Source organism: Frankia sp. R43, from assembly GCF_001306465.1.
GTDB lineage: Bacteria > Actinomycetota > Actinomycetes > Frankiales > Frankiaceae > Parafrankia > Parafrankia irregularis.
Window position 1 is genome coordinate 1,079,378 of record NZ_LFCW01000002.1, and the last position, 115,343, is coordinate 1,194,720.

Sequence of the window (115,343 nt, forward strand, 5' to 3'; positions counted from 1 at the left end):
TCACCTCCGCGGCCTGCGCCAGCAGGGGCTGGGCATCGGCGGCCGTGCACTGCAACGCCGCCATCGCCCCGGCGTCCTCACCCGGGTGGCGTGGGGCCATCGCCTGCCCTCGCGCGCGGGCGAGCCGGAAGAAGTCGGCGTCGTCCAACGCGTCGGCCGCCCAGAGCGCGGTGAGCTCGCCGAAGCTGTGCCCCAGGTATGCATCGCAGGTCAGGCCCAGCTCACGCAGCGCGCGGAACTGGCCGACCGACAGGGCGCCGATGGCGGGCTGGGCGAACTCCGTCCGCCGCAGTGTCTCCTCTGCCTCGTCGGCGTCGTCCTCGCGGAATCCGCGTGGCGGGAAGACCACGGGTGCCAGGCGCGTCCCGCCGTCCGCGAAGACGTCTTCGGCCTCGTCGAACGCGCGGCTGACCGCGGGATCGGTGAGGGCCAGCTCGAGGCCCATGTTGACGTACTGGCTGCCCTGGCCGGCGAACAAGGCGCCCACCCGGGGCCGCGGCAGCGCGCGTGACCGGAAGTAGATCCAGGACGGGGTGGACCAGGCGTCCGCGTCGGGCTGGGCCTCGATCAGGCCGGCCGCCTGCTCGCACAGCTCCGCCAGCCGGTCGTCGTCCGTGGTGACCAGGGCGAGGCGCGGGGCCTCGGCGGGGATCGGGCCGTCGGACTCCGCCGCCGCACCCGACCGGACGGCCAGAGCCAGGGCGGAGATGTCCGCCGCGTGCCAGCGGTGGATCCGCGCGCGCCGGTGCAGCGCGACGGCCGGCGCCTCGCCGTGCTCCTGCAGCACGATGTGGAAGTTGGTGCCGCCGAACCCCATCGCGGACACGCCGGCCCGGCGCTGTGGCCGGCCGGGGTCCCGGATCCAGGGGCGGGCGGTGGTGTTGAGGTAGAGGGGACCGCCGTCGAGCGCCTCGTTCGGGTTGTCGACCCCGATGGTCGGCGGCAGGACCTTGTGGAACAGCGCCAGCGCAGTCTTCATGAGGCTCGCCGCGCCGGCGGCTCCCTTGGTGTGCCCGATCTGCGACTTCACACTGCCGATGGCGGCGTACCCGCGGTCGGAGGTGGCCTCGTCGAGGACCGCGGTGAGGGCGCCGATCTCGGTCCGGTCGCCCACCGCGGTGCCTGTCGCGTGCGCCTCGAACAGCTCCACGGACGAGATGGGGAAGCCGGCGTCCTGGTAGGCGCGCCGCAGCGCGAGCTGCTGCCCCTCGGCCCGCGGCGCGTAGATGCTCTTGGCCCGCCCGTCGCTGGAGGAGCCGATCCCGCGGATCACCGCGTAGATCCGGTCCTGGTCGCGCTCGGCGTCGGCCAGGCGCTTGAGCGCCAGCAGCCCGATGCCCTCGCCGAGGAGGGTGCCGTCGGCGGACTGGTCGAACGGCCGGACCCGGTCGGAGTGGGCGAGCGCGCCGGTCTTGCTGAAGCACATGTAGGTGAAGATCGAGTTCTCGGTGTCGCAACCACCGGTGATCATCATGTCGGCGCGGCCGTCGACCAGCTCGTTGACCGCCATCCGCACGGCCGACAGCGACGCGGCGCAGGCGGCGTCGACCGTGCAGTTCATCCCGCCGAGGTTGAACCGGTTGGCGATCCGTCCGGCGGTGACGTTGGCCAGCAGGCCGGGGAAGCTGTTCTCCTCCCAGGGCGCGAAGGCCTTGGTGAACCGGTCGCTGATCTCCTCGGCGTCGGCCTCGGTCAGCCCGCAGCTGCGCACGACCTCCCGCAGGACCGGAGTGGACAGGCGCATGGCCAGCGGGTGCATCAGGCCGACGACGCCGACGACGCCGAGGACGACGCCGGTGCGGGCGGGGTCGTACCACCGCGAGCCGACCGCACCTGCGTCCGCCAGGAGGTCCCGGGCGACCAGCAGGCTCAGGGTCTGGAGGCTGCTCGTGACGCCGAGCAGGTTCGGCGGGAGGCCGAACTCGATGGGGCTGAAGTCCAGGTCGGGCAGGAACCCGCCGCGCTTCGCATAGACCTTGTCCGGCACCTCGGGGTCCGGATGGTAGTAGTCCGCGACCCGCCAGCGGTCCGGCGGGACCTCCGACGAACAGTCGACGCCGTCGACGATGTTCCGCCAGTACTCGCCGCTGTTCCGGGCCTGGGGGAAAAGCCCGGCCATTCCTACGATCGCGATCGGAGTGTTCTCCAACCGTCGGTCCTCGAACGATGAGGTCGAATCCATGGTTTCTCTTTCTCGTGTTTCCGCACGCAGCCCGGCGCGCGGCGGCCGATCAGCCGATCAGCCGGATCAGCCGGATCAGTGGAACGCGAGCGCCGGGGGCAGGGGAGTAGACCCCGGCGCCATCCCGGTGAGCGCGATTCCCAGGCTCTCCGCGACCGCGTCGGCCAGTTCTCCGGCGAACCTCAGGTAGCCGGCCCGGCTGGGATGTATCCCGTCGTCGGACCACAGGTCGTCGTCGTCCCATACCGGTCCCGTGCGGGCCACGTCGAGACAGACCATGTCGAATTCCGCCGCGGTGCCGCGCAGCGCGGCGTTCACGTCCTGGATCCGGGACCTGATCCCGGCTCGGACCGGGGCGGTCAGGGCCATGCGCCGGGTGATGTCCGGATAGGTGGCGGTGAACGCCAGCGACGCGTGGCGGGTCATCGCGTCGAATATCGTCGTGAGGTTGCGCCGCAACTCGGCCGGCTGGTATTCGCTGACGATGTCGTTGAAGCCCGCGATCATTCCGGTGAGCCGGGGGCGTGCGGTCCGGACCGCGTCGAGCTGCCGGTCCAGGACCGTGGTGGTGGTCGCCAGGTGCTCGCCGTGGTTGCGGCACTCGTCGTCGCCCAGGCCGAGAAGGCCCGCGAAGGTCGGTAGCCAGCCGCGGTAGCCGGACCCGCGAGGATCGGGATCGCCGCGGCCCTCGACGAAGCTGTCGCCGATGACCACCAGTCGGACAGGCATGTCGGTTCCTCCGTTCGCGAGGCGTCCGGGCGTCAGACCTCGACGGTCGGTTGGAATCCGACCTCGCGGTACATACGCGCGAGCCGTTCCGGAGCGAAGAACTCGTGACCGGGCATCGCGCCGCCCAGCAGCCGGAAGAACTCCGTGCGGTAGTGCGGGTCGCGGCTTGACGCGTCAAAGGCGTCGTAGACGTCCTGGGGCAGGTCGAGCTCGGAGATCGTGCACGTGAAGTTGTAGGTCTCCGCGGATTCCTCGTCGCGGTGCTCACCGTAGCCACGCAGTGCCGCGTCGAGAACCTCGTCGCTCGCGTCCAGGCCGGACAACAACGCGCTCGACAGCATGCCGGCATGCCGGAACGCATCGGCGATTCCGTTTCCCGTGTACGGATCCTTGTGATAGCCGGCGTCGCCGACCAGAGCCCATCCCGGACCGCTGGCCTGGCGGTAGTAGTTGTCCGGATAGAGCATGGGCTGCAATGGCGCGACCCGTTCCGCCTGGCGGAGATCGGCGCCGAGATCGGGGGTTACCTGATCGACGATCTCCTGGAAGTTCGCCTCCGCGGCGGCGCGGAAGTCCCGGAACCTGGTCCGCTTGCGCATGACGGCGACCAGGTGCAGCCCGTCGTTGGTCGGCCAGGCTCCCATCTGCTGCTCTTCGTGGCTGGTGCGGTGGTGGAAGGAGGTCCAGGGCAGGCCGGCGAAGTAGCTGTAGTAGATGAAGCACGACGCCGGCACATGCTTGTAGGTGGTGGCGCCGGTCAGCCGTGCGACTGTGGAGTTCGCGCCGTCCGCGCCGACGACGATCCGGGCCCGCTCCTCGCTGGCCGCGCCGGAGGCCGACCGTCCCCGGATGCCCACGACCCGGCCGTCGTCGTCGAAGACGAGCTCCTCCACCGTGTAGCCCTGACGGACGTCCGCTCCCGCGCGCTGCGCCGCCTCGACGAGCGCGGCGTCCATCACCGTCCGCCGTGGTGCGTACACCCGGTCGATACCGTCGATCGGGTCGGCGAATCCGCTGATGTTGATGCCCCTGAACGACATGGTCATGTACTGGATGGGCGTGGCGTTGCCCATCGCGGCCTCCAGCACGCCCCAGTCGCGCAGCAGCGCCAGGCCGGTCTGCTGGATGAAGTGGGTCGACACCGTGTCGCTCGGGAACGTAGCCCGATCCACCAGCAGGACTCTTCTCCCGCTGCGGGCCAGCAGCATCGCGAGCGGAGATCCGGCGCAGCGGGCGCCGACGACGATCACGTCGTACATTCCTGTTTCCTTCCGAGAGTGGGTGTCCGCCCGCGCCGCGGGCAGCCGGGATCCACCGCACCGCGTCGCGCGGCGGCGGGTGGGCGGGCCAGGGCAGGGTGCGGGGGTGGGGTGGGGCGCGGGGGTGGGAGAGCGCACGCCGAGCCGCGGACCGCCCGCGGACCGTTGGGTAACGGCTGTTGGTCAGAGCGCGGGGATCAGAGATCGAGGACGAGGCGCTCGGAGCCGGCCGTCGAGACGCAGAGCATCATGGTGTTGCCGGCCAGCCGCTCCGCGTCGGTCAGCACCGAGTCCCGGTGCACGATCTCGCCGGCCAGCACCGGCGTCTCACAGCTTGCGCAGGTGCCCTCCCGGCAGGAGAAAGGGACCTCCACGCCGGCCGCGCACAGTTCGTCGATGATCGATCGGCCTGGCTCGATCGTCAGCGTGATCCCGGAGCGGCGCAGTTCCACCTCGTAGGTACGGGGGGCGGCCGCGCCGGCTTCGACGTCCGCCGCCGGCCGGGGGCGGAAGCGTTCCACGCGCAGCGTGAGGGCGGGCCGTTCGCGGCAGTACCGCTCCACGGCGGCGAGCAGCCCTTCCGGCCCGCAGCAGTACACCGTCGTGCCGTCCGCCGGTTGGGCGCCGAGGATGCCCTCCAGCGGCAGCGGACCCACCTCATCCTCGGGATGCAGCGTGCAGCGCGGGTCGTCGGCCATCCGGGCGGCGAAGGCCATCGCCGCCCGGCGGCGCCCGCCGTAGTGCAGCGACCACGACCGGCCTGTCGCCCGTAGCTGCTCGATCATCGGAAGCAGCGGGGTGATGCCGATGCCGCCGGCGATCAGCACCGTGTGGGCGCCGGGAACGAGCGGGAAGTTGTTGCGCAGCCCGCCGACCGTCAGCTCCGCGCCCTGGCGCGCGTGCTCATGCAGATAGGCCGAGCCGCCTCGGCCAGCCGGCTCGCGCAGCACCGCGATCCGCCACTGGGTGACCTGGGCCGGATCGCCGCACAGGGAGTACTGGCGGATGTCCTCGTCGGCGACTCGGACGTCGATGTGCGCGCCGGGCGTCCAGAGCGGCAGCGGCGCGCCGTCCGGCCGGGCCAGCGTCAGCGAGATCACCCCGTCGGACTCGTCCTCCCGGCCGTGTACGAGCAGCGTGCCCACCTCACGGGCGGCGTCGGGGATCGGCGACGTGACGGCCGGCGACATGACGGCCGGGGGTTTGACCGCGGGGGGTTTGACCGCGGGGGGTGCGAAGGCCGGGGGTGTGACTGCATGGGGTGTGACGGCAGGGGGCGCGCCCTCGCCATGGCGCGTCCGCCGGGCCGACACCTGTCGGGACACGGCGATAACCCCCAGCCGCAGGGCGACGCCGGGGCGAAGAAGAATGCGAGGGCTGCGGGTGAGGTTGATGACCTCAAGCAGCCGGGCGGTGACATACGGGGAGACCGCGGTCGCCAGCTGGACGTGCTTGAGGTAGTGCCCGAACATCGTCCCGAGCCGGGTCCGCTCTCCCTTGACGAGCGGTGAGCGCAGGTCGATGGCCGTGGACATGCCCCAGGCGGTGTCGATGACCGGTGCGATGCGCCGGTACCACCGCCGCGGCAGCACCGGTCCCGGCTCACCCAGCACGGCCCGCAGCACCAGCGCCTCCTGCGCGGCCACGGTCATGCCCTGGGCGTAGATGGGGTTGAAGCTCGTCACGGCGTCGCCCATGGAGATCAGGCCGGCGGGCGGATCCGGCAGGTCCTCGTAACGGCGGCGGATGGAGTCGCGTACCCGGTGCTGGACCGGGTCGTCGAGGGCCTCGGCGTTCGAGATCAGCTCCAGCACGTCCGGGATCGGCAGCCGGGCGGCGTAGTCGAGGTAGCCTGCCGGATCGGTCGGCGCCCGCCGGCCGAGCGTGCCCGACAGCGTGACGTGCCAGGCGTCGTCTTCGATGGCCAGGACGGCGGCGCCCGGCATCCCCGGCACCGTGGACGCGGTCACCGCGACATCGCCGCCGAGGTCGCCCGGCCGGCGGCGGTAGCGTCGTGAGCAGTAGCCGAGGTCGACCTCGACCCGGGACTCCGTCGGGGTCTGATAGCCGAGCTCGGCCAGCCAGCTACCGGCCGCCGAGTTGCGACCGGTGGTGTCGACCACCAGGTCGCTCGGGAGGATCTCCTCGGTGTCGGAGGCGGCGGCCACCACCCGGACTCCGGTGATCCGGCCAGGGGTGTGGCTCAGGCCGACGACCCTGACCTGATCGCGCAGCGTGACGTTCGGGTAGGTCGCCACCCGGGTCCGCAGCAGGTGCTCCAGCAGCGGGCGGCTCGGCGTGGCCAGGGTGGTCTCGGTGTGGCGGGGTGCCCGCATGGGGGTACCGCCCAGATACCAGCGGGAGCGCTCGAGCCACCGGGTGCGGGGCGCCCCCCGGGACTCCAGCTCCTCCAGCAGGCCGGGAAAGAGCTCTGCCATGATCTGGCTGCCGCCGTGCATGAGGGCGTGGATGTGCCGGGCCTGCGGGGCACCGTCCCGGTAGCCCTCGGCCCTGAACGCGTCGCGTTCGAGCACGGTCACCCGGTCGAAGTGGTCCGCGAGGACGCGCGCGGCCAGGAGGCCCGCGATACTCGCGCCGAGAACGTGGACATGTCCCCTTGATGTGCTGTCGCGACTGCGCTCGATATCAGGCATCGCGATTCCTCCTAGCTCGCTGGTGCGGGCGCCGGATTCAGCCCTGGACCTTTCCGCCGTTGACGTGCAAAGCCTGGCCGTTGATCGCCGCCCCGCCGGGGGAGGCAAGAAGTACGCAGGCCGCCGCGACCTCCTCGGCCGAGGTCAGCCGTCGCTGCGGGTTGAGCAGCGGTCTGATCGCCTCTTCGTAGTCACAACCCTTTGCCTGCATCCGCTCGGCAATGGCGCGCTGGGTCATCGGAGTGTCGACGTAATACGGGCAGACACAGTTCACGGTTATTCCACGGTCGGCGTACTCGGCGGCGGCGGATCGGGTCAGCCCGAGCAGTGCGTGTTTCGCGGCGGTGTACGGGGCGGCGTAGGGAAGGCCGACAACGGAGGCAGCCGACCCGACGTTGACTATCGCGCCGCCGCCAGTGGAGACCATAGGGGGGATAACCGCTCGCATGAGTACGAGCGGTCCTTCGACGTGCACCCGCATGACGCTGCGCCAGAGATCGACGGTGATGTCGGAAAACTGGCGGGTATCGGCGACGCCAGCCGCGTTGACCAGCACGTTCGGTGCGCCGAGTCGCCTCGTGACCGCCTCGACCGCGTCGAGACAGGCGCTCTCGTCGGTGATGTCGAAGGCCGATGTGACAACCGACACATTCTCGTCCCGGCAGTTGTCGGCCAGGTGCTCGAGGGTTCCGGCGTCACGGCCCGCCAGTGCCACGTCGGCACCTTCGCGGGCGAACGCCAGGGCCACCGCACGACCGATTCCGCCGGACGCCCCGATCACCAAAGCGGTCCGGCCACGCATTGTCCGCGACATCATTGATTTCCCTTATGATTGCAGGTGGGAGTACCCCCGGTGGTCCGTTCGGAGGTGGGGAGGAAACGTGCGAACGTGGTTCGTTCGCGGGTGTCGGCGCGCAGGTCCCTGTCGACGGCCATGCGGCGCCCTGAATCTCGGCGGGCGGTACTGATCGCCACCTCGTCAAGTTGATGATCTTATTTCAACACAAGCCGGTCCGATGAACCAGAAGGATCGGCCTTCGCGATGATTCACAATGTGGTGTCGTCTGGATCAATCCAGCGGTCGCGGCAATTAAGATGGCTTTGGCGCTGTCGTGATGCCTTGTTCACGGCCGGTTAAGATACCGCCGCAAACGTTGGGGCCGGGTCCGGTCGGCATCCGGACGGACGGCATGAGCCGCCGGCCCGCACGTCTTCCCACCTCTTCCGACGCGCCCTCGGGTGCGATCCGCCCTCCCTGTCGGTCGGGTCGGCCGAGCGCCGGGACGGCCCGGGAACACCCGGGCGCGCGCATCCGACGTGGTCTGCGCGACCACGCCACCAACCAGGAGGGGACTGCCATGGCGCATGTGCTCGATGCCGGAGCCCGGACCCAGTCGGCGGCCGACATCCACGCGATCCTGAGCCGTTTGGAGGAACCCGTCCACGTCGTTCGACACGCGGACGGCTACTGGCTGTCCCATGACGGGAGCGGCCCGGACGGGTCGCGCGCGCGCCGGCTGCTCGCCCTCGGGCCGCTGCCACCCGAACGCCTCGGCTCCCGGGCCTTCCAACGCGCACACGGCGTCCGCCAGAGCTACCACACCGGCGCGATGGCCGGCGGGATCGCTTCGGCCGACCTGGTGATCAGTCTGGCCGATCACGGGCTGCTCGCCTCGTTCGGCGCGGCGGGGCTGCCCGCGGACCGGCTGGAGGACGCACTGGAGCTGCTGGGCCGGCGCCTGGCCGGACGCCCGTATGCCTGCAACGTCATCCACAGCCCGAGCGAGCCGGCGATGGAACGCGACGCGGTCGACGCGTGCCTGCGCCACCGGGTGCGGTGCGTCGAGGCGTCGGCCTTCCTGGACCTGACCCAGGAGATCGTGCGGTACCGCGCCCGAGGCCTGAGCACGGCACGGGACGGGCGGGTCGAGATCACCAACCGGATCATCGCGAAGGTGTCCCGTCGGGAGACCGCCGACCTGTTCCTGCGGCCGGCGCCGCCGTCGCTGCTGGCCGCACTGCTCCGCGGCGATCTGATCACGGCGGAGCAGGCGCGCCTGGCGGCGACCGTACCGATGGCCGACGACATCACCGCGGAGTCCGACTCGGGCGGCCACACCGACGGGCGCCCGCTCACCGTCCTGCTCGGCGAGATCATCGCCCGGCGCGACGAGATCGGATCGAGCTACGGCGGCCGAGCGGCGCGGGTCGGCGCGGCCGGGGGGATCGGGACGCCGGCGGCGGCCGCGGCGGCCTTCGCGATGGGGGCCGACTACGTGGTCACCGGGTCGATCAACCAGGCCTGTGTGGAGGCCGCCCAGTCCGCCGCGGTGAAGTCCATGCTGGGCGCGGCCGAGATGGCCGACTGCGAGATGGCGCCGTCGGCGGACATGTTCGAGCTCGGCGCCGGTGTCCAGGTGCTGCGGCGCGGGTCGATGTTCGCCGCCCGGGCCCGTCGGCTGTTCGAGCTCTACCGCGGCTACGACAGCATCGCGGACCTTCCGGGTCCTGAGCGCGCGGCGCTGGAGCGGAATGTCTTCCGGGCACCGCTGGAGGACATCTGGGTACAGACCCGCCGGTACTTCGCCGAGCGCGACCCCGCCCAGCTCGAACGGGCGGAGGGCAACGAGAAGCGGCGGATGGCGCTGGTCTTTCGCTGGTATCTCGGGCGTTCCTCGCGCTGGGCCACCACCGGCGCCGCCGACCGGGTCGCGGATTACCAGATCTGGTGCGGCCCGGCGATGGGAGCCTGCAACACCTGGCTTCGTGGGACCTATCTGGAGCCGGTGGAGGCCCGTCGGGCGCCGGACCTCGCCCTCCACATCATGCGGGGTGCGGCCTTCCACCAGCGGGTGACCGCGTTGCGCTCGCACGGGGTGACCCCGCCGGCGCGGGCCAGCCGCTACCGCCCGCTGCCCCTGGAGGGATGACGGACGGTCACCCCGGTGCCGTGGCCGGGCCGGCCACGCGGTCGAGGTCACCCCGCCGGCCGGACGGCCCGGGATTTTATCGTGTCGACGGGACCGGGTCAGAAAGCACGGGAGAAATCCTCGCGAACAACCGGCCTCGGTCCCGATTCCAACCGGGGTCCTCGACCGGGAGGCGTCGTTCTAATCACCGCCCACATAGAACCATCGGCGGTTCGAATAATTCTTGGTCCGTCCGTTCTCGGGGGCTAGTCTGAGTTCCGCCGTCAATTCAGTCTAGAATGGAGGGGATATGGATCTGACAATAGTTGGAAATCGGGCCGGTATGCCCGCTGACGGAGCCGCCAGTTCGGGTTACCTGGTGCGGACCGAGCAGTCGAACATACTCATGGACTGCGGGCCGGGAATCGCGGTCATGCTGACGAGGTACATACATGCCAGTCAGCTGGACGCGGTGGTCATCAGCCACATGCACCTCGACCACTGCTACGACGTGCTGCCCATCGGGAAGCAGGCGATGCTCCCGGTGGGGAAGACCTGGCTGGTCGACACGGACGGCAAGGGCGACTTCCACGGCGACGACACCGACCGCCGCATCAAGCTGCTCGTCCCGCGCGGTGCGCGAGCGACGCTCGACCAGCTCGCCGAGCTCTTCCCGGTACGGACCATCCCGCACCTCAACCGGGCCTTCGACCTGGCCTACGAGGTCATCGAGTACGAGCGGGGCCAGTCGTACGAGCTCGCCGACGTCACCATCACCATGGTTCCGATGGTGCATTCCTCGCCGGACTGCGGAATTCGTATCGACGGCGCGTCCGGAAGCCTCGGCTTCACCGGTGACACCGCTTACAACGACAACCTGGTGACGCTCGCCAAGGATGTCGACATCTTTCTCGCCGAAGCATCGCTGCAGGAGCCCGACCACACCCGCCACGGTCATCTCGCGGGAGTGGAGGTCGGCCGGGTGGCTGCCCGGGCCGGTGCGCGCGAGCTGGTGCTGACCCATTTCACCGCGCCCCAGCCTGCCTGGAAGGAAGCGCGCCGTGCGGACGCCGCCGCCGAATTCACCGGGCCCATCCACATCGGCGAGCCCGGCATGACCTTCTCGACTCCGGTGAAAGAGCGATGACCATGTGGGCGAACAGAAAGTGTTTCCGCCGCGGGCTGGTGGCCGCGACCGTGGCCGCGGTCCTGGGGCTGACGGCGGCCGCCTGCGCGGGTTCCGACGGCGACAGTGGCGCGGTCAGCGGGACTGGTGGTGACAGCAGCCCGGTGACGATCCGCTTCATGTCGTACAACTACGGAACCCCGTGCTGCGGTGCCGGCACCCAGCAGCTGATCGACGAGTTCCAGAAGGCCAACCCGAACATCAAGATCGCGCCCGAGGCTGTGGCGGCCGCCGACGTGCTGACCAAGCTGCGCACCGAGACCGCCGCGGGAAGCCCGCCGGACGTCGCCCAGCTCGGCTGGAGCAAAGCGGGCGAGGCCCGCTCGACCCTGCCGCTGGTCCCGGTCCAGGACATTCCGTCGGCGGCGGAGTGGAAGGCCGGCACCGACGGGATCTACCCGAACATCCTGAAGGCGGTCAGCAACCCCGAGACCGGCAAGAACGACATCATGCCGTTCTCCATCTCGGTGCCGATCATCTACTACAACGCGGACGTCTTCCGTGCGGCCGGGCTGGACCCGGACAAGCCGCCGACGACGCTGGCCGAGGTGAAGACAGCTGCGGCGGCCATCACGAAGAGCGGTAAGCAGGGCGTCTACTTCGCCGTCGCCGACCCCGGCAAGTCCGACTACATGACCCAGTCGGTGATGAACAGCGCGGGCGGCGGTGAGGTCGACGCCAGCGGCGCCGTCACCGTCGACTCGCCCCGGTCGGTCGCCGGCCTCAACGCGATCCGCGACCTCGTCGTCGGCGGGCTGCAGCCCAAGGTGACGGCGACCGATGCCCAGGCTGCCTTCGCCGGCGGGAACATCGGCATGATGATCTTCACGACGGCGGCCATGGCGACGTTCGAGAAGTCGGCGGCGGGCAAGTTCGACCTCCGTACCGCCGCCTTCCCCTCGTTCGACGACGCGAAGGCCAGGCCCACCTACTCGGGCGCCGGCCTGGCGGTCTTCAGCAAGGACAAGCACAAGCAGCAGGCGGCCTGGAAGTTCATCCAGTTCCTGACCAGCCCGCAGGGCTTCACGATCCTGACGAAGACCATCGGGTACCTCCCGCTGCGGCCTGCCATCGTGTCCGATCCGGCCTACCTCGGCGACTACTTCAAGCAGAACAAGCACCTGCTGCCGTCGCTGGGCCAGATCGACGACGTGACGCCCTACACCTACTTCCGGGGCAAGCGCGCCAACCAGGCGGTGGTCCTGCTGCAGGACGAGGCCGTCACGCCGATCGTCCTGCAGGGGGCGGACCCCGCGGCGGTGCTCGGCACGGCCGCGGACAAGATCCGGTCACTGGCACAGTGACCGGAGCGACGATGGCCGGCGTCACATCCGGACGTGTTCCCGTCCCGTCCGCGCAGGAGGGCCGGGTCGGGCGCGGCGGCAGCGGCGCCCGGCTCCGTTCGGGGCCCTGGATGTACTCGGCGCCGGCCATCCTCTCTCTGGTGGCCTGGGTGTACGCGCCCATGGCCGCGACCGGTGTCGCGAGCCTGCTGGACTGGAACCTCACCTCGCCGGCCAGCTACGTCGGCCTGGCCAACTACCGCCGCCTGCTCACCGATCACGACTTCCACCAGGCGATCTGGCAGACCGGATGGTACGTGATCATGATGGCGCCGCTGGCCACCGTGGTGCCGCTCGCCCTGGCCATCGTCCTGTGGCTGCGGCCCGGGAGAGCCTCCAGTGTCTACCGGGCGCTGTTGTTCCTGCCGGTGGTGCTGGCGCCCGCGGCCAACGCGGTCTCCTGGCAGTTCATCCTCAACCCGCTGCAGGGGGTCACGAACGCCGCCCTCACCGGCCTGGGGCTGCCCGGCCCGGGCTGGTTGAACGACCCGTCGTGGGCCCCGCTGGTCATCGTGGCCATCACCGCGGGCAAGATCGTCGGCCTCAACACGCTGCTGTTCTCCGCCTCCCTGTCCGCGATCGACCAGTCCACCCTGGAGGCGGCCCGGGTCGACGGCGCCAGCAGCTGGGAGACCGTCCGCCATGTCGTCGTGCCGCAGCTGATCCGGCCCGTGGTGCTGCTCGGGCTGCTGTGCGTGCTGCTGGCCGGCCAGTGGGTCTTCACCAACGTCGCCCTCGTGACCCAGGGCGGACCGAACGGCGCCACCGACAACGTCTACTACCGGCTCTACACCTACGCGTTCACCTTCTTTGAGACCGGCACCGCCGCCGCGGCCGCGGTCGTGATCGCGGTGGGTGTCGCCGCCGGCTATGTACTGGTGCGGCTGCTGTCCGGACGGATCCGGCGCGCCGACGGGCCGGTGGCGGGGTGAACACGATGCCGTGGGCCCGGACTGGTGCGGCCGCCCGGCACGTGGCTGTGCTGACTGTCATCGTGGGGCTGCTGTTCCCGCTGTTCTGGGTGGCGATCACCTCGCTGCGGCCGGCGAACGACCTGTTCTCCACCAGCCCGGTCCCATGGCCGATGTCGGCGGAGAACTACCGGGACGCGCTGTTGCGGTTCCCGATCGGGATGATGCTCCTGAACACCCTGATCATGGCGCTCGGCGCGACCCTGCTGCAGGTCGTGGTGGCCATCGGGGCGGCCTACGCGGTGGTGCGCTTCCGCCCGCGCTGGGGCGGCGCCGTGGTGCTGCTCGCGGGCGCGGCGTTGGTCATCCCGCCGCAGACACTGATCATCCCCCAGTTCCTGGCCGCCAGCCACCTGGGCTGGCGCAACAGCTACCTGGGGCTGATCATCCCGCAGCTCGCGGCGTGCGGCCTGCCGATCCTGCTGCTGCGGGAGTACCTGGCCGCCATCCCCACCAGCCTGATCGAGGCCTCGGTGATGGACGGCGCCCGGCCGGCGGAGACGCTGCGGCTGGTCGTGCTGCCGCTGTTGCGGCCGGCGCTCGCCGCCGTGTCGATCCTGGTCTTCATCAACACCTGGAACGAGTACCTGTGGCCGACGCTGATCGCGCCCCAGGCGAACCGGACGACCATCCAGGCCGGGTTGCAGCTGCTCGGGAACCAGGAGGGCCCGCCCTCCGGCGCGCTCCTCGCGGCCGCGATCATCACGACGCTTCCGGTCCTCGCGGTCTACGCCGTCGCGTCGCGGCGCATCACCAACGCCTTCCTTCAGTCGGGGATCAAATGACGGACGCAGTGCAGACATCCGTGGCGGCGGTGCCCGCACCGGCGGCGGTGCCCGCACCGGCCTGGGCCTCCGAGCCCGCCCAGGCGGACCCGGCCGCCGCGGCCGCCGCCACCGCCGCCACCGCCGCCACTGCGGCCACCGCGGCCACCGCGGCCGCGCCCTCCGGTGGGATCGAGCTGCGTTCGGTGCGGAAGTCGTACGGCGCGACGCTGGCGACGGACCTGCCCGCGCTGACCATCCCGGCGGGCTCCTTCACCGTGCTCGTCGGCCCGTCCGGCTGCGGCAAGTCGACCCTGCTGCGCATGATCGCCGGTCTCGAGACGCCGGAGGCCGGCCAGATCCACATCGATGGGCGGGACGTCACCCGCGCCGAACCCGGTGACCGGGGTGTGGCGATCGTGTTCCAGGACTTCGCCCTCTACCCGCACATGACGGTGGCGCGCAACGTCGGCTTCGGGCTGACGCTCGAGGCGAAGCACGCCCGCCGGGGTTCGCTGCCGCGAGCGGAGATCTCACGGCGGGTGGGTGAGGTGTGCGACCTCCTCGGGCTGGGTGACAAGCTCGGCCGCAGGCCCCGCGAGCTCTCCGGCGGCGAACGACAGCGGGTGGCCCTGGCCCGGGCCCTGGTCCGCCGCAAGCCTGTGCTGCTGCTCGACGAGCCGCTGTCCAACCTCGACGCCGGCCTGCGGGCACATGCGCGGGCCGAGCTCATCCGGCTGCACCGCGAGGTGGCGGGAACCTTCGTCCTGGTCACCCACGACCAGGCCGAGGCGCTGTCGCTGGGAACGAGGGTGGTGGTCCTCAACGAGGGCCGGCTGGAACAGGCCGGAACTCCGGAGGAGATCTGGAACCGCCCGGCGAACCTTTTCGTGGCACGTTTCCTCGGCAGCCCCGCGATGAACATCCTGCCGGACTCGCGGGGCCCGACCGGCACCGGGACCGGTACGGGCACCGGGACCGGCAGCGCCACCGCCGACGGCGCCGGGGCGGACGACCGGCACCGGCTGCTGGGCTGGCGCCCGGCCGACGCGATCATCTCGGACGTCACCGGCCCACCGCCCGACCCGGGCGCGGGCGAGGCGTTCGAAGGCGTCGCCGATGTCGTCGAGTTCGTCGGAGACCGGCGGATCGCCCACTGCGTGAGCGAACGCGGCCCGTGGAGCGTCGAGTTTCCGGCGACCATCCGGATCACCGCCGGCCAACGGATACGCGCACTGGTTCCCGCCGGATCCCTGCACCGTTTTGACGCGCAGACAGGAGTGAGACTGTGACGACCACGCCGGCTCCGGCCGGAACCCGAACCTCCCCGTTCTCCGCCTTCCATCCGTTCGCCGGCGAGAGCCCCGACTACGACGGCCTGCGCGAGGTTCTGCAGAACTTCGTCCCCTTCAACACCCTCGTGGACCTGACCATCGCCGAGGTCTCTCCGACCGCTGGCCGGGTCACGATCGCTCACCGCGCTGAGCTCACCAACGCCGTCGGCACCCTGCACGCGGGTGTGCTCTTCCTGGCGGCCGACATGGCGGGCTCGGCGGCGTTCCTCGGGGCGACCGCCCACCGGCTGCGGGGGCTGACCATGTTCGTCCTCAAGAACTGCCGGATCGACTTCCTGAAGCCCGGTGCCGGTGACGTCTCGGTCGCGGTCGTGATGGACGAGCGGATCCTGACCGCCGCGCTGGCCGACCCCGGCGCCGTGCGGGTGAGCTGTGACGCCAAGGCCTACCTGCGCGACAGCGCGGGGATCCTCATCGGGAAGGCCTACCTCGAGTTCGTCTGCGCGTTCGACGCCGTCAGTGCCCCTGATGCTGTCGTTGCCCCTGATGCTGTCGGCGCCGACGACGAGGGCTCGGCGGGCCATGCCCGGCGCTGAGGCGGGCTCCGTCCCCGTGCCCCGGGCCGAGCCCGAAGCCGCCGACCTCGCCGCGGAGGAGAGCATCTGGCTCGTCCTCGGCCGGGGCCTCGCCCGCCACGGCGACCGGACCGCCGTGCGCCATCTGACGGAGCGGGGCTGGGAGGCCGTCAGCCACCGGGAGTTCGGCGAACTGGTGGATCGGTTCACCGCCCGGCTGCGCGGCCACGGCGTGCGGCACGGCGACTGGCTGGCGCTGATGGGCGACAGCAGTCTGGACTGGGCTGTCGCCGACCTCGCGGCCCTGCGCATCGGGGCCGTCGTGGTGCCGATCTACCCGACCAGCTCGGCCGACCAGGTCGAGCACATCGTCCGGACCACCACGCCCACCGTCGGCGTCGCCGACACCCCGCACCGCCGCGCCCTGCTGCGCGACGCCGGCGTGGGCACGGTCATCGTCGACCCGACAGCGCCACTCGACCCGACAGCGCCACTCGACCCGACAGCGCGAGTCGACCCGACGGCGCCACCCCGGCTGACACCGGTGGGCTCCGGCGTGCCGGCGGGGTCGGTGCTGGCGGAGTCGGTGTCGGCGGGGTCGGTGCCGGTCGACGCCGTGGCGGTACGTGACGACGGCGGCCGTCCGGTGACCGCCGAGGATGTCGCCACCGTCGTCTTCACCAGCGGCACCACCGGCGAGCCCAAGGGCTGTGTGCTCACCCATCGCAACGTCTACTGCGGGGCGGCGAATGTCGCGGCGGCGCTGCCCGAGATCTTCGCGCCGGCCGACGGGACGGCCCCCCGCACGGTGATCGCCCTGCCGCTGTCCCACATGTACGGCCGTTCGACCCTGTTGGCGACCCTGCTCGCCGGCGGTGAGGCGGTGGTGGTCCGACAGCCGGCCGAGATGTTCGGTGCGATGTGCCACCGGCCGCCGACCTTCCTCGCGCTCACCCCCTACCTGCTGGAGAAGCTCGACCGGGCGGTGCTGGAGGACGAGCGGGAGGGGGGTGGCCGCGCGGCCTGGGCGGTGGGCTCGCTGGCCCACGTCATCTGCGGCGGTGCGTCCCTGGCGCCCGAGCATCAGGAGTCGTTCCGCCGCCGTGGAATCACGGTCCTCGGCGCCTACGGCATGACGGAGTCGGCGGCAGCCGCCGCGGTCAACCGGGCCGCGGACAACCGGATCGGCACGGTCGGCCGCCCGAACCCGGGGACGTCCGTCGTCGTCGACGACTCGGGCGAGCTGATCATAACGGGCGGGAACGTGTCGCCCGGTTACTGGGGCGAGGCGGATCTCGACCGGCGCGAGCCCGGTCCGTACTCGGTCCGTACCGGTGATCTCGGGGTCGTCGACGACGACGGCTTCATCCGGATCACCGGCCGACGCAAGGACATCCTGGTCACCTCGTCGGGCAAGAACGTCGCGCCCGCGCCGCTCGAGGACCGGCTGCGCGCGGACCCGCTGATCAGCCAGTGCGTCGTCGTCGGCGACCAGCGGCCGTACGTGACCGCGCTGATCGCCGTGGACCCCGCGGAGGCGACCCGGCGGCGCCTGTCGCCCGCGGACGTCGCGGACCGGGTCCAGCGCGCGGTCGACGCCGCGAACACCCTGGTGTCCCGGGCCGAGTCGATTCGGCGGTGGCGCCTGGTCCCCGGCGAGCTCAGCGTCTCCACCGGTCATCTCACCAGCTCGGGAAAGCTCGTCCGGGCAAAGGTCCTCGTCGATCTCGCGGACGAGATCGACGCCCTCTACCGCTGACCGCGTCGCGTCGGGTCGCCCACCGCGCGGCCACCAGCGGCCACCAACGGCCTTCGCGCCGAGCGGCACCGCGGTCACCGCGGGACGGAGCCGCAACCCGGCCCCGTGTCTTCGCCAAGGAAGGACGTCATCATGGCAGCCGGAACACTGAGCGCTGTTTCCTCTCCTGTACCTCCCGACGATATACCGGACGCGATCGTCACCGCGGAGGAGTTCGGCTCGGACGGGTACAGCCTGGCCTGCGTCCGGGTCGCCCGCCGGCTGGGGCCGATCTACCGCTGGCGAATCAGCGACGACTACGCCCCGCTGCTCATCTCGTCCCAGGAGCTGGTTGCCGACGTCTGCGACGACGCGCGCTTCGGAAAGGACCTGGGCGCGGGACTGCGCTTCGCGCGGGAGTACATCGGGGACGGCCTGTTCACGGCATACACGGAGGAGGAGAACTGGCGGAAGGCGCACACGGTCCTGCGGCCCGCGTTCGCGGTCGACGGCCTGCGCGGCTACCACGCGTTCATGATCCGTGCCGCCCGCCGACTGCTCGACCGCTGGGACCAGGCGGCGGCGTCAGGGCCGCGCGGCACGGCCGGGACCGCGGCGACCCCGGTCGACGTCCCGGGCGACCTGACCAGGATGACGCTGGACACCATCGGCCTCGCCGGCTTCGGCTACGACCTCGACTCGTTCGCGCGCGACGAGCCGCATCCGTTCGTCAGCGCGATGAACGGGGCCCTGACCTACAGCCGCCTTCAGGTGGGCTGGGCACCCGGCGACGAGGATCCGGAGCTGACCCGGCAGTACCGGGCGGACTGCGCGACCATGGCCCAGATCGTCGACGAGGTGATCGACGCGCGGAAGGCCGCGCCGACCACCGGCCCGCGGGATCTGCTCGACCTGATGCTGACCTCCCCGTACTCGCAGACTGGGGAGCTGCTCGACGAGCTGAACGTCCGCTACCAGGTGATCAGCTTTCTGATCGCCGGCCACGAGACGACGTCCGGGCTGCTGTCGTTCGCGCTCTACTACCTGATGAAGAATCCGGAGACGCTGCGTCTGGCCCAGCGAGAGGTCGACGCCGCCTTCGGTGGGGATCCCGATCCCGAACCGGGCTTCGCCGAGGTCCGGAAGCTGACCTACATCCGGCAGGTCCTTCAGGAGGCGCTGCGGCTGTGGCCGACGGCCCCGTCATTCGACCGGCGCCCGCTACACGACACCCTGCTGGCCGGCCGGTACCCGGTCCGGGCCGGTGAGACGATCAGCGTGGTGACCACCATGCTGCACCGCGACCCGGTGTGGGGCGACAACGTCGAGCTGTTCGATCCCAGCCGGTTCGACCGTGACCAGATGGCCCGGCGCCCGGCGCACTCGTACAAGCCGTTCGGCACCGGGCAGCGGTCCTGCATCGGGCAGCAGTTCGCGCTGCACGAAGGCACGTTGATGCTGGCCCTGCTCGTCCACCGATACCGCCTGCTCGACCACGCCGACTACTCCCTCGACGTACGACAGACGCTGACCCTCAAGCCGGCGTGCTTCACGATGACGCTGGCCCGCCGGTCGCCCGCTGACCGCGAGCGATGGACGTCCGCCACGCCCGGGCGGTGACCGACCCGCGCCGGCAGGCGCGGGGCCAGCGACAGGCAACAGTCGCGGAAGGCATCACCAGGAGGTTGGTCCGTGACCGACCGAGTGATGAGAGTAGGCCCGTGTGACCACCGTGTCCGACCAAGCAGTCCACGATCCCCGCGACGGCGACCTGGTCCGCGCGACCGCGGCGCCGGTGAACCGGCTGCGGGAGGCGACCCGCGAATTCAACGCGCTGCGCAGCGGAATACGTGGCGGCCTCGCCGCCGACACCTCCGCCCAGAAGAAGAGGGGGAAGTGGACCGCGCGTGAGCGCATCGACTATCTCTTCGACGACGGCACCTTCAACGAGGTCGAGATGTTCCGCCGGCATCGGGCCAGCGGGTTCGGCATCGAGCACAAACGGCCGCACACCGACGGTGTGATAACTGGCTGGGGGGCGATCGAGGGCCGCACCGTCTTCGTCTACGCCCACGACTTCGAGGTCTTCGGCGGCGCGCTCGGCGAGGCCCACGCCGAGAAGATCAGCAAGGTGCTGGACATGGCGGCCGCCGCCGGCGTCCCGGTCATCGGGCTGTGCGACGGCGCAGGCGCGCGTATCCAGGAGGGCGTCACGGCGCTCGCCGGCTACGGCGACATCTTCCAGCGGATCACCCGGAACTCCGGGGTCATTCCACAGATCAGCGTCATCCTCGGCCCGTGCGCCGGGGGTGCGGCCTACTCGCCTGCTCTGACGGACTTCGTGTTCATGGTGCGTGGGATCTCGCAGATGTTCATCACGGGCCCGGACGTCGTGCAGGCCGTGACCGGGGAGATCGTCAGTCACGAGGGCCTCGGTGGCGCCGACGTCCACGCCACGCTGTCCGGGGTGGCGGCCGGCGCCTACGACGACGAGCCGACGTGCCTCGACGACATCCGGTATCTGATGTCCCTGCTGCCGGCGAACAACCGTGAGCTGCCGCCGACCGTGGCCACCACCGACCCGGCGGACCGCCCGACCACCCGCCTGCTGGACGTGGTGCCCGCCGAGGGATATCGCTCCTACGACATGCGCATGGTGATCCAGGAGATCGTCGACGACGGTGACCACTTCGAGCTCCACGAGACCTGGGCGCCGAACGTCGTGTGTGCCCTGGCCCGGCTGGACGGCTCCACCGTCGGGATCGTCGCGAACCAGCCGGCGGCGTTCGCGGGCGCGTTGGACATCGACGCGAGCGAGAAGGCGGCCCGGTTCGTGCAGACCTGCGACGCCTTCAACATTCCGCTCGTCACGCTGGTCGACGTCCCGGGCTTCCTGCCCGGTGTCACCCAGGAGCATCAGGGGATCATCCGGCACGGAGCCAAGCTGCTGTACGCGTACTGCAACGCGACGGTGCCTCGGGTCCAGGTGATCCTGCGCAAAGCCTACGGCGGGGCGTACATCGTGATGGACTCGCGTTCGGTGGGCGCCGACCTCTCCCTGGCGTGGCCGACGAACGAGATCGCGGTCATGGGAGCCGAAGGCGCCGCGAACATCATCTTCCGGCGGGACATCTCCTCCGCCGACGACCCCGACGCCCGGCGGGCGCAACGCATCGCCGAGTACCGCGAGGAGCTGATGCACCCCTACTACGCGGCGGAGCGGGGCCTGGTCGATGACATCATCGATCCCACGGAAACCCGGCAGGCCCTGATCAGAGCGCTCGCCATGCTGCGGTACAAGAATCGGCCGCTGCCGGCGCGCAAGCACGGGAACCAGCCCCAGTGAGTGGTTCCGGGGCGCTGGCGCTGCGCATCGTCAGGGGCGGCCCGGAGGCCAGCGACATCGCCGCCCTGGTGGTGGCCCTTCGGGCGCTGGACTCCCGTCGCTCCCGCCCTTTCCTGCGTGCTCAGGGGTCGGGCTCCCGGACGGCCGACGGCCGTCCGGCGTGGACGGCACCGGACCTGTGCCAGCCCACCGGCGTCTCCTGGACGGACCGCTAGATCCTCACCGGGCGGTGCCGCCGACCCGGGAATCTGTCAGACCAACCAGATGGGTTCTTGTTCGCCATGATCCTGTTCGTCACGGAATCTTTGCCGGAATCCGTCGCGGCGTTCACTGCGAAATTCACCGCGAAATTCAAGGCGGCATTGTCGGGACGCCCGGGTGTTCCGGCATGACCGCCACCCGGCACGAGCCCCGGTGGATCACGCTCGTCGGCGCCCACAATGTCCGCGACCTGGGCGGGCTGCCCGCGGCCGGCGGTGCCGTGCGCCCGCGGGCGCTGCTGCGCGGCGACAACCTCGACGCGCTGACCACCGAGGACATCGCGGTGCTGGGGAACGACGTCGGCCTGCGTGCGGTGGTGGACCTGCGCGCGCCGTTCGAGAGTCCCCGGGCGGCCGCATGGTTCCCGGAGCTCGGCGTCTCCTGGCTGCACGAGCCCCTGGCCGACCTCTCCGGTCTGACCGATCCGGCGGCGTTGCGCTACCGGGCCGGCGACGAGCTCGCCGCCTTGTACACGACGATGCTTGAATCGGCCGCCACCGGCCTGGTCCGCATTCTGCGGTTCCTGGTCTCGGGCGGGCGGACACCCGCGCTGGTGCACTGCGCGGCGGGCAAGGACCGCACCGGAATCGTCGTGGCGGTCCTGCTCGCGGCCGCGGGTGTCGAACGGGACGCGATTCTCGCCGACTATCTCGCGACCGAGCAGCGAATCCAGCGGGTCAGGGCGGCGCTGGACCGCCGCGCGGAGTACGCCCACCTGCGGGCCGCGGGCTCGTCCGCCCGGGGTTCCGGGGCTGTGCCCGCCCTGGACCCGAGGGCCGTCGGCAGCGTGCTGGATCTTCTCGATCACGCCCCGGGGGGCGCCGTGGGGTTCCTCGTCGCGAGTGGCGCGAGCACCGAGGAGATCGACCGCTGGCGTGAGCTGCTCATCCAGCCCGCCGGGGACTGAGAAGGCCCGGTGGTGGTCTCGTCTGCGCTTTGTCGACCATCGCGCGAGGGCGTAACTGAACCGTGTAACAACCGCCTTCGAAGTCCGACGGCGCCCGCACCCGCGCGGCCTGCGTTTGGCAGGCGCGGGTGGGTCTGCCGAGAGGGAGTGAATCCTCTGCCAGGCCAACGGAGATCGCCGGGTCCGCCGGGTGGTGGTGGTTGTGGTGGATGTGGAACCCGCCTGGCGACTCTTCCGACGTGCGGACCGGGAAGCGGCGGGTGACAGTGGAGGAGGCCGCCAGAGCCGGCCGGCGGGGACCTACGCCGGTTATGGAAGGAACCTGTCGACGTGGGAGCTTTGATGATCCCGGGGGTGACCCTGGGGAGTGAACTGGGTCAGGGCGCCTCAGCTGTGGTGTATCGCGCTGTGCGGAACGGCGAGCACTACGCGGTGAAGTTGTCCCGTCATGTCCCGCCTGCTGAGGTGATCCGTTCCTTCCGGAGGGAAGCCACCGTCCTGGCGTGCATCCGGCATCCGAACATCGCCAGAGTGTTCGCCGCCGGGGAGGTCGACGGCAGGCCCTACCTGGTGCTTGAGCTTGTCGACGGGGATTCGGTGGCCGCTCGTCTCGGCGCCGGCCCGCTGTCCATCCCCGACACTCTGCGCGTCGGTCGAGACGTGGCGAGCGCGCTCGCGGCCGCGCACCGGCTTGGACTCGTCCATCAGGATGTCAAACCAGCGAACATCATTCTCGGCCCGAGTAGCCGGACCGTCCTGGTTGACTTCGGATTGCTGGGTCGGGCCGGTGGCGTCGTACGGGACACCGTTGTCGGCACGGTCCGGTTCAGCGCACCGGAGCAACTCGGCATGCTGAACCGGCCCGTGGACGCCCGCTCGGACCTGTATGCCCTCGGCATCGTGCTGCATCTGTGCCTCACCGGCACGCCGCCGTTCGAGGCTGACGATGTCGCCGGGCTGATGAGGCTGCACGCCGTGGCAGCGCCGCCAGACCCGAGGAGCAGACGCGAGGGTATCCCGCCGGGTCTCGCGAACATCGTCCGCACTCTCCTGGCCAAGGACCCGGATGACCGTTTCCAGTGCGCGGAGGATCTGCTGGCGGCGCTTGGCGCGGTCGCCGAGCTGGAGTCGCCTACGGCGGCGGCCCAGCCGTGCCCCGACGGGTCGGCGGACCGTCTGGTCGGTCGCGCCGTGTGGCTCGAGGTGTTGCGGACGGCCTGGCACCGGTGCCGCGGCGGCGATGGGGAGCGAACCGTGGTCGGTGTCGGCGGCGACGCGGGTCTGGGTAAGACCCATCTGGTCCGGACGTTCGTCCGGGAGGCATGCGCGTCTCCTCGGACCATCCTGATGGAGGCGAAGTGCGCTGATCTGGCAGACGCGCCGTTCGCCACGTTCCACGCCTTGGTGGACAGTTATCTGCGCGCGCCGCCCGCAGCCGGCCCTACGGCCGAGGCCCCGCTCACGCGACTGCGCGCGGCCGCCGGTGATGATGCTGCCGCGCTCACCCATCTTCATCCCTGCCTAGGCGATCCCGACCGTCCTCGGAAACCGGAAACGGTCGACGTGGCGGACACTGGAGTTCAGCTCCGGCTGGCCGCGGCGCGATTCGTTCGGCATCTGGCCCGGCTCAGCGGGGGCCTGCTGCTGTGGGTGGATGACACGCAGTGGCTCGGCGCGGCGGACCGCCAACTCCTCGAGGAGATCGCCCGCGATCCGGCGCCGGCGCCGCTGCTGGTCGTCGCGACCGCCCGTGACGCCGCCGGACTGCTCTCGGCCGGGACCTCCCGCAGGGTCGCCGTCTGGCTGGAGCCGCTCAGCGAGCCCGAGGTCGCCGAGCTGATCCGGAGCTTTCTCGGCGATGTCGCCGACGACCGCTTCGTCCAGGACATAGCAATCCGTTCGTCCGGTAGCCCGCTTGCGGTCTTCGAGTATGTGCGGGCAGTGATAGATGCCGGCCTGATTCAGCCTTCATGGAGTGGTTTCGATCTTGACCGGGAGGGATTCGACTCGCTCGCCCTCCCGGACCACGTGCTGGGGCTGATCAGACGTCGCGTCGCTGCCCTGAGCCCCGCTGCGCTGCCGTTGCTGAGAACCGCGGCGGCGATCGGGCACCAGTTCGACGTGGACGTGCTGGCGGCCTCGTCCGGTGCTCTTCCGGAACGCGTAAGGCTCGCCCTCGCCGACGCCGAGCACCACCAACTCGTCACGCCTGCGCAGGGCCGGTGGTCCTTCGTGCACGACTGCGTGCGCGAGGCGCTGCTGCTGACCTTCGGCAAGGATGGCCTGCGCCGCGCGCACGCGGCGATCGCCGACGCATTGGAAGCGAGAGGCGCGACCTGCGGCACCGACCTCTTCGCCGTCGCCCGCCACGCGATCAGCGGAGGACTGCCGGCGGCCCGGCAATATCGTCATACCAGGGCCGCGGCCGAGGCCGCGCTCGCCGAGCGCGCTCCGGTCGAGGCGGAGGATATGTTTCGCGCGGCCGCGAAGGCGGCGGAGCGGGCCGGCGTCGCCCCCGACGCCGCGTTCGAAACGGGCTTCGGTCTTGCCTGCTCCCGCCGCATCCTCCCGGATCAGGCGCGTGTGCACTTCGCGCGTGCCTTGGAGCTGGAGAGCGACGCGCTGGCCCGGGCGGTACTGCATGCCGAGGCGGCGGGCGTTGAGTACGGGATGCGGAACTACACTGCTGCGGCCACCCATGTCCGTCAGGGCCTCGCCGAGGTCGGGCGACCGTTCCCGAATTCGGCGCTGGTCGGCCCGGTAGCGCTGGGCCGTCTGCTCTGTGCCTGGATCGTGCGCTGGCCGGCGACCGGGTTCGGAACGGCGACCGGCGAGACAAGACGGCGGTACGAGATCGAGCTGCGGTTACACGAGGTCGGCGGCCCCAACGCGCTCTTCCTTTTCCACGTCCCCTCTTTTCTGTGGCATCTCAGTGGCTTGTACGCGATGCGACGGGTTGGCATCGGTGAGCTTTTCATCCGCGGACACGTAATGATCAACGTCGCGGCGGCGGAGTTGGGTCGAGGGCGGGCGGTGCGCCGCTCGATCGACACCTTCCGGGCGCTGGCGAGCAAGACCGGTAATCCGGTCCTTCTCGCGGAGGTCGACCTTTACGCGGGTATCGCGCTCCAGTTCCTCGGCGAGACGACGGCCGCCAGCGAACAGCTCGAATCGACGCTGCGTCGGGCGGCCCGCTGGGTCGACGCCTCTCTGTATGACAACGCGGTGACGGCGGCCACCCTCGACCTCTCCTACCGAGGGTTCTGGCGCGAGGGCTTGGCTTGTCTGGAACCGGGTGCCAATGGCATCAATCACGTCTTGAATGACCTCCGAATTACGAGATGTCGACTGTCGCGCGCGCTCGGAGGTGCTGGCGAGCGCCTCGGGCCAGCACTCACTGAACTTCCGCCAGCAGAAAAGGAGCCGGTCCGCAACTTCTTCGCCTATCACGGTCTGATGCAGAACGACCTTGAGGAAGGTCGACTCGGAGAGGATTTCGACCGGCTGGTGACCCAGGCCGATGCCCTCGGCTGCACGCCGCTGCGGACGGCAAAATACTATAGATACTATTGGATCACCAGGGCGCGAGGGCGCCTTGAACAGGCGCGGCTGGCGATCGGCGATGATCGGGCGGGGCGGGTGAGGGTGGCCCGCCGCTGCTTGAGAGAGGCGTTGCCGGCTGCGGTGACGCCCCTGTTCCGTGCTGATCTACTTGTGCTCAAGGCCATTTCGGACCAACTGGTCGACAGGCCAGGACGGGCATTGAGATGGTTGGCGGCGGCCGAACGGCTCGCCCTCCGGCTGGACGCTCCCCGAATCACCTTCGACGTGTTCGTCGAGCGGGCACGGTGCCTGCGCTCGCTCGGCCGCGATCGCCAGGCACGTGAGCAGGCCAGGTATGCCCTGTCCTTGGCGGACGGTTACGGTTGGGTCCCACGCGGGCGTGCAGTCCGACACGAGTTCGAACTCTCCGACAGTGCGAACAGTCAGGTCGGGAAGCCTGCCGTGGTGAGTTCGGGCCGGGACCGGCGCCGCCTCGACGCACTCCTGCGAGTCAGTGCCGCTGCGGATGTGACACTCGATCCGGACGCGGTTGCTGACATCGTCCTCACCGAGATCATCGATATTCTCGGCGCGGACCGTGCCATCCTCCTCTTTCCCGCGGACCCGACCGGAGATGGAGACCGGCCGCACCCGCACAATGCCGCCGCGCTGATACCCCACGCCTGGCGGACGGCCGGGGAAGACGCCCCGATGGATCTGTCTCGCTACGCCCGTAGCATCGTCGCCCGGGTTCACGCGGAGGGAAACCCTCTGGTCGTGACCGGCACCTCGGAAGGGGCGGCGCTCGGCTCCGACAGCGCGGTCCAGCATGGACTGCGGAGCATCCTGGCCGCTCCGGTCCCGATCGAGGGCCGCGCTGCCGGGGTGATCTACATAGACAGCCAGGTCGCCAAGGGCCTGTTCACCGAGGACGATGTTGACGTTCTCGTGACACTGGCCAAGCAGGTCGGGATCGCGCTGCGCACGGCGGAGGCCGCCCGTCTGCAGACTCGCCTTGCCACCGAACGCCGGCAACGCGAGTTGGCTGAGGTGCTACGCGAGGTCGCCGAGCAGGCAGGGGCGACGCTGCGGTCAGGAGACGTCCTGCCGAGGGTCCTGGCCGCAGCGCGGCCTGTCCTTCCGCATGACGCGGCGTGGGTACTGGAACGGCGGCCCCAGGCGATGATGCGGGTCATGGAGGTCACCGGAAACGTCGATTCGCGCGCGGTTGGGACGGTTCTTCCGGATCCCCCGGCCCAGCTGGCGCCTGCCTTCGACGGTGTCGCGGTCAGCGACACCAAGGTCGCTGTCCACCTGCCGGGCACGCCCTGTCCGCTGACCTCCTGGCTGGCGCTACCGGTCGCCCCGCCCCGCGCCGTCCCGACCATCCTCGTGCTCGCCTCCCAGAACGAGGGCCAGGAGCGGGCCCTCCAGACCGAGGTGGCGCGGATGGTCCTCGACACCGCGGCGACGGCCTACGAGAACGCGCGTCTGTATGAGGAGGCACGGCATTCGGCCGCGACCGACCCCCTCACCGGGCTACCCAACCGGCGGCATTTCCTTGAACAGGCACGTGTGAAAGCGGGCGTCCGCGCGCAAGCGGGGGCAGCTATGTCCGCCATGATGATCGACGTTGACCGATTCAAGCAGGTGAACGACGCGCACGGTCACAATATCGGCGACGAAGTTCTTGTCGAGATCGCCCGGCGGATCGAGCGGTCGTTGAGAAGTGACGATCTCGCCGGGCGCCTTGGCGGGGAGGAGTTCGCCGTCCTCGTTACCGGCGACGCCGAGATGGCCTACGCGCTCGGCGAACGTGTCCGGCTAGCTGTATGCACACACCCCGTGCCGACTTCCACCGGTCCACTGACAATTACCGTCAGTGTCGGTACGGCGTCCTTCGAATCTGCGGAGTCCTCGATCCCCGCAGTACTGGAACGCGCCGATCAGTCCCTGTATGCCGCGAAACGCGGGGGTCGGAACCGGACTGTCACCGCGGAGCACTGACCGGAGAGGCCGTCCGAACCGAGTTCCAGGTCCTCACCGAGATCCGTAACCGGGGTGTCGAGGACGTGTGCATCGCCGTCTGTGACGGGTTGAAAGGCCTCCCGGAATCGCATCCAGCCCTCCGCTGCCCTATTAGGCCGTCCTACGGGCTTCTAACCGGTGAGGAACCGGACGGGAGGGACGTGCTAGCGGCTGCCGGTGGCATCGACGATCCAGGAGAAGTCGCCGTTGGCGAGAGCCTCGCGCCATTCCGCGGGTGCGGGGCCCATCAGGGTCTGCATATCCCAGTAGTCCTTCCAGAGGGTGATCACGCCGTCCTGCACGACCTGCACCGACAGGCAGGGCAGCACGATCTCCTCGCCTGAGGCGAAGCGCCAGATCTCGTGATGCTCCGTCATCACCGTGTCGCCTTCGCTGACTGTCCTGATCTGATCGTTCTCAAAGGCGGCGAGGCTGTCCAGGACGGACTTCGCGCGAGCGACGATGCCTTTCGGCCCCTTGGCCGCCAGGGTGGGCCCTGCGGGCACGTCCCAGTACACGGAGTCGTCACCGAAGAAGTCGTGGAGGTGCTCCCAGTCACGGGCGAAGAGTGTCTCCCAGAACTCCGCTACAAGCGCCTCGGGGCTCGTCGTGGACGGGGCGTCGGACATGGTCGGCTCCTAGTACGCGGTACGACGGTGCGGTACGACTATGCGGAAGGGGGCTGCCGTTGCCGTGGGCGGGTACTGCCCTCAAAGCGTGACGACGGTGCGGCCCTTGGTCCGGCGGTTCTCCATGGCGTCGAGCCATTCGGGGACGTCGGCGAGCGTGATGCGCTGGCCGATGACCGGTCGCACGATCTCCCGTCGGGCCAGCTGCAGGATCTCGTTCCAGATGTCGATGCCCTTCGCCGTCGACATGAAGTTCATCCCGAACGCCCGGGAGGGGCGGGGGTTCTCGACGGTCATGAAGCAGACGCCACAGATATCGAAGTTTCCGTAGATGCTCGGCTGGAGGTTGACGCCCGCCTCCTCGGCGGCCGCGTCGGCCGAATAGCCGATGATCAGATGGCGGCCGTTGAACGCCATCACCCGGAACGTGTCGCGGGTCGTCTGCCCGCCGACGGTGTCGAACGCGACGTCGACGCCCCTGCCGTTGGTGACGTCCAGGGTGTACGCGACGAAGTCATCCTCCTGGTAGTTCACCGCGTAGTCCGCGCCGAGGCCGCGCGCGAACTCGACCTTCTCCGCCGAGCCGGCCGTCGCGATCACGGTCGCTCCGGTCGCCTTGGCGAGCTGCACGGCGCCCGACCCGATCCCGCCGGCCGCCGCGTGGATCAGCACGACATCGCCTGCGGAGGTCCTCGCCCGCTCCTTCAGCGCCAGCCAGCTCAGCATGTACGGGAAGTACATCGCGGCGGCCTCGGCGGTGCCGAGCCAGGACGGGACCAGCTGTACCGTGCGCTCCGTGAGGACGGCGACCGAGGCATAGCCACCTTTTCCGCCGGCGGTGCACCCGACGACCCGCGCGCCGCGCAGATGGTCGGTACCCGCCCCGCAACGCTCGACGACGCCGGCTGCGACCATGCCGGGAACGAACGGGGGATCGGTCTTGAACACCCACCGCCCGTAGATCGAGTCGATGTCGTTGAAGTCGAGGCAGAACGCCTCCGTCCGGATCCGGACCTCTCCCGGACCGGGCTCGGGTACGTCGACGTCGCGCATCTCGAGTGCGCTGGTGGGCGCGGCCAGCCTCGTGGCGACCCAGGCCTGCGCCACCGCGGTCTCGTTCGTCGTCACTGCTGTGCCCTCCGTTGTCACTGCGACGGGTTCCGTCACCGGACACCGGTGGCGTCGTAAAGCCAGGACCGGTCACGTCCAAGGTTCGCGATCCAGGACGGGGGCGCCTTCGTGAGGAGGGCCTGGAGGTCCCAGTAGTCCTTCCAGATGGCGATCACACCGTCGCGTATGACGTGTACCGAGACGCAGGGAAGCACGATCTTCTCCCCGCCGGCGAACTGCCAGATCTCCGCGTGCTCGGTCATGACCGTGTCGCCGGAGGCCACCGTCCGAAGATGGTCGTTGCCGTAGAAGACGAGGGCGTCGAGGACCGACGTGGCCCGGGCGATGATGTCCTCCGGGCCCCTGGCCGCCACGGTCGGGCCGGTGGGCACATCCCAGTAGACGGAATCCGGGCCGAAGAACGTGCGCGCGCGGTCCCAGTCGCGGGTGTACATCGCTTCCGTGAACGCGGCGACGATCTCCCTGGGGGTCGCGCGCGCCGTGGTGTCGGGCATGGTCAGCTCCTTGGTGCCGGCCGGCCGCTGGCCGGCGGAAGGCTGGTGGACGGCTAGCGGACGGGTGATGGGGCGGCGTCCGGCTCGGCGCACACGTCGACGGGAATCGCGGTGATGTGGGACATGCAGCTCACGGGATCGAAGGCCCCTGGCCCCCGCGGTGTCAGGACGTTCACGTTCGCACCGCCACGGCGCTGGGCCACCGGCATACCGGTCGTCGCCGCATTGCCGAAACCGTGGGTCATCGCCACCACGCCGGGGCGCAGCCGCGGGTCGAACTGCACCTCGGCGGCAAGCGCGCCCCACTCGTTGCTGACCGAGACCCGCGACCCGGCGGTGAGACCGAGGCCGGCGGCATCGTGCGGGTTCATCCAGAGCGGGTTCGGCCAGTCGCCGGGGCGTCTCGTCGGCAGGTTTCCCATGGCCGAGTTCAGCGCGTCCCGGGTTCGTCTCGTGACCAGTTTGAAGCGCCCCGGATCCTCGGCCCGGAGCTCCTCGAACAGGGCGTGCCCCCGGGCGAGCGTCGAACCGAGCGCCTCGGGCACGCAGTCGAGCGGGCCGTCGACCCCCAGCCGTTCCCGGGAGCGTTCGGCGCCGTCCTCATGTAACGGCACGACGCCGCCCGCCGCGCGCAGCGCGGGCACGTCGAGGCCCTTCGGGGCGAGCGCCCGGTCGAACAGCAGCGGCAGGGCGTCGGTCGCGGCCGGGTCGAGCAGGGGCGTGCGGCCCATCGCCTGCAGAATCTGGCCGAGGATGCGCCACTCCTCGCGCTGCTGCGCGTCGGCCTCGACCACGGCCGGTGTCCACTGCAGGTAGGGCTCCACCTGAATGCCCTGGACGAAGGTGTTGAGATCTGCCCGCTCGAACTGGTCGGTGGCCGGGAGCACGAAATCGGCCAGCTCACCAGTGGCGTTGCGGTAGAGGTCGATCGTGACGAGCAGGTCGAGCGAGCGCAGTGACTGCGTGAGCTGGGGTCCGCCGCCGACGCTGAGCGCCGGGTTTCCGGCCACGACGACCAGCGCCCGCAACGGCTCCTCGGCCGCGCCGATGAACTCGGGGAGCAGGGCGGCGGGGAGCAGGCCCATCGCGCGCCGGAAGTCACCCCATTGAGTCGTGTAGAACGAGGCCGCGGTCCGGTCGACGGGTCCGAAGCGTGCCCCGATCCCGCGGGCGGGGAAGTAGTTACCGCCGGGCCGGTCGAGGTTTCCCGTCAGCAGGAGCAGCATCTGGACGAGCCAGTAGGCGAGGGCACCTTGGCGGCCCATGTTCAGGCCGGTGGACACATGGATCGCCGCGGACCCGGCGGCCGCGAAGTCCCGGGCGAGCTGCGCGATGACCTCGGCGGGAAGGCCCACGACGTCGGCCACCGCGTCGGGGGAGTACGGGGCGACGAACGCGGCGACCTGCTCGGCACCGGTGACCGTTCCCTGCTCGGCGTCCGTCCGGAAGCCCACCGTGCGGTGGATCTCGTGCAGGATCGCGGCGAGCAGGTAGGGGTCGCTGTCCGGCCGGATCTGCAACGTCGGGCCGATGTCCGGTTCGACGTCGACGGGGTTCACGAAGATGACGCGGCCGCCGCGGTCGCGGATGCGCCGCAGCTCCACGACCGGGTTGGCGACGCTGATGAACGACGACTTGCTGACCCGCGGGTTGGAACCGATCACGAGCAGCAGCTCGGTGCGCCTGAGATCGGGGATCGGGTTCGCGCTCGGCGAGCCGTAGAGCAGCTCGGCGACCGCGTACTTGTTGGAACAGTCCTGCGTGGCGGCGGAGAAGACCCGATCCGTCCCCAGCGCGCCCGCGAAGTGCCCCGAGGCCGCGCTGCCCAGGGCGTTGAACGCGACCGGGTTCCCGATGTAGATGCCCGCCGCCCTCGGGCCGTGCTCGGACATGGCGTCCCGCATCCGCGCGGCGATCTCCTCGAGGGCTTCGTCCCACGAGACGGGGACGAAGCGGTCGCCTTCCCTGCGCAGCGGTACCCGCAGCCGGTCCGGGTCGCGGTGCAGGTCGATGGCGCGAAGGCCCTTGTTGCATGCGGCGCCGCGGGTGACGGCGTGATCGTGGTCCGGCCGGAGACGGACGAGATGGCCGCGCTCGACCGTGGCGACCGTTCCGCAGCCGGCCTCGCAGAGCCGGCAGTAGGTGCGGACGGTGCCAGCCGGCCCGTCGAGCAGCCCGGCCGCGGTGCCTGTGCGCCCATGGAGGTGAGAGGACTCAGGATTCATGGATCACCAGATCGTGCATGGCGGCAGACTCGCATGGTTGAGACATGCACCACAAGGGTTGCATTATGCAACCGGCGTGGCAAAAGTACGGACATGGCCCGCCCATCGCCGCAGACAGACAGGGTTGTCGCGCTCATCGAGCTGATCGCGCTGCGTCCCACCGAGGGCGTGACCCTGGCGGACGTCACCCGCGGCCTGGGCGTGAACAAGTCCACCTGCCACTCGATGCTCAGCGCCCTCACCTCGGCAGGCTGGCTGCTGCGCGACCCGGTCCGCAAGCGCTACTGCCTCGGCCCGGGTCTGGTCGCGGTCGGCCGGGCGGCCGACGACGGCTTTCCCGCGCTCGCCTTCGCCAGGCCGGCGATGGCCGAGCTCAGCGCCGCCGCCGGCGCGAACTGCCTGGTGCTGACCATCGGCCGAGACCAGTTGACCGTCGTCGACGAGGTTCGTCATCCACGGGCCGCGGCCGGCGGCCTGCGGGTCGGCTCCACGGTCCCGCTCCGTCCACCGTTCGGGACCGCCGTCCTCGCCGGCGACGACACCGATCGCTGGCTGGCGCAGGCGCCGGCCGCGCACCGTGAGCGCTACGCCGCGGCGTTGGCCTCGGTCCGGGCGCGGGGCTATGCCGTCGAGCTGGCGCCCGCGCCCACCGAACAGCTGCGTCGCCTCGCCAGCCGCCTCGGCCTGCCCGGGCTGATGGAGCGGCTCACGGAGGAACTGACTGGTGATGACTACCACCTGGTCCAGGACCTCGAGCCCGAACGCGAGTACGACACGACCTCGATCAACATCGCGGTACCCGGCCCGGGGGCCCAACCGGTCCTGCTGCTCGGCCTGACCTGCCTGCCCGCGCCGCTGTCCGGTGCCCGCATCGCCGAGCTCGGCAGCCGGCTCATCGAGGTGGCCGGCCGGCTGGGCACCGCCCTGGCGGGGACGTCCGGAGCAGCGCCAGCCTCGTAGCCCATTCACCGGCGTGCACAGACCGCTGCTGGTCAACGCTTCTTCCAGCGCGGCGGCCGCTCGCACCCACTCCGACCGCACCCGGTGACAGTCGCGGACAACCGGTCGGGCGTGCCGCACGTCAGGGTGATGACGACCGGGTGGGGCTCTCGGCGGCGTCGAAAGCGGGCGCGAGCGGGGCCAGCGCGCCGCGGAGCAGGTCGGGCAGCGGGCCGGAGGGTATGAGCAGTCCTGTCGCGCCGGCGCCGGTCGTGCCTGCGCCCTGAAGCCACTCGTCGAGCGCGATGCGCACGGCCGTGGCCACGCTCGCCGCAAGAACGCGGGCGGTGCGTGCCTCGGCATCGCCGAGGCGCTCGGCGATCACCGCCGCAAGAGGGGCCTCGATGCCGGCGGTGCTGTCGAGGAACGCCGCGCGCAGCGCGGTCCGGGTGGTGATCAGCAGCAGTGCCGCACGTTCGTCCTCGCGGGTGTTCGTGTACTGCTCGACCACCGCCTCGGTGACCGCGGCGGCCAGGCGCACCTCGGCGGGCCGGGCCGCCACCGCCGCCGCGATCCGTGCCTCCCGGTCCGCGGTGACGGCGGCGACGATCGCCTGCTCGCGGCTGGCGAAGTAGTTGTTGTACGTGCGTGGCGAGACCCCTGCCGCTTCGGCGATGTCCTCGACGCGCACTCCGTCCGGTCCGCGCTCCACGGCCAGGCGCAGGGCCGCCTCGCGCAGCGCCTCGCGCGTGGCCTGCTTCTTCCGCTCTCGCAGCCCCGGTGGTGATGTCACGATGCCAGCCTTCCACAGATGACTGCGTACACGCAAATTTGCGTGCGCGCATTTTTTCTGCGAGTCTCGGCTCCACCGCGACCGATGGAAGGGATGACGCCATGCGAGCCAGAGGAATGACCTACGACACCGGACTCGTCACACACGGCCGGATCTCCCGTGAGCACCTTGACCCCGTGGTCGTGCGACGCGAACTCACCGTCATCCGCGACGACCTGCACTGCAACGCGGTTCAGATCATCGGCGGCGACCCGGGCCGACTGGAGCTGGCCGCCGGCTGCGCCGCCGAGCTCGGTCTGGAGGTCTGGTTCTCGCCCTATCCCCTGGAGCTGGACCCGCAGCAGATCCTCGCGCTCTTCCGCGACTGCGCCGAACGGGCCGAGCGGCTACGGATGCAGGGCGCCACCATCGTGTTCGTCGCCGGTGTGGAGCTGAGTGTGATGAACCGTGGCTTCCTTCCCGGCGACCGCCCGGAGGAGCGGGTCACGCAGCTCATAAGCGATCCCGAGCGGCGAGCGCACGCGATGAGCGAGCTCGGCGTGCGCATCAACACGTTCCTGCGCGACGCCGCGGCAGCGATCCGCGAGCGCTTCCGGGGAAAGCTGACCTACGCATCCATCCAGTTCGAGCAGGTCGACTGGACTCCCTTCGACTTCATGACATTCGAACTGATCCGCTCAGCCGAGGTCGCCGACCGATTCCGAGAGGGGGTGCGTGCCCTGGCACGAGGCCCGAAGCCGCTGGCCCTGACCGGTTTTGGCACCGCGGCCTACCGCGGCGCGGGGGACCGGGGTGGGCGGGTACTGGAAGTTGTCGAATACGACCCGCACACCGGGGCACCGGTGCGGCTGAAAGGGATATACGAACGCGACGAGACCGGCCAGGCCGCATACCTCAGCGAACTGCTGGAAATCTTCGACACCGAAGGCGTGGACAGCGCATTCGTCTACCTCTTCGCGCTGTCCGGCTTCCCCTACCGCCCCGACGGTGACCCCCGCGACGACCTGGACCGCGCCAGCCTGGGCATCGTCAGACTCCTCGAAGGGCGCCAGGGGCATACCTACCCCGACCTGGAGTGGGAGCCCAAGGAGGCTTTCACCGCAGTGGCACGGCGGTACCGGTAGTCACGAGCCACCTTCACCCTCGGGCTACAGACGGATCACCGGTGGGCGCCCGGGACCAGGATGGGCAGTCAATACGATCGTCGACATGTCGCCGGTGTCGCGTGGACGCAAGCCGAAGAAAAGCAGGAAGCGGCCCGCCGGCCGTCCCGGCTCCGGGCAGAGGTCGGGGGCTGGGGGCCAGCGTGCCGATCCGGACTGGCCGACGGTTCTCGCACATCTGCGGTCCCGGCTGCGGCGCGGCGAGGAACCGACCTGGTTCCAGCCAGCGATCGAGGAGATCCTTGACGACGCCGGTGTCGTGCTGTCCGCTGACGGTCCGCGGGCGCTGGAGGAGACGACGTCGACTATGCTCGGCCGGCAGCTGCGCCTCGCCGTGCGCGATGAGCTCGGCGGCAAGTTCGACTGGTGGCTGCTGGAGGTCATCGCCGCGCTGGCCGAGCACGCTCGCGGTGAGCTGGAGGCGGGTAGCGATGGGTGGGAAGCGCCATGGCGCCTGCTGTACGGCATCGCCTCGGTCGCTGTCCCGCCGCTCGCGTTCGGCGCGACGAGCGCGCTCCGGAGCCTGGTGCCGCACCTGCTCGGCGTGGCGCCGGAGCTGTCCTGGCTTGATGCGCTGCTCGAGATCGCCGCGACCGGCGAGGTGTGGAAGATGCGGGATGCGTACGGAACCCGCCTGGCGGTGATCGCCGGCTTCACCTACCCGGGCGGGCTGGACCCGTCGGTGTTCCTCTTCGATATCGACGCCTGCGGGGTGGTCACGATCGCCAATGCGGGCGTGCACGATGACGTCGCGCAGGCCGCCGCTGCCTGGCGGAGGTATGCCGGTGAGCCCGCCGCCGGCACCGAGCCGTGGCCTGTGACGACGGCCGACGACCTGGTGTGCCTCGTCCAGGCGGACCAGGACGAGATGGAAGTCGATGGTGACGAGTCGGATTCCGCATTGGACAACTGGTTTCGGGCACTGCGTCGCGGCATCGACGTGGCCGATGCCTGGAAGCGGCGCGGGACACCGCTGCCGGCGTGGAAGTCCCTGTACGGCGACGCCGACCCGGAGCCGACCGTCGCGGCGTTCACCACCTGGTACACCGCCCGGCACGGCGAGCCTCCGGACGTCGAGGCAGCCGACCTGCTCGCCGGGGAATGGCTTGACGGATGCCTGCCGGAAGCCCGGCACGGCGCTTCGCCGCACCGGGTCCGGTACTTCCGGGAAGTGATGGGCGACTGGACGACCGATCCGGTCACGGCCGACGCGAAGTCGCTTTTCCCCGACTGGATTCGATGGAACTGCGAACAGGCGGGGGTCTCCGACCGTCTCACCGCCATGTCCGTCGCTGCCGCCGAGGCTCAATCCGTGCAGTTCCACCAGGACGGGTCGGCCTGCGCTCCGTGACCAGACGGGACCTACGCTGGGCGTGGGCGGTTCCGGCCAACGGGACGGTCGGGCCCGCCATGGTTCATCCCACCGAGGAGGCGATGGTGTCGACGGCGCTGCCGGAGGACAGCTGGCTGCGTGCCCTGCGCCCGCAGCCCGCCCGGGTGACGGCCGCCGAGTACGAGGCATTGCCCGAGGAGATCGCCCGGGCGATCGAGATCGTCGACGGCTATGTCATCTTCTGCGAGGCGCCGACCCCCGAGCACCAGACAGCGGGTCGGAGGCTGGCCAATCTACTGGAGCGGCACGCCCGGGATGCGGTGCGATCCGGCCGGTACGGCTGCCTGACCGTCAACAACGACGTTGACCTGCGGCTTCGGGACGTCCCGCTACTTAACCGCCGACCGGATGTCATCCTCTATCGTTGCCTGGACCGTTCCCGCGGCGAGCGGCTACGGGCGGAGCACGCCCTGCTCGTCGTCGAGATAGTCTCGCCCGGCTCGGAGACCCAGGACACCACCGACAAACTGGGCGAGTACGCCCGGGCTGGTATCCCGCACTACTGGATCACCCGGCTCGACAACGACGGGGTGACCAGCATCGAGCGTTTCGCGCTCGACCACGCCAGCATGGTTTACAAACACCTCGGCACCGTCATGAAGGACGAGGCCGGCCTCCCACCCGAGGTCACGAATCCCATTCCGCTCACCATCACCTGGTCCGACCTGACCTTCTGAGCTCGTGGTGTTGTCGCATGGCCAGGGCGGCCAGGACCGTGACGGCGGCTACGTAAGGTGGTTGTCCGGGCAGGTGAGTGGCATCGGTCCCGGCGGTCGGGGGTGACGGTGAGTCGACGGTTCAACACCGCGGGTCCGTGTCGGCCCGGAATCGACTACATGGTTCCGGCGGCGGCGCGGCTGCCCGAGGCGCTGGGCCTCGTCGAGCAGGAAGGCTACTTCGTCGTTCACGCGCCCCGGCAGACGGGCAAGACGACGACGCTGGAAGCACTCGCCCGTGAGCTGACCGCCGCCGGCCGGTACGCCGCGCTGCTGTTCTCCTGCGAGTCCGGGCGGGCGTGGGAGGACGACATCGGTTCGGCGAGCCGTGCGGTCCTGGAACGGATCCGGGCGGAGGCCGAGCGGGTACTGCCGCTGCCGCTGTGGCCTCCGGCCTGGCCCGAGGCCGCGGAAGGATCTTTGCTCGTAGCAGCCCTGACCGCGTGGGCGCAGGCCTGCCCGCGGCCGCTGGTGCTGTTCGCCGACGAGATCGACGCGCTGCGCGGGCAGTCCCTGATCAGCGTGCTCAGCCAGCTGCGGGATGGTTACCGCGGTCGCCCTGGCAGCTTTCCAGCCTCGGTCGCCCTGTGCGGTCTGCGCGATGTCCGCGACTATAAAACGGCTTCCGGTGGTGACCCCGCACGGCTGGGGACGTCCAGCCCGTTCAACATCAAGCTGGAGTCGCTACGGCTGGGCGACTTCACGGCGGACGAGGTGCGTGAACTCTACGGCCAGCACACCGCCGAGACTGGGCAGGAGTTCACCTCGGCTGCCGTCGACCGAGCAGTCGAGCTGACCGCTGGCCAGCCGTGGCTGGTCAACGCGCTCGCCCGTGAGATCGTCGAGAAACTCGCGGTCCCGCCCGCCGAGCCGATCACTGTTGACCATGTGGAGCAGGCCAAGGAACGGTTGATCCTGGCCCGTGCCACACATCTGGACTCGCTCGCGGCCAGGCTCGCGGAGCCGCGGGTTCGCCGCGTCCTCGGCCCGGTGCTCGCCGGGGACGTCCTGACGATCGAGCCGTATGACGATGACATCGCCTACCTGCGCGATCTGGGCCTGATCGCGCAGGATCCGCCGGTGCGGGCCGCCAACCCGATCTACCGAGAGGTGATCGTGCGGGTCCTGGCCAGCCGCATTCAGGAAAGCGTGATCGCCGACCCGCGGTCGTTCGTGCGCCCCGACGGCACCTTCGACCTGCCGAAAATGCTCAGCGAGTTCACCGAGTTCTGGATGGAACACGGCGAGTTCCTCACCTCTCGCGACTATTACCACGAGGCCGCACCCCAACTGGTGCTCATGGGTTTTCTGCAGCGGGTCGTGAACGGCGGTGGCAACGTCGACCGCGAGTACGGCGTCGGCACCGGGCGTACAGACCTGCTGATCCGCTGGCCGCACTTCGCCGAGGACGGCACCCGCCGCCTCCAGCGGGAAGCTCTCGAGCTCAAGGTGTGGCGCGAGGGCCGGGCCGACCCGCTGCGCGCCGGCCTGCGCCAGCTCGACGGTTACCTCGACCGCCTGGGCCTGGCCACCGGAGTTCTCGTAGTCTTCGACCAACGCCCGAACGCCGCCGACATCGTCGAGCGCACCATCATCACGACCGCAACAAGCCCTGCCGGACGCACCATTACCCTGGTCCGGGCGTAGTCACGCCCTCAACTGCCGAGTACCACTCTGGGAGCCGGAAATGGATGACGATATTCGGCTGATAAGTGACGGCGACGGCCTGGCGGTCATCGGAAGCCCGGCTGCGGTCGATCGCTTTCTCGTCTCCGAAGGGCTGCCGTCGAAGGACCTCGGACTACCAAGGCTCGGATCAGCCCTCCGCGCCGCGGCGGGTGCCGCGCAGGCGGGCTCCGAGGTCGCAGCCAACTCGGGGCGCTGGGTGAAGCTGACTGAAAAATCTGCAGAGGCTCTCAAGAAATATGAGCCGATGAAAGGTTCGACGGCCGGTTCCAGCCGCGGTATTTTGATGGACAATGGAAGGATCAAGGGGATCGTCGAGTTCGCGAGGACGCCCGGAGCATCGCTGACCAATCCGGCATTTCTGGCTGGTGCCGCAGGTCTCATGGCTCAGCTCGCGATGCAGCAGACCATGGATGAGATCACCGACTATCTCGCCGCGATCGACGAGAAGGTCGACGACGTGCTCCGTGCCCATAAGGACGGAGTGTTGGCGGACATGGTCGGAGCGGGCTTCGTTATCGAGGAGGCCATGACCGTCCGAGGGGAGGTGGGTCGGGTCTCCGAGGTCACCTGGTCGAAGATGCCCGCTGCGTCGATGGCGATCGCGAAGACCCAGGCCTACGCGTTGAGGCAGCTCGACGCGCTCGCCGAGAAGACGGAGCGTAAGACCAGGATCGGTGATCTCGCCAAGGCGTCCAAAGACGCCGAGGCCACGGTTCGGGAGTGGCTCGCTGTGCTGGCTCGGTGCGTCCAGCTGCAGGACATGATCGCCATTATCGAAATCGACCGCGTGCTCGATGCGTCCGCGGATGAGCTGGACCGGCATCGCTGCGGACTTCGGGCCGCTCGGAAGAACCGGTTGGAGATCATCACGCATAGCACTGAGCAACTGATCGCGCGCGTCGACGCGGCTGTCGGCACGGCGAACACGAAGGTGCTGCTGCACCCGAACGCGTCGCCGGCTGCGGTGCAGTCGGGTAACGATGTCGCGATCGCCGTCGTCGACTTCCAGACGCGGCTCGGGATCGCGCGCGGTCGGCAACCGTTGGACGCGAGACGGTGGGCGGACGCCGCCGCCGAGGCGAGAGACAAGGCGCTCGAGACAGGAGCGGTAGGCGTGGATGCCGCCAGGCGCCTCGGTATCGAGACATTTGAGCGGAGCAGATCGGTGACGGGCAAGCTCTCGAACGGGATCGCCGAGCGAGTGCGCCGTCGCCGCGGGCACGACGACCGCCGCGACGAAGAAGCCTGAATCGGCCGGCGCGATGCGCCGGCGTCGGATGGTCCGCTCTCGGCGGCCGGAGGCTACAGCCGCGGGTCGACCGGCTCGGACTCCAGGGCAGGTAACCGCGAACACGCATTCGCGGATACGCCACAGCGGCCTGCGAACGGCTTGACCAACATGGCCCTCGCCGCCCACGGCGGCCAGTTCCTCCCACCACCGCCTTCCGGCGGCCACCGACTCCAGGTCGCCCGGGTCGATCCGGCCTGGTCGGGCGAGTGGCGCCTCGATAGGCCTGGGAGTTTGGACTCCTGAATTTATAGGAATGCCCGCGAGCTGGATGTCGGTGGCGTACCGTAGTGGTGAGGTTCGATTTCTTCCGGCCACCGTCATCGGGCGGTCTAGACGCGCTTCCCTCCTTCTCGCCGCCGCGATCGGTGAAGAGATCATTTTTTTTGGGGAAAGTCCGGTGGCTGGAGTTCGTGCTGACCGTCGCGTACCTGGTTTTCCTTCGACCGGATTTGTCGAGGTGTTCTGGTGGGTGAGTCAACCTTGCATAACAAGGCATGTGAGAATGCAACCCAGGCGTCCTGCGCGTGTGCGCAGTGCGGTGGATCAATGCACGGTTTTACTGGCTGTATCAATCTCTCTCGTGGTCCGGAAGAGGAGCGTCGGAGGCGACTCGAGAAATTTCGTGGAAGCCTGACGACAGTTCCCGGAGGCGCGTACCTCAGGCGTACGAAGGGGAATCGGGAGGTGGTGGCAAAGATTTGTGGGGTCGAAATATCTGAAGGTGTAGCTGTCAGCTCTCGAGGTGGTGGAGCTGGCCCGGACGCCGATCAGGTGGAGGCCATCGCAAATCTCCTCACCCGGGATGTCTGGCCAGCGGTGAGGGATGACATCGATGAAGCCGCCAGGGGGTCCGGTCTTGACCCGAAGGTGGTTCGGAAGGATTTAGCAAATCACGGCTGGTGCGACCTGATTGTGGGTATTATCCGATTTCTCGAGGCGGCTCAGGGTGTGGTGGGAGATATTGAATCGGGCGCCCGAGGCTTCGTTGTCCGTGCTGTGCTGCAGTCGTCGGTGCAAGGCAGGCCTCGGCAGCTCGACGAGAGAGTCGTCGAACTTCTTGTTGGCAAGGTGTGCAATGTGTTCTTCGAGGCGCTCAAGCAGGCTTTGCCGCCGTTGAACGTCCTGACGGACGAGGACCTGCTCCGCGCCCTACGAATCATCGCAGTATTCATTTGCCCGGGTCTCTCGACGCATGCCGAGGTTCGTGAGCATGCGCTCGCTCCCCTGGAGAAGGACGGCCGAGGGTACCTGACGGAACAGACCAAGGAGTCCCTCCGCCAGGTTTTCGTTGACGCGGTGCCGAAGGGGGCCTAGTCCGCCGACGGTGGCTTCATCGTGCCCCGCCACCGCCTCGGAGTTAGCAGGGCACGCTCGATGTGTCGCGCTGCCTGTCGCCGCGTCGACGGTCACCGTCCCGCGTCGTTACCCCGCGTGTGCCCGGACGGGTGTGTGTTTTCGCGTGCCCGCTCCGCCGTGCGGACCGGCTGCTCCGGTGCCCCTGGGCAAGGTGACAGCAGTGTCTGAAACCGGAGTTATCTCTCACGATGACATGAATGAACTTCAGCCCTGTAGTGTGATCCGGACCAGTGACCCTGCGCTACGTGGCCCGCCCGGAGGTCGCCGCCTGTCCGGGCGCTGCGTGGGGACGTCCAGCGGCGCACCAGGAAAGGCCCGCCGAGTGCCCCGCAGTTGCTCGGCGTGATCTGGGCGTTCGTGACCCGAGCGGCACCGCCGGGCTGCCAGATGGGCCCGTCCCGCGCCGCGTGGCGACCGGCGAGCATTGCCGCTACAGGCACTGACCGTGCTCTCGGTGCCTCCTCCGAATCCAGCTGTCGAGGGCTTGACACCCCCGCGAGGAAAGCGGTGTCAACGCGCGCCGAACACGAGACACGACTGGCCCCTTAGCCGTCGGAACGGGGCAGTCGCGCCCATACCGAAAGCTGACCACTGCCGTCAGAAACGACGAAGGCCTTTCGCGTCACTCTCGACCATGCGACGGCCTGACGGCGTCGAACGAGAGAAGGCCCGACCACCGAAGGCCGACCGCGACGCGGCACCGGTCGTCGCGCGATGCGGCGGCGGGAGCACCACGACCTTCTGCGCCAGGCGGCGCCGTTGGCAGCGTGTTCAGCGGGGGAGGCCCAGTCCCCGTTCGGCGATGGCGTTGCGCTGGATCTCGTCGGTGCCGCCGCCCAGGCGCAGGCCGGGGGCGAACAGCAGCCGTTCGATCCACGGGGCGGACACCTCGTCGTCGACGACGGTCGCGGCCATCCCGAGGATGGTGGTCGCGGCGTCGGCGCTGAGGCGGGCGTGCTCGGAGTAGAGCAGTTTCGTGGTCGGGCCGGCGGCGGCGACGGCGTGGCCGGCGGCGATGCGGGCCCGCAACAGGTCGAGGGTGCGTTCCCGGATGGCGGCCTGGGCCAGCAGGTCCCGCACGACCGGGTCGCCGTCGCAGCCGAGGGTGCGGGCCAGGCCGACGAGCTGGGTGGCGGAGCGGGCGCTGGTGCCGCCGCCGATCGCGGCGCGTTCGCTCGCGAGCATCGTGCGCAGCACGGCCCAGCCTTCGCCGGGGGCGCCGATCAGGCCGTTCTCCGGCACGTGGGCGTCGTCGAGGAACACCTCGTTGAAGTGGTACGCCCCGGACATCTGCCGCAGCGGGCGGATGTCGACACCGGGCTGCCCCATGGCCAGCAGGAAGCAGGACAGACCCGCACGGCCCTCCTCCCGGCTGCCGGTACGCGCGATGAGCAGCGCGTACTCACTGCAGCCGGCGTTGGACGTCCACACCTTCTGGCCGGTGACCGACCAGCCGCCGCCGTCGACCGGGGTCGCCCGGGTCTGCACGTTGGCGAGGTCGGAGCCGGCACCCGGCTCGGACAGCAGCTGGCACCAGCTGTTCTCGCCGCGCAGGATCGGCGGCAGGAAGGTGGCGCGCTGCTCGTGCGTGCCGTGCCCGAACAGCACCGCGGGCACCATCTCCAGGCCGACGGCGAACATCTTCGTCGAGACGCCCCAGCGGGCCTGCTCCTCGATGACGACCTCGTCCTGCCAGTCGGGTGCGCCGTGCCCGCCGTACTCGGGCCGCCACGAGCGGCCGGCGAGGCCGGCGTCGAAGAGCCTGCGCTGCCACGCGCGGGTCACGGAGATCGCGTGCTGTTCCTGCGCGCGGTACTCCTCGGCGGTGGCGGCGCTGACGATGTGTACCGCGGAGAAGTCCTCCGGTGAGCCCTTGCGTGGCGCGTTCGCGGCGAACCACTCGTGGACACGGGCCTGGAACTCCGACCGCTCCTCGGCGGGCAGGTCGGACACCGGGGCGGCTGGGTTCGGCATCGGGTCTGCGCCTCCGCTGGGATTCATGACGACGGGCGTTCGGGAGATGTGCGGGGGCCTGCTCAGGCAGGGAGCGCGGGCTGTTCGGGGAGCTCGGCGAGCAGTACCTGGGCGAGGCGCTGGCGGTGCTGCGCCGCGTTGCCGAACAGCTGACGGGAGCTGTGGGCCCGCTTCAGGTAGAGGTGGGCCGGGTGCTCCCAGGTGAAGCCGATGCCGCCGTGCACCTGGATGTTCTCGGTGGCGGCGGTGACGAACGCGTCGCCGCAGCAGGCCTTGGCGAGGCTGGCCGCCGCCGGCAGCTCGAGCGGGCTCTCGGCCGCGGCCCACATTCCGTGGTAGGCGGCCGAACGCGCCGACTCGACGGCCAGGTGCAGGTCGGCGAGCTTGTGCTTGATGGCCTGGAACGCGCCGATCGGCCGGCCGAACTGGACCCGGGTCTTCGCGTAGTCGACTGCCATGTCCAGCACCCGCGACGCGGCGCCGACCTGTTCGGTGGCGACGGCGATCGCGGCGAGGTCGAGCACCCGCTGCAGGGCCGGCCAGGCCGTGCCGTCGGTGCCGAGCAGGCGGGCGGGGGCGGCGGTGAAGGTGAGGTCGGCCTGCCGGCGGGTCTGGTCGAGGGTCGCGCGCGGCTCGCGCCGCACCCCCGGGGCGTCGGCGGCGACCGCGAACACGCTCAGGCCGGCGTCGGTGCGGGCCACGACGAGCAGCAGCGCGGCGGTCTGCCCGTCGGGCACGAACGACTTGCTGCCCGTGACGGTCCAGCCGCCCGCGCCCGAGCCCGCGCCCGTTCCCGCGCCTCCGCCCGGGGAGGCCGTGCAGGTGACGGCGTCGGGGTCGTCCCAGCGGCCGGTGGACTCGGTGAGCGCGAGGGTGGCCAGCGTCGTCCCGTCGGCGATGCCGGGCAGGTAGTCGGCGCAGGCGCCCTCGTCACCCAGCTCGAGCAGGGTGGAGGCGGTGAGGACGACAGTCGACAGCAGGGGCGCGCACAGCAGCGCGCGCCCCGCCTCCTCCAGGACGATGCCCAGCTCGACGAATCCGCAGCCGGCGCCGCCGTACTCCTCCGGCACCGCCAGCCCCGCGATGCCCAGCTCGGCGGCGAGCTGATGCCAGACGTCCGGGTCGTAGCCCTCGGCCGTCTCCATGAGGCGCCGGACCTCGGTCTCCGGCGAGTTCTTGTCGAGGAAGTCGCGGACCGTCCGGCGCAGCTCGTTCTGCTCGTCGGAGAAGGCGAGGTTCACGGGGTCTTCCTGTCGATGTCGCCGAGGTCGGTGTCGCCGAGGCCGAGAACGCGGGCGGCGTTGTGGCGCAGGAACTTCGGCCACACCTCCGCCTTCAGGGGGACCTGGGCCAGCTCCGTCATGATCCGGTCGAGGCTCAGCCCCATCGGGAAGTAGCCGCCGTAGATGATTTTGTCCGCGCCGCGGGTGTTGGCGTAGTCGATGATGTTCGCCGGGTAGTAGCGCGGCGAGAAGGCGCTGGTCGAGTAGTAGAGGTTCGGCCATTTGAGCATCAGCTTCACGGCGAGGTCCGTCCACGGCTCGGCGCCGTGGCGCATGACGAAGACAAGCTCGGGGAAGTCGTACATCACCTGGTCGATGAGCTCGACCCGCTGCACCATGGACGGGACCCGGGGGCCGGCGATCCCGACCGAAACGAAGACGGGGATCTCCAGCTCGACGCACTTGGCGTAGATCGGGTACATCTGCGGCGCGTCGATCGCGACCTGCGGGGAGACCCCGTGCGGGAACAGCGAGACGGCGCGGACACCCCATTCCTCGTGCATGCGGACGAGGGTGCGCAGCCCCGCCATCCCCTGGTTCGGGTCGCAGGTCCACGAGGCGACGAACCGGCCCGGGTGTTCGGTGAGCGCACGCTGGGCGACCTCGGTGTTCGCGCTCAGGCTGATCAGCGCGACGTCGAGGCCGTGGCGGTCCATCTCGCCGAGCACGAGGGCCACCGGGTCCGCGTCCTGCGCCTCGTGGGTGGTCGGCACGTCGTGGAACATGTACGACGCCGGCATCACGAAGTCCTCGCGCGACTCCTTGTCACGCAGCACCGACCGGATCTGCCGGTACAGCGCGGCCGGGTCCTGGGGGAGCCCCACCATCGTGTCGATCACGCCGAGGCCGAGCGGCCAGGGCTGGCCGTGAGTGGCCGGAGCGGCGGGGGACGGGTGCGCGGAAGCCACCTTGGACACCTTCCGTGACGTGATGCCGTGACGTGATGCCGTGACGTGACGCCGGGACGTGCGGCGGCGACGTGATGCCGGGACGTGCGGCGATCGGTCGTGCGGCTCGTGTGGCGATCGGGTCGTGCGGCGGTCGGGTCGTGCGGCGATGTGATGCGGGCCGGATATGTGGTGCGGTCTGGATATCTGGTGCGGTCTGGATATCTGGTGTGGGCCGGCTGTGGTGCGGGCCGGACCGGGCTCACGATAGCCGCCAACCGGTCTCGATGTCGACATCGATATCAAGGTGCGTTACGCTCGCTCCCGCGACGGCGGACCGATCTTTCGTGGCCCTGCCCCGACGCACCGACCAGAGACCGAACATCCCATTCCCACGCCGTCCACGTCCATCACGGTCGGGGGACCAGCACCTCGCCGGTGAGGCTGGAGGACACGAGGACATATGCAGCCCAGCGGCTACGTGGCAGATCCCAGCGGCTACGCGACCTACGATCCGGACCGGCCCGCGCTGGTCATGGCCCGCGGTCGGCAGGTCATCACCTATGGCGCGCTCAACGAGCGGTCCGCCCGGCTGGCCCGGCTCCTGAGTGACCGAGGGCTGGTCGCCGGCGACGTCGTCGCGCTGCTGGCGGAGAACCATCCGCGGTTCATGGAGGTGCTGTGGGCGGCGGTGCGCTCGGGCCTGTATCTGACGGCCATCAACCGCTACGGCACCGCTGAGGAGATCGCCTACATCCTGCGCGACTCGGGGGCCGGCGCGCTGGTGACGACGGCGACGCTCGCCGCGACCGCGGTTCCCGCGGCACGTGAGGTGCCGGATTGTGCTGTCCGTCTGATGATCGACGGCGTCCGGGAGGGTGCCGTCGGCGGCGGCGCCGACGGGTTCGAGGCCTACGAGGCCGCGATTGCCGCGGTGCCCGCCGAGAGCCCGGAGCGGCCGGTGCTGGGCGAGCTGATGCTCTACTCCTCGGGCACGACGGGGCGGCCGAAGGGGATCAAACGGCCGCTGCAGGAGCTGGACGGTAGCGTGCCCATCGTGGCGAAGGGCGCACGGATGTGCCGCAGCCTCGCCGGCATGAACGAGCGCTCGGTGTATCTGTGCCCGGCGCCGCTCTACCACGCGGCCCCGCTCGGCTGGGTGCGCGGAGCACACGAGCTGGGCGCCACCGTGGTGATCATGGAGAAGTTCGACGCCCGGGAGATGCTCGAGGTGATCGAGCGGGAGCGGGTCACCCACCTGCAGGCGGTGCCGACGATGTTCGTCCGGCTGCTGAAGCTTCCGGAGGAGATCCGCCGGCGCTACGACCTGTCCAGCCTGCAGCGGGTCCTGCACGCCGGAGCGCCGTGCCCGGTGCCGGTGAAGCGGCAGATCATCGACTGGTTCGGCCCGATCGTGACCGAGTACTACTCCGGCACCGAGGGCGCCGGCATGACGGTGATCTCGTCGGCGGAGTGGCTCGAACGCCCCGGGTCGGTCGGCCGGGCGTCACTGGGCAGGATCCGCGTCTGCGGCCCGGACGGTGCCGAGCTGCCCGCCGGTGAGACGGGCTCGATCTACTTCGAACGCGAGGACACCGTCTTCGAGTACCACAACGACGCGGAGAAGACGCTGTCGGCCCGCCACCCCGAGCACGCCAACTGGCTGTCGCTGGGGGACATGGGCTACGTCGACGAGGACGGATACCTCTACCTCACCGACCGCAGCGCGTTCACCATCATCTCGGGCGGGGTGAACATCTACCCGGCGGAGATCGAGGCCTGCCTCACGATCCACCCGGACGTCGAGGACGTGGCCGTCTTCGGATTGCCCGACCCGGAGATGGGCGAGTACGTGCAGGCGGTCGTCCAGCCCGTCGCGGGGGCGGAGCCGACACCGGAGCTGGCCGAACGGCTGCGCGCCCATGTCCGGGCGCACCTCGCCGGGCCGAAGGTGCCGCGGGTCGTCGACTTCGCGGCGGAGCTGCCGCGGCTGCCGACCGGCAAGCTCTACAAGGTCCCGCTCCGCCAGCAGTACCTCGACCGCCTGGCCGCGGAGCCACCGGCCACGGTGCCACCGGCCGCGCAAGCCGGGGCGCCGGCGCCGGCCGAAGACGTCAAAGAAGACCACGAAGTGGAGGAGAGCGGTGAGCGCGCGTAACGAGCTCTACATCGACGGGCGCTGGACCGCCCCGGCCGGCACCGAGGTGTTCGAGGTGATCTCCGCCGGCAGCGAGGAGGTCATCGGCTCGGTGCCGGTGGGGCAGCGCGCGGACATCGACCGGGCCGTCGCCGCCGCCCGCGCCGCCTTCGACTCCGGGCCGTGGCCCCGGCTGGACCCGTCCGAGCGCGGCGCGGCACTGGGCCGGCTGTCGAAGGCGCTGCAGGCGCGCTCCGAGGAACTCGCCGTCACGATCAGCCAGGAGAACGGCACCCCCGTCGCCGCCGCCCGGCTGGCGCAGGTGCTGATGGCGACGATGACGCTGGACTACTACGCGGGCCTCGCCCCCGAGATCGCCTTCACCGAGACCAGGGCGGGAATGCTCGGGCCGACCGTCGTCCGGCGGCGCCCGGTGGGGGTCGTGGGCGCGATCGTGGCCTGGAACGTGCCGCTTTACCTGAGCGCGCTCAAGCTGGGCCCGGCGCTGCTCGCCGGCTGCACCGTCGTGCTCAAGCCGGCGCCGGACGCCCCGCTGTCCCTGCAGATCCTCGCCGACGCCGCTGCGGACGCCGACCTGCCACCCGGTGTGCTCAACGTCGTCCCGGCCGACCGGGACGTCAGCGAGTACCTGGTGACCCACCCGGGCGTCGACAAGATCTCGTTCACCGGCAGCACCGCGGCCGGCCGGCGCATCGCCTCGCTGTGCGGGGAGCTGCTGCGCCCGGTGAGCCTGGAGCTCGGCGGCAAGGGCGCGGCACTCGTGCTCCCGGACGCGGACCTCGGCCGTGCGCTGCCCGGGATCCTGCAGTACGGATTCATGCTCAACGGGCAGGCCTGCGTCGCGCAGACCCGCATCCTGGCACCCCGTGACCGCCACGCCGAGCTGGTCGAGGGCCTGCTCGCGGCGGTCGGCGCGCTGAAGGTCGGTGATCCGCTGGACGAGGCCACCGGGCTCGGGCCGCTGGCCAGCGCCCGGCAGCGGGACCGGGTCGAGGAGTACATCGGGATCGGGCGGGACGAGGGCGCCAGGCTGGCCCTCGGCGGCGGCCGGCCTGCCGGGCAGGCGCGCGGCTTCTTCGTCGAACCGACCGTCTTCACCGACGTCGACCCGGCGATGCGGATCGCCCAGGAGGAGATCTTCGGCCCGGTGCTGACCGTCATCCCCTACGACACGGTGGACGACGCGGTCGCGATCGCCAACGGCACCCGCTACGGGCTGGGCGGCACGATCTGGACGTCCGACGTCGAGGCGGGCTACGCCCTGGCCGACCGGATCGACGTCGGCGTGCTCGGCGTCAACATGTTCATGCTCGACAACGTCGCGCCGTTCGGTGGGGTCAAGGATTCCGGGATCGGCCGTGAGCTGGGCCCGGAGGCACTCGCGGCCTACCTGACCTACCAGACCGTCAACCTGCCGGCCGGTTCCACCGCGCCAGGAGCGTGAGATGACAACGCAGACCACCGAAACGACGGCGACCACGGGCCAGCTCACCGAGCTCGGCTTCTACACCCTGGCCGGGCACAGCGGGAGCCCGCGCGACCTGGTCGACGAGGTGCGCCAGGCCGAGGAGCTGGGCCTGGGCTCCGCGTTCATCTCGGAGCGGTTCTCCACCAAGGACGCGGCCACCCTGTCCGGCGCCGCCGGAGCGGTCAGCGACACGATCGGCATCGCGACCGCCGCGACGAACCACAACACCCGCCACCCGATCGTCACCGCGACGATGGCGACCACGATGCACCGCCTGACCGGAGGCCGGTTCGCGCTCGGCCTCGGCCGCGGCTTCGACGGCCTGTTCAAGGCGCTCGGCCTGGCGCCGATCACCGGCGCGCAGATCGAGGACGTCGTCGGCCTGCTGCGCCGGCTGTGGAAGGGCGAGATGGTGCTCGGCCACGACGGCCCGGCCGGCAAGTTCCCCTATCTGCACCAGGACCGGGACTTCGACGAGGACATCCCGATCCTCATCGCCGCGCTCGGCACCCGCACCCTGGAGCTCGCCGGCCGCTGCCTCGACGCGGTCGTGCTGCACACCTTCTACTCGGACGCCGCCGTCACCGAGGCGCTCGCCGCCGTCGCGCGGGGAGCGAAGTCGGTGGGGCGGGACCCGGCCGAGGTGCGGGTGTGGTCGGTGCTCGCCACCGTCTCCGACGAGATCCCCGAGGACCGGCGGCTGCTCAAGACCATCGGTCGGCTCGCCTCCTACCTGCAGGGCTACGGCGACCTGATGGTGCGGGTCAACGACTGGGACCCGGCGGTGCTGGAGCGTTTCCGGGCCGACACGTTCGTTCGCGGCTTCAAGGGCGCCTTCGACGCGAAGGCGACCACCGCCGAGCTCGAGCATCTCGCCACGCTGATCCCGGCGGAGTGGATCGCGACCAGCGCAACCGGCAGCCCGCGGCAGTGCGCCGACGCCGTCGCCCGCCAGTTCGACCTGGGTGTGACGGGCGTGATCATGCACGGCGCGACGCCGACGGAGCTCACCTCGGTGGTGGACGCGTACCGCGGGATCCGTCCGCCGGCCGTCCGTGACCTGCCGGCGAACCCGGGGCGGGTCGCATGACCGGAGACGTTCGCGCACCAGCCGCACCAGCCGCACCAGCCGCACCCGCAGCCGCGTCACCAGCCGCGTCCGGGCACGCGGCGGTCCTGGGTGGCAGCCCCGGGATCGTCGACGACCCGGCCGAGATCACTCCGGCCTGGATGACCGACGTCCTGCGGGCGGGCGGTCTCGACGCCGAGGTGACCGGGGTGCGATACGAGCCGGTCGGCACCGGCCAGACGGCCGTCAGCTACCGCTTCCACCTCGACGGACGTGGGGCGGACGGAGGTGGGGCGCCGGCCAGCCTGGTGGTCAAGATGGCCGCCGGTGCGCCGGACGTCCGCCGGCGGCTGCGGTCCGCCTACCGCAACGAGGTCGGTTTCTACGCCTACTTCGCGCACCGGGCGGCGATTCGGACGCCCCGCTGCTGGTACGCCGCGGTCAGCGACGACCTGCTCCGGTTCACCCTGGTGCTCGACGACGCCTATCCGGCCGAGGCCGGCAGCCAGCTCGACGGCTGCTCGCCGGCGCGGGCGACGATCGCCGTGCGCAACCTCGCGGGCCTGCACGCCCCGTTCTGGAACGCCGAGAACCTGGGCGGGGAGGAGGGCTTCGGGAAGGACGCCCCGCTCGGGAGGGACACGGCCTGGCCGGTCCGCGCGGACGAACGCGGCATGGCCTACCTCGGCAAGGTGGTGACGGCGGCGGCCGCCGAGTTCACAGAGCGGTACCGGGAGCAGCTCGAGCCGGAGGACGCCGAGACGCTGCTGCGCGCGGCGGCACTCGTCAGCGGCTGGGGCCGGCACACGGCCACCCGCCATTCTCTGATCCACGGGGACTACCGGCTCGACAATCTCCTGTTCACCGGCGACTCGGACGTCCAGGCCGTCGACTGGCAGACGCTGGAGATCGGTTTTCCGGGGCGGGACCTCGCCTACTTCCTGTCCACCGCGCTCGCGCCGGCGCAGCGGCGGGCTCAGGAGGTGGAGCTGGTCGCCGCGTATCACGACCAGCTCGTCGAGTACGGCGTGACCGGCTACTCGGGCGCGGACTGTTTCGAGGACTACCGCCGCGGAATGCTGCAGGGCCCGCTGATCACGATGATCGGCTGCGTGTACGCGAGTGCTCCGCGCACGGACAGCTCCGATCGGATGTTCCTGTCGATGGCCACCAACGCGGCCCGCGCGATTCGCGACCTGGGTGTCCTCGATCTGCTCTCGGCCTCGGCATAAGGCATTCCGCACCGGAGGTTCACGTGGAAATTCCGTTCGGCTACCGCGGGCGGCGGGTGGTCGTCACCGGCGGTGCCTCCGGCATCGGCGCGGCCCTGCTCGACCTGCTCCTGGATCTCGGCGCCGCCGACATCACTGTGATCGACCGGAATCCTCCGGATGCCAAGGTCGACCATTTCATCGAGGCCGACCTGTCGTCCCAGGCCGGTGTCGACGCGGCCGTGGCGGCGATCGAGGGCCCTGTCCACGTGCTGTTCAACAACGCCGGTGTCGCGGGCACGCAGCCGGCGCCGGTCGTGTTCAGCGTGAACTACCTGGCGGTCCGGCGGCTGACGCAGGAGCTGGCGGCGCAGATGCCGGCCGGCGCGGCCGTCGTCATCACCTCGTCCATGGCCGGCATCGGCTGGCAGGCGCACAAGGACGAGCTGCTCAAGCTGCTGGCGATCGACGACTGGGACGAGGCCCTGACCTGGCTCGACGCCCATCCCGACCTGGCCGCCGACCCGTACGCGCTGTCCAAGGAGTGCACCCAGCTCTACACGCACTACGCGGCGCGCGGGGCCAGCTGGGCGCGGACGCGGATCAACAGCGCCTGCCCCGGCCCGGTCAGCACGCCGCTGCTGAGCGACTTCCGGGTGACGATGACCGACGAGCTCATCGACTGGTCGGTCCGGCAGGGCAACGGGCGGGCGGCCACGCCGGCCGAGGTCGCGCGGATCCTGGCCTTCCTCGGCTCGGACGCCGCCGGCTACCTCAACGGCGTGAACATCCCGGTGGACGCGGGCCTGCAGGCAGCGCTCATCACCGGCCAGACCGACTGAGGCCACCGGCCAGACCGACTGAGGCGCCAGCGCCGAAGCGGCCGGTAACCTAGTATTGACATCGACGTCGACTTTGAAGGGTTGGCGTCGAAGTATCGACCTGAGACAGTGATCGGGAAGCGAGGTGGATCGTGACCAGCCCGGCGACCAAGCCATGGATCTTCGACTTCGACAACCACTACTACGAGGCCGAGGATGCCTTCACGAGATACCAGGACCCCTCGCTGCGCAACAGGGGGGTCCGCTGGGCCGAGGTGAACGGCCGGCGGCGCCTGCTCGTGGGCGGCACCCTCAACTCCTACATCGCCAACCCGACGTTCAACCCCGTCGCGAAGCCGGGCGCGCTGTACGACTGGTACCGGGGCAACCCGCGCCAGCAGCAGATCAAGGACGCGTTCGGTGAGCTGGAGCCGCTGCCCGCCGAGTACCAGGACCGCGCGGCCCGGCTGCGGGTGATGGACGAGCAGGGCCTCGCCGCCATGCTGGTGTTCCCGACCCTCGGTGTCGGCCTCGAGGACGCGCTCAAGCGCGACACCGACGCCGCCGGCAAGGTGTTCCAGGCGTTCAACCGGTGGCTGGACGACGACTGGGGCTTCCGCTACGAGAACCGCCTGTTCGCGGTGCCCTACATCCCGCTGCTCGACCCGGTGTTCGCCGCCGAGGAGCTGCGCCGCCTCATCGACGGCGGTGCCCTCGTCGTGAACGTGCGCAACGCGCCGGTGCCGGTGGCCGGCGGCTACCGCTCGCCGTTCGACCCGGCCTACGACCCGTTCTGGGGCCTGGCCGCCGAAGCCGGTGTCGCGGTGGCCACGCACGCCGGCCTGGACGGATACGACGCCCTCGTGCAGATGTGGGAGCCGGGCGGTGAGGAGACCTCGCTGTTCCGCTCGCCGCTGCGCGGCATCGTCACGAAGAGCCGCGCGGTCAGCGACTTCTACGCCGCCGCGGTCTGCCACCGGATCTTCGACCGGTTCCCGGCGCTGCGCTTCGCCAGCGTGGAGAACGGCGCCTCCTGGGTGCCGGAGCTGCTGCACCGCCTCGACGACGCCGCCAACCGCAACCCCGGCTACTTCCGCGACTCCCCGCGGGAGGTGTTCGGCGAGCATGTCTGGATCACCCCCTTCTGGGAGGACGACATCGACACGCTCGTCAAGGACGTCCGGGTCGACCGCCTGCTGCTCGGCTCGGACTGGCCGCACGCCGAGGGCGTGCGTCAGCCTGTGGACTTCCTGGACGAGTCCCTCTCCGGCCTCAGCGAGGCGGACGTCCGGCTGGTCGCCCGTGACAACGCGCTGGCGGTCACCGGAATCAAGCTCGACTGATCTCCGCCTGATCCTCCCCGGTCCGCCCGTGCGTCCGCGGTCAGCCTGCTGACCGCGGACGCACCGTGGCGGCCAGGTCTGCGTGCAGGTCCGCGAGCAGGCGCAGACACTCGTCCGTGGCGTCGAGGACGAGATGATGGTGGGCGTCGGGCACCGTCACGAACGTCGTTCCGGCCGGCAACGCGGCGCGGGCATATGCGGCGACCTCGTCGGTGACGATGAGGCTGCGCCCGGCGCGTACGAACCACACCGGATTCCGCAGCCGTGCCAGGCTCTCCGTCACCCGGTCGTTGTCGATCAGCGGCAGCCCGCGTTGATCGAACTTCCAGGTCCAGCCCTGGGCGGCCGTGCTCGGGCGCACCGCGTACTCGGCGACCGGGCGGACCACCTCTGCGGAGGGCTCCGGCTGCGGCGGCCGCAGCCGGAACCTCGCCGCGGCGACGTCCCGGGTGGGATAGCGGATCTCGCGCCCCGGCGGAAGTGACGTCATCCGAGGCGGCGGCGAGCCGGCCGGCCGGAGCATCGAATCGAACATGACGATCCCGCCGAACCGGTCCGGATGATCGGCCCCGGCGACCGCGGCGATCCGGCCGCCCATGCTGTGCCCGACCAGCAGCGCCTGCCGGGATCCGACCGCGTCGAGCACCGCGATCAGGTCGGACGTCCACACGTCCACGCCGTAGCGTTCGCGATGCCCGCTGTCGCCGTGACCACTGAGGTCGAACCGGATCACCCGCCAGCGTTCCTCCAACGTCGGCAGCATCCGGTACCACCACCCGTGATGCGCCCGGTAGCCGTGCACCAGCACCAGGTCCCGGCTTCCCGACCCGGACACCGCGTAGCGGATCGGCGTGCCGTCCACCAGCACTGTGCCCGGCAGCGCGAAGTCGGACATCCGTGGTCCCTGCCCGGATGTCCCCAACTCGGCCAGCGCCGCCGGCCTGGCGGCAGCCTCGGTCTCGACCCGGCCCACTGCGCTCCCCACCGTGCGTCTCTCGTACCAGCCAGAACCGGTCAATTCTGGATCGGCCCGGTTCTCCGGTGCGCGCGGATGTGGCCGGCGCAGCAGGGGTGATCGCCCCCGCGGTGCGGAGACCGCCGCGATGCCAGGCTCAGGGTGTCGGGGCGGCCAGGCCGAGGGTCGTGGTGAGCCGGGTGCGCATCCGCTGTCTGCGCTGCTCGTAGAAGTCCAGGAACGAGGTGAGGTCGAGTGGCAGGCCGTCGAGATCGTTGTGGGCCTGGTACTGCTTGCGCTTCGCCTCGGTCCAGTGCTTCTCGGCGAGCCAGTCCGCGGGCAGCTTGGCGCTCTTCTCGATGCCTGGGATCTCGGCGAGCAACTGCAGGTTCGGTAGCCGGTTGACCGCGTCGATGTACGCGTCGATCGGGTTCGCCGGGATGCCCGCGTCGGCCAGCCGCTTCTTGGTGAACCGTGACTTCGGGAAGATGTGGTCCTGGTGGAACTGCTTGCACAGATCGGTCCGGGTAGAGCAGTGCGAGGATTGCGAACGTCCGCTGACCGCCGTACTTCATATCCAGCAGGTCGTCGATCGCGGTCATCCCGGTCTCGATCTCCCCGATCGGGAATCCGTCAGCGCCGTGATCGTTGATCGTCTGGCGGATCCGGGTCAGCAGCCCGTCCAGGCCCGATCCCCAGACGCCGCGCTTCAGCAGCGAGCGGACGACCCAGCTTTGTACCCGCTCGCGGTCCTCCGCGGCCGCCGCCGACGTCAGGTAGCTGTCCTTCAGCCCGCGGTGTCGCAGATAGCAGGCGATCGGAATGATCACACTGTCGGCGGTCAGCGTACGCGCGTCGAAACCGAAGGCCCGCAGCAGAGCGGCGGCACGCAGGAGCGCGTTTCTCGTCTCCCCCCACTGGCCTCTCGACCGTCGCCATCCTGCGCGGGGTGAAGCTGGCGACCTGGAACTCGATGTCTCCGCCCGCGCCCATCAGCGCAGTCTTGAGTGCCACGTCCTTGGAGAAGTCGAAGCGCCGGCCACCGCCTGCGTTCAGCTCCTCGACCAGGCTGCGTACCTCCTCCCGGGCATCGAGATGCGTCCACAAGCTGGTGGCCATGGTCAGGAGAAGGTCGGAGTGGGACAGCGTCGTACCACCGCTGTTGACCCGGATGAAGATGTCGACGACCTTGTCTGCCTCCGGCGACTTCTCCAGGTAGTAGTTGATCGGCTTGCACTGGCGAGCGGGTGTTTGCCGGGTGGGGCGGTTCCGCTGAACCGCCCCACACCCTTCGTGGGCCGTCACGGTCGGGCCCGCCGTCGCCACGGTCGGGGTCGGATTGGGTTGGGGTTGTGGGAACTGTCGGTGGTCGGTGTGACGATGCGCCGGACCGATGGAGCGACGACACCCCTGGCCCGGTGACCTGATGATCGACACTGCTGTTCCTCCCTCCGACACCCTGGACCCCGATGACGTCCCGGTCACCGAGCTGGAGACCGCGATCTGCCAGTGGGCGGGCCGGATCGCGGCCGCTACCTGCGCCTGGCTATGCGCACGATCATGCCTGCCATCTACGGGCCCACAGCGTCGTACACTCCGCACATGTCCGGTGACGTCCCGGTCGCGGTCTACGTCCGGATCTCCTATGACCGGTACGGCAAGCGGCACGGGGTCAGTGACCAGACCTCCGACGTCATCGACCTCATCGAGCGGACCCCCGGCCTGGTGTTGGGTGAGGTCTACGAGGACAACGACATCTCCGCGTTCAACAAGGACGCTGAGCGCCCGGAGTACAACCGGCTGATCCGGGACATCCGGGCGGGCCGGTGGACGGCCGTGGGCTGCGTCCGGGGCAGCCGTCTCGTCCGGCAGCGCCTGCAGCGGGCGGAGTTCATCGACCTGATGGAGTCGGTGCACGGCAAGGTCTACACGACCGACGGGACGGTCTACGACTTCGCCAGTGAGGTCGGCCGGGGGCAGTTCGACTCGGACGGGGTGAAGGACACCAACGAGTCGGAGAAGATCTCCGCGCGGGTGACCCGCGCGCACGTCCGGATGGCGAACCAGGGCCGATTCGCTGGCGGGAAGCGCCCGTACGGCTATCAGCGCAAGCGCGAGATCATCGGCGATGAGATCGTGGTGACCTGGCTGATCCAGCCGCAGGAAGCCGAGATCCTGCGGGAAGTGGCCCGCCGGGTGATGCGCGGCGAGTCGGTGCACGCGGTCGCGATGGACCTCAACCGGCGCGGGGTGCCGACCGCGCAAGGTCGGAAGTGGTGGGACGGCCCGGTGCTGGGCCGGATGCTCGTCCGGCCGGGCATCGCCGGTCTGCGCAGCTTCAAGGGCTACGACAACATCGTGGCCCCGGGCGACTGGGAGCCGATCCTGCCGGTGGAGGAGTGGCAGGCGTTGAAGGCCACCATCGAGGAGCGGGCGGCCCGCCGGATCGTGCCCGGCAACGAGGTGAAGCAGCTCCTCGCCGGGTTCATGGTCTGCGCGACCTGCGGCACCCGGATGCGTAGCTCCGTCAGCAGCCGGCGGCCGGATGCGTTCCGGTGCTCGGTGATCGGCGACTCGTGCGCGACGAAGGTGCACGTACCGGCACGGCCGGTCGAAGATCTGCTGACCGACCTGATCGCGCGCCGGTTGCGGGAGTACGCCGAGTACACGGCCGAGGAGGGTCCGTCGACCAGCGCGGCGAAGCTCGCGGAACTGGCGTCACGGATGGACCGGCTGGCCGGAATGTGGGCGCGCGGTGAGCTGTCAGACGAGGCCTACGGCAGCGCGCACCGCGCCGCGGAGACGGAACGCAACGATCTGCGTCGGCAGGCCGAGCAGGAGGCCCTGCGGCGGGTCGTCCTGCCCGGCCCGGACGCGATCGCCGCGTGGGAGTCCGGTGACCTGATGCGGCGCCGGTCCATCCTCACGCTGCTGGTCGACCAGATCGTGGTCGCACCGACCCGGTCGGGGCGAAAGCCGTTCGACCCGAACCGGGTGACGGTGCACTGGCGGCAGCACGAGACCGACGCCGCCGGTCAGGATTAGTCGTCGCCGGGCGGGTCGTGCAGGATGCGCGCGATCCGGGCCCGCACCGGCGCGGGTAAGTCCGGTGCACGGGCGAGTGTCTCGGTGAGCCATCGTTCCCGGACGTCGTCCGTGCCGGTGGTGGGCGCCGGGTCGGGTGTCCGCTGGGTGGGGATGGTGGTCGTGGCAGCCGCGCCGGTGCCGGCGCGGCTGTTGCGTTTCCGGGTACGGGTCCGTCGTGTCGTGCGTGTGCAGGCGAGGTCGGGCGACGCGACCGTGGTGGCCTCCAGAACGGCGAAACGGGGCAGACACGCCACCGCCCGCCGGGCAGTCACTGCCGGGCGGGCGGGTCCAGAACCGGAGAACGCCGATCAACCCTGACCGACAGCATCTCCTATCTATTACAACGAATGGCGACCTTGAATTAGTCCCATTTCCGGGCGCGGAGTCCGGCCACCGGCGGACCCGGGGCCGATCGGTACGCCGTGCGGCGTGGCCCGGTGAGTGTCAGGCGATGTTTGAACTGGCCTGCAGGGGCGCTGTGAGCCGGGTTCAGTCGTTCGTGTTGTCGGTGCCGGGATGGAGCCCCGTCATCCGGTCTGGCCTCTCCACCGGAGCCCGGTCATCCGGTCTGGGCTCTCCACCGAGGAACCACGCGACTGGAGCGTCGCTGGCTGGATCGGCGGCGCGCCGCACACGCCCAAGCCGCCCCAGCGACTCTGGCAGGGCAGGTTAGGCGGAGCCGACTACGAACGTGCCGATGACGGTCACGCCGTCCTGCTCGTAGACCGGTACCAGGGTTCGCTCGCCGGCCGCCTGTGCCTGTGCCCGTGCCCGTGCCACGGCCTTTTCTCCGGGAGTCTTCGCGACGACTCCGGGCCTCCCGTTCGCCACGTCGAGTTCGGTCCGCCTGACGTAGCCCCGTTTCCCGTCCCTGAGCCCAGCCGAGATCAGGTCCGGAAACTCGCTTCGAGGCAGGCCGAGCTTCACGGCCGGCACTGCCGAGCCGTAGGTCTCTCCGGCGGCATTGGTTGGCCAGACTGGTCGTGACTCATCATCGGGCATAGCGCCATTGTCTTCGCCTATCCCGCCGACGCTGTGCGCCGCCCTCGACGCCAGGCCCGGGTCGCCGCGATCAGTTGGAACGGAAACTTGGCGGGCCATCCCAGGCCAGACCGGATGACGTACGGCCAGCGACAGGCCACCGCGACTGACGCAAGACCAGATACGGCGATGCTTGGCAAGTGAGGTAGCGCGCTGGTTGGCACGGGTAGCGGTGGCGCTACCCGTGGTGCTACCGGTCGGACCGGGTCTGACCTGCGGACATCGGCGAAGGTAGCGGGTAGCGGCCGGCACCGCCGACCGGCCGCGATCGGCTGTAGAGGGGGTGCGCCGGGCGGCATTGCCGCTACCGCTACCACCGGCGGCCCGCCCGGCCGATGGTCGCGTCCATCGACGACTTCGGCGATCAATCACCCTAAGCGACTATCGCAGGCGGGAGGGTTGGACCCGCGTGCCGCACGCGGCCCGACACGAGGAGGGGTCAGACACGCGTTTCAGCGGCTTTTCGCGGTTTCGGCGAGGCACCCGCTAACACGCTAAGTCCCAGCTCAGAAGCAGTATGGCCCGCTAACAGGGGTGCTAACAGTTAGCACCCCTGCCGCTAACAGCTCATGCTCCCGACGGCGCGCCGACCATTACGATTAGTAATCGGAATGGTCGTGCGCACCGGCCGAAGTGACCACGACGCGCACCCCGGGGCCTCGGCACCAGCCGACCAACAAACCGCGCACCGTCACCGGGCGCACCGCGGCCGAGAACCGGTCCGCCGCAACCCGCACCGATCATCACGTGATGACCGTGGCGCCATGCGCGACCGGTACGGACATCCACGGGGGCCACGGCTCGCGAACGCGCCGAGACCGTCCCCAGATCCACCGCACGGCCACCCCGCCGGCTACCTTCGGTGATCGACCGCGCGGCGGACGTCCGATCGCCAGACGGTTTGCAGTCGAACGCGGGGAGGGGTCTCCAGGCCGGTTCTCCCCGGTTCTCGCGATTCCGCCGACCTGGCCGCTTGCACGAAAACACCCAGCTCAGCGCCAGTTTCACCCGCTTTACAGGGGTGCTTACGTAAGCAGTCGCGCCGCTTGCAGCAAGCACCACCGACCCACGCCCAACGCACCCTCATTTGTCACTGTCCGCCAGCTCTCCGGAGACAGGAGGGGCTGCCGGGCGACGACCGACGTGCGGACCTCAGGCCACAGTTCACGTGCCATCGTCAGGGGCAGGCCGACGCCGGGCGATCCACTCCTGAACGTCCGACGGGCGCCACAGCCGGAAGTGCCGGACCGTCTGCACCGGCACCGGGAAGTCCGGCCGGTGCGAGAGCTGACGCGCCCGCTCTGTCGTGACCCCAAGCTCCTTGGCGATGTCGCCGGTCGTCCACAGCGATTCGTCGGTCACGGCCGCGATGGTATAGCCCAACCCCAAACAGCCACCTACTATTGGGGTTGCCCTACCCCAAGAGGTCCACTCGCAGCGGTCCGAGGTCAGTGCTGGCACACCGTCCCCGGACCTGGACCACATCCCTGCCACCGACAGGAGACGTGACCCTGTGCCCAGTATTCAGCCCCCCGACCACGGCCCCTGGCGCAACCCGTTCGACGGGCAGCGCTTCGTCTCCGTCCGCCGCACCGACCGGGGACTCTACGAACTCACCCTCACCCCCGGCGCCGACCTCCACGACCTCATCGACGTCACCGCAACCCTGCCCCGCGTCGTCTACCTCGACCACCGACCCGCAGAACCCACCGACCCGGCTGTCATCCTGACCTTCGGCCCTATCCCTACACCCGCCCGGCGTCCGGCGCATCCGAGCACCGACGGCCCCGTCGGCTGGACACCCACCGTCGACACCACCACCGACCCGCCGACGCTGGCCGAGGCCGACTTCCGTTCCATCCTCGACGCCCGCATCTACCGCCTGTACGGACGCCACCTCAACGACACCCACTCCACTTCGTAGATCGTCTAGCAGACCGGAAGGGGCGCCCCAGGGCGCCCCTTTTCGCGTTTCAGGGCAAGTGACCAGACAGCCGCTAGGACGCTAGAGCCCAGTTCACAGCCCCTATCGGCCGCTAGACAAGCTGCTAGGCCTAGCAGACCCGCCTGCTAGGCCTAGCAGAGGAATCAGGACCCGTGGGGGCGTTCAGCAACATCCGGGCAGTCGAAGCCGATGTGGCAGCAACGCCAGGGGCGTTCAGGTCAAGATCGGAGCCGGCGTCATCCGCGACACCTGGCCCGCTTCGACGGACAGGGTGCACATCTCACCCAGCATCCGCCTCATCACCTTCTGGAATTTGCTGTTCACCAAGCGGATCGGACCAGATCGGGAGTGTGACACACTACGCCCACACCAGGCACCCAAGGAGCACTGACCAGACAATGGCGGAACGCATTATATCGTTTCTACGCACAAGGCCGACAATATTCTGGATTTCAGTAGGCCTGGGGATTGCGAGTTTCTTCATCATATTCTATGGGGATAGCTATTCGACCGCCTCTCCGGGGGCCCGCTGGGGAAATGCGATCGCCGCAACAATAGTTTTCGGACTAACTCCCATTTTTCTTCGATGGCTAGGTCTGAGCGTGCGCGAAATGACAGGCAGGATGGCGCGACGGCGGCATGGCCCGCAGATCCCTTCCGGGTCTTTCGGGGTGGCGAGAATCGATACCGGTGTGAAAATAGATTCCAGATCACAGTTTAGATCCGACGAAGTTTACCTTACTACGCCTCGCGCCACCGGCCACGGCTCTCAACTGCTCGTCGATCTCGGCGCCTTTCAGCTGCATCCCTGGATCTACGATTTTGCGTTGGTAGACCTTTGGGAGGGTGGACACTTCCGCCAAGCGGTAGAACAAGCAGGCCGTAGCGTCTCGGGTCAAACGCAGGCCAAATCGCGACGGTTCGACATCGCTGACGACAAGCTCATTCAGGACCTGCTGAGCGACAATGAGCCAAAGCCGGGAGCCCCGCGTCTGCGATTCCCGGGCGATCAAAAGACCCCAACTTGGGGAAACCGTATGCGAGGGGCGCGATTCTTCTCGCAGGGGTGCTATGCGGGAATCAGAAACATCGCGGCGCATGAGCAGCATGTACCCTGGAGCAAGGAGCACTGCCTAGAGTACCTCGCAGCCTTCAGTATCCTTGCCCGGTGGATCGACGAGTGCGAACTGTACCGGCTGGACTAACTGAGATCTCAGTAGAAGCCGACACCCTATAGTCATCGGTCTAATATTGCGTCGCCATCCATCGGCTCGCAACCGCCAGCCTTTGTGAAGATGGTCCACGCGATGAGTTCGCATGTCTCGCGCGTGATTCGTCGAGTGATTCTCTGTGTTCGGTCTTCCACCTCTAGCGGGAGAATAACGTTGGGGTCTTGCAGTTTCTCGTGTGCCCAGATGTGGGCTTCGTTCCAGGTGGCGAAGATCGCGACCTGAACGCCGTAACCGTTCAGGACCGCAAAGGGCCGGATGTGTTGGGCTACGGCTTCGCCGAACGCCCTTCCTCCCGGCCGGTGATCTTGGCTAGCTGGTCTTTGATCCACCTGACTTCCTCCGTAGCGTTTTCGGCTCGCTCCATCAGCGCGGCGTATTCGAGGGGTTCGACGGGCAGGCGCTCTCGGTAACCGATGAGCCTGCCTTCCAGTTCCTCCATCGCGGTCACAGCGACGTCACTCTGCAAGTTCAAAAGTCTCAGCGGAAGATCGACGCCGAGGTTCGGTGCGCCCGAACGGCCACCGCTTATCCGGTCCACTGCCTGCCCTCTCTTTCGCCCGGGGTAACGCGTGGAGCAGCACCCGAGGCCGAGGAGCGCACCGCCGCATGCTGGTGTGCGGCCTTCTCGACCCGGCCCCGGGGCCTGACGCAAGCCTGGGATCAAAGACTCGTGATCACTAGAACGGGCACGCATGACCGGCATGCGCCGGGCGCATAGGCGACCGACCGTGGTGGATAGACTACGCAGGCAAGATCCGGGCCCGGGAGGTCATGAAGGGGCGCCCTTGCGATGAGCGACCACCACAGCGATTCTCGCTACTGCCGGTGCGGAACTCGTCTTGCCCGTGACAACGACCGGGGATCGTGCGGGCCCTGCCAGCGCCAGGCACGCAACCTCGGCACCGGCGCACCGGCGGTACCAGCCGGATTCTGGGACGCTTCCGATCAACTTCGCGACGCCCTCGATGAGCGTCACCTCGGCCGGGTGATCACGGCCTACCGCAACCATCCCCACCACGGCGTTGCCCTGTCTCAGGAGACGGTCGCCGGGTGGATGGGCGTCACGCAGACGCGGCTCAGCAGAATCGAATCTGGCGATCCGATCACTGATCTCACGAAGCTCATCCGATGGGCCGAGGCTCTGCGGATCCCGGAAGACCTGCTGTGGTTCAAACTCCCATCACCACGCACCGGCAAGCCGTCCCAGACCGGCACCGATGCCAGACCATCGGCCGCGCCGGAGTTTCCCGGCGTCGCCGGACCGGCGGGAGTAGGTGGCACGAGTCCGCCGGTTGATCAGTACCGGGTTATCGCCGATGTAGGGGAGGTGGTCATCGTGGCCATCGACCGGCGCACGTTCCTCGCGGGAAGCGGCGCGGGATTCCTGGTCGGGGGCAAGGTCATGCCCCTGGCGTCGTACCAGCAGGTCGCGCCCGAGGCCATCGAGCACCTGGCCGCGCAGCTTGACGGCTACTACCGTGCCGACGCCACACTCGGCCCCCACACCGTCATTCCGTCGGTGCTCGTGCAGCAAGAGCTGATCCGGCAGTTCCTGCGGGTCGCCCGGGGACCCGAACGGCAGGCCCTGCTCCGTACCAGCGTCGCCTACGCCGGTCTGACGACCTGGCTGTACCAGGACGCCGGAGACCTGGCGACCGCGTCGCAGTGGGCGAACCAGGCGCTCGAACTCGCCCACCGGGTGGGAGACACCCAACTCGTCCGACACGCGCTGACCAACAAGGCGATGATCTGCACCGACCAGCAGGACGGGCCGGGCGCCCTCGACCTCACCAGCGCCGCATTGGCGGATGAGGACAGTCTCTGCGCGAAGGTCCGGGTGCAGGCGATGCAGCAGACGGCCCACGGCTACGCGCTCATCGGTGACCGGCGCGGCGCTGACTACGCCCTCGACAAGGCCGCCGCGTTGCTCTCGCGTGTCGATGACGACTACCCGTGGTTCAACGCCTGCCGACGCACTCCCGGCTACATCGAGGTCCAGCGGGCCACCTGCTACAACCGTCTCGGCCTCGGCCGCGAAGCCCTGCCTTTGTGGGAGCAGGTCATCTCCGCCCTGCCCACCACTGCGCGCCGGGACAAGGGCGTGTACCGGGCCCGGCAGGCCGCCGCGCACGCTCAGGCCGGGAATCCGGACGCCGCCGCGGACGCTGTGACGCATGCCGTCACCGTCGCTCAGGAGACGAGTTCGGCGCGGCTGCGGCAGGAACTCCACGGAGTTTGGCGTCACCTCACGCCGTGGCATGACCATGAGACCGGACGACAGGTCAAAGCTCTGCTGGCGACACTGTAGGAAGGGACAACACGAGCATGGGACTACGCGACCCGCTTCCGGCCGACGAGGTCACCCGACGTCTCGCCGCGCTGGACGGATGGGTGAAGGCGGAGAACCGCGAAGAGATCCACAAGACGTTCCCCGTGGAGTACTACGCCGCGATCCAAGCTCTCGGCGCGGTGGCCGAGTCCGCGAAGGAACTGGAGCACCACCCCGACGTCGAACTGCACTGGGGAGAGCTGACGTTCAGCCTCACCACCTACAGCGCCGGTCAGCGGATCACCGACCTCGACTTCCGGCTGGTCGACCGCATCGAAAGCGTCCTGGCCAGCTACGTCCAGACGGAAGCGGCCGGATAGCCAGGGCGCACGGACCGGCGGACGGGCCGCGTGACCTGCGTCAACGGTCCGTCCGCCGCCGTTCGGTCAATACGTCCGCGAATGCTGCCATGATCGCGTAGACTGCTGGCTCGGTCTGCTCGCCGCGTTCGACCGCCGTCGCGGCTGGTCGGGGATCGGGATGCGCTCGTGTGCCCACTGGTTGTCCTGGCGGTGTGGGCTGAGCCCGCGCACCGCCCGTGATCATCTCGCGACCGCGCACGCCCTCGAACAGCTCCCCGCGATCCGGGCGGCGTTCACGGCGGGAACGCTGTCGTACTCGAAGGTCCGCGCGATCACCCGGGTCGCCCGCCCCGACACCGAACAGACCTGGCTCAACCACGCCGAGCACTGCACCGCCGGCGCCCTGGAAAACCTGGTCCGTGCCTACCGGCAGCGCAGCGCGGATCCCGATGACCGCGCCCGTACCCGGGCCGCCCGCCGGGTGTCGTGGCACACCGACGAGGACGGCATGGTCCACCTCACCGCGGTCCTTCCCGCCGAGGAAGGCGCCCGGCTGGTCGCCGCGATCGAGACCGCCCGCGACAGCCTCACCACCACCGAACCAGCCACCGAATCCGGCACCGCGGAACCAGGCACGGCGGAACCAGCACCGGAAGAGAGATCGGGGTCGGGGTGTCAGCGTGACGCCGACGGCCTCGTCGCGCTCGCCGAAAGCTTCCTGCACCACGGCGCACCCGGACTCCTCCGGCCCGCGCATTCCCTCGTCCTGCACCTGCACCCCACCGACCTGCGGTCAGGCACCACCGCGACCGACACCGCCACCCCGGCGACGCTTCCCCCGGCTGTCCTGCAACGCCTCGGCTGCGACAGCCCGGTCCAAGCCCTGCTCACCGACCCCCACGGCAACCCGCTCCGCCTCGGCCGCCGACACCGCTTCCCCACCCGCCGTCTCCAGGCCGCCGTCCACGCCCGCGACCACGGCACCTGCCAGTACCCGGGCTGCGCCCACACCCGCTGGCTGAACATCCACCACCTCACCGGCTGGGCCGAAGGCGGCCGCACCGACCTCGACAACCTCACCCTCGTCTGCGGCACCCACCACCGCCACCTCCACGAGGAGGGCACCGTGCTCCGCAGAACCAGCACCGGAACGATCGTCGCGCTGGTCCCCGACGGCCGGACCCTCCTACCCGCACCACCGGTGACCCCCGGGGAACACCCAACCGCCGCGCTCACCGACACAACCAGGCATGTCGCACCGGACGCCGTCACCACCCGTGACGGTGGCCGGCTCAACCTCGGCGAATCCCTGTTCGTACTCCTCCAGGACCACCCCGCCGCCTAGCGGCCAGAGCGTTGCGAGGGGCGGGTCGGCCCGCTATGGTCAGAAAACATTCGGATCGACGTCGATGTCGACATTGATGTCGGGGCCATAGTTCTCAAAGGGAGCAGCCATGTCCGTCGACGTCGACCGGCGCGGTCCGGTCATGGTGGTCACCATCAACCGGCCAGAGGCGGCCAACGCGCTCGACGCTCCCACCATGTCGGGGCTCGGCCACGCGTTCGAGCAGGCGGAGAAGGACGACGAGGTGCGTGCCGTCGTCCTTACCGGCGCGGGTGAGCGGGTCTTCTGTGCGGGTATGGACCTGAAGGCGTTCCTGTCGGGCACCGTCGCCGACATCGACGGCCCCGGGATCGGCATCTTCACCCGGCGGGTGTTCCCGAAGCCGATCATCGGCGCGATCAACGGAACGGCCGTCGGTGGCGGCTTCGAGCTGGCCTTGGCCTGTGACCTGCTGGTGGCCTCCGAGACGGCCCGATTCGGCCTGCCGGAGGTCAAGCGGGGCCTGATCGCCGCGGGTGGGGGCACCCGGCTGCCCCAGCGGATCCCACTGCCGCTGGCCCTGGAGCTGGGGTTGACCGGTGCGCCGGTCAGCGCCGCCAGGCTGGGGGAGATGGGCCTGGTCAACAGGGTCGTCCCGGTCGCAGAGGTGCTGCCCGTCGCGTTGGAGCTGGCCGATCAGATCGCCGCTAACGGGCCGCTGGCGGTGCAGGTCACCAAGGCGATGATGGTCGGCGAGCTGACCGCCGCCGACTGGGACGGCATCGCGGCGACCGTCGCGCCGGTGTTCGGCAGCGAGGACGCCAAGGAGGGAGCCCGCGCCTTCGCCGAGAAGCGCCCGCCGAACTGGGTGGGCCGCTGAACCACGGCGCTGCGTCCACCTTCCTGTCTGCCACGAGGAGGAGCCGCGTGTCCGATCCACGTTGGGTGACCAGACCGGTTCCCGGCCGGCTGGCGGATCAGTGGCGACGCCGCGGGCTGTGGGACGACACGCCGATGGGCGTGAAGATCGATGCGGCGCTGCGGGCCCACGCCGAGCAGACCGTCCGCATCCACTCCCAGGAACGGCCGTGGGTGGGGACGTTCGGTGACCTGCGGGCGCAGGCGCTGGCACTGGCAGGCGGGCTGTCGGCGCGTGGGGTGCGGGAAGGGGACGCGGTCGCGTTCCAGCTTCCGAACTGGGTCGAGGCCGCGGCGGCGTTCTACGCCAGCACCTTCCTTGGCGCGGTGGTGGTGCCGATCGTGCACTTCTACGGCCCGAAGGAGGTCGCCTACATCCTGCGCCGGACGGAGGTCACGGCGTTCGTCACGGCCGCGGGCTTCGGCCGTCGCGACTACCTGGACGACCTCGAGAGCGTCTGCGCCACTGCGCCGTCGTTGAAGGTCGTCGGCGTGGTCGGAGCGGGTGACCGGCCGCTGCCCGCCGGCGCGCTCGCGTTCGAGGAGCTCACCGGCGGGCCCGTGTTGGCCGAACCGGCCGCGCCCGACCCCGACGCGCCGGTGCTGGTGGCGTACACATCCGGCACGACGGCCGACCCGAAGGGCGTCATCCACTCCCACAACACCCTGGGAGCGGAGGCACGCCAGCTCGGCGCGATGGCCGCCAACGGCGGGCTGCCGTCGCTGACCGGCACACCCGTCGGCCATTTCATGGGGATGATCGGCGCGCTTCTCATCCCGGTTCTGCGGGGCGACTCCGTCGACCTGATCGACGTCTGGGATCCGGCCCGGGTTCTCGCGACGATGATCGAGTACGGGCTGACAGCCGGCTCGGGCGCGACCTACTTCCTCACCAGCCTGCTCGACCATCCGGACCTGACCGACGAGCATCTGCGCTACCTGCGGTTCGCCGGGCTCGGCGGTGCGGCGGTGCCCGTCGCCGTCACGGAGAAGGCGAAGGCCGCCGGGGTCTCTGTCGTGCGTATGTACGGATCGACGGAGCATCCGTCGATCACCGGGTCGCGCCATGAGCACGACGAGTGGCTTCGTCTGCGTACCGACGGCGTCGCCCTCGACGGCGTCGAGCTGAAACTGCTGGATGACGAGGGCCAGCCGGCCGCCGTCGGCCAGCCCGGCGAGATCTGGAGCCGCGGCCCGGACTGCTGCATCGGCTACACCGACCCGGCGCTCACCCGCGCCACCTTCGACGCCGACGGCTGGTACCGCACGGAGGACATCGGCGTCCTCGACGCCGACGGCGCCCTGACGATCACCGACCGCAAGAAGGACATCATCATCCGCGGCGGTGAGAACATCAGCGCGGCGGAGGTCGAGGAGCTGCTGCTCAAGACCATGCCCGAGGTCCTGGAGGCGGCCGTGGTGGCGGTTCCCGACACCCGCCTCGGGGAGAAGCCGTGCGCGCTGCTGCGCCTGGCACCGGGATCGGCCGTGCGGGACGTCGACGACATCCGCGCGCTGCTGCTCGCCGCGGGCCTCGGACGCCAGAAGCTCCCCGAGTACGTCGAGGTCGTCGAGGACTTCCCCCGCACCTCCACCGGAAAGATCATCAAGGCGCAGATCAGACGGCAGATCGCGCCGCGCTACACCACGTAGGCCTCCCGTCCGCGCGAGACGTCTCCCGGCCCGCGGGCCGGGAGACGTCTGGATGCCTATGCTCGCGGCAGGCCGAGGAGCTGGCGGCCGATCAGGCCGCGCATGATCTCCGAGGCGCCGCCGGAGATCGTCAGGGCCCGGCCCCAGAGGAAGTTGTGGTACCAGCGGTCGGCGACCGCCGCCCCGGCCTCGTCGACGGCGACCGACGAGGTGATGATGCCCATCGCGATCTCCGTCAGGGCGACGTTGGTCTCCGTGTAGGCGAGCTTGGCGACGGGGCCGTCGCTGGGATGCTCGTCGTCGACCAGGATCCGCTCCACGGTGTCGCGCACGATGAGCTTCACCTCCTCGACCCGGGCGAGCGCCTCGGCGAGGGTGGCCTGGGTGTCCTCATGCTCCAGCGCGGCGGTGCCGTCGGGGAGCCGGGCGGCGCGGGCCAGCGCGACCAGGTCGTCGAACATCCGCTCCAGCTGCAGCGAGTTCGCGCCGACGAAGGCGCGTTCGGACGCCAGCCCCGAGGTGACGACCTTCCAGCCGCCGTTCACCTCGCCGAGCACGTGCTCGGGCCCGAGGCGGACACCGTCCAGGAAGACCTCGCAGAACTCGGCGTAACCGGTCATCTCACGGATCGGCCGGATCTCGATGCCGGGCAGGTCCATCGGGATGACGAACGCGGTGATGCCGGCGTGCCGGTTCACGGACGGGTCGGTGCGGGCCAGCAGCATGCCCATGTCGGCCCACTGGGCGTCGGTGCTCCAGATCTTCTGACCGGTCACGGTGAACCCGTCTCCGGCCCCGGCGGCGTCCGGCTCCGCGCGGGTGCGCAGGGAGGCGAGGTCGCTGCCGACATCCGGCTCGCTGAACAGCTGGCACCAGACGTGCTCGCCGGCGCGGATACGCGGCAGCAGCTGGGCCTTCTGCTCGTCGGAGCCGAACTCGATGATGGCATGGCTGGCCAGCATCACCTGGTCGAGCGGCCGGTAGACGTCGCCGCGGATGAGCTCCTCCATCAGCACTAGGTCGTGCTGGGGGAGGTGGTCCGCGCGGCCACCCCACTGCACCGGCCAGCCGGCGCCGAGGAAGCCGGCCTCGTACAGGGCACGCAGCCATCCCCGGATCGCCCGCTCCTCGTCGGCGTCCGCGGGGACCCGAACCCCCTCGCCCTGCATCGGCACGCCGTGCTCGGCGATGAAGGCACGGACCCGGGCGCGGTACTCCTCGAGGTCAGTGCGCATCGGTCCATCCTTCGGTGTCGGCGAGCGAGCGAGCGGCCGCTCGCGGGTTCGCGGCGAGGCGGGCGTCCTGGTGCACCCGGCGCTGGTAGAGGTGCAGGCCGTACTCCCAGGTGAAGCCGATGGCGCCGGTCAGCTGGAGCAGGTCGTGCAGGATGTGCCCGGCGCCTGAGCTGACGCTCAGCGAGGCGAGGGCGACGGCCCGCCGGACCCGCTGCGCCCGTGCCTGCTCCTGCGCCTGTGACGGCGCCTGCTCCTGCGACTGCGGCTCGGCGTCGAACTGCCGGGCCGCCTCATGGACGAGCAGCGTCATGCCGCGGACCCGCACGGCGTGGTCGGCGAGCCGGTGCTGGACGGCCTGGAACCCGCCGATCGGCCGGCCGAAGGCCTGGCGCTGGCCGGTGTAGGCGACGGTTCGGTCCAGCGCCCGCTGGGTGCCGCCGATCGCGTCGGCGGCGAGGAGCAGCTCGTACAGCGCGTCGGCGTGAGCCGGTGCCGCGATGCGCTGCCCGCGGCCGGCGGTCACCGTGACATCCGCGCAGGTCCTGGTGATGTCGAAACTGTGCCGGGACGGTTCGCCGCTCCAGTCGCCGGGGTCGGCCAGGAGCAGTAGCTCGTCGCGGGTGCGGTCGAGGAGCAGCAGCGCGTCGGCGTCGGGTCCGCCGTCGACCAGCCGGGCGGTCCGACCGTCGGGACCGAGCCGGCCGAACGCGCAGATGCGCGCGCCGGCGGCGATGTCGTCGAGCAGCCCGCCCACGACCGGATCGCCGCCGGTGCCGGTGCCGGTGCCGGCGGCCTCTGCGGTCTGCGCGGCCTCGGCGAGAGCGTGGGCGCTCGCGGTGAGCCCGGCGAACGGGCTGGGATGCAGAGCGGCTCCAAGCTCCATGGCCGCGGTGACGGCGGCGTCGACCCGCAGGCCGAAGCCTCCCCGGGCCTCCGGAACGCAGAAGCCCGGCAGGCCGAGCTCGGCCAGGGGCTCCCACCGCTCACGCCAGGTGGTCTCGACCGTCGACGGCAGCTCCTGCCAGACGGTCCCCAGGGTCCCGCGCAGGGCGTCGCGAAGCGCGACGATGTCGTCGGAGGCGAAGGTGGTAGTCAGAACGGCGTCAACTCCTGTGCCTTGCCGGCTGCCGAGGCGTACCAATCTCGACATTGGTGTCAACATTGATACTCTTGCGCTCCGACGCCCGCCGTCAAGTCGCGACGGCGGCCAGGCCGGCTTCGGCAATCGTGATGTCGTCGCTCCAGTGAGCGCTGCGGGTGTGGTCGTGGTTGTGGTCAGCGGACGCCGGCGGCGCCACGCGACCTACCCGGCGATCATCCGCCACAACGCGGCCCGCGTCCTCGGCGCGCCCACCGAGGGCTGAGCGCACGCCAGGCCTGCCAGGGACGGTGCCGAACCGGCGCTATTTCACCGCCAACGGATTCAGGGGTGTCCCCACGCCGTTCGCGACCTTCAACGCCGGCGCTGCCAGGAGGAACTCGTAAACTCCGTCGGCTGCGCAGTCCGCGGCGAGAGCCTCCAGGTCGAACATCTCGCCGAGTGTCATCCCCATGTCCCTGATGAGGACGTAATGCACCGGCATGATGGCGCCCGGATCGCCGGTCGGATACCGCTCGACCGCCCAGTTGTCGGCCGCCAGCGCCGCCACGTCGTGCTCACGAAGCCACTCGCAGCACTCCAGGGTGAGGCCGGGCTCGCCGCTCATGAACTCGGCGGCCGAGCCCTCGGTGAACCGCCGCGTCCACCCGGTGCGCACGAGCAGGATGCTGCCGGGTGCCAGGATGACGCCCTGGCGGTCGAGGGTCGCGTCCAGTTCGCCTGGGCTGATCCCGTGGTCCGGCGCCAGGCAGCCGACGCCGTGGAAACGCGCCACGTCCGCGAGCACGGCCGGCCCGATGACCCCCCGCGCGATCCGGTCGATGGCGAGCCTGTCAGCTCCCTGCGGGGTGATCGACGACGCGGGCACGTCGTTGTAGCAGAAGCCGTCGTAGAAGACATGCGCAAGGCCGTCCCACTGCGTGGCGCACTGCAGCGGCATGACGATGAAGTCGTCCGCGAACCCCGCGCCGTCGGGATACACGGACTGGCCCGTCATCGACATCAGATGGACGGGGTTCACCCGCCCGCCCAGTCCGATCTGCGGGCCTTTGGCGGAGAGGGTGTACCCCAGATCGAACACACGCCCCGTCCGCGCCAGCGCCGCCCCCGCGGCGACCCGAGCCGGCGTGATCAGGTTCAGTGTTCCGATCTCGTCGTCCGCTCCCCAGCGCCCCCAGTTCGACAGGTCACGGCCAACCGCGCGGAAGTCCCTGGTCATCCTTTGGCGGGTGGCTCGGCGCGGCCGAGGGCGACCTCGTGACCGCCGAAGCGGGGCTCCACGACGGCGGACCAGTCCGGCCCGCGGCGGACGCTGGTGCCGCCGTCGATGTTGACGATCTGGCCGGTGATCCGGCTCGCGCGATCCGACAGGAGGAACACGATCAGCTGTGCGACGTCGTCCACCTGGGTGGCGCCACCGAGCGGGGTGTTGGCGTCATAGCTCTCGTAGACCGGTGTGCCGGGCTGGACGAAACCCATGATCTCGGTCGCGGTGAGGCCGGGGCGCACCGCGTTGAAGCGGATACCGGCCTCGCCGTACTCGTCCGCGGCGTTGCGGATCAGGGCTTCGACCCCGGCCTTCGCGACGGGGTAGGCGCCAAAGTACGGATGGGTGAGGTGCCCCGCGATGGAGGAGAGGCCGACGAAGGAGCCTTTGCCGGCGCGGGCGAAGATCGGCACGGCGTGCTTCGCGAGCAGGAACGTCCCGATCACGTTCAGGCTGATGACGCGCTCGAACTCGGAGGCCTTCTGCAGGTGCAGTGGGGCGAGGGCACCGCCGCCGCCGGCGTTCGCGACGACACCGTCGAGCCCGTCGCGCCACTGCGCCGCCGCCGCCACGACCCGCTGGACGTCCGACTCGTTCGTGACGTCCGCGACGTGCCAGGTCACGGCCTCGCGGCCGACCTTCGCGTTGATGCCCTCCGCAGCGGATTCCAGGGTTGCCTGGGTACGCCCGCAGATGGTGACCCACGCACCCTCGTGGGCCAGTGCGGCCGCGATTCCCGATCCGATTCCGGTCCCGCCGCCGGTTACCAGGATGGAATGCCCCTCGACCGAGCCAACCATGTCGCCGCCCTCCGACCCGGAAACCAGTTGCCGCCGTATGACGACAATGACGGCCAGACCGGGAGCTGACCGCCGCCTTCGACTATTTGACTACTTGACGTTTACGCCGGTGCCGGTGCCGGTGTGTCTTGTGACGACCGTGGCGCTGTTGTCGGCATAGGTCACCTCGCGGGCGATCAGCCCGTCGCGAAAGGTGACGTAGATGGCCATCGGTGTGCTGGCGAGGTAGTCCGCCGACGGATCGTCGACGGTGCCGGGGTACATCGCCGCCGCGGCCGGGCCACGCAGCACCATGCGCATCAGGCCGTCCGCGGCGATGGTCCCGGTCACCGCGTCGACGGCGAGGTGATCCCAGTCCATCCACAGCATGCGATAGGCGCGGGCCAGCCCGGCGGCGAAACCGGCCACGAACGCGTCGCGTCCTTCGCCCGTCAGCCCGCCGGCCGGATGGGACCTGAGCACGAAGTCCGGTGTCACGGCCGCGCCGAGGGCCTCGAGGTCACCGACGATCTCGGCGGTCACGCGGCGTTCCAGGACAGCGAGCATGGCGCGCTCGCGATCGTCCTGGGCCGCCGCGAGCCGGTCGCGGAGCCGGGCGATCGATGCCGCTGGGTCAGTGTCCATCCATCATCCCGGGTCCTGTTCCCTTCCGGATCGCCGGCGAGCGGTTGTCGCGAAGGGCTTCCACTGGCTGGGGGCCGGTGCCGCGCGCTCGGAGGGCGTACGCGACAGAGCTAACCATTTGACCGACCACGTTACAAGTCGCACTTGATGTCCTACCCTTCGATGCCCGTGGACCGGCCGGGCGGGAGGAGGGCGCGTCCGAGGTGAGACAAAATTGAGATTATGTGCCACCATGTCACGCATGGGTCATGGTGGCGCGGCACGGCCGCCCCGTCCATGCGCCCTGCCTGACGAGGTCCTGCCCGACGAGATGCCGCTCCGCCGCGGCGGGTGTGCCCCTGCCCGCCGGCATCGGCACCGAAGCGGCGCTCGTCACCGGGATCGAGTGCATCAGTAGCCGCAGTAGCTGTGCAGCGGCCGGCCGGCGCGGTCTCCGCCAGTCCGCCAGCCGCGCCCATAGCTCTTGAGGGGATGAGCCAGATGGCACCGAAGGACATCGGAGCGCTGCGCGGCGCGGACGAGACTCTCACCCACCAGATCGTCGACACGTTCGCCACGGTGTCCGAGTCCGACCTGGCCTGGACCGAGAAGATCTGGGGTTCGCTCGCCAGCGTCGACGGTTCGCTGCAGGTTGACTTCGGCCTGGGGAAGTATCAGAACCGGGGCATCATCGACGGTTTCGCCGGCGTCTCCCGGGGCCGCGAACAATGGACCGTCCGGGGTAGCCGCGAGCTGCGCACCGCGCCCGAGCTGATGGGTATCGGCCCGATCGAGTACGAGATCATCGAGCCGCTGACCAAGGTGCGGTTCCGGCTGGCGGAGAACGACATCCAGCCGATCTCCTTCGACCTGGTCCTGTCCGGGGTGACGCAGCCGTTCTTCGAGGACCGCAACCTCGTCCGCAGCCGGCACACCGGCCGCGTCGACGTGAACATCGTCCGCTACCACCAGGGTGGCTGGGCTTCCGGCACGGTCACCGTCAACGGTGAGACATACGAGGTGCGCCCGGAGACGTGGTTCGGCTACCGGGATCATTCCTGGGGTGTGCGGCAGGCCGTCGGCGCGGCTCCCACCGATCTCGCGCCGCGCCGCTCCGCCACGCCGAAGCCGGGCGCCGCCCCGGTGAAGGGGCTGATGAAATGGGCGCCGGTGTTCCTTCGCCGCGCCGACGGAACCTACTACGAGACGGCCATCTTCATCGCCGGCGGGGCCTGGGGCTACACGTCGGCCTATGTGAACGAGGCGGGCGGGCGGCAGAACGCGGTGCGCCACGCCGAGCCGCACATGGCCTACGACCCGCGCACCCGTTTCGTGAAGGGTGGCGAGCTGCACCTGACCATGGAGTCCGGTGAGCAGCGGGTCATCGAGGTCGAGGCGCTGGGGGAGTCCGGCTTCTTCCTCAAGACCGGGCTCTACGGTGAGTGGAAGGGCCAGATTCACGGAAGCTGGAAGGGAAAGCTGCACCTGGACGGCGAGCACATCGCGGACTGCTGGTCGGACGAGTCGCTGCGCGAGCTCGGCCAGTTCCGTGACACGCCTGTCCGGGTCCGGGAGGGAGACGCGGTGGGTTACGGAATCATGGAAAGCATCATCGGCGGCGAATGGCCGGAGCTCGGCCTCACCGCCGACTCGGACCACCAGGTGTCGTACTCATGACGACGCCGGCCGTGACCGAGACCGAGGGCGACTCCGTGCGGCGGATCAACGTTCTGGACCCGGAGTTCTACGTTGATCCGTGGGATGCCTACCGGTGGTTAAGGGACCAGGCGCCGGTCTTCTGGGATCCGGTGCAGCGACTGTGGGTGATCTCCCGCTTCGAGGATGTCGTCACCGTCGAGAAGGACGGGGTGCGTTACACCTCCTACGAAGGCTCCCGCCCCCACATCGACCTGCGCGAGGAACTGTCCATGATCAACATGGACGACCCTGACCACCAGGCGCAGCGCAACCTCGTCGCCAGCCAGTTCACCCCGCGCGCGGTGCGCCGGCATGAGCAGCACGTCCGCGACGTCGTCACGGAGATCCTCGACGCGGTGACCCCGCTCGGGGAATGCGAGGCGATCGAGGCAATCGCCTCACGCCTGCCCGCCATCATGATCAGTGATCTGCTCGGCTACCCGAGGGACCAGTGGGAGCGGGTCCGGCACTGGTCCGAGCAGATCATGCTGCTCTCCGGCCAGACGTCACCGGACGGACCACCGCACGTCACACATCCGGAGATCCCCGGCCTCATCAAGGACTTCTACGAGGGCACCCTCGAGGTCGTCAAGGCCCGGCGCGCCGAGCCACGCGACGACCTCATCTCGGTGTGGGCGAACCGTCCCGACTGGAGCACCAAGAAGGTTCTCGACGAGATCCTCCTGGTGCTCGACGGCGGGGCGGAGACGACCCGCACCGTCATCGGCACGATGATCCGCGACCTCGCCCTGAACCCCGACCAGCGGGCCCTGCTGATCGAGCGGCCCGAGCTGCTGGCGTCCAAGGCCGTCGAGGAGTTCATCCGGTGGGTGTCGCCGGTGCTCAACATGCGGCGCACCGCGACCGAGGACCACGAGCTGCACGGCCAGCACATCCGCCGCGGCGACCAGCTCCTGCTGCTCTACCCGGCGGCGAACCGTGACCCGCGGGTGTTCGTCGACCCGGAGACCCTGGACGTCGCCCGGACCGCTCCCCGGCATGTGGCGTTCGGTTTCGGCACCCACGTCTGCCTGGGCGCGCATCTGGCCCGCCTGGAACTTCGGGTGATGTTCGAGGAACTGCTGCGCCGGATGCCGGACTGGGAGCTCGTCGACCCGACCGAGCCGAAAGTTCTCCCTGCCACCTTCGCCCGGGCGTACGACCAGATCCGCATACGGTTCACCCCGAGCTGAGCGACCGCGGGAACCGCGGAAACCGGCAGGGACGACCGGCGGGGACTACAGCAGACGGAGACAGGTGCATCCATGGGCAACGACAACGGTCTCGAACGGTTAGCCGCGTGGCTGCGGGACCAGATGCCGGCAGCCACCGACGTCCGGATCGAGAACGCCGACCGGGTCACGTTCGGCTATTCGGCGGAGATCAGCGTGCTCACGCTCGCGTGGCACGCCGGTGGCGCCGATCACCGCCGGGAGGTCGTCCTCCGGCTCAGCCCGCGAAGCCCCGGGCTGCTGGAGCCGTACGACATGGAACGGCAGTTCACCATTCTGCGCGGGCTGGAGAACAGCGCCGTCCGCAGCCCGGCGGTGCTGTGGCTGGAGCCGTCCGGCTCCGTGCTGGGGCGCCCGTTCTACGTGATGGAGCGGGTGCCCGGCGAGGTCTACGAGGACCAGATCCCCGCCGAGCTCGACGCCAGCCCCGAGACGATCCGCCGCATGTCGGAGGGGATCGTCGAGCAGATCGCCGCGATCCACCGGGTCGACCTGCGGGAAAGCGGCCTGGCCGCACTCGGCGACGGCCGGACCTACCTGGACGACGAGCTCGGGCGCTGGGCGTCGGAGCTGCACCGGGTGCGCAAGGACCGGCTGCCGGCCCTGGAACGGCTGCTCGACGTGCTGCGGGAACAGCGGCCCGCGCCCTCGGAGACCGTCACCCTCGTGCACGGCGACGTGAAACCGGGGAACTTCGCCTTCGCCGACGGCGAGGTGACCGGCGTGTTCGACTGGGAACTCGCCGCCCTCGGCGACCCGCTGGCCGACCTCGGCTACCTCGAACTGTTCTGGGCGACGCCGGTCTTCATCACCGGCCGCCCCGGAGCGCTCACCTTCGACGAGGCCCTCGCGTACTACGAGAAACTCACCGGCCTTCCGACCCGGCATCGGGAGTGGTACAAGGCGTTCCAGACCTTCAAGACCTGCGTGATCCTGCTCGTCGGGGCGATGCTGTTCGACAGCGGCGCCAGCGACGAGCTGCGTTTCGCGCAGATGGGCCTCGCCATTCCGCATTTCACCCGGGCCGCGCTGCACGACCTGGGCGTCGACGAGGACCTCGAGACCGGCCCGGTACTGGCCGGCCGCGAACGTTACCGCCAGGTCCGCGACCGCCTCGCCGCGAGCTCCTCCGCCTGAGTTCGACGGACGTTGCCGCGGCTGTCCGAGGTTGGCCGCGGCGACGGCGCCACCGGACCGACACCCGGGCAGGTTCCCGGGCCATGCTTGTCGTTCCTGCCCGGCCGATGATCATGTCGCGTCTGAACTGGGCGAACATCGCCAGTATCTGGAGGGGCATGCGGCCGATGGAAACGGCAGCTCACATCGATGGCGTTGATCAAGCGGTGCCGATCTCACGCTCTTGGTATTCGCGCGGTGAGAGTCCGTGGAAGCGTGTGAAGGCGGCGCTGAAGGTCGGTAGGTGAGCATAGCCAACGCGGCGGGCGACGGCGCTGGGCTTGGCGCCGCCGACGAGGAGGTCGCGAGCCATGCGCATGCGGGCCGCGTAGCGCCAGCGGGCGAAGGTCATTCCGGTCTGCTCGTGGAACGCTCGGTGGACGTCGGCGGGCAGGTCGAAGTCGGTCGATCCAGCGGAGACCCCGATGCGGCGAAGGTAGTCCATGGCAGCTTCGCGCAAACGCGGCTCGGTGGGCATCGGCACCGATAGCGCCCGCTGCGCGGCGACCTGCTCGGCGAACAGGTCGATGATGCGGGTCGGGTCATAGTCGACGGGACGCAGCGAGGTTCGGGCGCTGATGGAGGAGAACATCAGGTAGTCGTCCCACGCTCGCGGGAACTGCACCTGGATCGGTTCGATCAGTTGCAGATCGGCGGTGCTGGCGTTCCCGAGCGGTAGCGAGATGGAGTCCTGGCGAAGCCCGGTAATGTGCTCGACTCCCGCCGGTATCCAAGTCGCGACGCCACGCAGTCGCTCATAGCGCCTAAGGTCGATGTCGAGGTAACCGCTGCCGCGATACATCCAACTGAGCACGTGACTGTCCATGGCGTGCAGGGGTGTGCGGGCGGCGGGCAGCAGATCGGGCGCATGGGCAGCGGCACCGCCTCTCCGCATCAGGCGCACGAAGTTGTCAGCCTGGCGTGCCGCGCTGGCCCGCCCGGTCAGGCCACCGGCAAGAGCGCGGGCGGCGAGCTCCCTGGCGAACTCGTGAGGGGTCAGCCCGAACTGCTGCTGGAACGCGCGCCGGAAACCGCCGCGGCTGGCGAAGCCCACTCGCGCTGCCGCCTGATCGGCGTCGTACCCGGCGGCCAGAAACTCGACGGCGGCGGTCAGCCGGCAGTGCAGTCGCCACTGCTCGAAGGTGAGCCCGGTATCGGCGAGGAACTCGCGCAGCAGGGTGCGCGGACTTGAGGGCACCCGGGTCGCCCATTCCCTGACGGTGAGGTCGAGCGCGGGGTCGCGGATCAGTTCCTCGGCCACTGCTCTCGCTCCGGCGGCCTTCGGCATGGTGGGGGGATCGAGCAGTGCCGAAGGAGCGGTGGCCCCGCCGCGCGGAGGTGAGGTTGGGCGTGTGCCGAGACCACGAAGGAGATCGGCCACCCCGCCAGGCGAATACCCGTGACCGGTGAACGGTGTGACCTGAAGGTTGAAGTACTGGATCAGCCAGTCCTGCCAGTCATCGGGGACGTCGAACCGCGTCGGTTTGGTCGGCGCCCAGGCCCCGACGCTGGCGTCGAGCCAGTACGGGAAAGCGACCGTGCCGGGCTCGGTGATCGTCAGAGCGCGGTTTCGGTAACTCTGAGGCATCCAGATGCCTTCGCCGCCAGCGAGAGGGAACTCCGTTCCGCCGTCCAGAAGCACCCGCGCTCGACCGGCGCGGACCCAGATCAGCATGTGACTGGGGCGCTCCACCGGAACCATCCGTGCTCCCGCTATCGGCGGTGGAGACGAGCCAATCATGTCCTAACTATATGGCGACCTGCGTACCCAAGTGTGGTGAGGTTTACCGTACCTTACCAGTGGCCCCTCTGCCGTTGGCGGCGCGCGGCCTCCTCACCCCAGACGCGATTGGAAGGGGCTTCCCTCAGCATGCCGAAGACCGCACGTGGGCTCACCGTGCACCCGCTGACCCTGCGAGAGGTCGAGGTGGTGCGGGTGGTGGACCTGACGCCGGGGATGCGGCGGATCACGTTGGGTGGCGAGCAACTTCGTGCGTTCACCTCGGCGAACGGCTTCCCGCAGCCGGCGTTCGACTCGACGGGCTTCGACGACGACATTCGGTTGGTGTTCTGCTACCCCGATCAGGCCGAGCCGGTGCTGCCAGTGCAGAAGGAGAAGGGCCTCGAGCTGCCGAGGGACCCCCGGCCGTTGTCAAGGAGCTACACAGTCCGTCGCTGGAACCCCGCGACCGGAGAACTGGACGTGGACATCGTCAAGCACGGTATCGGTGTCGGCAGCACCTGGGCGTATCGCACCCAACCCGGCGACCGTATGCACTTCCACGGCCCGAGCGCATCGCGGGCGCTGCCGCAGGACGCGGACTGGCTTCTCGTCGCCGGCGACGACACAGCGATCCCCGCGATTGCCCGCCTGCTTGAGGAGTTGCCCGATGACGCGCGGGCGCAGGTGTTCATTGAGGTCGCCGAAGACGCTCACCGGCTGGAGCTGAGGGCTCTGCCGCGGGCTGAGGTGACCTGGTTGGTGCGCGGCGGCGCCGAGGCGGGCACGACCACGCTTCTGGTGGACGCGGTCAGGAACAGTGGCTGGTGGGACGGTCGACCGTTCGCGTGGTTCGCGGGAGAGCGCTCGGTGGTGCGGGATCTGCGTCGCCATCTGGTCGAGGACCGGGGTTTACCCAAGGAGGACATCGAGTTCACCGGGTACTGGCGTCGTGGCGAGGTCATTGCCCTGGAGGCCGACGGAGCGGTGCCCGACCCCGAGAAGTCGATCACGCCCTTCGAGAGGCTCCATCAATTGACCGAACTGGTCCCACCGATCGCGATCCGCACCGCCGTCGAGCTGGGCATTCCCGAGCTGATCTCGCGTGGTGTCAGCAGCGTGGCGGACCTGGCCGTCAGGGCGGATGCCGACGAGCGGGCGTTGGGCAAGCTGCTGCGCTACCTGCATGCCCTGGACGTGCTGACCGAGACCGAACCGGGCCGCTACGATCTGACGCCGGTGGGTGAAGTCCTGACCGTCGAGTTCGTCGCGGACTCCCTGCATCCGTCCGGGGTGGGAGGCCGGGAGATGCTCGGCGTCCACGGACTCACCGAGTCGATCCGCACTGGCCGGTCGTCCTACGCCTCCGTCACGGGTCAGACCTTTGCCGAGGTGCGGGCCGAGCAGGACTACGAGGACCGCTACCTGGAACGTCTGGCCGAGTTCCAGCACGCGCTGGCTATGTCGATCGCCAAATCCGGCCTGCTTAGTGGCGTCCGGCACCTGGTGATCCACTCCGGTGGCGCGGGCGTGCAGGCCCGCGAGTTCGTCGCCGCACATCCGGATCTGCGGGTGACAATCTGCGCGCTGCCCGCCCAGGCGGACTGGCTACACCGCGACCTGCCCGCCACGATCCCCGACGAGCAGCAGCGGGCACGGGTCAGCGTGGCCGAGCAGTCGGTATTCGAGCCCAGCCCCGAATCGGACGTCGTGTTCGTCAGCCGCGCCTTCAAGGCGCTACCCGACGCCGACGCCGCCCACGCTCTCCGCCGAGTGTCCGAGAACCTCCTCCCGGGTGGGCGGGTGCTGCTGGTCGAGGAGGTCTTCGACACCGGCGACCTCGATGAGCATGACGGCGAAGCCGACCTGATCGGACTCGCGGTACATGGCTCCGGTCTACGCACCGCCGAGGAACTGGACACCGTGATCATCTGGTCGGGGCTCACCCGCACAGAGACACACATCGTCGGCTGGGGCACCACAGTCCACGAACTCGTCCGCAACGACACCAACTGACCCGTGGTGCCCCTTTCCGGCCGGACTGCTGCTCCTATCAAAATTAGGGGCAGCACGGAAGATGAAATAGTTGACACGAAAGCGCAGGAAATACTCGCCTGAATTCAAGGACGAGGTGGTAAAGATGATACCCGAGGCGTTTCGTCCGATCGTCGACGTCGCACGTGAACTCGGCGTCGTCGAGGAGAACTCGGAGTCCGGGTCGCCGCCCATCGGAACGCCCACGCCGGCGAGACGCCCTCGCCGGCCGCCGCGGGCAACGCGCGGATACGCGAACTCGAACGGCAGAACCATGAGCTGGCCATGGAGGGCAGCTTCTTGAAAAGCCGCGGCGTGCTTCGCCGAGGATCGTCGCCGAGCGACACGTTCGAGTTCATCGATGCGGAGTACGCCGCCCGCACCACCACGAACACCGCCACACCCACACCGTCCATCACCCGGATGTGCGCCTGGCTGCAGGTCTCTCGCTCCGGGTCCCATGAACGGCGCGACCGTCCCGCCTCCGCGACCGCGACCCGCCGCGACGAGCTCGCCGCGCTGGTTCAGCGGTCGTCACCGTCATCGACACCGCCATCACCCTGGATCACCTCAATAATGACTGTCCGGATTTAACGGGGCGCACCACCCCCACCCGGATGAAGAACAGAAGGAAGAGAACGCGTCCATGACCTTTACCAGACCACGACGCCGTAGTGCGGCCCTTGTCGCCGCGTTGCTGGGCACCGTGATCCTCCTCGCGGGGTGCGGCGGCGACGACGAAAACGATCAAGGCGACGCGGTCGGGACGACCCGCACTGTGGAGGCCGACAACGGCACGGTCGAGATCCCGGCGCACCCGCAGCGGATTGCAACGCTCGGGAGACTGACCGTGTCGTTCCTCGACCTCGGCGGCGAGCCGGTGGGCGTCACGGAGGTGGACGCCTCCGTGCTCGATCTACTGCCCAAGGAGCAGCAGGCCGCGTACAAAGCGGCCAAGCTCCTCGGCTCCGGCGCCAGCGAAGCCGACCTCGAGCTGCTGGCCACCCTCAAGCCCGACCTCATCTTGTTCTCCGCACCTGAGTCCGACTTCGAGCAGATGAAGTCGCAACTGGCATCGATCGCGCCGACGATCTTCTTCGGGTTCAGCTCGGACTGGAAGACCCGTCTGTCCGTGACCGCGGATGCCACTGATCTGACGGATGCTCTCAACGAGCAGAAGACCGAGTACGAAGGGAAACTCGCTGGTTTCCAGGGTAAGTACTCGAAGATCATCCAGGACACCACGTTCGGCGAAGTCAACAGAGGTTCGTGGCAGGACGCGGGGATGTTCACCCTCAACGGCTCGCAGTGCTCGGAGATAGCTCGCGCGGACATTCCGCTGAACATCCCCGATCTGGGTGAAGGGGGCGAGGAGCGCTCGTTCGAGAAGATCGGCGAACTGTCCGAGTACGATGTGCTCATTTACCCCGTGGACGCTGAGGGTCAGGTCGCGGAAGGTTTCGCCCCCGTGGCGGACTCGAACGCGTGGAAGGCCCTTCCCGCTGTGACGTCCGGGAAGGCTCTTGGTGTCTACTGCTTCGGCGATGTCAGCTTCACCAGAAGCTATCGAACCTACTCTCAGTACCTGGATTCACTCGACAAGGCTCTGGCGACGCTCGCGACGGCGGGATGACGGCGCAGACCAGTGACGTCGAGGTCCGGATGCCCGCGGTGGCGGCATCCGGACCTCGGCTGCGCGCCGTCGGTCTGCTCGCGGTGCTGGCGACACTGCTCGTGCTGCTGGTGCTGAGCCTGTTGGTCGGCTCGAAAGCGATTGCGCTGTCGGTGATATGGGATGCGCTGTTTCATCCGTCGTCCGACATCGATCAGTTCTCGATCCGTGACTACCGTCTGCCGCGCACGATCGTCGGGCTCGTCGTAGGCATGGCGTTGGGAGTCGGGGGGGCGTTGATCCAGGCATTGACGCGCAATCCGCTGGCTGACACCGGTATCCTCGGGGTGGGCGCGGGTTCCTCTTTCGCGGTGACCGTGGCCGTCGGCGTGCTCGGAATCCGCGATATCAGTGGCTACATGTGGTTCGCGTTCGCCGGAGCGCTGATCGTCACGATCATGGTCCTGCTCCTGGGATCCACCCGACGTGGTCAATCGGCGGGAGTCATGGTGCTCGCCGGGATCTGTGTCAGCGCGGTGCTCGATGGCGCCGGGTCGGCACTTCAGCTGACCAACCCGGATGCGTTCGATGCGATGCGGTCGTGGGCCGCCGGTTCGATCCTGGGGCGCCCCCTCGACGTGGTGTGGCCAGTCCTGCCGTTCTTCGCCGTGGCACTCGTTCTGGCCTTTGCGGTGTCGGGTCCACTCAATGCGATGGCTCTCGGCGACGAGATCGCCGCCGCCCAGGGCGTCCGTCTGGCCCGTACCCGCGTCCTCGCGATCCTCGCGCTCGCACTGCTCGCCGGAGGCGCGACCGCCATCGCGGGCCCCATCGGATTCGTCGGGCTCATGGTGCCGCATGTGGCCCGCTGGTTCGTCGGCCCGCACCAGCGCTGGATCTTCGCCTACAGCGTTCTCCTCGCCCCGTGCCTGCTGCTGACCTCCGACATCCTCGGGCGAATCGTCATGCGGCCCAGCGAGATCCCCGTGGGTATCGTCACCGCCTTCATCGGCGCACCCGTTCTCATCGCACTGGTGCGGCGGAAGAAGGCGAGCAGACTGTGAGCATCGGCGTTACTTCTCGGTCCGGATCAACGCGCCTTCGCTCAACAGGAAGGGCTCCCGGGGCGCGGGTGGATTTCGGGCGGCGGGTGCTGGTGCTGCGGCGAGGGAGGATCGCGGTCCGGCTTGAGTGGCGCTCGGTCATCGTCTGCGCGGTGCTCGCGGTCGCGGTCGCCTGCATGGCGGTGCTCGCGCTGATGACGGGCTCGTACCGGCTCAGCCCTGGGCAGGTGGTCTCCGCGCTGGTCGGCGGGGAGACCGGGCTGGTCCACGACATCGTGATCGAGTGGCGGGCGCCCCGAGTGGTTGCGGCGCTGGTGTTCGGTGCCGCGTTGGGGGTGAGCGGGGCGGTCTTCCAGTCGATGTTGCGCAACCCGCTCGCCGACCCCAGCGTCATCGGGTTCTCCCAGGGCTCCTACACCGGTGCGTTGATCGTGATCCTCCTCGTCAACGGCACCTACGTGCAGTTGATATTCGGGGCGTTGCTGGGGGGGATGGCCACCGCCATCGCCGTGTACCTGCTCGCCTACCGGCGAGGGGCGCAGGGGTTCCGGTTGATCATTGTCGGCATCGGCGTCTCGGCGATGCTCGGCTCGCTCAACACCTGGCTGATACTCAGAGCCGACCTGGAACAGGCGATTGCAGCCGCCGCGTGGGGCGCCGGATCGCTCAACGGGGTGTCCTGGGATCAGGTGGCCATCGGTGGTGTGGGCATCGCTGTGCTTCTGCTGCTGGCTGCGATGTCGAGCCGGCCCATGCGGCAGATGGAGCTGGGTGACGACACCGCCGCCGCCCAAGGGGTGCGGGTCTCGCCCGCCCGCCTCGGCATGGTCGTGGTGGGGGTGGCGTTGACGGCGATCGTCACGGCCGCATCGGGGCCGATCGCGTTCATCTCCCTGGTCGCGCCGCAGATCGGACGCCGCCTCGTCCGCACTGCGGGGATAACCCTCGCACCCGCCGCCTTCGTCGGCGCGCTGCTGTGTCTGGTGGCGGACTACCTCGCCCAGCACGTCGCCCCGACTCCCCTGCCGGTGGGGATCATCACCGTCATTCTCGGCGGTGGGTACCTCGGGTATCTGCTTTTCACCGAAGCCAGGAGACGCCTATGAACACCGACACCGTCCTCGATCCTGCGGTGGCGAGAGACGTACCCACTCATGTTCCGCCGCCCGGCGGCTCACGCCTGCGCGTGGAGTCGGCGACGATCGGTTACGACAGGCGCATCATCAGCGAGGGCCTGTCGGTGTCCATTCCGGACGAGTCGTTCACCGTCGTCGTCGGCCCGAACGCGTGCGGGAAGTCCACTCTGCTGCGCGGCCTGTCGCGGCTGTTGAAGCCGTCCGCGGGTCAGGTGGTCCTCGACGGTGTTGCTATCCAGTCGTACAAGACGAAGGAGGTGGCGCGGCGGGTCGGCCTGCTGCCGCAGACCTCGATCGCCCCGGACGGGATCACCGTAGCCGACCTGGTGGCTCGGGGTCGGTATCCGTATCAGGGCTTCATCCGGCAGTGGACCGAGGCCGACGAGCGGGCCGTGGTCAGGGCGATGGACCAGACCGCGGTCACTGACCTGTCCGGCCGCCTGGTGGACGAGTTGTCGGGAGGCCAGCGACAGCGGGTGTGGGTGGCGATGGCGCTCGCGCAGCACACCAGCATCCTGCTGCTGGACGAGCCGACCACGTTCCTCGACATCACCCATCAGATCGAACTGATGGAGCTGTTCACCGACCTGCACCATGTCGGCCACACCCTGGTCGCCGTGCTGCACGACCTGAATCACGCTGCTCGCTACGCCACGCACCTGATCGCCATGAAGGACGGCGCCGTGGTCGCCGAGGGGCCACCGTCGGAGATCGTGACGGCCGAGCTGGTCGAGGAGGTGTTCGGCCTGCGCTGTCTGGTGGTGCCCGATCCGGTGGCGGGCACTCCTGCGGTGGTGCCGCTGGGCCGTGACCGCGGTGGCGAAGGCGTGCGGGAGGGCCGTTGATGCGCACCGATCCGATGGAGCTGGGGCGAGGACCTCTGACGCGGTGGCTACCGGTGCTTGGACAGGCTGCGCCCGAGCCTCCTGATGTCCAGTCGTTCGAGGTCAGGGATGGTGATCGTCCCGGACAGTTCGTGGCGCGCATCATCTTCTCGCTGCCACGCATCACGATCCCCGCGATGCTGTTGGCGATCGTGTGGCAGGTGGGCGAGTCGGCTGTGCCGGTGGTGATGGGGCTCGCGATCGACCGGGCGCTCGTGACCGGGAACGCTGGGCAACTGGTGCTTTGGCTCGGTGCGCTGGTGGCCTTGTACGTAGCGCTGACGGCGGCGGCCAGGTTCACGAATCGGCTCAACACGTATGTGGTCCAGTTGTTGCAGCACCGACTGCGCGCGACACTCTCGGCCAGAGTGCTGCATTCCGACGGCAGCGCGGCGCGGGCGCCGGCGGACAATGTGGTCTCGGCCATGACCAACGACGTCTTCCGCCTGGCCAACGCCGGGATGCTCGTGGTTCTGCCGATCTCGAGGGTCGCCGCCATAATGTTCATCGCTGTCTCGTTGCTGGTGATGCACTGGCCGCTCGGGGTCATGGTGCTGCTCGGCGCGCCCGTGGCGGTTTGGTTGATGGGCCTCCTGAGCGAACGTCTCTCCCGCGACACCCGCGAATACCAGGATCTCCTCGCTGACACCGTTGGACGGGCCACCGATCTGGTCGCCGGGTACCGGGTGATCAAGGGCGTGCGCGCCGAGGCCGAGGCGACCAGGCGATACCGGCAGGCCAGCAGGGAGACCCTGGTCGGCGCCAGGCGCAACGCAGGGCTACTCGGCAGGTTTCTTGTGGGTTCCGGTGCGGTAAATGGCGTGTTCGTCGCCGCGGTGACGGGGCTGGCGGGCTGGTTCGCGGTGAATGGGCAGCTGAGCGTCGGTGAGTTGATCGCCGCGGGTGGTCTCACCCAGGCGCTGCTGCCACAGATGCAGGCGATCGCGAGTTATTCCATCCCCAATCTCGCGGGCGCCCGCGCCTCCGCCGCGCGAATCATGGACGTGCTCAGGAACGAGGGCACCGCCGCATCCGGGCACGATGACGCGATACGACAGCGGTGCACGCCGCCGCCTGTCCAGGAATTTTCCGCGCCGTATGTCGACGTTCTGGATGTCGGCGTGCCCGGTGCGTCAATCCGGGTGGAGCCCGGTGAGCTGGTGGGAGTGCATGCCGATGATCGGATCGCCGCCCGCATCGCTGACGCGCTGCTGAACCCGTGGGCCGCCAACGACATCGAGGTGCGTCTCGACGGCCGGCCGGCGCACGAACTGACCCCAGCGGAGTACCGTTCCCTGGTCACCGCCGCACCTCATCGGGCAACGTTGTTCACCGGCACCATCCGCGACAACCTCGCCGTCACCGCCTGCCTGCCCGAGAAAATGGACAGTGCAGTGTGGGCGGCTGCCTGTGAGGACTTCGCAGCCGATCTCGACACTCCCGTCGGTGAGAACGGCAATCGCCTGTCCGGTGGCCAGCGTCAACGGGTTGCGCTCGCTCGAGCCTTCGCGACCGACACTCCGGTGCTGGTGCTGCACGACCCGACCACCGCCGTCGACTCGGTGACCGAGCAGACCATCGCCAAGCGGCTGGTCGGTATCCGCACAGATCGCTCAACCCTGCTGATCGCCTCGTCCCCGGCCCTGCTTGGGTGCTGCGACCGTGTCGTCGACCTCCTCGACAACATGCCGGTGCTTGGAAGGGCGGCGCTGTGACCGGGGGATCCGCGACGACGACCGGGGGATCCGCGACGACAGAGCACGCGCTGCCGGTCGCGGGCGGACGTGAGACCGCTCGGGAGGTGTGGCGGCTCAGCCGTGGGCATCGACGCAGTCTGGCCGCCCTCGTGGTGCTGGGAATCGCAAGCACCGCCATCGACCTGATCGGACCTGTCGCGATCGGGTTCCTCATCGATCGGGTCCAGGAAGGCACCGCCGAGCTCAGTACCGTGCTGATCGTCACGGCGATCATGGCGGTCTCGGCCATTCTCGGTGCCGCTGGCACGGCGGCGACAATCGTCCTGGCTACTCGCATGTACCACACCATCCTCGCCGGGCTGCGGGAGGAGTTGGTCTCCCGTGCCCTCACGCTGCCGCAGCATGTCGTCGAGTCCGCCGGCACCGGGGATCTGATCTCGCGGTCCAGCGACGACGTCACCGCGGTTGCCGATGCGGCCCCCGCGGTGATCCCGGCGCTTACCGTCACGACCTTCACCATCGTCATGTCGCTGGGCGGGCTCGCCGCGGTGGAATGGCCCTACGCCGCCGCCCTCGCCGTCGTGCTGCCTGTATACCTGCTCTCCATGCGGTGGTACCTGCGAACAGGCCCGCGGGTGTACCTGGCCGAGCGTGCGGCGATGAGCGCGCGTGCCCAGCAGATCCTGGAATCGCAGCGCGGCCACGCCACCGTCCTCGGATTCAGGCTTGCCGAGCAGCGGCACCGCGCCGTGACCACCACCTCCTGGGGCGTATCGGTGCAGGCATTGCGGGCGCGCACCGTGCAGAGCATGCTCAACACCCGCCTGAACTTCGGCGAGTGCCTGAGCCTGGCCGCCGTGCTCGTCGTCGGCTTCGTCCTGATCGACCACGGAGCCTCGACTGTCGGGGGCGCGACCACCGCCATGCTGCTCGTGCTACGCCTGCTGAACCCGGTCAACCAGCTGCTGTTCGTCATCGACACTCTGCAGTCCGCCCTCGCGTCGCTGAACCGCATGGTCGGAGTCACCACCATCCCCGTCGTGGACGCGCCAGGCGTCGCAACGAGCAGCAGCGTCCATCTCCGCGAGGTCTCCTTCCACTACGGGGCCGGCCCCCGCGTACTTGCCGATGTCACCCTCGACATCCCCACCGGTCAGCGGGTCGCCGTCGTGGGTTCGTCGGGTGCGGGCAAGTCGACGCTGGCCACGGTGATCGCCGGCATTCACCGGCCCGGCGCCGGGACCGTGGCCCGACCGGAGCGCACGGTGATGATCACGCAGGAAGTGCACGTGTTCGCGGGGACGTTGCGCGACAACCTCACCCTCGCCGCGCCGGATGCCACCGACGGCCAGGTAGGGGCTGCGCTGGAAGTGGCCCAGGCCGCGGGGATGCTCGACCTGCTGCCCGACGGCCTTGACACGGTGCTCGGTGGTGGCGGGTACGAGCTGACCGCCGCACAGGAACAACAGGTGGCGCTCACTCGCCTGGTGCTGGCCGACCCGGAACTAGCGATCTTCGACGAGGCCACCGCCGAGGCAGGTTCCGCGTATGCCGGACTGCTCGACCGCGCCGCCGACGCTGCGCTGACCGGACGCACTGGACTGGTGATCGCGCACCGGCTCTCGCAGGCCGCCGCCTGCGATCTGGTCGTAGTGATGGAGCACGGCCGTATCGCCGAGCGAGGAACCCATACAGAGCTGATCGCCGCCGGCGGGGCGTATGCCGCGCTTTGGTCGGCATGGCGGGCCGGGCAGGAAGCTGGAGCGAACGGGTAGGGATGAGGTGAACTTTCGCTGCTGCGGCATTAGTTCCGCAGAAAAGCCCACCGCGCACCTACGACTCCAGCTCAGCGCATCAAGCGATCATCAAAGTCGAACCAGTGACCGAACTCAGGTGCTAAGCGGGCATTCTCTTGTGAAGTACGTGCTGCCGCTCTCGGGCATCTCTCGCGAGTGTCTCGTCGATGCGAGTCTCGTCAATCCGTGTAAATTTAGGTTAGGTTACCTTACACTGGTGGTATGGATGGTCAGCGCGGTGAGGGTTCGCGATGAGCGGGGATTCCCGTGAGGATGCGGGGAGTCCATCGGTTGGGGAAGCGGTGCCTTCCGGTCGGGGGGTGAGCGGTGGGAAGCGGTTGCCTCTTTCGTTTGCCCAGCGCGGGAACTGGGCGGCGCAGCGGTTGTTCCCCGGTTCTGCCGCGTTCTGTGTGTGCGACCTGGTGTGGCTTGACGGGCCTGTCGATGCCGGGGTGTTCGCTGACGCGGTGAGTGGGGCGTTCGCGGAGACGGAGGCGCTGCGGGTGGTCGTTTATGACGATGACGGGGCTCCTTCGCAGTCGGTTGGTGGGAGGCTGTCTCTGCGGACGGTGGTTCCCGAGGAGGTGCTCACCGATGAGGAGATCCGGGCCGTGGTTCGCGCCGGGGTGAGTGCGCGGGAATCTTCGGCGGTTGCGGATCTCACGTCGTCGACGCTGTTCAAACGCGCCGGTGGGGGGTGGGTGTGGTCGTTCACGACGAATAATCTTCTGCTTGACGGGTATAGCACGTCTCTTTATATCCGCCGGGTCGCGGAGCTGTACTCGGCTGCGGTCGATGCGACCCCTGCGCCGCCGAGGTGGTTCGGTCGTCTGGAGGATCTCGTCGCGGGGTCGGCATCGACGCCGGGTGGGTCCGACATTGTTGGTTACTGGCGTGATGTGCTTGCTGTCGACGTGTTTTCCGAGCCTGCGGGAAGCGCGCCTGCTGATCTGTTCTCGTTTTCGTACCGGCCTGTTCCCGTGGCGCTTCCGGCGGGGGCCGATGATCGTCTGCGTATGCTGGCGCGGCAGGTGAGGAGCACGTGGACGGATCTCGTCATCACCGCGTGGGGGCTGTATACGGCACTTGCCGGGAACCGGGACTACCTCGCTGTGCGGGTGCCGTCGATGATGCGCGGTGAGCCGGAGTCGCTGCGTGTGCCGGGTGCGGTCGCCCGCGCGCTGCCCGTCGTGACCGCTCTGCGCCCGGGTGCCACCTTCGGCGAGGTGTTGTCGGTGGTGGGGTCGCAGGTCCGGGATCTACGGGATAATTCCGCGATCGAGGATCATCAGCTTGCCCGTCTCTGGACGGGAGGCGAGCTTTCCTACCTGTCGCTGCCCTCGGTCAACATCAAGATATTCCGGGCGGCACCGGTGTTCGGGGGGATTCCGGGGCTGATTGAGCTGGTCAATCCCGGGCCGACCGGCGTGTTGGATCTCTCCGTCTATGGGAGTCCGGGGCGGGGCCTGCGGATGAATGTTTCCGGCCGGTCTCCGCTCGTGCCGGCAGAAACGGCCAGTCGGCATGCTGCGGCGTTCGGCGTGTTCCTCGGTCACCTCCTCGATGGCCCTGCGGGCAGGACACTGCACGAACTCGCCGATCTCACGACCACTCCCTCTTCGACCGATACCACGGCGGCCGGTGTGTGGTCGGTGGGTGCGGGGGTGGTGGTTCCGGCGGTGACGGTGGATGGGCTGATCCGGGGGCAGGTGGTGCGTTCTCCGGGGGCGGTCGCGGTGGTGGATGACGCGGATGGCGCGCAGTGGACGTATGCGCAGTTCGACGCGCGGGTGAACGCTCTGGCTCACCTCCTGGCTGGGCGGGGTGTGACGGTCGGGGACCGGGTCGCGGTGGTCCTGCCGCGTTCGGTGGACCTGGTGATTTCCCTGACTGCGGTGCTGCGTGCGGGTGCTGCGTATGTGCCGGTGGATCCGGGGTATCCCGCGGAGCGTGTGGCGGCGATCCTGCAGGATTCCGCTGCCCGGGTGGTCATTACCGATGGTGCGACGGCGGCGGCTCAGGCGGGCGTGTTCGCAGCCGCGGGTGTTGCCACGGTGGTCGTCGACGAGGATGCTGTTCGTCGCCGGATAGAACGCGGCGACCCCGAGGCGCCGGTGTTGCCGCGTCCTCTGAGTCCTGACGATTCCGCGTATGTGATGTTCACGTCGGGGACGACGGGGCGGCCCAAGGGTGTGGCGGTGTCGCATGCGGCGGTGGTGAACCGGCTTGTGTGGGGCCGGGAGGTGTTGGGGTTCTCGTCGTCGGATCGGGTGTTGTTGAAGACGCCGTTCACGTTTGATGTGTCGGTGCCGGAGTTCTTCCTCCCGCTGGTTGTCGGGGCGGTGGTCGTGGTCGCCCGTGACAACGCGCATGGGGATCCGGGTTATATCGCCGGTGTGGTGCGGGAACGCCAGGTGACGAGTGTGCATTTCGTGCCGTCGATGTTGCAGGCGTTCCTGGATTCGGGGGTGGAGGCGGGGTCGTTCCCGGGTGTGCGGCTGGTGTCGTTCACGGGGGAGGCGTTGCCGGTGGCGGCGGCGGTCGGCGCCCGGGAGGTGTTCGACCGGGCGGGGCTGTTCAACCTGTACGGGCCGACCGAGGCGGCGGTCGAGATCGCCAGCTACGACATCGCCGGTCTGCGCGTCGACGCGGATTCGACGCCGATCGGCCGTCCGGTGTCGAATTCCTATGTGCGGGTGTTGGACGGGTGGCTGCGTCCGGTTCCGGTGGGGGTGGCCGGTGAGTTGTATCTGGGTGGGGTGCAGCTCGCGGAGGGGTATGTGGGCCGGGCGGGGCTGACGGCGGAGAGGTTCGTCGCTGATCCTTTCGGTGGGTCGGGTGGGCGGTTGTATCGGACGGGGGATCTGGCCCGGTGGAACGGCCGGGGTGAGTTGGAGTATCTGGGTCGGTCCGATGACCAGGTGAAGGTGCGTGGGTTCCGGATCGAACTCGAGGAGATCCGTGCTGTGTTGGAACGGCACCCGGCTGTTTCGGGTGCCGCGGTGACCGCTCTCGATCATCCTGCCGGGGGGAAGTTCCTCGCGGCTTATGTCACGACCGGACCGTCCGCGCCGGCGGACGCAACCATGCTGGCCGTGGTGCTGCGGGAACACACGGCCAGGCTTCTGCCGGAGTACATGGTTCCCGTGTCGTTCACCCGCCTGGGTGTGCTTCCCACGACCGTGAGTGGGAAACTCGACCGTCGAGCGCTCCCCGTCCCTGATCTGGCTGCCGGGTCCGGTGGCGGCCGGCCTCCGGAGACGGACACCGAACTGGCGTTGGCCGGGGTGTTCCGTGACGTGCTCGCTCTTCCGGAGGGCATATCCCTGTCCGTGGACGACGATTTCTTCCGGCTCGGGGGGCATTCGCTGCTGGCGACGCGGGTCGTTGCCCGGGTGAACGCGATCCTTGGTTCAGGGCTGGGTCTGCGGGATGTGTTCGACCATCCCACGATCGCGGGCCTGGCCGAGATCGTCGCCGAAGGCTCGGGTGTCTCGACGATTCCAGCGTTGCGGATCGGGGATCTACCGCGGTCCGCGAACCTCCCGGCGTCTTTCGGACAGCAAGCACTCTGGGTAATTGATCGCCTGGGCGGGCCGGGGGGCAGGTATGTGGTGCCAATGGCGCTTCGCCTGTCCGGAGAACTGGACGTCAGCGCACTTGATGCTGCGGTGAAGGATGTAGTCACCCGGCACGAGGCATTGCGAACCCTGATCGTGGAAGACAACGGGCGGCTGCGCCAGGTGGTCGTCCCTGCCCAGGACGCGAGCGTTCGCCTCACACTGATCCCGGAGGATCTCTCCGGTTCCGGGGGTGACGCCGCAGAGGAACGGATCGCAGACTTCGTGCGGCGGGGGTTTGACCTGGCGGCAGACATTCCCTTCCGTGCCGGCTTGTTGCGGGAGGCTGGCACGGAGTGGGTACTGGTGCTGGCGGTGCATCACCATGCGGTTGACGAATGGTCGCTGCCGGTGCTGCTGGGGGACCTGTCAACCGCATACCAGGCCCGGTCGGCCGGTCGTGAGCCGGGGTGGGCGCCGCTGAAAATGCAGTACGCCGACTACGCGATCTGGCAACGAGACATCCTCGGGGATCCCGCCGACCCGGATTCCGAACTCGCTCGGCATTTGAGCTATTGGCGTAATGCCCTCGCTGACGCGCCGGAGGAATCCACGATCGCCCTGGACCGGTCTCGCCCTGCTGAGCCCACCCACCAGGGCGGTGATGCCGAGTTCGCCGTCGCGTCCGAGACTGTGGCGGGGTTGCGGGGCGCCGCGCAGCGCAACGGCGTGAGCATGTTCATGATCGTGCAGACCGCGATCGCGCTGACGGTCTCCGCGCTCGGCGGAGGAGACGACGTAGTGATCGGTTCCCCGGTCGGGGGCCGCACTGAGGACGGCCTGGAGAACCTGGTCGGGTACTTCGTCAACACCCTCCCCCTGCGCCACCGGCTCCGACCCGACGACACGATCAGCGAACTCCTCGGGCGCGTCCGGCAGACGGTGCTGGATGGGCTCGCCCACCAGGCCGCACCGTTCGAGCACATCGTGTCCGCCGTCGGCGTCGACCGGTCCGTTGCCCGCAACCCCGTCTTCCAGGTCATGCTCACCCACCAGAACCTGTCCGGCGGGCCCGACCCGCTCAATCTCCCCGGAGTCACCGCTCGGCAACAACGCGCTTCCCTCGGAGCGGTCAAGACGGACCTGGACATTTACGTGGACGAGGCCCAGCACACCCTCACCGGGTCCCTGAGCTATGCCACTGACCTGTTCGACCCGGGCACCGCGGAGCGTTTCCTCGCTCTCCTACAACGAACCTTCACCACAATCGCGGCCCGCCCCGAAACACGGATCGCCGATCTTCAGGTGCTGTTCGACACCGACGTCTCGTCGGTGGGTGGGTGGTCGGTGGGTGCGGGGGTGGTGGTTCCGGCGGTGACGGTGGATGGGCTGATCCGGGGGCAGGTGGTGCGTTCTCCGGGGGCGGTCGCGGTGGTGGATGACGCGGATGGTGGGGTGTTGACGTATGCGGGGTTCGATGGTCGGGTGAACGCGCTGGCCCGGCTTCTGGCTGGGCGGGGTGTGACGGTGGGGAGCCGGGTCGCGGTGGCTTTGCCGCGTTCGGTGGACCTGGTGATTTCCCTGACTGCGGTGCTGCGTGCGGGTGCTGCGTATGTGCCGGTGGATCCGGGGTATCCGGCGGAGCGTGTGGCGGCGATCCTGCAGGATTCCGGTGCCCGGGTGGCTATCACTGATGGTGCGACGGCGGCGGCTCAGGCGGGCGTGTTCGCAGCCGCGGGTGTTGCCACGGTGGTCGTCGATGAGGGTGCTGTTCGTCGCCGGATAGAACGCGGCGACCCCGAGGCGCCGGTGTTGCCGCGTCCTCTGAGTCCTGACGATTCCGCGTATGTGATGTTCACGTCGGGGACGACGGGGCGGCCCAAGGGTGTGGCGGTGTCGCATGCGGCGGTGGTGAACCGGCTTGTGTGGGGCCGGGAGGTGTTGGGGTTCTCGTCGTCGGATCGGGTGTTGTTGAAGACGCCGTTCACGTTTGATGTGTCGGTGCCGGAGTTCTTCCTCCCGCTGGTTGTCGGGGCGGTGGTCGTGGTCGCCCGTGACAACGCGCATGGGGATCCGGGTTATATCGCCGGTGTGGTGCGGGAACGCCAGGTGACGAGTGTGCATTTCGTGCCGTCGATGTTGCAGGCGTTCCTGGATTCGGGGGTGGAGGCGGGGTCGTTCCCGGGTGTGCGGCTGGTGTCGTTCACGGGGGAGGCGTTGCCGGTGGCGGCGGCGGTCGGCGCCCGGGAGGTGTTCGACCGGGCGGGGCTGTTCAACCTGTACGGGCCGACCGAGGCGGCGGTCGAGATCGCCAGCTACGACATCGCCGGTCTGCGCGTCGACGCGGATTCGACGCCGATCGGCCGTCCGGTGTCGAATTCCTATGTGCGGGTGTTGGACGGGTGGCTGCGTCCGGTTCCGGTGGGGGTGGCCGGTGAGTTGTATCTGGGTGGGGTGCAGCTCGCGGAGGGGTATGTGGGCCGGGCGGGGCTGACGGCGGAGAGGTTCGTCGCTGATCCTTTCGGTGGGTCGGGTGGGCGGTTGTATCGGACGGGGGATCTGGCCCGGTGGAACGGCCGGGGTGAGTTGGAGTATCTGGGTCGGTCCGATGACCAGGTGAAGGTGCGTGGGTTCCGGATCGAACTCGAGGAGATCCGTGCTGTGTTGGAACGGCACCCGGCTGTTTCGGGTGCCGCGGTGACCGCTCTCGATCATCCTGCCGGGGGGAAATATCTCGCGGCCTACATCACTGTTACCCCGGCCGCGCCGGCGGAGGAGGCTGTGCTGGCCGTGGTGCTGCGGGAACACACAACCGCGCTTCTGCCGGAGTACATGGTTCCCGTGTCGTTCACCCGCCTGGGTGTGCTTCCCACGACCGCGAGTGGGAAACTCGACCGTCGAGCGCTCCCCGTCCCTGATCTGGCTGCCGGGTCCGGTGGCGGCCGGCCCCCGGAAACGGACACCGAACTGGCGTTGGCCGGGGTGTTCCGTGACGTGCTCGCTCTCCCGGAGGGCATATCCCTGTCCGTGGACGACGATTTCTTCCGGCTCGGGGGGCATTCGCTGCTGGCGACGCGGGTCGTTGCCCGGGTGAACGCGATCCTTGGTTCAGGGCTGGGTCTGCGGGATGTGTTCGACCATCCCACGATCGCGGGCCTGGCCGAGATCGTCACCGAAGGCTCGGGTGTCTCGACGATTCCAGCGTTGCGGATCGGGGATCTACCGCGGCCCGCGAACCTCCCGGCCTCTTTCGGACAGCAAGCACTCTGGGTAACCGACCAGATTGCCGGCAAGACGATCTACCGCATGGCTATGACCCTCCGATCACGCGAACCGGTCGACGTCGGTGCCCTGCAATCGGCCGTTCGTCGTCTCGTCGCCCGGCACGAGATCCTGCGCACAACCTTCGTGCTCGACGAAGACGCCGTCGAACTGCACCAGAGGATCCACCCAGCCGCGGAACCGGGCGTGGCACTCGTCACGGTTGAGCGGATCCCCTCGTCGGCGGCGAATGAGAGAGTTGCCGAACTCGTCGCCGCCCCCATAGACCTCGCGTCTGACTACGGCCTCCGATTCTGTCTCCTCCGCCGGGAGGAAGACGATCTGCTCGTTGCCGCCGGGCACCATATCGTTACCGACGAGCAATCATTCGCACCCTTCCTCCGCGATCTGAACGCTCTTTATCGCGAAGAGGTGTCCGGCGCGTCGTCCGAGCTGGTTGCGCTTCCCGTGCAGTTCGCGGACTTCGCGCTCTGGCACCGGGCAGCGCTCGGCGACTCCCGAGATGCGGACTCGCGCCATCGGCATGAACTTGAGTACTGGCGCGGTGCGCTCGTAGATATTCCCACGGAAACTCCGCTGCCGATCGACTACCCGCGCACCGATACCGACTCGCGCACGGTCCGACCGGCGACCGTTGTGCTGTCCGACGATGAAGTCGGCGCCTTGGATGCCCTACTCGTCGAGCGCAGGGCGACACCGCTGCAGGGGCTGATGACCGCGCTCACCCTCGCCCTCTGGAGCGAGGGGACCGGCACCACGGTGCCGATCGGTATACCTGCCAGCCTGCGCGATCTATCGGAGCTGAGCGACCTCATCGGCTACTTCGTGAACACTGTCGTCGTCCGCTCCGACATCGACGAGATGGAGGGGTTTGGACAGGCGCTCACCAGCATGCGGGAGCGCATGCTTGAGGCGAATGAGCGCAAGCTCGTGCCTTTCGACGCTGTCGTCGAAGCGATCCAGCCGGTGCGTACTCCCGGGATCAGCCCTCTCTTCCAGGTGATGGCCGACTATCTCGACCAGAGTGATCCAGAGCCGGACCCAGCCGCGACCTTCGTCCCCTACGTACCGGTCGCGACCGGAGGACCGGGTCCGACCCGACCCGCCTTTTTCGACCTCGTCTACTCCATCGCGAGGCGTGGCGACGGTGCTCTGGCTCTGCACCTGAACGCGGCCAGAGAACTGTTCTCCGAAGCCACCTCGTCACGGCTGCTACAGAAGACGCGACTGTTTCTGACCCTCGGCGCGCGGCATCCAGGGCTTGCGTCCGTCCATCTTGCGGAAATGGTGCAGGCCGCTCTCGACTCCAGGCTTCACGGGGCGGCCTCCGACCAGGAGCGACCAGTCTTCCGTCTTGCGCTTCCCGCATTCGACATCCAGGATGCCGTGCTGTGGCGTGCTGCCGTTGATCACGCCGCTCTCGCGCTGGGCGACGGCGGGATGCAGCTGCGGGTGCTCGACGACGGAAGCGGCGAACTGGTCGCTGCACACGACAACGTCGAGGTCCTCGACGCGGTCGGAGCGCTGCTCGCCGAGCTTGTCGCTGGCTACGGCGCACAGAGCCGGCTGGTGATCGAGACACCGCGAGCTGACAGCGATCAACGGACAGACGCCGAGCTCAGCACCGTTCTGGAGGATCCCTTCTGGGACGACTGGATCGACCAGCTCGCCGCGCTGCGAGATGTCAGCCTGCCGTCGAAGGCTGGTAAAGCACCGGCCTTCGCGACACATACTGCCGAGATCTCCGGACGGCGTGAGCTGAGCGGTACAACGCAACTCGATGCGTGGGGCGCGATCACCCGGACGCTCACCCGGACGCTCGGCGAACGCCAGCTGGTCGTCGAACGGCGCGAGCCCGCGGACGCATTCACAGTCTGGAGCTACCCAGTACTTCTCGGTGAACCGGCAACCGCCTCGAACGGAGGCGCCACCCACTCGCCACCTGCACTGAGCCTCGAGCGTGCGGCTGACTACGCGTCCCTGCGCGCTCGCCCGCAACTCAGCCGATTCTTCGACGATCTGCCTCTCCCGCGCATCCGGATCAGCGTGTTCCGTAGCGCGGCGGAGCGTATCGCGACGGTTGCCGCGATCTCCGCAGACAATGCAATCCAGCTCGACATCTGCATCCTGATCGACCCGGGCCCGGCAGCTGAGCCGCAAACAGTCCGGGTGGAGGTCGAGACAGCCCCCGGTATCGACCTGGACGCGCATGCGCTGGCGGAGGAGATCGCCACCGTGACCGCCCAGATCGATTTCGCGCTCACGTTGTCGAGGCAGTCGCCAGGCGGGCTGCGTCTTCGTCGAGCCGACCGTCTCACGATCTCGCGGGAGGAGGAAGAGCGCATCCGTGCCCTCTACGGCAAGACCGCCGAGATCCTCCCGCTGTCCACGTTGCAACGCGGCATTTTTTACCACATGGTGCGCGCGCAGGAGTCGGACGACCACAACGCCTACGTATCGCAGGCCACGAGAGAGTTGTCAGGCGCGGTCGACCCTGACCGGCTGGAGGGTGCGGTGCGGGCCGTGCTCGGCCGGTACCCGAACCTTCGTGCCGCCTTCGTGCCCTCGGGTGAGGCCCAGGTGATCCCCGCCGTCGCGGACGCGCCGTTCCGCATCATCCCGCTCACCGAGTGGTCCGAACTCCGTGTGAACATCGGTGATTTCCTGGCAGCCGAGCGACGTGAGCCCTTCGACTTCCAGACTCCACCGCTGATCCGGTTCACCCTCATCGAGCGGTCGACCGATTCCTGGATTCTGGTGATGTGCTTTGAGCACATTCTGCTGGACGGCTGGTCGTTGAAGGCCCTGTTCGAGGAGATCCTCACGATCTACGCGGATCCCGGGTACGCGGATCGCGTCGAACCGGCGTCATTCCGTTCGTATCTTGAGTGGCTCGACGGTCGGGATCCGGAGACCGGCGCCCGCGCCTGGAGCGACTACCTCGCCGAGCTGTCCGGCCCGACGATGCTCTGGCCAGAGGGCGGCGATCTCAGTGCGGGGCAGATCGACACGGGCGACCTGCACTACGATCTTGATCCGTCGGCGGCTGCTGCGGTGTACGGCGCCGCGCGGACTGCGCAGGTGACGGTGGGTACAGTCCTGCAGGCTTCCTGGGCTGTCACCCTCAGCCGCCTGACTGGCAGCGATGACGTGGTGTTCGGCAACACGGTGTCCGGTCGCCCTCCGGAGCTTCCCGACGCGGACCGGACCATCGGGGTGCTCTTCAACACGGTACCGATGCGCGTGCGTCTCAGCCCGTTCGAGACGGCTCAGGAGATGCTCGCGCGAGTGCAGTCGGAGCAGCTGCTCGTCATCGACCATCCCGACACCGCGCTGACGAGCATTCAGGCGTCTGCGGGTATGCCAGCGCTCTTCGACACGTTGTTCGTGGTGCAGAACCTGCCCTTCCAGGTGCGCGACGAACGTGACTGGGCTGGCGTCCGAGTGGTCGGCTCCGCCGTGGATGACGCCACGCATTATCCGGTGACGTTCGCAGTGAATGTATGGGAGCGGGCAGGATCCGCATCCGTGCATGTACGGCTCTCCTACCGCCGCGACGCATACGACACGGCCAGCGCCGAAGAGATCCTGGAGCGCTACGTTGCGACGCTGAACGCGATCGCGAGCCGTTCGCGCGCGCACGTCGGCGAGCTGACGGCGCTGTTGCCCGACGAGGTCGAGCCTCGCACCGGCACCATCGCCGATCTGTACCGAGACATTCAGGCTGTCACTGTTGCGGGTCTTTTTGGTGATCAGGTGTTGCGGTCGCCGGGGGAGATCGCGTTGGTTGCGGGTGCGCGGAGTTTCACGTTTGCGGGGTTGTCCGCGGAGGTGAACCGGTATGCGCGGCTGTTGCTGGAGCGGGGTGTGCGCCAGGAGCACAGGGTTGCGCTGCTGCTGCCGCGTGATGAGCGGATGGTCATCGCGATGTTCGCGGTGTTCGCGGTGGGTGCGGCGTATGTGCCGGTTGATGCGGAGCTGCCCGATGAGCGGATCGGTTACATGCTCGAGGTGGCGGGTCCGACGGTCACGCTTGTCACTGATCGTGATGTGGCACGGCTCGGGCCTGCGGCGGGGCGGGTGGTGAATCTTGACGATGTGGTGGTGCGGGCGCGGGTCGCGGAGCTGGCGGATGGGCCGGTCACTGTGGCCGAGCGCGGGGGGGAGGTGTCGCTGGATCATCTGGCGTACATCATTTTCACGTCCGGTTCGACGGGTCGACCGAAGGGTGTCGCGGTCGGTTATCGGGGTCTGACGAACATGTATGCCAACCATGTGGAGAAGATCTTTGACCGTGTGGTGGCTCATCAGGGCGGGCGGCGGATGCGGATCGCGCATACGACGTCGTTTTCGTTCGATGCGTCGTGGGAGCAGCTGTTCTGGCTGCTTAACGGTCACTCGGTGTATGTGATCAATGAGGAGATGCGTCGGGATCCGCAGCAGCTGCTTGCGTACTACGACGATCAGCGCATCGATGGGTTCGACGTGACTCCCTCGTACGGGCAGGTGCTCGTGGATGAGGGTTTGCTGGAGCGTGACCGGCCGGCGGGTCGGTCGGTGTCGGCGGACGCGACGGGCGTGGTGTTCGTGTCGCTGGGCGGTGAGGCGGTGCCCGAGCGGCTGTGGCAGCAGTTGCGAGATGCCCCGGGTGTGGAGTCGTACAACCTGTACGGGCCGACCGAGTACACGATCAATGCGCTCGGTGCGGATCTCGCCGACAGCTCGAACCCGAGTGTGGGTACGCCGATCTTCAACACTCGGGCGTACATCCTGGATCAGAATCTGCAGTTTGCCCTGCCCGGTGTTCCCGGTGAGCTGTATCTCGCGGGTGCGGGTAATGCGCGCGGCTACTGGGAGCAGCCCGCTCTCGCCGCTGAGAGGTTCGTGGCGTGTCCGTGGGAGCCGGGGGTGCGGATGTATCGCACGGGCGACCTGGCCCGGTGGAACGACGAGGGGCGTATCGATTTCCTCGGTCGTGTCGACGAGCAGACCAAGATTCGCGGGTACCGGATCGAGCCAGGGGAGATCCGTGACGTGCTGGAGGCGCATCCGGACGTCATGCGTGCTGAGGTCATCGCGGCGGACCATCCTTCCGGAGGGAAGTTCCTCGCTGCCTATGTCACCACCGCCCGCGTCGATGCCAGTGATGACGCACTCCGCCGGTCGCTCCGCGAGCACGCGACGCAGCACCTCCCCGACTACATGATCCCCACGACGATCACCCGAATTGACTCCTTCGCAACGACGGTCAACGGAAAGCTCGACCGGAAGGCATTGCCCGCCCCCGATCTCAGCGAGATCACCGGCACCGACGGGCGTGCACTCCAGACGCCGACGGAGCGCTCGCTGGCGGAAGTGTTCCGTGCGGTGCTGAGTCTCGGGGGTGAGGTCAGTCTGCGGGCGAACGATGACTTCTTCCGTCTTGGTGGTCACTCGTTGCTGGCAACACGCGTCGTCGCGCGGGCCAACGCCGCGCTGGGTTCGGCGCTGACTCTGCGGGATATCTTCGAACAGGCCACGATCGAAGGACTGGCGCGTGTCGTCGACGGAGCTTCGCAGACCGTATCCCGCGTACCGCGAGTAGGTGATCTGCCGCGTCCGGAACTGCTGCCTGTGACATATGGGCAGCGCTCCCTCTGGGTTATCGAGCAGATGGGCGGCCCGGGGGCTCGCTACGTCGTCCCTCTGATCCGGCACCTGTCCGGAGAACTGGACGAGACTGCCCTGAGGCTGGCGGTGCAGGATGTCGTGACTCGACATGAGGCGCTGCGGACGTTGATCGTGGGGGACGACGGGCAGCTCCATCAGGTGATCCTCACGGATGAGGAGGCAGCCCTGCGCCTGCCTCTGATTCCTGAGGACTTCATCGGGGCGGGACAGGACGCGATCGACAAACGTCTTCGGGAACTCGTGCGGAGCCGATTCGACCTCGCCGTGGATATCCCGGTTCGCGCCGGTCTGCTACGCGTGGAGGTCGGAGAGTGGATTCTCGTTCTTGCGGTGCACCATCACGCCGTAGATGAATGGTCCACGCCGACGGTGCTGGAAGATCTCTTCGTCGCCTACGCGGCAAGAAGCCAGGGGAACGCGCCGACGTGGGAGCCGGTCGGGATACAGTACGCAGACTATGCGGTATGGCAGCAGGCCGTGCTCGGTCAGCCCACCGATCCGGAGTCCGCGCTACATCACCATCTGAAGTATTGGGCAGACGCCCTGGCGGACGCTCCGGGTGAATCCACGATAAGCCCCCGCCGGCCCCGGCCGGCTGAACCGACGTACCGTGCGGCAGATGTGTCCCTGACCATCTCATCCGATGTCGTGGCTGATCTGCGGCGCGTCGAAGACGGGTACGGGGTCACGATGTTCATGATCTCCCAGGCTGCCGTGGCCCTGGCGATATCCGTCATGAGCGCGAGTGACGACGTCGTTCTCGGCGCACCAGTCGGTGGTCGTACCGAGGACGGCCTCGAAGGCGTCGTCGGATACTTCGTGAACACGATTCCCCTCCGCCACAGATACTTCCCCGGCGATACGTTCTCCGATGTTCTCGCCCGTGTGAAGCAGACCGTGCTGGATGGCTTCGAGCACCAGGCGGCGCCTTTCGATCAGATCGTCACGGCGATCTCTGCGGATCGGGTCGTCGGCAGAAATCCGGTCTTCCAGGTCATGCTCACCTACCAGCGTGTTACCGGACGCCGAGTGGAACCGGTGGCCAGGGATCTCGTCGTGCGGCCTCGCATGGTGGGGCTGGGTGCCGTCAAGGGAGATCTCGATCTCTACCTGGTCGACTCCGACGCCGGAGTATCCGTATTGCTTACATTCAGCACCGATCTCTTCGAAAAGAAGACGGCGATGCGTTTCCTCGGCGTGATTCAGAAGATCCTCGGCGCGATCGCCGAGGATCCGAACCGGACCATCGCCGAAGTCGATCTGCTGATCGCGGAAGAGAGACCCGCTCTCGAAGCCTGGACGACTGGAAGCCCAGCAGAGTTGGCTGGTGTCACTGTTGCGGGTCTTTTTGGTGATCAGGTGTTGCGGTCGCCGGGGGAGATCGCGTTGGTTGCGGGTGCGCGGAGTTTCACGTTTGCGGGGTTGTCCGCGGAGGTGAACCGGTATGCGCGGCTGTTGCTGGAGCGGGGTGTGCGCCAGGAGCACAGGGTTGCGCTGCTGCTGCCGCGTGATGAGCGGATGGTCATCGCGATGTTCGCGGTGTTCGCGGTGGGTGCGGCGTATGTGCCGGTTGATGCGGAGCTGCCCGATGAGCGGATCGGTTACATGCTCGAGGTGGCGGGTCCGACGGTCACGCTTGTCACTGATCGTGATGTGGCACGGCTCGGGCCTGCGGCGGGGCGGGTGGTGAATCTTGACGATGTGGTGGTGCGGGCGCGGGTCGCGGAGCTGGCGGATGGGCCGGTCACTGTGGCCGAGCGCGGGGGGGAGGTGTCGCTGGATCATCTGGCGTACATCATTTTCACGTCCGGTTCGACGGGTCGACCGAAGGGTGTCGCGGTCGGTTATCGGGGTCTGACGAACATGTATGCCAACCATGTGGAGAAGATCTTTGACCGTGTGGTGGCTCATCAGGGCGGGCGGCGGATGCGGATCGCGCATACGACGTCGTTTTCGTTCGATGCGTCGTGGGAGCAGCTGTTCTGGCTGCTTAACGGTCACTCGGTGTATGTGATCAATGAGGAGATGCGTCGGGATCCGCAGCAGCTGCTTGCGTACTACGACGATCAGCGCATCGATGGGTTCGACGTGACTCCCTCGTACGGGCAGGTGCTCGTGGATGAGGGTTTGCTGGAGCGTGACCGGCCGGCGGGTCGGTCGGTGTCGGCGGACGCGACGGGCGTGGTGTTCGTGTCGCTGGGCGGTGAGGCGGTGCCCGAGCGGCTGTGGCAGCAGTTGCGAGATGCCCCGGGTGTGGAGTCGTACAACCTGTACGGGCCGACCGAGTACACGATCAATGCGCTCGGTGCGGATCTCGCCGACAGCTCGAACCCGAGTGTGGGTACGCCGATCTTCAACACTCGGGCGTACATCCTGGATCAGAATCTGCAGTTTGCCCTGCCCGGTGTTCCCGGTGAGCTGTATCTCGCGGGTGCGGGTAATGCGCGCGGCTACTGGGAGCAGCCCGCTCTCGCCGCTGAGAGGTTCGTGGCGTGTCCGTGGGAGCCGGGGGTGCGGATGTATCGCACGGGCGACCTGGCCCGGTGGAACGACGAGGGGCGTATCGATTTCCTCGGTCGTGTCGACGAGCAGACCAAGATTCGCGGGTACCGGATCGAGCCAGGGGAGATCCGTGACGTGCTGGAGGCGCATCCGGACGTCATGCGTGCTGAGGTCATCGCGGCGGACCATCCTTCCGGAGGGAAGTTCCTCGCTGCCTATGTCACCACCGCCCGCGTCGATGCCAGTGATGACGCACTCCGCCGGTCGCTCCGCGAGCACGCGACGCAGCACCTCCCCGACTACATGATCCCGGCATCCTACAATCGGCTTGAGACGTTCCCGCTGACCACAACCGGCAAACTCGACCGGAACGCATTGCCCGCCCCCGATCTCGGCCAGTCGACCGCCCACGGGCGTGCACCCGAGACCGACGCGGAACGAGATATCCTGGCCGCCGTCCGCGACCTGCTGGGTTTGAGCGACGGAGCGGGGCTGTCGGTTGAGGATGACTTCTTCCAGCTGGGCGGGGACAGCATTCTGTCGATCCAGTTGGTATCCCGAATGCGACGCATGGGTGTCGTCATCTCGGCCGCGGACGTGTTCTCGACACGGACGGTGGCCGGGCTGGCTCGTCTTTCTGATGCGCGCCATTCGGAGCTGGCAACGGAGCACACCGCCCCCCTGAAGGATCTGCGATCCTCCAGGTTGTGGCCGATCGCCAACAAGGAAGTGGATTTGCCCGGTTTTTCGACGTTGGTGCAGGCGGTGACTTTCGTGGTGCCAGCCGGAATGACGCACGACACATTGTTGCGCGTGCTGAACCGGGTCGTAGCGCATCATGCGGCTCTGGGTGGTCGCCTCGTGGCAGATGCCGACGGATCCTTCCGGTTCGAGGTTCCTGCCCGCTCTCCTGAAGTCGCGAAAGATCGGATGGTGATCGAAGCGCTGGGGCCCGCGTGGCCGGATCAGGCGTGGCGCAGCGGCAATCGTGCACGTGTGGAGGAACTGGCGCGTTCTCTGCACCTCGACGCCGGCGTCCTGTGGCGGGCGGTCTGGTACACGGGTTCTGCCGATGCGACAAGCCGTCTACTGCTGGTGATGCATCACCTGGTCGTCGATGGGGTGTCGTGGCGAGTTCTTGGGGATGATCTTCGGCAGGCGTGGGAGTTGGAGACCGGCCGCACTGCTGAGCCACTGCTGCCAGTAGGCACGAGCCTGCTGAACTGGGCTGAGATGCTCGCGGGCCGCGGCGCTGAGCCGGATGTGAGGGCGCAGACAGACTACTGGGCCGAGACCGTCACGACGGATGATCCGTTGCTGGGTTCCCGTGCGCTGGACGCGGCGCTCGACACGCGCGCCACAGCGAAGGTGCTCATGATCCAAGTGCCCGCGAGAGTCGCCGGCCCAGTGCTGAAGGAGGTGCCTGGTGCACTGGCGGCCGAGATCAACGATGTGCTGCTCGGCTCGTTGACGATCGCTGTCGGGGCATGGCGGGCGAGGCGAGGGGTCGGTCATCGGCGTGTGCTGATCGGACTTGAGGGTCACGGGCGCGAAGAGACGTTCGTGCCCGGCAGTGATCTTTCCCGCACTGTGGGGTGGTTCACGACGTGGTTCCCAGTCGGACTGGACACCGTCGACATCGATCCCGTCACGGCCCTGACGGATCCGGGAGCTTCCGCGGATGTGGTGAGGCACGTGAATGAGCAACTGCGGGCGGTACCCGATCGCGGCATCGGCTACGGGGTGCTCCGAGAGCTCGCTCCTGAGGGCGCGGGCCGTCTGGTCGACGCTGTGGTGCCACAGATCGGATTCAACTACCTCGGCCAGTTCGGCCCCGGCGGCGCCGTGAGGGACAGCGCATGGGAGATGGCCCCCGAGGCTCCTGGGATCGTCGGTTCCGCGGACCGGACGATGCCTCTGCTCGCCGTGTTGGACATTTCTTTGGTGGCTGTACAGAACGCTGAGAACAACGAGTGGACGTTGAGGGGCAACATCGTTTATGCGGCGGGGATTCTCAGCGAGGCGGAAGTGGTCGAACTGCGAGAGCTGTGGGTGCAGGCGCTTGAGACGTTGACGTCCTACCCGACAGAGGCGGGCGTCTGGAACAGCGGCTTCGGTAACCCGGAGGAGGATCATGAAGATCAGCGATAACCGAGTACTGGCCGACGTCGCCGATGTCCTTTATATCGAGGTGAAAGAGGTGGATCGGAACGCCGACCTGCGCAAACAGGGAATGGACTCCGTCCGGCTCATGGAACTGGTCGAACGGTGGCGCAGCGCCGGTGCGGAGGGCATCGACTTCATGACGCTCGCTGAAGACCAACGGGTGTCACGTTGGCTTGAGGTGCTGGCGGCATCGACGAACGATGATGCCGAGTCGTCTGAGTGAATCTCGTCTACCACGGGCGGGTATGACGACCGGTTGCGCGATCTTCCCGCCCCTCCCCGACAAGGAGACGCAATGCCCACGATGCTCGTGAACGGAATCACCCTGCGCTACGACGAGTATGGCGATGCTGCCGACCCCCTCGTCGTGTTGGTGATGGGAACGGGAGCGAAGGGGCAGGTGTGGGCGCCGCACCAGGTGCCCGCCCTCGTCGAGGCGGGGTACCGGGTCGTCACCTACGACAGCCGGGGCATCAGCCCGGTGCCCGGGCAGACTGCCACGTCGTGCCCCGACATCGTCGTCCCGGAGCTCGTGGACGATCTCGCCGCGCTCATCGAGCGCTTCGGCGCCCCGGCGCACGTGATCGGAACCTCGCTCGGAGCGCGGGTCGTGCAGGAGTTGCTCCTCGAGCGCCCCGACCTTGTGCGCCGGGCGGTCGCGATGGGTGGTCACGCACGCATCGACGACGTCGGACAGATGCTCACCCGGGGCGAGCAGGAGTTGTTCGACCAGTCGATCGTGCTGCCGAAGGCGTATAAGGCAGCGGTCGGTGCTCTGCTGAACTTATCGCCCGCGACATTGCGAGATGAGACGAAAGCGAACGACTGGCTAGCGGTTATGGAGTACTCCGCGGCTCCGGCGTCGTCCGGCGAGCGTGGCCAACTCGGCGCTTCCGAACGGCTCGGAGATCGTGGCGCGGCGTACAGGGCGATCATCCGGCCGTTGCTGGTGATCGGTTTCGCCGACGACTTGATGATCCCGGCATACCTCGGACGCGAACTTGCCGATATCGTCCCGACTGCCCGGTATGTTGAGGTGTCCGACACGGGACACTACGGTTATCTCGAGCAGCCCGAAGCGGTGAACCGGCTCGTCCTCGACTTTCTCGCCGAGCCCGAGGAGTCGGCCGTCGGCTGACGGCGATGAAAACTTCTTCATCTCGGGATCCGGAACATCTCGACGAAGCGAGGAGGTGGGAACGGCGCGGGAACCCACGGACGGACGGAGGCGCCGAATACGATGGTCATCCTGCTTCCTGGCCGGCTGCAGCGCGTTAGTTCGGAACATCGAAGACGTGAGGACAACGCTTCCCCATTCTTGCGTGGATGTTCAAGATCCGTACTCTGCTACTGCCGAAGAAATGAGCGCTGGTGGTGTCTATGGAGAAGCACGGGCTACCCCGGGCGCCGGGTGCCAACACTGACCGCACGGTTGTCGACGTGCAGCCGCCGCGCGACCCCGATGTGGTCGACATCATCGGTATCGGCTTCGGGCCGGCCAACCTGAGCCTGGCAATCGCCATTGAAGAGCGCAACGGCGCCCGGCCTGCCGCCGACCGTGTGACCGCCCGCTTCATAGAGGCCCAGCCGAGGTTCGAATGGCACGACGGCATGCTGCTGCCGGGCACGACCATGCAGGTCAGTTTCCTTAAGGACCTTGCGACGATGCGCTCGCCCACCAGCTCGTATAGCTTTCTGAACTACTTGCACGAGCGCGGGCGCCTGAGCGACTTCATCAACCTGAAAAGCTTCTTCCCCACCCGGCTCGAGTTCCGCGACTACCTGGCGTGGGCGGCCGCGCGTGTGGACGTGCCAGTCTCCTACGGGGCGAGGGCCACGCGCGTCGACCATGACGGCGCGGCCTTCACCGTCATGGTGTCGGGCGGCGGCGGATGCGAGGGGGTCCGGGCGCGGTCGGTCGTTGTAGCGACCGGGCTGCGCCCCTTGCTCCCGGACGGGATCGAGGCCGGCCCCCGGGTGTTCCACAACCACGGTCTGCTCGGCAGCCTCGACCGGCTCCCCTCCACGCCGCACGCCCGGTTCCTCGTCGTGGGTGCTGGGCAGAGCGCCGCTGAGGTTGCCGCCTACCTGTATGACACCTACCCGGCGGCGGAGGTACACGCCTCCATCCGCAGCTTCGGCTATGTGCCCTCCGACAACACCCCGTATGCGAACCGTATCTTCGACCCCGCCTCCGTCGACGACTACTACACCGCCCCACCCGACGTCAAACAGCACCTGCTGCGGCGGCACTGGTCAACGAACTACGCCGCTGTCGACGCCGAGCTCATCGACGACCTCTACCGACGGGAGTACGACGAGAAGCTGCGCGGCGTGCGGCGCCTGTTCGTGCACCGCGTCACCGAGGTCGAGAGCCTGCGCGAGGGCCCGGGGGGTGTCGTCGCCGCGCTGCGCGACCTTGGGGACCGTGCGCGTACGCCGCTTGAGGTCGACGCGGTGGTCTTTGCCACCGGTTTCCGCCCGTCAGACCCGCGCGGCCTGCTCGGCGACGGCATCGACCTCGAGGCCGCGCTCGACGGGGACGAGCCGCTCGTGGCGCGCGACTACAGCCTGCGCGTGCCGGGGCTGGAGGGCCGCATTTTCCTCAGCGGGGGAGTCGAGCACAGCCACGGCCTCAGCTCGTCGCTGCTGTCGACCCTGGCCGTGCGCGCCGGCGAGATTCTCGAGGCCGCGGTAGCCACGCACAGATCCCACATGGCGACGGGCAGCTGACGGCCCGTCCCACCAGCAGAAGGAGAACGCTCGATGGCGAAGAACCCGTTCGACGACGAGGATGGCACGTTCTACGCGCTCATCAACTATGAGGAGCAGTACTCGCTCTGGCCCACGTTCAAGCCGGTGCCCGGCGGATGGACCATCGTCTACGGCGAGCCGGACGGCAGACCCAGGCAGGAGGTGCTCGACTGGATCGACCAGACCTGGACCGACCTGCGGCCCAAGTCGCTGCGCGACTTCATTGCCAGCCACGAAGTCGCGAAAGTTGCCACAGGTGAGTAACGCACGGCGGTGTCGCGCTCGGTCCACAGGTGTGACCCGGCCGGGCGGGTCTGGGCCGACGCGATGGCCACGACTCTGCTCGACGCGCACCACGCCGCGTGCGCCGCTCGTCGCGCCCGGCAGGCCACGCTGGCCCCGGAGGTGCTCGGCGAGTCCGTAACCACTACCTCAGCGTGCTTGGGAGGGGTGAGGCTGACAACCACGGCGGGCGCAGCCCGCTGGCCGCCGACGCGAGGACGCTGATCCGCCAGTTCCGCCAGTTCCGCTGTTAGGAGGACATGAACCTGCGGTTCGCGAGCGACCTGACGGTCCCCGTCTCGAACAATCGCTCGGAGCGTGACGTCCGACCGGTCCAAAGTGCAACAGAGGGTCTCCGGTGGCTGCTGGGGTACGCGCCCGGGGCCTGGCAGACTTCGCCGTCGTGCAGTCCTACCTGTCGACCGCCACGAAATGGGGCGTCGACACGCTCGACGCGCTTACCCGACTGTTCATTACCAGCGCCTGGATCCCATCCGCCGCTAATCCCGACTGACGATTCCGCGATCCGCCCAGCCACCCGTGGGGCCATAACCACCCACCCCGCCAGTGGCCATTCCAGCCTGCGCAAAACACCGGAACCGAGCCTCTCGCCCGAGCTGAAAAGCTCCGCCACCAGCGCAAGCGCTGCCAATCAAACCCAACGGTCCCGACTGGCCGGCCGCCGCTTCACTGGAGACGCCACACACAGCGATTCAATCAAGGCGGACCACCTCTGCCCGGCGACCGCTCCGCTCCCTGACAGATCACTGCAGATGGGCTTGTGTCGGTCGAATGACTTAGGTTAGCCTTCCCTTATGACTAAAGTTGCGGTGCTGGGAGCACACGGGCGCATGGGCCGTGCATCGGTTCGTGCAATCGAAGCCGCTTCCGACATGAACGTGGTCGCCGAGATCGATGTCGATGACGACCTGCGGGAGACCGTCGACAAGAAGGCCGATGTCGTGCTCGTGTTCTCCCCGCCGGGCGTGGCACACGAACAGGTCCAGTGGTGCATCGAGCAGGGGATTCACGTCGTGGTGGGAACATCCGGCTTCGATGAAGATTCTGTCCAGCAAATTCGCGTCGCACTCATCGAACGTGATGAAGTCAACGTTTTCGTCGTCCCGAACTTCTCGGTGGGCGCGGTGCTCTTGACCCGGTTCGCGGCGAAGGCCGCCCCGCTCTTCGAGTCTGTCGAGATCGTCGAGATGCACCATCCCGACAAGGTGGACGCGCCATCGGGTACGGCACAGCACACAGCCGAACTGATCGCTCGCGCTCGTGCGAAAGCGGGTTCCGCTCCCTCGCCCGATGCCACCTCTCGCGACCCGAATGGAACGCGCGGCGGTCGGATCGAGGGAGTCAACGTCCACTCGGTGCGTGTACGCGGTTTCATGTCTTCCCAAGAGGTGCTGTTCGGATCCGAAGGCGAGATCCTGAGGCTGCGTTATGACTCCGTCACACGCGATTCCCTCATGCCCGGAGTGCTCGCCGCGCTCCGTGCCGTCCCGGGTCTCCCCGGGGTGACGGTCGGCCTCGAAGCCGTGCTGAGTCTGGGCTGAACACGATTTGAAACGGACGACAGTCTGAACCTCCTGCGCGAACTTGCTCTTCGATGACAGGGTCGGCATCGGCAGTTCCACGCGGCGCCGACCCCGCCAGGACACAGGACGCTGACACACGAGGAAGACCGATGAGCATCCAACCGCTGACCCTTGACGGCGTCGTGCCCTATCCGCCAAAGACCGTGGCTGAGTACCTCGCAAAGGGATACTGGCACGATCAGACGCTTCCGGAGTTGCTTTTTGCCGCGGCGGAACGCTATCCCGACAAGCTCGCGATCATCGACCGCGACACCCGGCTGAGCTATAGGCAACTCACGGACGAAGTCCTGCGCCTCGCGGCCGGTCTGCAGGATCTGGGACTGGGGCGTGGCGACCGAGTGGTCGTGCATCTGCCCAACACCTACGAGTACATCGCGTTCGTCTTCGCCCTGTGGGAGATCGGCGTGATTCCCGTGGTCGCGCCCATCGCGCACCGCCGCGCGGAGATCGAACACTTCATCGAGATTGCCGAGGCGCGTGCCTACATCACAGTCGCATCGGACAGCGGCACCGATCTCGCTGCGTTGGCTGCCGATCTGAAGGGCCGTTGGGCCCATCTGGAGCATGCAGTGATCCTCGATCGCCGCGGCGGCGGGGCCGAGTACGACGCCCTGCTTTCGAAAGGATCGCTCGAGCACGCGCGGCGATGCAGCCCGCAGGACGTCGCGCTGCTGCAGATATCGGGCGGTACGACGGGCGTTCCGAAGCTGATGCCGCATACTCATCACACGTACGGCTATGCGCTGCGCAGAAGCGTCGGGGAAAGGGGCATCACCGAGCGGACGGTTCATCTGCTGGTCATGCCGATCTGTCACAGTATGTCGACGCGTTCGCCCGGCTTCCTCGGCGCGTTCAGCGTGGGCGCAACGATCGTGATAGCGCCGAACGGCAGCCCCGATGTGGCGTTCCCGCTGATCGAGAAGCACCGCGCGAACCGCGTGACGTTGGTACCCCCGATCCTGCTGGCCTGGCTGAACTCCTCGCTGCGCGACGCCTACGACCTCTCCAGCATGCAGGTGGTCATGTGCGGAGGCGCGAAGCTGAGCGAGGAGGTGGCGCGGCGGGTCGAGCCGGAGCTCGGCATGGAGCTGTCTCAAAGCTTCGGGATGGGCGAAGGCCTGGTCGTCAGCAACCCTCCGGACATCGATCGGGAGACCAGCGTGCGATACCAGGGCCGGCCGGCCTCGGAGGCCGACCAGATCCGGGTCATAGACGACGAGGGAAGCGATGTGCCGCCCGGGGCGCCCGGTCACCTCCTGACGCGGGGGCCGTCAGTGATCCGCGGCTACTATCGCAACCCCGAGCAGAATGACCTGGCGTTCACCAGCGATGGCTTCTACCGCACCGGTGACATAGTCGAGCGGGACGAGCGTGGGTTTATCAGGGTCGTGGGCCGGTCGAAGGACCAGATCAACCGTGGCGGCGAGAAGATCGCACCCGAGGAGCTGGAGAACGCGTTCCTCGCTCACGGCGGCGTGCACAACGCCTCCGTGATCGGCGTCGACGACGAGGTGCTCGGCGAGCGCATCAAGGCGTACCTGATCCCCCGGTCGCCGGAGCATGCGGCCGATCTCACCTTGAGCAAGCTGCGTCAGTTCCTGCAGGAGTGGGGACTCGCGACATTCAAGCTTCCCGATTTCGTCGAGGTGGTCGACGAGTTCCCGTACACCGCGGTCGGAAAGGTCAGCAAGCGACTGCAGCGCGAGCGGAAATAGGCTCGCATCGAGCGGCGCCGTTCAACGTGAGTTGTCTCTGGGTCGGATACGGCAACGAGGTGGTTATGCCCAGCGCGGATGTGGTTGTGATCGGTGGGGGTAACGCCGGATACTGCACGGCTCATGCGGCGGCCGAGCGCGGGCGACGCGTGATGCTGTTGGAGAAGGCGCCGCGGGCGCTGGCCGGGGGGAACAGCTACTACACGCTCGGTGCGACCCGGATGGTGCACGCCGGGCTCGGTGATCTGCTCGAGATCCTCGAGCCTGATGAGCGTCACGCGCGTACCGAAGTTCCGCCATACTCGGCGGAAGAGTTCCTGGCCGACCTGGACCGGATCGCCGAGGGACGTGACGATAAGGAACTTGCCGCGGCTGTCGTCGAAGGCTCGCGCGACGCGGTCCGCTGGCTGCACGAACTGGGGCTGCGATTCCGGCTGATGTACGAGCGGCAGGCTCACGAGAACGCCGAGGGAACCTTCCTGTTCTGGGGCGGAACGCACGTGTGTAACGTCGACGCGGGCCCTGGGCTGATGTCAGACCATGAACGCGTCGCCTCGCGGCTCGGCGTCGAGATGCGCTACGGTTGCCCGGTCACGGGGCTGATGACCAACGGCGGCTCGGTCGTCGGTGTTCGTGCGGGCGATCAGGAGTTTCTGGCGGAGTCGGTGGTGATTGCCAGCGGCGGTTTCGAGGCGAACGCGCAATGGCGGCAGCGTTACCTGGGAGACGGGTGGCAGCACGCGAAGGTGCGTGGCACGCCGTTCAACACCGGTGACCTGATCGGTGCGGCCTTGGAGATCGGTGCAGATCGTGGAGGCGACTGGTCAACGTGTCATAGCGTGCCGTGGGACGCGTCATATCCCGAGAACGAGAGCAACCGTATGTTGACGAACCGACTCAGCCGGTACGGCTATCCGTTTGGCATCGTTGTCAACGCCTGGGGTCGACGATTCCTCGACGAGGGTGCAGACTTTCGCAACTATACGTACGCGAAGTACGGCAAGGTGATCCTCGAACAGCCGGGTTCGGTGGCGTTTCAGATCTTCGACGCGAACTCTCGGTCGATGCTCGATGTGTACGAGTATGAAATGCCCGGGATCATCCCGGTCGTCGCCGACAGCATCGAGGAGCTCGCCGCAGCGATAGACGTCGACGTCGACGCGTTTGTGCGGACGGTGCGCGATTTCAACTTGTCGATCGATACCAGCCGTCCGCTCGATCCAACGATCAAGGACGGCCGCAGCGCGTCGGTGGAGCCGATCAAGAGTAATTGGGCATCGGCGATAGAGACACCACCCTATTACGCGTATCGAGTGACGTGTGGAATCAGTTTCACCTTTGGAGGGCTTCGTGGTGACATCAACGGCCGGGTGCTCGATCTGTCAGGTGCGCCCATCCCCGGGCTCTTCGCGTGCGGTGAAGCGCTCGGGGGCCTCTTCAGCGGGAACTACCCGACGGGCGCCGGCTTGACCGCGGGAATGGTGGTCGGGCGACGCACGGGATCGCTCGCCTGAGCCATGATTTCGTCGCGGAGCATCACCCGGGTCGTCATCGTCGGCGCAGGTCCGGTCGGAATGGTGTGCGCACTGGCGCTGAACCGGCAGGGCATCCCGGTCACCGTGCTCGAGTCGGAGCCCGCGCCGGTGAAGGATCAGCGCGCCGCGACCATTCATCCGAGCACTCTGGAGATGCTCGACGAATTGGGCATCACCGAGAAGATCACGCCGCACGGCCTGGTTTCGAGCACCTATCGCTTCCACGACCGGCCGACCGGCGAGGTCGTCGCGGAGTTCGATCTCGCCCGGCTCAGAGACGAGATCCGGTTTCCCTATGTGCTGCAGTACGAGCAGTACAAACTGACCGCTTCCATCGCCGAGGAATACGCCAACGAATCCGACTTCGACATGCGGTTCTCCCACGCCCTCACCGGCCTCACCGTGGCCGCGAACGGCGTCGAGGTGGAGTACGAGTCCCCCGTGGGCACCGAGCGCATGACGGCGGCCTATGTCATCGGCTGCGACGGCGGTCGGTCAACAGTGCGCAAGCTTGCCGGCATCGAGTTCGAAGGGTTCACGTATCCGGAGCGGTTCATCAAGATCGCGACCAGATTCGACTTCAAGACCGTGAAGTCAAAGCTGTCGCTGCGCAACTACTTCTCCGACCCCTACGAGTGGGCCAACCTGTTCAAGGTGCGCGGGGAGACACCCGAAGGACTCTGGCGGCTGATCCTGCCGATCGGCCAGGAC

80 protein-coding genes and 3 pseudogenes (2 of these 83 running past the window's edge) are annotated in these 115,343 nt (G+C 68.7%); 57 read left to right on the forward strand and 26 right to left on the reverse strand.

Annotated elements, in window-relative coordinates; genetic code table 11:
- The 5 genes from ACG83_RS12470 to ACG83_RS12490 form a co-directional block, all read right to left on the reverse strand.
- A protein-coding gene (locus ACG83_RS12470; RefSeq protein ID WP_054566268.1) for a type I polyketide synthase crosses the window boundary here: on the reverse strand, window positions 1-2,182 show its 5' end (the start). The gene continues 4,190 nt to the left of window position 1, outside the view; only the first 2,182 of its 6,372 coding nucleotides appear in the window; its start codon is at window positions 2,180-2,182; its stop codon lies beyond the left edge, outside the window.
- Between the two features lie 75 nt (window positions 2,183-2,257).
- Window positions 2,258-2,911 carry a GDSL-type esterase/lipase family protein gene (locus ACG83_RS12475; RefSeq protein ID WP_054566269.1) on the reverse strand — a complete coding sequence of 218 codons (654 nt, stop codon included), beginning with the start codon at window positions 2,909-2,911 and terminating at the stop codon, window positions 2,258-2,260.
- A 32-nt stretch (window positions 2,912-2,943) separates the two neighbouring features.
- A complete protein-coding gene (locus ACG83_RS12480) occupies window positions 2,944-4,170 on the reverse strand; it encodes an NAD(P)/FAD-dependent oxidoreductase (RefSeq protein WP_054566270.1) in 1,227 nt (408 codons plus the stop codon).
- 197 nt (window positions 4,171-4,367) lie between these two features.
- Window positions 4,368-6,824 carry a 2Fe-2S iron-sulfur cluster-binding protein gene (locus ACG83_RS44085; protein ID WP_152991352.1) on the reverse strand — a complete coding sequence of 819 codons (2,457 nt, stop codon included), beginning with the start codon at window positions 6,822-6,824 and terminating at the stop codon, window positions 4,368-4,370.
- 37 nt (window positions 6,825-6,861) lie between these two features.
- Entirely contained in the window at window positions 6,862-7,605 is a 744-nt protein-coding gene (locus ACG83_RS12490) for an SDR family NAD(P)-dependent oxidoreductase (RefSeq protein ID WP_054566271.1), read from the reverse strand.
- A 577-nt stretch (window positions 7,606-8,182) separates the two neighbouring features.
- Between ACG83_RS12490 and ACG83_RS12495 the strand changes: the two genes are divergently transcribed.
- The 14 genes and pseudogenes from ACG83_RS12495 to ACG83_RS46605 form a co-directional block, all read left to right on the forward strand.
- A complete protein-coding gene (locus tag ACG83_RS12495) occupies window positions 8,183-9,754 on the forward strand; it encodes a PfaD family polyunsaturated fatty acid/polyketide biosynthesis protein (protein WP_054566272.1) in 1,572 nt (523 codons plus the stop codon).
- A 322-nt stretch (window positions 9,755-10,076) separates the two neighbouring features.
- A complete protein-coding gene (locus tag ACG83_RS12500; RefSeq protein ID WP_235497845.1) occupies window positions 10,077-10,880 on the forward strand; it encodes an MBL fold metallo-hydrolase in 804 nt (267 codons plus the stop codon).
- Between the two features lie 2 nt (window positions 10,881-10,882).
- Window positions 10,883-12,223, forward strand: coding sequence for an ABC transporter substrate-binding protein (locus ACG83_RS12505; protein WP_152991353.1), 1,341 nt, complete (start codon window positions 10,883-10,885; stop codon window positions 12,221-12,223).
- 11 nt (window positions 12,224-12,234) lie between these two features.
- On the forward strand, window positions 12,235-13,194 hold the full coding sequence (locus tag ACG83_RS12510; RefSeq protein WP_152991354.1) for a carbohydrate ABC transporter permease: 960 nt from the start codon (window positions 12,235-12,237) through the stop codon (window positions 13,192-13,194).
- 5 nt (window positions 13,195-13,199) lie between these two features.
- Window positions 13,200-14,018, forward strand: a complete 819-nt coding sequence (locus tag ACG83_RS12515) for a carbohydrate ABC transporter permease (protein ID WP_054566600.1) — start codon at window positions 13,200-13,202, stop codon at window positions 14,016-14,018.
- On the forward strand, window positions 14,015-15,289 hold the full coding sequence (locus ACG83_RS12520; RefSeq protein ID WP_083473164.1) for an ABC transporter ATP-binding protein: 1,275 nt from the start codon (window positions 14,015-14,017) through the stop codon (window positions 15,287-15,289). The genes ACG83_RS12515 and ACG83_RS12520 overlap by 4 nt, the downstream gene beginning before the upstream one ends.
- Window positions 15,286-15,888: a DUF4442 domain-containing protein gene (locus tag ACG83_RS12525; RefSeq protein ID WP_054566276.1), complete on the forward strand. Its 603-nt coding sequence runs from the start codon at window positions 15,286-15,288 to the stop codon at window positions 15,886-15,888. The genes ACG83_RS12520 and ACG83_RS12525 overlap by 4 nt, the downstream gene beginning before the upstream one ends.
- Window positions 15,875-17,626, forward strand: a complete 1,752-nt coding sequence (locus tag ACG83_RS12530) for a long-chain fatty acid--CoA ligase (RefSeq protein WP_054566277.1) — start codon at window positions 15,875-15,877, stop codon at window positions 17,624-17,626. Before ACG83_RS12525 ends, ACG83_RS12530 begins: the two co-directional genes overlap by 14 nt.
- A 132-nt stretch (window positions 17,627-17,758) precedes the next feature.
- Entirely contained in the window at window positions 17,759-19,225 is a 1,467-nt protein-coding gene (locus ACG83_RS12535; RefSeq protein WP_054566278.1) for a cytochrome P450, read from the forward strand.
- Window positions 19,226-19,376: 151 nt separating this feature from the next.
- A complete protein-coding gene (locus tag ACG83_RS12540; protein WP_054566601.1) occupies window positions 19,377-20,951 on the forward strand; it encodes an acyl-CoA carboxylase subunit beta in 1,575 nt (524 codons plus the stop codon).
- Window positions 20,948-21,166 (forward strand): hypothetical protein, encoded by a 219-nt coding sequence (locus ACG83_RS12545; RefSeq protein ID WP_054566279.1) that lies wholly within the window; start codon window positions 20,948-20,950, stop codon window positions 21,164-21,166. The genes ACG83_RS12540 and ACG83_RS12545 overlap by 4 nt, the downstream gene beginning before the upstream one ends.
- A gap of 173 nt (window positions 21,167-21,339) precedes the next feature.
- Window positions 21,340-22,119, forward strand: coding sequence for a tyrosine-protein phosphatase (locus ACG83_RS12550; protein WP_054566280.1), 780 nt, complete (start codon window positions 21,340-21,342; stop codon window positions 22,117-22,119).
- A 342-nt stretch (window positions 22,120-22,461) separates the two neighbouring features.
- Entirely contained in the window at window positions 22,462-27,669 is a 5,208-nt protein-coding gene (locus ACG83_RS12555) for a diguanylate cyclase (RefSeq protein ID WP_063793044.1), read from the forward strand.
- A gap of 2 nt (window positions 27,670-27,671) precedes the next feature.
- A pseudogene (locus tag ACG83_RS46605) lies at window positions 27,672-27,776 on the forward strand (transposase); the annotation flags it as partial.
- A 78-nt stretch (window positions 27,777-27,854) separates the two neighbouring features.
- Here ACG83_RS46605 and ACG83_RS12560 read toward each other — a convergent pair.
- The 4 genes from ACG83_RS12560 to ACG83_RS12575 form a co-directional block, all read right to left on the reverse strand.
- The gene (locus ACG83_RS12560) at window positions 27,855-28,319 is read right to left on the reverse strand and encodes a nuclear transport factor 2 family protein (RefSeq protein ID WP_054566282.1); all 465 of its coding nucleotides are present in this window, start codon (window positions 28,317-28,319) and stop codon (window positions 27,855-27,857) included.
- Window positions 28,320-28,400: 81 nt separating this feature from the next.
- Complete coding sequence (locus tag ACG83_RS12565) at window positions 28,401-29,447, reverse strand: zinc-binding dehydrogenase (protein WP_054566283.1); 1,047 nt, start codon at window positions 29,445-29,447, stop codon at window positions 28,401-28,403.
- Window positions 29,448-29,482: 35 nt separating this feature from the next.
- Entirely contained in the window at window positions 29,483-29,944 is a 462-nt protein-coding gene (locus tag ACG83_RS12570; RefSeq protein ID WP_054566602.1) for a limonene-1,2-epoxide hydrolase family protein, read from the reverse strand.
- Between the two features lie 53 nt (window positions 29,945-29,997).
- Complete coding sequence (locus ACG83_RS12575; protein ID WP_054566284.1) at window positions 29,998-32,169, reverse strand: molybdopterin-dependent oxidoreductase; 2,172 nt, start codon at window positions 32,167-32,169, stop codon at window positions 29,998-30,000.
- A gap of 93 nt (window positions 32,170-32,262) precedes the next feature.
- On the opposite strand from ACG83_RS12575, the gene ACG83_RS44095 reads away from it, so the two are divergent.
- Entirely contained in the window at window positions 32,263-33,129 is an 867-nt protein-coding gene (locus tag ACG83_RS44095) for an IclR family transcriptional regulator (RefSeq protein WP_054566285.1), read from the forward strand.
- A 121-nt stretch (window positions 33,130-33,250) separates the two neighbouring features.
- Here ACG83_RS44095 and ACG83_RS12585 read toward each other — a convergent pair whose 3' ends face one another.
- Window positions 33,251-33,904, reverse strand: a complete 654-nt coding sequence (locus ACG83_RS12585; RefSeq protein ID WP_054566603.1) for a TetR/AcrR family transcriptional regulator — start codon at window positions 33,902-33,904, stop codon at window positions 33,251-33,253.
- Between the two features lie 113 nt (window positions 33,905-34,017).
- Between ACG83_RS12585 and ACG83_RS12590 the strand changes: the two genes are divergently transcribed.
- From ACG83_RS12590 to ACG83_RS12615, 6 genes are all read left to right on the forward strand, one after another.
- Window positions 34,018-35,025 (forward strand): hypothetical protein, encoded by a 1,008-nt coding sequence (locus ACG83_RS12590; RefSeq protein ID WP_054566286.1) that lies wholly within the window; start codon window positions 34,018-34,020, stop codon window positions 35,023-35,025.
- Between the two features lie 85 nt (window positions 35,026-35,110).
- Window positions 35,111-36,415, forward strand: coding sequence for a hypothetical protein (locus tag ACG83_RS12595; protein WP_054566287.1), 1,305 nt, complete (start codon window positions 35,111-35,113; stop codon window positions 36,413-36,415).
- Window positions 36,412-37,134 carry a Uma2 family endonuclease gene (locus tag ACG83_RS12600; RefSeq protein ID WP_235497847.1) on the forward strand — a complete coding sequence of 241 codons (723 nt, stop codon included), beginning with the start codon at window positions 36,412-36,414 and terminating at the stop codon, window positions 37,132-37,134. The genes ACG83_RS12595 and ACG83_RS12600 overlap by 4 nt, the downstream gene beginning before the upstream one ends.
- Before the next feature lie 108 nt (window positions 37,135-37,242).
- Entirely contained in the window at window positions 37,243-38,820 is a 1,578-nt protein-coding gene (locus ACG83_RS12605; RefSeq protein WP_054566605.1) for an AAA family ATPase, read from the forward strand.
- 40 nt (window positions 38,821-38,860) lie between these two features.
- On the forward strand, window positions 38,861-40,111 hold the full coding sequence (locus ACG83_RS12610) for a hypothetical protein (protein ID WP_054566288.1): 1,251 nt from the start codon (window positions 38,861-38,863) through the stop codon (window positions 40,109-40,111).
- Between the two features lie 726 nt (window positions 40,112-40,837).
- Window positions 40,838-41,467: a hypothetical protein gene (locus ACG83_RS12615; RefSeq protein ID WP_152991355.1), complete on the forward strand. Its 630-nt coding sequence runs from the start codon at window positions 40,838-40,840 to the stop codon at window positions 41,465-41,467.
- An 813-nt stretch (window positions 41,468-42,280) separates the two neighbouring features.
- Here the strand turns inward: ACG83_RS12615 and ACG83_RS12620 are convergent.
- The 3 genes from ACG83_RS12620 to ACG83_RS12630 all read right to left on the reverse strand — a co-directional run bounded on the left by ACG83_RS12620 (window position 42,281) and on the right by ACG83_RS12630 (window position 45,593).
- Window positions 42,281-43,483 carry an acyl-CoA dehydrogenase family protein gene (locus ACG83_RS12620; RefSeq protein ID WP_054566290.1) on the reverse strand — a complete coding sequence of 401 codons (1,203 nt, stop codon included), beginning with the start codon at window positions 43,481-43,483 and terminating at the stop codon, window positions 42,281-42,283.
- A 62-nt stretch (window positions 43,484-43,545) separates the two neighbouring features.
- Window positions 43,546-44,724 (reverse strand): acyl-CoA dehydrogenase family protein, encoded by a 1,179-nt coding sequence (locus ACG83_RS12625; RefSeq protein WP_054566291.1) that lies wholly within the window; start codon window positions 44,722-44,724, stop codon window positions 43,546-43,548.
- Window positions 44,721-45,593, reverse strand: a complete 873-nt coding sequence (locus ACG83_RS12630) for an amidohydrolase family protein (RefSeq protein WP_054566606.1) — start codon at window positions 45,591-45,593, stop codon at window positions 44,721-44,723. Before ACG83_RS12630 ends, ACG83_RS12625 begins: the two co-directional genes overlap by 4 nt.
- A 523-nt stretch (window positions 45,594-46,116) precedes the next feature.
- On the opposite strand from ACG83_RS12630, the gene ACG83_RS12635 reads away from it, so the two are divergent.
- The 6 genes from ACG83_RS12635 (at window position 46,117) to ACG83_RS12660 (ending at window position 53,723) form a co-directional block, all read left to right on the forward strand.
- On the forward strand, window positions 46,117-47,811 hold the full coding sequence (locus ACG83_RS12635) for an acyl-CoA synthetase (protein ID WP_054566292.1): 1,695 nt from the start codon (window positions 46,117-46,119) through the stop codon (window positions 47,809-47,811).
- Window positions 47,798-49,255, forward strand: a complete 1,458-nt coding sequence (locus ACG83_RS12640) for an aldehyde dehydrogenase (protein ID WP_054566293.1) — start codon at window positions 47,798-47,800, stop codon at window positions 49,253-49,255. Before ACG83_RS12635 ends, ACG83_RS12640 begins: the two co-directional genes overlap by 14 nt.
- 1 nt (window position 49,256) lies before the next feature.
- Window positions 49,257-50,369 (forward strand): TIGR03857 family LLM class F420-dependent oxidoreductase, encoded by a 1,113-nt coding sequence (locus ACG83_RS12645; RefSeq protein WP_054566294.1) that lies wholly within the window; start codon window positions 49,257-49,259, stop codon window positions 50,367-50,369.
- Window positions 50,366-51,580 carry a phosphotransferase gene (locus ACG83_RS12650; protein ID WP_054566295.1) on the forward strand — a complete coding sequence of 405 codons (1,215 nt, stop codon included), beginning with the start codon at window positions 50,366-50,368 and terminating at the stop codon, window positions 51,578-51,580. Before ACG83_RS12645 ends, ACG83_RS12650 begins: the two co-directional genes overlap by 4 nt.
- A gap of 23 nt (window positions 51,581-51,603) precedes the next feature.
- Window positions 51,604-52,401: a coniferyl-alcohol dehydrogenase gene (locus ACG83_RS12655; RefSeq protein WP_054566296.1), complete on the forward strand. Its 798-nt coding sequence runs from the start codon at window positions 51,604-51,606 to the stop codon at window positions 52,399-52,401.
- A gap of 131 nt (window positions 52,402-52,532) precedes the next feature.
- On the forward strand, window positions 52,533-53,723 hold the full coding sequence (locus ACG83_RS12660; RefSeq protein WP_054566297.1) for an amidohydrolase family protein: 1,191 nt from the start codon (window positions 52,533-52,535) through the stop codon (window positions 53,721-53,723).
- A 40-nt stretch (window positions 53,724-53,763) separates the two neighbouring features.
- On the opposite strand, the gene ACG83_RS12665 is transcribed toward ACG83_RS12660, so the two are convergent.
- The 3 genes from ACG83_RS12665 to ACG83_RS44100 all read right to left on the reverse strand — a co-directional run bounded on the left by ACG83_RS12665 (window position 53,764) and on the right by ACG83_RS44100 (window position 56,115).
- On the reverse strand, window positions 53,764-54,708 hold the full coding sequence (locus ACG83_RS12665; protein WP_235497848.1) for an alpha/beta fold hydrolase: 945 nt from the start codon (window positions 54,706-54,708) through the stop codon (window positions 53,764-53,766).
- 127 nt (window positions 54,709-54,835) lie between these two features.
- Window positions 54,836-55,060: a hypothetical protein gene (locus tag ACG83_RS12670; protein WP_054566299.1), complete on the reverse strand. Its 225-nt coding sequence runs from the start codon at window positions 55,058-55,060 to the stop codon at window positions 54,836-54,838.
- A 251-nt stretch (window positions 55,061-55,311) separates the two neighbouring features.
- Entirely contained in the window at window positions 55,312-56,115 is an 804-nt protein-coding gene (locus ACG83_RS44100; protein WP_152991356.1) for a hypothetical protein, read from the reverse strand.
- Window positions 56,116-56,187: 72 nt separating this feature from the next.
- On the opposite strand from ACG83_RS44100, the gene ACG83_RS12675 reads away from it, so the two are divergent.
- The gene (locus ACG83_RS12675) at window positions 56,188-57,723 is read left to right on the forward strand and encodes a recombinase family protein (protein WP_161934744.1); all 1,536 of its coding nucleotides are present in this window, start codon (window positions 56,188-56,190) and stop codon (window positions 57,721-57,723) included.
- On the opposite strand, the gene ACG83_RS12680 is transcribed toward ACG83_RS12675, so the two are convergent.
- The 3 genes from ACG83_RS12680 to ACG83_RS12690 form a co-directional block, all read right to left on the reverse strand.
- Entirely contained in the window at window positions 57,720-58,019 is a 300-nt protein-coding gene (locus ACG83_RS12680; RefSeq protein ID WP_054566301.1) for a hypothetical protein, read from the reverse strand. The two genes, ACG83_RS12675 and ACG83_RS12680, sit on opposite strands and share 4 nt — an antisense overlap.
- Window positions 58,020-58,434: 415 nt before the next feature.
- The gene (locus tag ACG83_RS12685; protein WP_235497849.1) at window positions 58,435-58,692 is read right to left on the reverse strand and encodes a hypothetical protein; all 258 of its coding nucleotides are present in this window, start codon (window positions 58,690-58,692) and stop codon (window positions 58,435-58,437) included.
- A 1,278-nt stretch (window positions 58,693-59,970) separates the two neighbouring features.
- Entirely contained in the window at window positions 59,971-60,195 is a 225-nt protein-coding gene (locus tag ACG83_RS12690) for an AlpA family transcriptional regulator (protein WP_235497850.1), read from the reverse strand.
- A gap of 124 nt (window positions 60,196-60,319) precedes the next feature.
- On the opposite strand from ACG83_RS12690, the gene ACG83_RS12695 reads away from it, so the two are divergent.
- Window positions 60,320-60,730 (forward strand): hypothetical protein, encoded by a 411-nt coding sequence (locus tag ACG83_RS12695; RefSeq protein ID WP_054566303.1) that lies wholly within the window; start codon window positions 60,320-60,322, stop codon window positions 60,728-60,730.
- A 644-nt stretch (window positions 60,731-61,374) separates the two neighbouring features.
- Entirely contained in the window at window positions 61,375-61,956 is a 582-nt protein-coding gene (locus ACG83_RS47910; protein WP_369812881.1) for a TIGR02391 family protein, read from the forward strand.
- A 292-nt stretch (window positions 61,957-62,248) separates the two neighbouring features.
- Here ACG83_RS47910 and ACG83_RS45360 read toward each other — a convergent pair whose 3' ends face one another.
- Window positions 62,249-62,431, reverse strand: coding sequence for a hypothetical protein (locus ACG83_RS45360; RefSeq protein WP_161934746.1), 183 nt, complete (start codon window positions 62,429-62,431; stop codon window positions 62,249-62,251).
- Between the two features lie 342 nt (window positions 62,432-62,773).
- Here ACG83_RS45360 and ACG83_RS12705 point away from each other — a divergent pair, with 342 nt between their 5' ends.
- From ACG83_RS12705 to ACG83_RS12725, 5 genes and pseudogenes are all read left to right on the forward strand, one after another.
- On the forward strand, window positions 62,774-64,291 hold the full coding sequence (locus ACG83_RS12705) for a helix-turn-helix transcriptional regulator (protein WP_054566305.1): 1,518 nt from the start codon (window positions 62,774-62,776) through the stop codon (window positions 64,289-64,291).
- Between the two features lie 17 nt (window positions 64,292-64,308).
- Window positions 64,309-64,632 (forward strand): 4a-hydroxytetrahydrobiopterin dehydratase, encoded by a 324-nt coding sequence (locus ACG83_RS12710; RefSeq protein WP_054566306.1) that lies wholly within the window; start codon window positions 64,309-64,311, stop codon window positions 64,630-64,632.
- Window positions 64,633-64,738: 106 nt separating this feature from the next.
- A pseudogene (locus ACG83_RS12715) lies at window positions 64,739-65,959 on the forward strand (DUF222 domain-containing protein); the annotation flags it as partial.
- Window positions 65,960-66,068: 109 nt separating this feature from the next.
- Entirely contained in the window at window positions 66,069-66,818 is a 750-nt protein-coding gene (locus ACG83_RS12720) for a crotonase/enoyl-CoA hydratase family protein (protein WP_054566307.1), read from the forward strand.
- Window positions 66,819-66,865: 47 nt separating this feature from the next.
- Window positions 66,866-68,509 (forward strand): AMP-binding protein, encoded by a 1,644-nt coding sequence (locus ACG83_RS12725; RefSeq protein WP_054566308.1) that lies wholly within the window; start codon window positions 66,866-66,868, stop codon window positions 68,507-68,509.
- Between the two features lie 56 nt (window positions 68,510-68,565).
- On the opposite strand, the gene ACG83_RS12730 is transcribed toward ACG83_RS12725, so the two are convergent.
- The 5 genes from ACG83_RS12730 to ACG83_RS12750 form a co-directional block, all read right to left on the reverse strand.
- Window positions 68,566-69,744, reverse strand: a complete 1,179-nt coding sequence (locus ACG83_RS12730; protein WP_054566309.1) for an acyl-CoA dehydrogenase family protein — start codon at window positions 69,742-69,744, stop codon at window positions 68,566-68,568.
- Window positions 69,734-70,894 carry an acyl-CoA dehydrogenase gene (locus ACG83_RS12735; RefSeq protein ID WP_235497852.1) on the reverse strand — a complete coding sequence of 387 codons (1,161 nt, stop codon included), beginning with the start codon at window positions 70,892-70,894 and terminating at the stop codon, window positions 69,734-69,736. The genes ACG83_RS12730 and ACG83_RS12735 overlap by 11 nt, the downstream gene beginning before the upstream one ends.
- 253 nt (window positions 70,895-71,147) lie before the next feature.
- Window positions 71,148-72,062, reverse strand: coding sequence for a cyclase family protein (locus ACG83_RS12740; protein ID WP_054566311.1), 915 nt, complete (start codon window positions 72,060-72,062; stop codon window positions 71,148-71,150).
- Complete coding sequence (locus ACG83_RS12745; RefSeq protein WP_054566312.1) at window positions 72,059-72,910, reverse strand: SDR family oxidoreductase; 852 nt, start codon at window positions 72,908-72,910, stop codon at window positions 72,059-72,061. The genes ACG83_RS12740 and ACG83_RS12745 overlap by 4 nt, the downstream gene beginning before the upstream one ends.
- A 90-nt stretch (window positions 72,911-73,000) precedes the next feature.
- The gene (locus ACG83_RS12750) at window positions 73,001-73,534 is read right to left on the reverse strand and encodes a nuclear transport factor 2 family protein (protein ID WP_054566313.1); all 534 of its coding nucleotides are present in this window, start codon (window positions 73,532-73,534) and stop codon (window positions 73,001-73,003) included.
- 480 nt (window positions 73,535-74,014) lie between these two features.
- Between ACG83_RS12750 and ACG83_RS12755 the strand changes: the two genes are divergently transcribed.
- From ACG83_RS12755 to ACG83_RS12765, 3 genes are all read left to right on the forward strand, one after another.
- Entirely contained in the window at window positions 74,015-75,190 is a 1,176-nt protein-coding gene (locus ACG83_RS12755; protein WP_054566314.1) for a hypothetical protein, read from the forward strand.
- Complete coding sequence (locus tag ACG83_RS12760; protein WP_054566315.1) at window positions 75,187-76,404, forward strand: cytochrome P450; 1,218 nt, start codon at window positions 75,187-75,189, stop codon at window positions 76,402-76,404. The genes ACG83_RS12755 and ACG83_RS12760 overlap by 4 nt, the downstream gene beginning before the upstream one ends.
- A gap of 72 nt (window positions 76,405-76,476) precedes the next feature.
- Window positions 76,477-77,580, forward strand: a complete 1,104-nt coding sequence (locus tag ACG83_RS12765) for a phosphotransferase family protein (RefSeq protein ID WP_054566316.1) — start codon at window positions 76,477-76,479, stop codon at window positions 77,578-77,580.
- A 199-nt stretch (window positions 77,581-77,779) separates the two neighbouring features.
- Here the strand turns inward: ACG83_RS12765 and ACG83_RS12770 are convergent, their stop codons facing one another.
- On the reverse strand, window positions 77,780-79,294 hold the full coding sequence (locus ACG83_RS12770) for an AraC family transcriptional regulator (protein WP_235497853.1): 1,515 nt from the start codon (window positions 79,292-79,294) through the stop codon (window positions 77,780-77,782).
- 195 nt (window positions 79,295-79,489) lie between these two features.
- On the opposite strand from ACG83_RS12770, the gene ACG83_RS12775 reads away from it, so the two are divergent.
- The 19 genes and pseudogenes from ACG83_RS12775 to ACG83_RS12855 all read left to right on the forward strand — a co-directional run.
- The gene (locus ACG83_RS12775; protein ID WP_054566318.1) at window positions 79,490-81,355 is read left to right on the forward strand and encodes a siderophore-interacting protein; all 1,866 of its coding nucleotides are present in this window, start codon (window positions 79,490-79,492) and stop codon (window positions 81,353-81,355) included.
- A 70-nt stretch (window positions 81,356-81,425) separates the two neighbouring features.
- Window positions 81,426-81,677, forward strand: a complete 252-nt coding sequence (locus ACG83_RS47915) for a transposase (RefSeq protein WP_083473170.1) — start codon at window positions 81,426-81,428, stop codon at window positions 81,675-81,677.
- Window positions 81,659-81,967, forward strand: coding sequence for a hypothetical protein (locus ACG83_RS12780; protein ID WP_054566319.1), 309 nt, complete (start codon window positions 81,659-81,661; stop codon window positions 81,965-81,967). Before ACG83_RS47915 ends, ACG83_RS12780 begins: the two co-directional genes overlap by 19 nt.
- 52 nt (window positions 81,968-82,019) lie before the next feature.
- Complete coding sequence (locus tag ACG83_RS12785; RefSeq protein ID WP_054566320.1) at window positions 82,020-83,006, forward strand: ABC transporter substrate-binding protein; 987 nt, start codon at window positions 82,020-82,022, stop codon at window positions 83,004-83,006.
- Between the two features lie 29 nt (window positions 83,007-83,035).
- Window positions 83,036-84,049 carry an iron ABC transporter permease gene (locus ACG83_RS12790; protein WP_054566608.1) on the forward strand — a complete coding sequence of 338 codons (1,014 nt, stop codon included), beginning with the start codon at window positions 83,036-83,038 and terminating at the stop codon, window positions 84,047-84,049.
- 68 nt (window positions 84,050-84,117) lie between these two features.
- Entirely contained in the window at window positions 84,118-85,155 is a 1,038-nt protein-coding gene (locus ACG83_RS12795; protein WP_054566321.1) for an iron chelate uptake ABC transporter family permease subunit, read from the forward strand.
- Window positions 85,152-86,030, forward strand: coding sequence for an ABC transporter ATP-binding protein (locus ACG83_RS12800; RefSeq protein WP_054566322.1), 879 nt, complete (start codon window positions 85,152-85,154; stop codon window positions 86,028-86,030). Before ACG83_RS12795 ends, ACG83_RS12800 begins: the two co-directional genes overlap by 4 nt.
- Entirely contained in the window at window positions 86,030-87,784 is a 1,755-nt protein-coding gene (locus ACG83_RS12805) for an ABC transporter ATP-binding protein (RefSeq protein ID WP_054566323.1), read from the forward strand. The genes ACG83_RS12800 and ACG83_RS12805 overlap by 1 nt, the downstream gene beginning before the upstream one ends.
- The gene (locus tag ACG83_RS12810; RefSeq protein ID WP_054566324.1) at window positions 87,781-89,541 is read left to right on the forward strand and encodes an ABC transporter ATP-binding protein; all 1,761 of its coding nucleotides are present in this window, start codon (window positions 87,781-87,783) and stop codon (window positions 89,539-89,541) included. Before ACG83_RS12805 ends, ACG83_RS12810 begins: the two co-directional genes overlap by 4 nt.
- Window positions 89,542-89,882: 341 nt before the next feature.
- Complete coding sequence (locus ACG83_RS12815) at window positions 89,883-106,727, forward strand: non-ribosomal peptide synthetase (RefSeq protein ID WP_161934747.1); 16,845 nt, start codon at window positions 89,883-89,885, stop codon at window positions 106,725-106,727.
- On the forward strand, window positions 106,711-106,965 hold the full coding sequence (locus ACG83_RS12820) for a phosphopantetheine-binding protein (protein ID WP_054566326.1): 255 nt from the start codon (window positions 106,711-106,713) through the stop codon (window positions 106,963-106,965). Before ACG83_RS12815 ends, ACG83_RS12820 begins: the two co-directional genes overlap by 17 nt.
- 72 nt (window positions 106,966-107,037) lie before the next feature.
- Window positions 107,038-107,880, forward strand: coding sequence for an alpha/beta fold hydrolase (locus tag ACG83_RS12825; RefSeq protein WP_054566327.1), 843 nt, complete (start codon window positions 107,038-107,040; stop codon window positions 107,878-107,880).
- Between the two features lie 302 nt (window positions 107,881-108,182).
- Window positions 108,183-109,475, forward strand: a complete 1,293-nt coding sequence (locus ACG83_RS12830; protein WP_054566609.1) for a lysine N(6)-hydroxylase/L-ornithine N(5)-oxygenase family protein — start codon at window positions 108,183-108,185, stop codon at window positions 109,473-109,475.
- Between the two features lie 33 nt (window positions 109,476-109,508).
- Window positions 109,509-109,760 (forward strand): MbtH family protein, encoded by a 252-nt coding sequence (locus ACG83_RS12835; protein WP_054566328.1) that lies wholly within the window; start codon window positions 109,509-109,511, stop codon window positions 109,758-109,760.
- Window positions 109,761-109,775: 15 nt separating this feature from the next.
- A pseudogene (locus tag ACG83_RS42235) lies at window positions 109,776-110,292 on the forward strand (transposase); the annotation flags it as partial.
- 301 nt (window positions 110,293-110,593) lie between these two features.
- A complete protein-coding gene (gene dapB, locus ACG83_RS12840; protein WP_054566329.1) occupies window positions 110,594-111,340 on the forward strand; it encodes a 4-hydroxy-tetrahydrodipicolinate reductase in 747 nt (248 codons plus the stop codon).
- A 131-nt stretch (window positions 111,341-111,471) separates the two neighbouring features.
- Window positions 111,472-113,097 (forward strand): (2,3-dihydroxybenzoyl)adenylate synthase, encoded by a 1,626-nt coding sequence (locus ACG83_RS12845; protein WP_054566330.1) that lies wholly within the window; start codon window positions 111,472-111,474, stop codon window positions 113,095-113,097.
- Between the two features lie 65 nt (window positions 113,098-113,162).
- Window positions 113,163-114,611, forward strand: a complete 1,449-nt coding sequence (tcuA, locus tag ACG83_RS12850) for an FAD-dependent tricarballylate dehydrogenase TcuA (protein WP_054566331.1) — start codon at window positions 113,163-113,165, stop codon at window positions 114,609-114,611.
- Between the two features lie 3 nt (window positions 114,612-114,614).
- Window positions 114,615-115,343 carry the 5' portion of an NAD(P)/FAD-dependent oxidoreductase gene (locus ACG83_RS12855; protein WP_054566332.1) on the forward strand. The gene runs 498 nt beyond the window's last position, so 729 of the gene's 1,227 nt are visible here — the first part of the coding sequence; it begins with the start codon at window positions 114,615-114,617; the stop codon falls past the right edge of the window.

What these genes read in the sequence shown, in the direction of transcription:
- ACG83_RS12820 (WP_054566326.1), top strand. Translation starts at nt 106,711, where the DNA reads ATGAAGATCAGCGATAACCGAGTACTGGCCGACGTCGCCGATGTCCTT.
- ACG83_RS12720 (WP_054566307.1), top strand. Translation starts at nt 66,069, where the DNA reads ATGTCCGTCGACGTCGACCGGCGCGGTCCGGTCATGGTGGTCACCATC.
- ACG83_RS12705 (WP_054566305.1), top strand. Translation starts at nt 62,774, where the DNA reads ATGAGCGACCACCACAGCGATTCTCGCTACTGCCGGTGCGGAACTCGT.
- ACG83_RS12790 (WP_054566608.1), top strand. Translation starts at nt 83,036, where the DNA reads ATGCCCGCGGTGGCGGCATCCGGACCTCGGCTGCGCGCCGTCGGTCTG.
- ACG83_RS12730 (WP_054566309.1), bottom strand. Translation starts at nt 69,744, where the DNA reads ATGCGCACTGACCTCGAGGAGTACCGCGCCCGGGTCCGTGCCTTCATC.
- dapB (WP_054566329.1), top strand. Translation starts at nt 110,594, where the DNA reads ATGACTAAAGTTGCGGTGCTGGGAGCACACGGGCGCATGGGCCGTGCA.
- ACG83_RS12575 (WP_054566284.1), bottom strand. Translation starts at nt 32,169, where the DNA reads ATGAATCCTGAGTCCTCTCACCTCCATGGGCGCACAGGCACCGCGGCC.
- ACG83_RS12535 (WP_054566278.1), top strand. Translation starts at nt 17,759, where the DNA reads ATGGCAGCCGGAACACTGAGCGCTGTTTCCTCTCCTGTACCTCCCGAC.
- ACG83_RS12765 (WP_054566316.1), top strand. Translation starts at nt 76,477, where the DNA reads ATGGGCAACGACAACGGTCTCGAACGGTTAGCCGCGTGGCTGCGGGAC.
- ACG83_RS12620 (WP_054566290.1), bottom strand. Translation starts at nt 43,483, where the DNA reads ATGCCGAACCCAGCCGCCCCGGTGTCCGACCTGCCCGCCGAGGAGCGG.
- ACG83_RS12480 (WP_054566270.1), bottom strand. Translation starts at nt 4,170, where the DNA reads ATGTACGACGTGATCGTCGTCGGCGCCCGCTGCGCCGGATCTCCGCTC.
- ACG83_RS12760 (WP_054566315.1), top strand. Translation starts at nt 75,187, where the DNA reads ATGACGACGCCGGCCGTGACCGAGACCGAGGGCGACTCCGTGCGGCGG.
- tcuA (WP_054566331.1), top strand. Translation starts at nt 113,163, where the DNA reads ATGCCCAGCGCGGATGTGGTTGTGATCGGTGGGGGTAACGCCGGATAC.
- ACG83_RS12555 (WP_063793044.1), top strand. Translation starts at nt 22,462, where the DNA reads ATGATCCCGGGGGTGACCCTGGGGAGTGAACTGGGTCAGGGCGCCTCA.
- ACG83_RS12550 (WP_054566280.1), top strand. Translation starts at nt 21,340, where the DNA reads ATGACCGCCACCCGGCACGAGCCCCGGTGGATCACGCTCGTCGGCGCC.
- ACG83_RS12630 (WP_054566606.1), bottom strand. Translation starts at nt 45,593, where the DNA reads ATGGTGGGGCTCCCCCAGGACCCGGCCGCGCTGTACCGGCAGATCCGG.
- ACG83_RS12495 (WP_054566272.1), top strand. Translation starts at nt 8,183, where the DNA reads ATGGCGCATGTGCTCGATGCCGGAGCCCGGACCCAGTCGGCGGCCGAC.
- ACG83_RS12710 (WP_054566306.1), top strand. Translation starts at nt 64,309, where the DNA reads ATGGGACTACGCGACCCGCTTCCGGCCGACGAGGTCACCCGACGTCTC.
- ACG83_RS12635 (WP_054566292.1), top strand. Translation starts at nt 46,117, where the DNA reads ATGCAGCCCAGCGGCTACGTGGCAGATCCCAGCGGCTACGCGACCTAC.
- ACG83_RS44085 (WP_152991352.1), bottom strand. Translation starts at nt 6,824, where the DNA reads ATGCCTGATATCGAGCGCAGTCGCGACAGCACATCAAGGGGACATGTC.
- ACG83_RS12780 (WP_054566319.1), top strand. Translation starts at nt 81,659, where the DNA reads ATGGAGGGCAGCTTCTTGAAAAGCCGCGGCGTGCTTCGCCGAGGATCG.
- ACG83_RS12745 (WP_054566312.1), bottom strand. Translation starts at nt 72,910, where the DNA reads ATGGTTGGCTCGGTCGAGGGGCATTCCATCCTGGTAACCGGCGGCGGG.
- ACG83_RS12505 (WP_152991353.1), top strand. Translation starts at nt 10,883, where the DNA reads ATGTGGGCGAACAGAAAGTGTTTCCGCCGCGGGCTGGTGGCCGCGACC.
- ACG83_RS12785 (WP_054566320.1), top strand. Translation starts at nt 82,020, where the DNA reads ATGACCTTTACCAGACCACGACGCCGTAGTGCGGCCCTTGTCGCCGCG.
- ACG83_RS47910 (WP_369812881.1), top strand. Translation starts at nt 61,375, where the DNA reads ATGGCGCGACGGCGGCATGGCCCGCAGATCCCTTCCGGGTCTTTCGGG.
- ACG83_RS12530 (WP_054566277.1), top strand. Translation starts at nt 15,875, where the DNA reads ATGCCCGGCGCTGAGGCGGGCTCCGTCCCCGTGCCCCGGGCCGAGCCC.
- ACG83_RS12805 (WP_054566323.1), top strand. Translation starts at nt 86,030, where the DNA reads ATGCGCACCGATCCGATGGAGCTGGGGCGAGGACCTCTGACGCGGTGG.
- ACG83_RS12650 (WP_054566295.1), top strand. Translation starts at nt 50,366, where the DNA reads ATGACCGGAGACGTTCGCGCACCAGCCGCACCAGCCGCACCAGCCGCA.
- ACG83_RS44095 (WP_054566285.1), top strand. Translation starts at nt 32,263, where the DNA reads ATGGCCCGCCCATCGCCGCAGACAGACAGGGTTGTCGCGCTCATCGAG.
- ACG83_RS12755 (WP_054566314.1), top strand. Translation starts at nt 74,015, where the DNA reads ATGGCACCGAAGGACATCGGAGCGCTGCGCGGCGCGGACGAGACTCTC.
- ACG83_RS12740 (WP_054566311.1), bottom strand. Translation starts at nt 72,062, where the DNA reads ATGACCAGGGACTTCCGCGCGGTTGGCCGTGACCTGTCGAACTGGGGG.
- ACG83_RS12570 (WP_054566602.1), bottom strand. Translation starts at nt 29,944, where the DNA reads ATGCCCGACACCACGGCGCGCGCGACCCCCAGGGAGATCGTCGCCGCG.
- ACG83_RS12645 (WP_054566294.1), top strand. Translation starts at nt 49,257, where the DNA reads ATGACAACGCAGACCACCGAAACGACGGCGACCACGGGCCAGCTCACC.
- ACG83_RS12750 (WP_054566313.1), bottom strand. Translation starts at nt 73,534, where the DNA reads ATGGACACTGACCCAGCGGCATCGATCGCCCGGCTCCGCGACCGGCTC.
- ACG83_RS12515 (WP_054566600.1), top strand. Translation starts at nt 13,200, where the DNA reads ATGCCGTGGGCCCGGACTGGTGCGGCCGCCCGGCACGTGGCTGTGCTG.
- ACG83_RS12735 (WP_235497852.1), bottom strand. Translation starts at nt 70,894, where the DNA reads ATGTCGAGATTGGTACGCCTCGGCAGCCGGCAAGGCACAGGAGTTGAC.
- ACG83_RS12595 (WP_054566287.1), top strand. Translation starts at nt 35,111, where the DNA reads ATGTCGCCGGTGTCGCGTGGACGCAAGCCGAAGAAAAGCAGGAAGCGG.
- ACG83_RS12510 (WP_152991354.1), top strand. Translation starts at nt 12,235, where the DNA reads ATGGCCGGCGTCACATCCGGACGTGTTCCCGTCCCGTCCGCGCAGGAG.
- ACG83_RS12500 (WP_235497845.1), top strand. Translation starts at nt 10,077, where the DNA reads ATGCCCGCTGACGGAGCCGCCAGTTCGGGTTACCTGGTGCGGACCGAG.
- ACG83_RS12520 (WP_083473164.1), top strand. Translation starts at nt 14,015, where the DNA reads ATGACGGACGCAGTGCAGACATCCGTGGCGGCGGTGCCCGCACCGGCG.
- ACG83_RS12845 (WP_054566330.1), top strand. Translation starts at nt 111,472, where the DNA reads ATGAGCATCCAACCGCTGACCCTTGACGGCGTCGTGCCCTATCCGCCA.
- ACG83_RS12835 (WP_054566328.1), top strand. Translation starts at nt 109,509, where the DNA reads ATGGCGAAGAACCCGTTCGACGACGAGGATGGCACGTTCTACGCGCTC.
- ACG83_RS12775 (WP_054566318.1), top strand. Translation starts at nt 79,490, where the DNA reads ATGCCGAAGACCGCACGTGGGCTCACCGTGCACCCGCTGACCCTGCGA.
- ACG83_RS12475 (WP_054566269.1), bottom strand. Translation starts at nt 2,911, where the DNA reads ATGCCTGTCCGACTGGTGGTCATCGGCGACAGCTTCGTCGAGGGCCGC.
- ACG83_RS12800 (WP_054566322.1), top strand. Translation starts at nt 85,152, where the DNA reads ATGAACACCGACACCGTCCTCGATCCTGCGGTGGCGAGAGACGTACCC.
- ACG83_RS12560 (WP_054566282.1), bottom strand. Translation starts at nt 28,319, where the DNA reads ATGTCCGACGCCCCGTCCACGACGAGCCCCGAGGCGCTTGTAGCGGAG.
- ACG83_RS12825 (WP_054566327.1), top strand. Translation starts at nt 107,038, where the DNA reads ATGCCCACGATGCTCGTGAACGGAATCACCCTGCGCTACGACGAGTAT.
- ACG83_RS12770 (WP_235497853.1), bottom strand. Translation starts at nt 79,294, where the DNA reads ATGCTGATCTGGGTCCGCGCCGGTCGAGCGCGGGTGCTTCTGGACGGC.
- ACG83_RS12610 (WP_054566288.1), top strand. Translation starts at nt 38,861, where the DNA reads ATGGATGACGATATTCGGCTGATAAGTGACGGCGACGGCCTGGCGGTC.
- ACG83_RS12590 (WP_054566286.1), top strand. Translation starts at nt 34,018, where the DNA reads ATGACCTACGACACCGGACTCGTCACACACGGCCGGATCTCCCGTGAG.